This is a genomic window from Streptomyces roseoverticillatus (assembly GCF_000719265.1).
In the GTDB taxonomy this organism is placed as follows: Bacteria; Actinomycetota; Actinomycetes; order Streptomycetales; family Streptomycetaceae; genus Streptomyces; species Streptomyces roseoverticillatus.
The window spans coordinates 1-94192 of sequence record NZ_JOFL01000032.1; the positions used below are offsets into that span (position 1 = coordinate 1).

Consider the following 94192-nt stretch of genomic DNA (forward strand, 5'->3'; position numbering starts at 1 on the left):
GTCGACACCGGCATGATGCTCGCGGCCGCCGGCGCCCTCGCCGACGTCGTCACCGAGGACGAACTCAACGCCAACTACATCATCCCCAGCGTCTTCAACGAGAAGGTCGCGGGGACGGTCGCGGGCGCCGTGCGCGAGGCCGCGAAAGCCGCCGGTGCGGCTGTGACGGGCACCACGACCGTCTGATGACGGCGCGTCGCGGGCCTTCGGGCCCGCGACCTGCCCCTAAGGTGTCGGGCAGAAATCAGGCCGCAGAAATGCGGCTGTATCCGAGGCTGTGCCGCTTTCCGTGTGACTCTCCAGGGTGCCGGATTGGCTTTCCCGCCACTGGTGGGGGCAGGATGCGTAACCGGGCGCGAGGGTCTGGCAACGGACCCGGGTCCGGGGACTGTCCGAGGGCCCTGGCAGCATCGGCTTCGATCTCACGCCTCATTGGCAAGAAGAACACGGGAGTACAACATGAACCGCAGTGAGCTGGTGGCCGCGCTGGCCGACCGCGCCGAGGTGACCCGCAAGGACGCCGACGCCGTTCTGGCCGCGCTCGCCGAGACCGTCGGCGAGGTCGTCGCCAAGGGCGACGAGAAGGTCACCATCCCCGGCTTCCTGACCTTCGAGCGCACCCACCGTGCCGCTCGGACCGCTCGCAACCCGCAGACGGGTGAGCCGATCCAGATCGCTGCCGGTTACAGCGTGAAGGTCTCCGCGGGCTCCAAGCTCAAGGAAGCCGCCAAGGGCAAGTAAGCCTTTAGCGCTGCGCTCAGCGCTGAGAGGGCGGGCACCCCGGCCGGGGTGCCCGCCCTTTGGGCTTTCCAGGGCCCGTAACGGCCCCTCGGAGGCCCGTACGGGCCCCTGGGTCACCCGGATGCACGAAAGCGCCTGTACGGGCCTTGAATGGCTCGTACAGGCGCTTACGCCCCGTCAGAAGGACGGCGCTCAGGCGGCGGTGCCGCCGGGCAGCTCCACGTTCGCGCCGGCCAGGTCCTTCAGCTTCTGCATGCTGTGCTTTCCCGGGGGATGACCCCCGGACCCCCAGCCGGGGGCCGCGTCGTGGTGACGGGAAGCGTCAGGCCGTGGTGCCGCCGGGCAGCTCCACGTTCGCACCCAGGTCCTTCAGCTTCTGCATGCTGTGCTTTCCCGGGGGATGACCCCCGGGCCCCCAGCCGGGGGCCGTGTCGTGGTGACGGGAAGCGTCAGGCCGTGGTGCCGCCGGGCAGCTCCACGTTCGCACCCAGGTCCTTCAGCTTCTGCATGAAGTTCTCGTAGCCGCGGTTGATCAGGTCGATGCCGTGGACCCGCGAGGTGCCCTCGGCCGCCAGGGCCGCGATCAGGTACGAGAAGCCGCCGCGGAGGTCCGGGACGACCATGTCGGAGCCCTGCAGCTTCGTCGGGCCGGAGACGACCGCCGAGTGCAGGAAGTTGCGCTGGCCGAAGCGGCAGGCGGAACCGCCCAGGCACTCGCGGTACAGCTGGATGTGAGCACCCATCTGGTTCAGCGCCGAGGTGAAACCGAGCCGCGACTCGTACACCGTCTCGTGGACGATGGACAGGCCCGCCGCCTGCGTCAGCGCCACGACCAGCGGCTGCTGCCAGTCGGTCTGGAAGCCGGGGTGCACGTCCGTCTCCAGCGCGATGGCGTTGAGCGCGCCGCCCGGGTGCCAGAAGCGGATGCCCTCGTCGTCGATCTCGAAGGCGCCGCCGACCTTGCGGTAGGTGTTGAGGAAGGTCATCATCGAGCGCTGCTGCGCGCCGCGCACGTAGATGTTGCCCTTGGTGGCCAGCGCCGCGGACGCCCAGGAGGCCGCCTCCAGACGGTCGGACAGCGCGCGGTGGTTGTAGCCGCCGAGCTTGTCGACACCGGTGATCCGGATGGTCCGGTCGGTGTCCATGGCGATGATCGCGCCCATCTTCTGCAGCACGCAGATGAGGTCCTCGATCTCCGGCTCCACGGCGGCGTTGGACAGCTCCGTGACGCCCTCCGCCAGCACGGCGGTCAGCAGGACCTGCTCGGTCGCGCCGACCGAGGGGTAGGGCAGGCGGATCTTGCAGCCGCGCAGCCGCTGCGGGGCCTCCAGGTACTGGCCGCCCTCGCGCTTCTCGATGGTCGCGCCGAACTGGCGCAGCACCTCGAAGTGGAAGTCGATCGGCCGGCCGCCGATGTCGCAGCCGCCCAGGCCCGGGATGAAGGCGTGGCCCAGCCGGTGCAGCAGCGGGCCGCACAGCAGGATCGGGATGCGCGAGGAGCCGGCGTGCGCGTCGATGTCCGCGACGTTGGCGCTCTCCACGTACGTGGGATCGAGGACCAGCTCGCCGGGCTCGTCGCCGGGGCGGACGGTCACGCCGTGCAGCTGCAGCAGTCCGCGCACGACGCGCACGTCGCGGATGTCGGGGACGTTGCGCAGCCGGCTGGGGCCGTGCCCGAGCAGGGCGGCGACCATGGCCTTGGGCACGAGGTTCTTCGCGCCGCGGACACGGATCTCGCCCTCGAGCGGGGTACCGCCGTGGACAAGCAGGACATCGTCAGGGCCGGTCATGGATCTCGCGTTCCTGGAGTTGGGCAGGGGGCAAGAAGAAAGGGTAATGCGACGAGGGGGCCGTCCTGCATGCCTGAGGGGGCTCCGGGCACGTCATGGCTTTGCAACAACACGCTCTGTTAATGGAATGGTCGCTACCGGTTATCGGCGGCGCGCCGCGGGCCGCCCCTTTCTTGCCGGAGTGGGCGTCCACCCCCCGCGCGGGCCCGAAATGCGGGATCATGTGCCCATGTCCGAGGTGTCCTCGCTCACAGGACGGCTGCTTGTCGCGACACCGGCGCTCGCCGACCCGAATTTCGACCGCGCTGTGGTGTTGCTGCTCGATCACGACGAGGAGGGTTCCCTCGGAGTGATCCTGAACCGCCCGACCCCCGTCGGGGTGGCCGACATCCTGGAGTCCTGGGCCGCGCTGACCGGGGAGCCGGGTGTGGTCTTCCAGGGCGGTCCCGTCTCGCTGGACTCGGCGCTGGGCGTGGCCGTGGTGCCGGGGGAGGGGCACGGCGCGACAGGCTCCGCGGCCGTCGTCGGCGACGGCCCGCTCGGCTGGCGCCGCGTCCACGGCGCGATCGGCCTCGTCGACCTGGAGGCCCCGCCGGAGCTGCTCGCGGCCGCCCTCGGCTCGCTGCGGATCTTCGCCGGCTATGCGGGCTGGGGCCCGGGCCAGCTGGAGGACGAGCTGGTCGAGGGCGCGTGGTACGTGGTGGAGTCCGAGCCGGGCGACGTCTCCTCGCCCGATCCGTCGCAGCTGTGGCGCGCGGTGCTGCGGCGCCAGCGCAACGAGCTGGCGATGGTGGCCACGTATCCGGACGACCCCAGCCTGAACTGACCCGGACGACTTCAGCTGAACTGACCCGTACGCCCCCAGCCCGAACTGACCTGGACGACCTCAGCCTGAACTGACCTGGACGACCCCGGTCTGAACTGACCCGGAAGCCTCCCGGGGGTCCCGGGGGCCGCCGTCCGGGGGATCCGCCCCGCAAAGGGGCGCGGCCCGCGCGCGAAACGACCGGACCGGGGATCGGAAGTCAGCGGTGCGCCCCAGTACCCTTGGAGACCATGAGCACTCTTGAGCCCGAGCGCGGGGCAGGGACCGGCACCCTCGTAGAGCCGACGCCGCAGGTGTCGCACGGCGACGGCGACCACGAGCGCTACGCCCACTACGTCCAGAAGGACAAGATCATGGAGAGCGCGCTCTCCGGTTCCCCGGTCGTCGCCCTGTGCGGCAAGGTCTGGGTCCCGGGGCGCGACCCGAAGAAGTACCCGGTCTGTCCGATGTGCAAGGAGATCTTCGACGGCATGGGCGCCGGCGGGGACAAGGACAAGGGCGGCAAGGGCGGCGACAAGAAGTAGCCCCCCGGGCCTCCTCGCTGCAGGCCACACCATTCTTCCCGGCCCCCGGGACGCGCTCCGGCGCGTCCCGGGGGCCGCGTGCGTCGCACGCCCCGTTGCGCGAGCCGTTGCACGGAGCGCTTTCGCTGATCACAGAGTGGTGGAGACCTCTTGTCGGGGCCATGGCACGCCCCTAGTCTCCTGCCAGTTGTGCTGAGCGAAACGCCCATTGCGTATGTTGCAACGCCACGCGGGAGGGATCCCCATGAAGCCGTCCGGCCGCTCGTCCGGTGTGGTGGCTCCGGTTTTAGTGGCCCTGGTGACGGCCGCCGCCCTGACCGCCTGCGCCCCCGCCACCTCCGCAGGTAGCGCCGGGGGCGACGAGCGGACGGGGCGCCTGCGGGTCTGGCTCTTCCGGGAGGTCGACAACGGGCCCAAGGCGGCCGTCGTCGGCAAGGCCGTCGCCGCCTTCGCCCGGGAGCACCGAGGCGCCCGCGTCGACGTCACCTACATCCCCGTCGAGACGCGCGCCCAGCGGATCAAGGCCGCCTTCAACGACCCCCGCAGCGCCCCCGACGTCATCGAGTACGGCAACACCGACACCGCCGGCTACGTCCGGGACGGCGGACTGGCCGACGTCACCGCCGACTTCGCCGCCTGGCCCGAGGCGCGGGACACCGATCCCGCCGCCCGCCGCTCCGTCACCGTGGACGGGAAGGTCTACGGCGCCCCGCTGTTCGTCGGCGTCCGCGCCCTCTACTACCGCACGGACGTCTTCCGCGAGCTCGGCCTGCGCCCGCCGCGCACCCAGGCCGAGCTCGCGGAGACCGCCCGCCGCATCCACCGGGAGCGGCCGGAGCTCTACGGGCTCGTGGTCGGCGGCTCGTACACGTACGGCGCCCTGCCCTTCCTGTGGGCCAACGGCGGTGCGATAGCGGAGAAGAAGGGCAGGAAGTACACCGCGGCCATCGACGGCGAGGCGGCGAAGCGGGGCATCACCGCGTACACCGCCCTCTTCGGCGAGCACAACTGCCCGCCCGCCAAGTGCGCGCAACTGGGTGGCAACGCCACCGTCGAGGCGTTCGCCTCCGGCAAGGCGGCCATGGCGATCGGCGGGGACTTCAGCCACCGGGCCGTCGAGAACGGCAAGGCCGGGGGCAGGTACGCGGTCGTCCCGCTGCCCGGCGCCGAGGAGGGCAGCATCGCCCCGGCGTTCGCGGGCGGGAACAACGTCGGGGTCCTCAAGAGCAGTTCCCACCGCACGCTCGCCGTCGAGCTGATGCGGGCCCTCACCGGCAAGCGCACCCAGTCCGAGCTCTTCGACGCCATGGGCTTCCTGCCCACCTATACGGACGTACGCCGCGAGGCGGCCCGCAAGCAGCCCTACGTCGAACCCTTCGTGAGGACGCTCGCCGCGGGCGCGGCCTTCGTGCCCGTGACGCCCGCGTGGGGCGCCATCGACGCGGGGCAGGTGCTGCCGGTCATGTTCCAGGAGATCGTGAGCGGCCGCAGGAGCGTGGACGCGGCGGCCTCGGCCGCGGCGAAGAAGATGAACAGCGCCTTCAGGGCCGCGGGCTGAGGGCGGGGGCCGGCACGATGCGCACCCGTAGCCGCACCCGCACCCGCACCCGCAGCCGTACGCCGCGCACGCCCACGCGACCCCACAGCCGCCGGACGCCCTGGCTCTACCTCGCCCCCGCCCTCGTCCTCCTCGGCGGCCTGCTGCTCTACCCCGTCTACCAGCTCGGGCTCATCTCCTTCCTGGAGTACACCCAGGCCCAGGTCAGCGGCGGCCGCCCGACCTCCTTCCAGGGCTTCGGCAACTACGCCGCACTCTTCCGCGACGGCCAGTTCCGGGAGGTGCTCGTCACCACCGTCCTCTTCGCGGCCGCCTGCGTGCTCGCCACCCTGGCCACCGGCTGCGCGCTCGCCGTGCTCCTCACCCGCGTCCGCGCCCTGCCCCGCCTCGCCCTGATGACCGCGGCGCTCGGCGCCTGGGCCACGCCCGCCGTGACCGGCTCGACGGTCTGGCTCTTCCTCTTCGACCCCGACTTCGGGCCTGTGGACAAGGTGCTCACCCGGCTCGGCATGAGCGGCTTCGACGGCTACTCGTGGACGTACGACCGCTACAGCGCCTTCGCGCTCGTCCTCCTCGAAGTCGTCTGGTGCTCGTTCCCCTTCGTCATGGTGACCGTCTACGCCGGCATCCGGTCGATCCCCGCGGAGGTCCTGGAGGCCGCCGCCCTGGACGGCGCCTCGCAGTGGCGCACCTGGCGCGCGGTCACGGCGCCGATGCTGCGGCCGATCCTGGTCGTCGTCACCATCCAGTCGGTCATCTGGGACTTCAAGGTGTTCACGCAGATCTACGTCATGACCAACGGCGGCGGGATCGCCGGGCAGAACCTGACCCTGAACGTCTACGCCTACCAGAAGGCGTTCGCGTCCTCGCAGTACAGCCTCGGCTCGGCGATCGGCGTGGTGATGCTGCTGATCCTGCTGGCCGTCACGCTCGCGTACCTGCGGCTGCTGCGGAGACAGGGGGAGGAGATATGAAGACAGGGGGAGGAGACATGAGACGGCGGCGCGGACCGGGCAGGCGGTACGGGCGGTACGGCCGGCTCGTCGCGGAGGCGGCGGCGCTGCTGACGGCGGCCGTGGTCGCCTTTCCCCTGTACTGGATGGTGCTCTCGGCCCTCAAGCCGGAGGGGGAGGTGCTGAGCGACCGGCCCCGCCCCTGGACGTCCGCGCCTTCCCTGGACGCCTTCCGCCGCGTCTTCGGACAGCAGGACTTCGCGCGCTACTTCCTCAACAGCCTGCTCGTCGCGGGCACCGTGGTCGTCGTCTCCGCGCTCGTGGCCTTCCTCGCCGCGACCGCCGTCACCCGCTTCCGCTTCCGGTTCCGGACGACGCTGCTCGTGATGTTCCTCGTCGCCCAGATGGTGCCGGTCGAGGCGCTCACCATCCCGCTGTTCTTCCTCCTGCGCGACGCGGGCGCGTACGTGCCCGGCATCGGCCTCAACACGCTCGGCTCGCTGATCCTGCCGCACATCGCCTTCTCGCTGCCCTTCGCGGTCTGGATGCTGCGCGGGTTCGTCCGGGCGGTGCCGGAGGCGCTGGAGGAGGCCGCGTACCTCGACGGCGCCACCCGCGCCCGCTTCCTGTGGCGGATCCTCTTCCCGCTGGTCTTCCCCGGGCTCGTCGCGACGAGCGTCTTCTCGTTCATCTCCACGTGGAACGACTTCCTCTTCGCGAAGTCCTTCATCGTCAGCGCCACCGAGAACTCCACTCTCCCGATGGCGCTCCTCGTCTTCTTCAAGGACGAGGGCAACGACTGGGGCGGCATCATGGCGGCGTCCACCGTCATGACCGTGCCGGTGCTCGTCTTCTTCGTACTCGTCCAGCGGAGGCTCGTGTCGGGCCTCGGCGGAGCGGTGAAGGACTGAATCCGATGAGTCATTCCGCATCGTCCCTCGGGGAGCTGATTCCCGCCGCCCGGAAATCCGCCCCGGTGACCGGTCCCGGCAGCAGGCGGCTCGCCGTCCTCGACGGGGCGACGTGCATCGAGGCCCGGCCGGGCACCGAGGGCGTCGCCCGCTGGCTGCGCGCCGCGGTCGGCGCGGCCACCGGGCTTCCGCTGCCGGACGGCGAGGCCGGCGGGAGCGGCGGCAACCGCATCAGCCTGCGTATCGACGCCGGTCTGGAGCCCGAGCTCGGGCCGGAGGGCTACCAGCTCGTCAACACCGGATACGGGGTCACCATCCACGGCGCCGGCCCGGCCGGCGTCTTCTGGGGCGCCCAGACCTTCCGTCAGCTGCTCGGTCCCGAGGCCTTCCGGCGGGCGCCGGTCACGGGGAAGCGCGAGTGGGCCGTACCCGCGGGCGTCGTCGAAGACGCCCCGCGGTTCCGGTGGCGCGGCGTCCTCCTCGACGTCGCCCGTCACTTCCTGCCCAAGGACGGCGTGCTGCGGTACCTGGACCTGCTCGCCGCGCACAAGCTCAACGTCCTGCACCTGCACCTGACGGACGACCAGGGCTGGCGGATCGAGATCCTGCGCCACCCCCGGCTCACCGGGACCGGCGCCTGGCGGGCGCGCACCAAGCTCGGGCACCGGGCCTCGCCGCTGTGGGACGAGCGGCCGCACGGCGGCTACTACACGCAGGACGACATCCGCGAGATCGTCGCGTACGCCGCCGACCGCCACATCACCGTCGTCCCCGAGATCGACGTCCCCGGGCACTCGCAGGCCGCCATCGCCGCCTACCCCTGGCTGGGCAACACCGACGTCGTCGACACCGCCGCCCTCGGGGTGTGGGACACGTGGGGCATCAGCCCGAACGTCCTCGCCCCGTCCGGGCGGACCCTCGCCTTCTACGAGGACGTGCTCACCGAGGTCCTGGAGCTCTTCCCGTCCCCCTTCGTGCACATCGGCGGCGACGAGTGCCCGGAGGACCAGTGGCGGGCTTCGCCGGCCGCGCAGGAGCGCGTCCGCGGGCTGGGCCTGGCCGGCGCGGGCGAGCTGCACGGCTGGTTCGTCCGGCACTTCGACCGCTGGCTCGCCGAGCGCGGCCGCCGCCTGACCGGCTGGGACGAGATCCTGGACGGCGGTGCGACCGGGCGGGGCCTGACGGAAGGCGCCGTGGTGTCCTCCTGGCGGGGCTACGCGGGCGGGATCGCGGCGGCGCGCGCCGGGCACGACGTCGTCATGTGCCCCGAACAGCAGGTGTACCTCGACCACCGGCAGGCGGCCGGTACCGACGAGCCCGTACCCATCGGCTACGTCCGCACCTTGGAGGACGTCTACCGCTTCGACCCCGTGCCGCCGGCGCTCGGCGAGGCGGCGACGGCCCGCATCCTGGGGGCCCAGGCCAACCTGTGGAGCGAGGTGACGGAGAACCAGCAGCGCCTCGACTACCAGGCCTTCCCGCGCCTCGCCGCCTTCGCCGAGACCGTCTGGTCGCACCTGCCCGCCCCCGCCGAGCGCGACTACCCGGCGTTCGAACGCCGTATGACCGCCCATTACGCCCGGCTCGACGCCCTCGGCGTGGACTACCGGCCTCCGGGCGGCCCCAGGCCCTGGCAGCGCCGCCCCGGCGTCCTCGGACGCCCGATCGAGGGCGCGCCCCCGATCGTGTGAGCCACGGCCAAGCTGCGCGTCCCGGCGGCGGACGGCTGGCACGGTGGTCCTTCACACACTGCCGTAAGTCGTAAAAAGGCCCCCTGATAATGGCAATCCGTACACAACGGGGACACCCCCGAAAATCGGACCATTCATATTGCCGGGGACGGATCGGCGGTTCGTGGACCCTCGCGACGGCGGAGTCCGAAGATGTGCCAGAGTTGCCACGTCCGGGCCGTGAGGACGTACCGTACGGCGGGATCGTACGGCGGGATCAGGCCGGACAGCCGGGACCACCGGGGAAGGGGCAGCTGGGTTGACCACGCACGCACCGCAGGCAGCGCACACGGTGACGCTGCCGGGCTCGCTCGACGAGGCCGTGGCGGCGCTGGCCGCCATGCCCGCGGCCGTGCCCGTCGCGGGTGGCACCGATCTGATGGCCGCCGTCAACTCCGGGCTGCTGCGGCCCGCCGGGCTCGTCGGCCTCGGCCGCATCAGCGAGATCCGCGGCTGGCAGTACCAGGACGGCCACGCCCTGCTCGGCGCCGGCCTCACCCACGCCCGGATGGGCCGCCCCGACTTCGCGGCCCTCATCCCGGCGCTCGCGGCCGCCGCGCGCGCCGCCGGCCCGCCCCAGATCCGCAACGCCGGCACGCTCGGGGGCAACATCGCCTCCGCCGCCCCCACCGGTGACGCCCTGCCCGTCCTCGCCGCCCTCGAAGCCTCCCTCGTCATCGCCGGACCCGGCGGCGGCCGCCGCGAGATCCCCGTCGGCCACCTCCTCGCCGGCTACGAGATGCTCGGCCCCGGCGAGCTCATCGGCTACGTCCGCGTGCCGCTGCTGCACGCCCCGCAGACCTTCCTCAAGGCCACCGGCCGCACCGGCCCCGGCCGCGCCACCGCCTCCGTGGCCGTCGTCCTCGACCCCGCCCGGCGGGGCGTGCGCTGCGCGGTGGGCGCCGTCGCGCCCATGCCGCTGCGCCCGCTCGACGCCGAGCGCTGGGTCGCCTCGCTCATCGACTGGGACGGCGAGCGCACGCTCGCCCCCGAGGCGTGCGCCGCCTTCGGCGAGTACGTCGCCGCGGCGTGCATCCCGGACCCCGCGCCCGCTCCCGACGGCGGGGAGCCGGGCACCCTGCCGCCCGCCGCGCTGCACCTGCGTCGTACGGTGGCGACTCTGGCCCGCCGAGCACTGGGGAGGGCACTCGCGTGAGTGACGAACAGCGACAGGCCCACGCCGCCGGCTGGGAGCCGATCCCGCGCGGCGGGGAGTACGACGAGGGCACTACGTTCCTGCAGCTGCCCCCGGAGCTCCTCGCCCACCCGGGCGTGGCCATGTCCGGCACGGGCGCCTGGGACCCGCTGGCCGCGGCCGGTTCGGGTGGATATGTACCGCCGTCCGCGGACTCGTGGCAGCAGGCTCCGGCGGCCTCGGGGGCGCACGGGCAGTGGGGGGTGCCGCAGGGGCCTCATGCGTCTCAGATGCCTCATGCAGCTCAGGAGCCGCACGTGCCTCAGGGGGCGCATGCGCCTCAGGCTGAGGTTCATGTCGGTCACGACGGCGGCGTGCACGACGCGCATGGTGTGCGCGAGGTGCATGACGCGCATGGTGCGCACGACGTGCATGGTGCCGATCCGCAGGCCACCGCGGAGTGGCCGATGCCGGGTGACGCCTCGACGGGTTCGACCGGCCAGTGGTCCGTTCCGGCCGCGGGTGACGACCCCGTCGACGAGTCCGGCGAGTACCTGGTCCGGGGCGGCTCGGCGCAGGAGCCCGCGGGTGCGGCTCCGGCCCCCGCTCCGTGGTCCGCGCAGCCCGTGGACGACTCCTGGCGCCAGTCGCTGGCCGCGGCCACGCCTGCCGCCGGTACGCCCATTGTGGGCGGCACCGGCCAGTGGTCGGTTCCGGTTGTGCCCGAGGACGCGACGGACACGGCCGACACGTCCGGTGAGTACGCGCTGGACGGCTTTACGGGCTCGGCCGCCGAGAATTCCGCTTCCGGCGAGCCGCCGGCCGTGGACGTGACGGGCGCGTTCACCGTGCCGCAGTACGTCACGGATGTCACCGGTACGGGCGATGTTCCGGGCGGGGCGGAGACGGCTGCGGCGGCTGGGAACGCTGGGGCGGCCGGTGCTTCGGAGGAGCCGGAGCAGCCGGTGCACTCGATGGACTCGGTGCACTCGATGGGCTCGATGGACTCGGTGCACCCGGTGTCGTCGGAGCAGCTGCCGGAGCAGGTGGAGAGCCCGGCCGGTGAGCCGGAGCAGCAGCCTGCGCAGCCCACGCAACCGCAGCAGGCGATGCACGCGGAGTCGTTCGGCCACGCGGAGCAGACCGGGCATACCGGGATGACCGAGCAGGCCGGGCCGCCCGAGCGTCCCGGCCTGCCGACTGAACATCCTGGCCTGCCGGCCGAGCAGCCCGGCCTGCCGACGCCGGCCCAGGAGCCGGGACATTCCGCGGAGGCGGAGCCGCCGGCCCAGCCGGAGCAGCAGCCTGCGCAGCCCACGCTGCCGGAGCCGTTCGTACCGCAGCAGAGCGGGCCGGAGGCAACGGATGTCGCGGCTGCTGCCGGTGCCGTAGCGGCAGCAGCAACGGCGGCCGACGGGCCCGCGCACGAGGACCCCGCGCCGCCCGCGTACGCCCCCCTCGGGCACGACGCCCTCGGCCACGACACGCTCGGCCCGGACCCCCTCGGGGCCCACCCCCTCGCGCCCCACACCGAGCACCCCTGCGCCTCGTACGTCCTGCGCGTCAACGGCACCGACCGGCCCGTGACCGACGCCTGGATCGGCGAGTCGCTGCTGTACGTGCTGCGCGAGCGCCTCGGCCTGGCCGGGGCCAAGGACGGCTGCTCGCAGGGCGAGTGCGGGGCCTGCTCCGTGCAGGTCGACGGGCGGCTCGTCGCGTCCTGCCTCGTCCCGGCGGCCACGACCGCAGGCTCGGAGGTCCGTACGGTCGAGGGCCTGGCCGCCGACGGGCGGCCGTCCGACGTGCAGCGGGCGCTCGCCGAGTGCGGCGCCGTGCAGTGCGGCTTCTGCGTGCCGGGCATGGCGATGACCATGCACGACCTGCTGGAGGGCAACCACGCCCCGACCGAGCTGGAGACCCGCCAGGCCATCTGCGGCAACCTCTGCCGCTGCTCGGGCTACCGGGGCGTGCTCGACGCGGTCCGCCAGGTCGTCGGCGAGCGCGAGGCGGCCGCGGCGCACGAGCAGGAGCTCCAGCAGGGTCTCGAACAGGGACTTGAGCCGGGGCTTCAGCACGGGCTTGAGCAGGGGCTTCAGCAAGGGCTTGAGCAGGGGCCTCAGGACGCGCAGCAGCAGTACGAGGCCGGGCAGCCGGATGCGGACCAGGCCCGCATCCCGCACCAGGCGGGCCCGCACGGCGGGGGCAGCGGAAGGGCGACGGCATGACGGGAAGCGGCGGAATGGGCGGCATGACGGGAACGGCCGGCATGACCGACGGCGGCGCCACGGCCATCACCGTCCCCACGCTCGCCTCGCCCGGCGGCCACGCCGAACCGACGCAAGGCATCGGCGCCTCCCTCCCCCCGGCCGACGCGGAGGCCAAGACCCAGGGCATCTACCCGTACGCGGCCGACCTGTGGGCGGAAGGCCTGCTGTGGGCCGCGCTCCTGCGCTCCCCGCACCCGCATGCCCGCATCCTGTCGATCGACACCTCCGAGGCCGCCCGGATGCCCGGCGTCCGCGCCGTCGTCACGCACGCGGACGTGCCGGGCGACGCCGCCCACGGCCGCAAGGTCGCCGACCGGCCGGTCTTCGCGTCCGACATCGTGCGCCACCACGGCGAGCCGATCGCCGCCGTCGCGGCCGACCACCCCGACACGGCGCGGCTGGCCGCGGCGGCCATCGCCGTCGAGTACGAGATGCTGGAGCCGGTCACCGACCCCGAGCAGGCGTTCTCCGCCGAGCCGCTGCACCCCGACGGCAATCTGATCCGCCACATCCCGCTGCGCTTCGGCGACCCGGAGGCCGTCGGCGAGGTGATCGTCGAGGGGCTGTACCGGATCGGCCGCCAGGACCCCGCGCCCATCGGTGCCGAGGCCGGCCTGGCCGTCCCCCGCCCCGACGGCGGCGTCGAGATCTACACCGCCTCGACGGACCCGCACGCCGACCGCGACCTCGCCGCCGCCTGCTTCGGCCTGGCACCGGAGCGCGTGAAGATCGTCGTCACCGGCGTCCCCGGGGCGACGGGCGACCGCGAGGACCCCGGCATGCAGCTGCCGCTCGGCCTGCTCGCGCTGCGCACCGGCCACCCCGTCAAGCTCGTCGCCACCCGCGAGGAGTCCTTCCTCGGCCACCCGCACCGCCACCCCACCCTGCTGCGCTACCGCCACCACGCGGACGCCGACGGCAAGCTGGTGAAGGTGGAGGCGCAGATCCTGCTGGACGCGGGCGCCTACGCCGACTCCTCGTCCGACGCCCTGGCCGCCGCCGTGGCCTTCGCCTGCGGCCCGTACGTGGTCCCGCACGCCTTCGTCGAGGGCTGGGCCGTCCGTACGAACAATCCGCCGTCCGGCCACGTGCGCGGCGAGGGCGCCATGCAGGTGTGCGCCGCGTACGAGGGTCAGATGGACAAGCTCGCGGCGCGCCTGGGCCTCGACCCGGCGGAGCTGCGTCTGCGCAACGTGATGGCCACGGGCGACCTGCTGCCCACCGGCCAGACCGTCACCTGCCCCGCGCCCGTCGCCGAACTCCTGCGCGCCGTCCGCGACTACCCGCTGCCCGCCCTCCCCTCCGACGACTCCGAGGAGGAGTGGGTGCTGCCCGGCGGCCCCGACGGCGCGGGCGAGGCCGGCGCGGTGCGGCGCGGAGTCGGCTACGGCCTGGGCATGGTCCACATGCTCGGCGCGGAGGGCGCGGACGAGGTCTCGACGGCCACGGTCAAGGTGACCGGCCCGACGGCCACGGTCATCTGCGCGGCCGTGGAAACCGGCCAGGGCTTCTCGACCCTGGCCCGCCAGATCGTCCAGGAGGTCCTGGGCCTGGACCAGGTCTACGTCGCCCCCGTCGACACCGACCAGCCCCCCTCCGGCCCGGGCGCGCACAGCCGCCACACGTGGGTCTCGGGCGGCGCGGTCGAGCGGGCGGCGCGGATGGTGCGGACGCAACTGCTGCAGCCGCTGGCCGCGCAGTTCGGCATGTCCGCGGAACTGCTGACGATCACCGACGGAAAGATCACGTCGTACGACGGCGTCCTGAGCACGACGGTCGCCGAGGCCCTGGACGGCAAGGAACTCTGGGCCACGGCCCAGTGCCGCCCCCACCCGACGGAGCCGCTGGACGAGTCGGGCCAGGGCGACGCGTTCGTGGGCATCGCCTTCTGCGCGGTCCGGGCAGTGGTGGACGTGGACGTGGAACTGGGTTCCGTGCGGGTGGTCGAAATGGCCGTCGCCCAGGACGTCGGCCGAGTCCTGAACCCCGCGCAGGCGAGGGCCCGCATCGAAGCGGGCATCACCCAGGGCGTGGGCGCGGCCCTGACGGAAAACCTCCGCACGGCAGGAGGAATGGTCCGCCGCCCGGACTTCACGGGCTATGCGTTGCCGACATCCCTGGACATCCCGGACGTCCACATCGTGAAGCTGGTCGAGGAACGGGACGTGGTCGCCCCGTTCGGCGCCAAGGCGATCAGCGCGGTGCCGGTCGTGACGTCCCCGGCGGCGGTGGCAGCAGCGGTACGAGCGGCAACGGGCCGCCCGGTCAACCGGCTGCCGATCAGGCCGCAGGCGGCGGTGGCGGCGTCCGTCAACTCCTGAGTACCCGTACTTATGTGAGTGTCACTGCACGGCAGTAGTGTGTAGCGTGAAGTTACATGTGACGGCCGGTGGTTGACCGGGGGCCGGTGGGTGGGGAAGGCAGTGAAGAGGCGCACGTGACTGAGCACGCAACGCCCAAGGGGGGCTTCGCAGCCGAGCTGGCCTCGCTGAGGCAGTTCAAGGGCCGGGTGGACGAGCTGCTGCGGACGCTGGACGAATCGGACGGGGCACCGAGCAAGGTGGCCGACACGGGGTTGACGCAGGCCCACTTGGGCGAGAACTTCAACGCCGCGGCGGCGCTCTACGGGGTCTACCACTCCGTCCACACGGACCTGGTGACGCTGTCCAAGCTGCTGAACGACCAGATCGGGGCACTCGGCGACGCCATGCTGGAAGCCCACGGAGGCTACGCCAGCACGGACGCGGAGGAGCGGGAGAAGCTCTGGGCGATCCACGAGCGGATGCAGCGCCAGTACGACCCGAAACTCGACCCGGACGCGGAGGCGGCACAGCCGCACACGTCGAGAACGGGGCCCCGCACGGAACTGCGCGCCGACGGCGGCAGCGGCGGCAATAACGGATCAGGTGGACGAGCCCACTTCTAGACAGGGAAGGAAGCAAGCAAGCACTCATGACTGACCGAACCCCGCCCAGAAGCGATAAAGACCCTCGCTTCCCGCCGATGTGCACGCCTGCCGAAGACTTCTACACCATGCCGCACGAGAAGTTGCAGGCGATGGTCGAGCACGCGAACCAGGATCGGGTCACCGCCGTTGCCCACACCCTCAACGGTGCCGCCGAGGCCATCAAGAAGCTCGGAGGCGACCTCAAGGAGCACATGGACGGCGTCATCTGGTCGGGCCCGGCCGGCGAAGCCTTCCGCAAGTGGGGCCACTCCATGGCCAACGAGACGATCCGGCTGGGCGAATACGCCAAGAAGGCCGACGAGTGGCTGGGCCATGCGTCCACGAGCCTGGGCAACGCGAAAAAGATGCCCAAGTACTCCCGTGAGGACAAGGCCACGGTCGACGCCTGGCTGAAGCACCACCCCCTGGCCCTGGGCAAGGTCCCCATGCCCGGCCTGGAACCTGTCGGCGGTAACAACCTGGTGAGCGGCGGCCCGACGCAGAAAGAGGCCTACGACGCCCAGCAGCGACTCGACACGAACCATAAGGCGGCGGCTGCGCTGATGAAGGCGCTGTCGGAGTCGTACGACCACTCGGGGACGCAGCTTCTGCGGGCGGTCAGGCCTAATTTTCGGCCTATGCCGGACAATGTGATGCCGCCAGCCCGGGGTCCTGAACAGGACGGCCTTGAGCACGTCGGCTTGGCCGGTGATGTTTCCGGCGCGCAATCATCTGGCGGAGCTGCTGGAGTCTCGTCAGTCGGCTATTCAGGTCGTGAGGCGCTTGCACGGAGTTCCGGGGGCGTGCCGACACCGTCTCAACCTGTGGAACGGATTAGTAGGCGTCCGGACCTTGACCTCTCCGGCGGCGTTGAGGCACCGCATCGCGTGCCAGTACCGCAGCCGGACCGACCTTCGGTCACTCCGCCGGACGCCGGGAAGCCGCAGATCCCCGTGCCGCATGTTCCTGTGCCCAGTTGGCCGAGGCCTGAGCGACGCCCTGATGCGGGTCGCCGCCCAGAAGGGCCGATTCCTGATCGGGGCGGACGGCCAACACCTAGGATTCCGACGCCTGGGATTGGTCCCGGTACCAGCCGCCGTCCGGACAGCTGGCTGCCGAACGTGCCCCGCGATGGCATCGTCGGTGGTCGTCCCACGCCGCGCGGGCCGTCCGTGCCGACACAGAACCCCGGACGTGTTCCGGCGTTCGGCACAGAACCCTCCCCGCAGCGGGGCCAGACGCGGCCGCCCATGGCCCCCGGTACGGGCTTTGGCGGAATGCCGGGGCCTGTGACTGGCAGCCCAGGAACCGGAGCCGGGAGGGCCAGGGCGACGGAGCCCGGCGGAGTCGTCGGGGGGCGCCCCGGGGGCGGCGGTGCAGCCTTCACGCCAGGCGGCTCGGGCCTGGTTCGCGGCGCGGGCACAGGGGAGAACCGCAACAACGCCTCTGGAAGACCAGGGATGATGGGCGGTTTCATGCCTGCGGCAGGCGTGGGTGGTGCTTCTCCGGAGCGGCGGTCTGGCGGTCGACGCCCCGACTACCTTGTCGAGGACGAGGAGACCTGGAACCAGGATGGCAAGCGTATTGTGCCGCCAGTGATCGAGTAGAGGACATCTACATGCGCAGTGCTCGTGCCGTTGTTTCTCTTTTGGTCGGTCTGACCGTGGCCGGAGGCGCGGTCTTGCCAGCTCATGCCGACACCATCCGCTCCAGCCAATGGCATCTGGACGCCATGCACGCGGAGGAGATGTGGGAGACGAGTACCGGTGCTGGCGTCACAGTGGCGGTGATCGACACCGGAGTTGATGCGAGTCTGCCCGACCTGCAGGGACAGGTCCTCGACGGGAAGAACTTCTCGGGTGAGCCGGGTGACGCCCATACGGACCCCCAAGGTCACGGCACAGGTATGGCCGCCCTGATCGCTGGAACTGGGAAGCGCGGTAGTGATACGGGAGCGTACGGCCTCGCTCCCGGGGCGAAGATCCTGCCCATCCGTATCGGAGGGAAGAACTTCAAGGACGGCTCTGAGATCATGGTCGCCGCGCTCCGGTATGCAGCGGACTCAGATGCCAAGATTATCAATATCTCTCAGGGTGGCCCGGGGCGGAGCAAGGAAGAGGAGGAGGCCACCGCCTATGCCTTGAGCAAGGGAAAGATGATCTTTGCATCGGTTGGCAACACAGGCGATAAGGGAAACTCGGCGGAGTATCCATCCTCCACTCCCGGTGTTATTGGTGTGGCTGCGCTCGATCAGGAGGGCGCTTCCGCCAAGTGGTCGCAGCACGGGCCCCAAGTCGACCTCGCTGCCCCAGGGGTAGATATGGTCGCAGCCTGCCCGGGTGGCACCGGTATATGTCGGAGCAGGGGCACAAGTGATGCTTCCGCCCTCGCCTCCGCCTCCGCCGCCCTAATCTGGTCCGTCCACCCCAACTGGACCGCCAACCAGGTCACCCGCGTCCTCATCAACACCGCAGGGGGATCTGACACCGGCGAGAAGCGCAACGACTACGTCGGGTACGGCGCCGTCCGCCCCCGAATCGCCCTCAAGGACCCGGGCGACCCCGGACCCGCCGACGTGAACCCCCTCCCGGGGCCGGCACCTTCGCAGGAGCCGAAGAGTGACGACGGCACGGACACCGCCGACAGACTCTCGAAGCCTTCAGGAAACGAAGCCTCGGCGAAGAGTGGCGGCGCCACCAAATGGATCGCCCTCGGCGCCGGCGCCGCAGTCCTGATGGGGGCGGCCATCGCCACCCCCATCGTCCTTAACCGTCGTCGCAACGCCGACCGAGGCAGCGCCGCTCTCTGAGATATCCCTGGTTCACGGGATCTTCAGGTCACGGCAGCCGTGCGTCTTCGCTGACTGCTCGGCGAATGCCTTGAGGGCCGCGCGCTCGAACCGCGGATCCGGATCCTTGACGGTGAGACCCATATTGGTGCCGCGCATGATGGGTTTCAGAGTGTAGAGCGAGCGCTGGGGCTATCGGTGCATTGGGCGCTGCCATATCCGTGGTGGTTCTTGTCGTCGAATCCGGAGTCGCCGGTCACAGCGAACTCTCCGGCCTCACGGCGCACGTTTTCGGCGAGGGTTCCGTAGGAAGCCGTCAGCCGATAGAGCTGGTAGCCGTGGGCGTCGGTCAGGTAGCAGCCTTCCGCCAGCGTGTGGGGATCCGAAGGGGCGTCCCCCGCGGAGACCGTTCCGGCTTGCTTAACCCCTTCGGTGAGGGCGACGACCGGGGCGCATGTCCCTGCTGCCTTGCCGAGCGGGACCTGGTTCCGGACCGGGTCCGGTGCGACACTGCCGGTGACCTTGCCCATGGGGGCGTCGCAGCCGAACCTTTCGGCTGCTCGCTTCGCTGTGCTGGTCGTGAAACGGGCGAGGCCCGCGCGGTTCTCATCGTCAGCTTTCAGGTAGAGGACGCGAGAGGTGACCAGCAGGCTTTCTTCCTGCTTGTTGCGGCATGTGAGCTCGACGATTCCGAAGAGCTGGCCGTCGTCACTGGCGATCGACCCGGGCCATCCGGCTCCGATCGGGACGGTGCCGGTGCGGATGTTCTGTTGCAGCTGAAACTGCAATGTCTGCGTCGTGACCCTGGCCTTTGAGGTCCAGTGGATATCGACAGCGACAATGCTGCGGGCGTCTCGGTCCTTCAGGGCACAGTTAGTAATACGACCAGAACTGTCATCCTCAGAGAAGAGGAAGTCGAACTGGTGATCCTGTTTCGCGTAGATTCGGCTTCCTCGCGTAACCGAGCGAGCGTCCTCCTTGGAGAGCAGACCTTTGCAGGCAGCACTCAAGGATCGCTCGTCGCGCCAACTCCCGTAGGCACCCGTAAAGTAGAAGGCCCCTCCCCCGACGAGCAGCAGGCAGACGAGAACGGCGAATACGGTGATCAGTCGACGAGGACGGGTACGAGGCACGGCAGTGGTCCCTCTCGGTCAGGTCGTCGAGGGGCTGCCGCTCTGCTGGCTTCCCCGTTTCGCGAGTGCGATCGCCGTCACGACCACGGCTCCTGCCAAGCACAGCCCCGCGTAGCCCAGGTGCCGGCTCCGGGCAACGGCGCAGTCGGCGTTGTACGCCGTGGCCCCCGTCTTTTCCTGCGGGAAGATGACCGAGCCGCACTCCAATGTCCTGGTCTCCTTGTCGAAGATGCCGTAGCTCTTCTCGAAATTGATCGGTATGAGGAGAGCGAGGACGGCACAGGCTGCCAGGAGGCCGAGCAGGACTAGCCGAACCTGGTGTGCCACATTCCCGCGGTTCGTGCCAGAGGCACCCGTCGGGCTCGGAGGTTCGATGTCTTGCTGTACTTCGTGCGGCATTCTTTCCTCTTTCTGACGGCTTGCGGCTCGCTAGTTCGGTCGAAGGTATGCGAGTGCCTTGTTGCGGCCGGCTGCGTAACTCTGTTCGGCTTCCTGTCGCATCTGTTTCACATCGTTGTAGTAAGGATCTTGAGGTTCTGTCGGATCGAGGTGCCGTACCTTCGCGGAGGCGTCGATGAGGTCCTTTACCGAAGCGGTGTCCTTGGTCCAATCCTTGGCGAGTTCGCCACGCGCCTTCTCGTCGGCAAGGTTCTTGATGTCCTTGGACCAGTCGTAGGCGGCGGCATCAATGGTTCGCTGAGCCACATCGCCAATGAGCGGCAAACCGGTCACAGGAGCTCCCCCGAGGTGGTAGCCGTACCTGGCCACATCATCAGCCCAGGCCTTGCGTGCGTCCTGCGTGTCCATGATGGCGTCTGCGCCGACGGCGTTGAGCGCGCCGAAAGCCATTCCGACATCCCTGCTGGGGACGTTCCAATCGGTGTTGGCGCCACTCGGCCTATCCGGCATCTTGGCGAGCACGTCAGCCGAGTATGCGCGCTCTGTGTTGTAGATCAGGGAGAAGTTCTTCGGGTCGTCGGACACTCCGCGGATCACCCGGACGAGACTCTGCTGGTCCACCGCCAAGTGTGAATCGCCATCCTTGGTCCAAGGATTCTTGAGGCCGCCTTCGTATCCATACCTGGGGTTCTGGCCTGTCAGGATCTCGTGAGTATCGGGTGCGTAATCAACGATTGCCCGGGCTATCGGGCTGCGAAGATTCTCCGGCAACTTGTCGCCGAATTTTCCATTGAGGGCTTCGACGGCGCCCTGCATGACCCGTGCCTGGCCCTCGGTGTGGACGGCTCCCATCTTTGGCGTATCTTCGGCCCTTTGCCCTGTCGCGGCGGCCTCTATGGCCGAGGCGAGACCCTTCCGTGCGTTCGGGTCCTCGACCTTCCTGAACTGGTCCGCGTCCGGGTGTGAGTAATTTCCCGTGAGTTCGTAGCGGTTCTTCCAGTCCCTGTCGTGCACGAGATACTTCAGGCGGTCGTTCTTCCCATCGGGACCCGGGTCAAGGAAAGCTTCGGCTGTCTTGGGGTCGCGGGCGGCGATGCCGAGCAGGCTGTCGAGCGGGTCGGTTGCCAGCCATCGCGGCGGATGCGCAAGATTCTTTCCGCTGGGCATGTCCCAGATGCCGTGATGCCCCTTCTCGGCGGCAATGATGTCATCACCCAGATCGGTGACGAACCTCGTAGAGAAACCGCTCCCCTGGGACATCAATGTCAGGAGGGACTGGTAGCCCCTCACTTGCACCTTCTGCCGACTTCCCGCAACCTCTGTGCCGACCTTGCGTATTCCTTCTCGCCACTTGTCGTAGAAGGCTGGATCCGGCGATCTGGTAGCTGTCGCCAGTGATGTTGCCAGGCCTTTCTCGATATTGCCGAGGCTGGGCTTGGAGGATTCGCCGGCCGCGTCCATGGCCTCGTTGAGACGATTGGAGAGAAAGAGGGTTTCTCTTGGTCCGAGTGAGTCGAGGAGTGTCTGGCTGAACTCCTTGTTCTTTGCATTGTCGCGAAACAGTCGCTGCATCTCGGCGAGCTGTTTGTCGTCCCAGTGCGTGAGTCGGGCCAGTTCGGCCTGGCGGCGTCCTTCGACCTTCTCGATGTCGCCCTCGGCCTTGGCGTTGAAGCTGTGGTCGATGTTGTCGTTCTTGTCGGTGTCTTGTACAGCAGCGGAGAGGGCAAGTTTCACGCCCTGGTCAGCGTCGTCGAAGGCCTGGACGAGGTCGCCGATGGACTTGGTCCAGCTGCTTTCCGTGGTGTGGAGGTCGGGGTCGTGGCGCGCGGCGTTCGCGAGGGCCTTGTCCGCTTTCTCGAAGTCGAAGCGGGCGGTGCCGTCGTCGGACATCTTCATGCCCGCCGCTTCGGCCTTTGCGACCTGCGCTTTGAGCTTGCCGCGCAGATCCGTGAACTGGGCGTGTGCGTCCCGTAGGAGAGAGGCAAGCGCACGGGCCTCCTTGGCGGCCGCGGTGAACTGCTCGTACGTCTGCTTGTTGGCCATCTCGGCGAACGTGCGGGCGACGCCGGTCCACGAGCCGTCGATGGCGACGTTCCGCACCTGGCTGTTGTAGGCCTTCTGCACTTTCTCGAAGTCCTTCGCCGCCTTGTCCCACTCTTCGGCCGCCGTCGTCAGCAAGGCGAGGTCGCTGGTCATGACCTGGTGGTACGTGAGCATGTTACGGAAGTGCCCTTTCAGTAGTCCGCCAGGCCGGAGAGGAACGGCGGTTTACCATCCGCCGGGACGGGGCCGGGTAGGACCGGGGGCGGGGCGGGGAAGCGGCGGTCGAATTCGCCGCCCAGGCCCTTGTCGGCGCCCTGGAACAGCACATTGGTGCCGCTCAGTGCGGATTTTTCGGCGGAGAGGCGGTTCTGCAGCTCCTTCACGGAGGCGCGCCAGCCCTTCAGTGCCTCGTTGATGCCCGCCCCGGTGGCCCAGTCCTTGAAGCCCTTGCCCGCGGCTTCCATGGCCGCGTCCATGTGTCTGCCGGCCGCGCTAAGGTCGGGCTGGATGTGTTGCTCAAGGGCCCCGACGGCCGCCTTCTTCTTGTCGGCGGAGGAAGCGAGCCCTTGGCCGTCACCGCCCCTGCCCGGCGACGTCCCGTTGAGCCGCGTGTGTGACTCATCGGCCCTGTGGGGGCCGGCTTGGCCTGGGCTTCCCAGCCGCGCTGCCGACTCGGCCTGCAGTTTGCTCCACTCGTCTTCGAACCCCACGGTCCCCCCGGAAGTCTCGTCAGCTCGTGCCCTGTCACATCAACTCAACCGCACCAGGGCATTCAGATGTTCGAAACTAGCAAGGGTGGTGTGCTGGGCGCAGCCCGGACCGGATCACGGGGCGAACTGCGGCTGTCGGTACGGCGGTTTTGATGCCCATCCCGATGTGAGTTTCCGAGCTCACGCGCCCTACGGGCGCTGCCTTTTACGCTCCGCAGCGAGGTGGTCTCCGACAGCGTCCGGGGTGGGGCGTGCGACTACCGCAGTCTGCAGGCTTTCGGTCACATCGGCCCAAGCCGCCACGACGTGCACAGCTTCGCGCTTGGCTTTGAAACGACAGTCACTTCCCGGTCCGCCGCGCACGCCGGGCAGGCGCGTGTGAGGCGGCGACTGAAGTCCGCAGGGTTTCAATGAGTACGCCTGGTCTGCCTCCGCGTGGGGCCGCAGTAATGGCCCGGACGGTGTGTTGGGGACTCTCGAGTGGGCCGGTCACACGCCGCGGAGTCTGTGCCAGGTCCATCCTGAGCTGAGGACCGCTGCCTGGAGGGCCTTCTTCACGTCGCGTGTGTCCAGCGTTGTGACTCGGTGGCGACGGCCGTCGGGTCCCCGCTCGTACTTCCACTCCACTGTGAATGTTCCCCCGGAGCGGTACCCGTGCCGCATCGACAGCCCGCCTCCGGCGGAGGACCACTGTTCCTGGATAACCCGCACTTCCCGGCTTGACGGGTCCAGGTACATCCGGAGCCTGAGTCTGTGCTCCTCCTGCTGCTTGGAGTTTTCAAAGCCACTTGTCCGGAACCACCACTCCGCCACCACGTCGGCGTTCTCCGCGGCGCCTGCGTCGCGTATGAGGAAAGGCACGCGCAGGCCGCTGATCGCGAGCATTGCTTCCCGGACCTCCGCGGCGGAAAGCGGTACGACGTCGCTGTCGGGGTACTTGGTGCCGAGCCATTTGTCCAGAAGACGGCCCATCCCTAAACCACCCCTCCGCCCCGTCCGTTCAGCGCCGAGCGGCGCAGCTCAAGCCTTGGCGTGCACCTTACAGAGTTCAGTGCAGCGGCAGTAGCCAGTGGGCCTCGTCTCGGTAGTCCGTCGGGGCGCAGGTGAAGTCCAGGGTGGTTGTGTCCGGTGGGGTGTTGACGTGCATCTTCACCGTCACCTTCTCGTGGGGTGCGAGTTTCTTCGGGAACCAGGGGTGCTGGCTGTCCCACTTCGGGCTCATGGGGCCGGTGGGGGTGAGGCTGCCCGGCAGGAGTTTCTCTTCGCTCCTGATTCCGTTCCACGCCAGCTCGACGGGCTTCCCCTGATCGTTGACGTAGGTCACCGTGAACTCGTAGGTCAGGTCGCCCCTCACCAGGGCGACATCACCCGGGAGGTTCGGGACACGCCGGGCCTTGCTCACCGTCACCCGCACACCGTCCCGGTAGCGCGCCGTTCCGCCGGGGTTCAGCGGCGTCTCGTACTTGCCGCCCCTGGAGACCAGGTCCTCCGGCCTTTCGTCGAGGTGGGACAGGCCATTGATGAACCAGATCGTCACGCCCAGGCAGACAGCCGTAACCGTGGCGCCCAAAGCGATACCGATGAGTGCCGGGGCGCGTTCATCCGCCTTGTCCTGCTTCACCCGCCGCCGGCCGACCACGCCGCACACCGTCGCGGCCAGGCCGAGCGGAATGGCCAGCGGAATGCCCCAGAGGGAGCTGGCGGTCAGCACCGCCATCACGGCCAGCGCCAGTGCCGTCATGCCGGCACCATTGGGGCGCTTCGGCATGAGGTCGGGGAGGTCCGGCAGTGGCTTCGTCTTCATGAGGTGATCACACCCCGGGGCGTGCCTTTCCCGGGAGCGCGCGCTCACTCAATCCGGCCTGAGTAGCCCTACTCAGACTCGGAATCCAGAGGCCGTGACCGGAATCGAACCGGCGTAACTCGCTTTGCAGGCGAGTCCCTCAACCACTCGGGCACACGGCCAAGTTGTGCTCTTGGCATTGACACTAGGGGCGCGCCCCTCGGTGTTCAATGGTCATCGCCGCGTCGCAACACGACTGCCATTCCCCGTTCACGCGCCCCCGCGCGCCTCCGGGTCGTGCCCCCTCTGCAAGAACGACTCCACCACCGGCCGGAACAGGTCCGGCTCGTCCACCCACGGGTAGTGCCCCACGCCGTGCAGCGTGCGGATCGCCGCCGTACGGAAGGAGGAAGCCACCAACTCCCCCGCGCGCATGCCCGTCAGCGCGTCGCGGTCGCCCGTGATGACCAGGACCGGGCAGCCGACCTCGGGGAGGCGGGAGAGGAGGGCGTGGCGGGCCGGGTCGTCGACGCCCTGCCAGAAGCCGGCGCGGGGGACGGGGCCGAGCTGGTCCGGCTCGGTGGCGGCGTGGGCGCGCTGCGGGGCGTCCCAGCGGCCGTAGCCCATGGGGGCGGCGCGCAGTAGGAGGCTGCGGACCTCGGCCATGTCGGCCGTGGTGGGGAGGGTGTGCACGGCCACGTACGCGTCCGTCCACCAGTCCTCCGCCGCGCGGGACTCGAAGATCTCCTCGGCGTCGTCGGGTAGTTCGCCCTGGAGCCGCGAGCCGGGGGTGACCAGCACCAGCCGGGTGAGGCGGTGGCCGTACTGCGCCGCGTACGCCTGGGCCGTCGCGCAGGCCGCGTCGTGGGCCAGCAGGGCGAAGGACTCCAGGCCCAGGTGCGCGCGGAGGGACTCCAGGTCCTCGGCGAGCGCCGGGAACGCGTACCCCCACGGCTCGGGGGAGGGCGGCGAGGCCCCCGTGCCGCGGCTGTCCGGGATGATCAGGGTGCGGTGGGTGTCGAGGCCGCCCAGGTCGCCCAGGTACGCGGCGTCCCGGCCCGGGCCGCCCGCCAGGCACACCAGCGGTCCGCCCGGCCGGCCCCGGCCATCCGGCTCGTCTGGTTCCTCCGGCTCGCCTGGCCGGCCCCGCTCATCCGGCTCGTCTGGTTCCTCCGGTCCGCCCGGCCCGACCCGCTCATCCGGCCCGCCCACGGAGCCGCCCGCCGCGGCCCGTCCCCCGGGCCCGCCCGCCGCGGCCACCCCGCCCCGTTCCCCGGCCCCGGCGTGTTCGACTCGCGGCACATCAAGACGTTCCACGCGGTGGTCACGGCCGGTTCGTACTCCGCGGCCGCCCGCGTGCTCGGCTATACCCAGCCCGCGATCACCCAGCAGATGAAGGCGCTGGAGCGCTCCGTCGGCACGCCGCTGTTCACCCGCGTCGGCCGCCGCATGCGGCTCACCGAGGCCGGCGAGGCGCTCGCCCGGCACGCCGAGACCATCCTCGACAGCCTCACCGCCGCCCAGCAGCAGATGAGTTCGCTGACCCGCCTGCGCGCCGGACGCGTCAGGGTCTGCGCCTTCCCCAGCGCGAGCGCCACGCTGATACCCGAGGCGCTCGCCCGCCTCGCCGCCGACCACCCGGGCATCCGCGTCGAGCTCCTGGAGGGCGAGCCGCCCGACTCGATCCGCCGCCTCGTGCGCGGCGAGTGCGACATCACCCTCGCCTTCACCTACCCCGGCCTGCACGAACAGGTCCCCGAGGAGCTGGTGGAGATACCGCTCATGGAGGACCAGCTCACCGTCCTGATGCCCATAGGGCACCCTCTCGCCCGCCGCCGCGCCGTCAAACTCGCCGACCTGGCCGGGGAGCGCTGGATCGCCGGCTGCCTGCGCTGCCGCACCAACTTCCTCCACGAGTGCGCCGAGGTCGGCTTCGCGCCCGACATAGCCTTCACCACCGACGACAACCTCGTCGTCCAGTCCCTGGTCGCCGAGGGCCTCGGCATCGCGATGATGCCCGGCCTCGTCCTGTCCTTCATGCGCCACGACCGGATCACCGGACGCGCCCTCGACCCGGCCTCGCGCCGCCAGGTCTCGGCGTACGTGCTGCGCGACCACCTGCGGATCCCGGCGACCGCGCTCGTCCTGGACGAGCTCAAGGCGGTCGCCGCCCGGCGCGTCGGCTGCTGACCGGATCCGCGAACCGGTCAGCCGATTCATAAGCGCTCGTTGGGTTCCCGTCAACAGACTGTCGTTGGACCCGTCGTACCGCCCGCCCCGACCCTGCACTCATGACCACTCCCACCGCAGCCCCGACGACCGCGCGCCTCGCCCAGCTCGTCGACGACGTCCGGGAAGCCGTAGGCCGTGGCCTGCCGCCCGACACGACGGCCTACCTCGTCGGCGAGCGGCTCGCCGCCCACCTCGGCGCCGGCGACCTGCTCACCGCCGAACAGCAGGAGGGCGACCCCGACCGCTACCGGCAGCACATCCTGCACGCCGAGCACGACGGCAGCTTCTCCGTCGTCGCCCTCGTGTGGCTGCCCGGCCAGCGGACCGCCATCCACGATCACGTCTCGTGGTGCGTCACCGGCGTCCACGAAGGCACCGAGAGCGAGCGCCGCTACCGCCTCGTGCCCGACGGCACCACCGCCCGCCTCGTCGCCACCGAGGACGTCGTCAACCGCCAGGGCGACGTGTGCGGCTTCGCCCCGCCCGGCGACATCCACCGCGTCCGCAACGCCTGTACGGCCAAGGCGATCTCCCTCCACATCTACGGCGCCGACATCTCCCGCCTGGGCTCCAGCGTCCGGCGCGTCTACGACCTCCCGGCCGACGACAACTGATGGCACTCACCACTACGCGTACGGGCAGCGCGCCCGCGCGGCTCACGCCCAAGGCACCTGGCAAGGTCCCCGGCCTCGCCACCGCCGCCGCCGGCGTGGCCATCGCCTGGGCCGTGCACCTGCTCGTCCCCGCCGTCCCCATGCTCACCGCCGCCGTCGTCCTCGGCATAGCCGCGGCCCACGCGCCCGGCGTACGGGCCTGGGTGCGCGGCGGCGCCCGGCCCGGCCTCACCCTGGCCGGCAAGCGGCTGATGCGGATCGGCGTCGTCCTGCTCGGGCTCAAGCTCAGCCTCGACGACGTCCTCGGCCTCGGCTGGGCGACCGTCGCCATGGTGGTCGCCGTCGTGGCGGCCACCTTCGCCGGCACGCTCTGGCTCGGGCGCCGGCTCGGTCTCCGCGGCGACCAGCCGCTCCTCATCGCCACCGGCTACTCGATCTGCGGCGCCTCGGCGATCGGCGCGGTCAGCGAGGTCTCCGGCAGCGACGAGGAGGACGTGGCGACCTCCGTCGCCCTGGTCACCCTCTGCGGCACCCTCGCCATCGCCGTCCTGCCGCTCCTGCACCACCCGCTCGGGCTGGACGACGCGCAGTTCGGCCGCTGGGTCGGCGCCGGTGTCCACGACGTCGGCCAGGTCGTGGCCACGGCGCAGACCGCCGGGCCCGTGGCGCTCACCGACGCCGTCCTCGTCAAGCTGATGCGCGTGGCGCTGCTCGCCCCGCTCGTCGCGGCGGTGGCCGTGTCGGTGCGTAAGCGCAGGCGGAGCGCCGCGAGCCCCGCCAAGCCGTCCGGGAAGCGGCCTCCGCTCGTCCCCCTCTTCGCGCTCGGCTTCCTCGCGATGGTCGCCGTGCGCACCACCGGCTGGATCCCGGCCGCCGGGCTGGACCTCGCCGCGCACGCCCAGGAGCTGCTCCTCGCCGCCGCCCTCTTCGGGCTCGGCAGCGCCGTCCACCTGCCGTCGCTGGCCCGCACCGGTGGGCGCGTCGCGGCGCTGGGCCTGTGCTCGTGGGTGGTGATCGCGGGGGCCTCGTACGGGGGTGTGCTGCTGACCACCTGAGGCCTGGCCGCGCGGCACCATCTGAGGCCCGCCTGCGCGGTACCGCCTGAGGCCCGGCCGCGCGGCACCACCTGAAGGCGCGCCCGCGCGGCGCCGAAGGCGTCCAGGGCGGCCCTGGAATCCGCCGGGCCCTTCAGGGACCGGCGGCGCCGGAGGGCCCTACGAGGAGAACACCTCGGTCATCTCGGTGATCTTGTTGTCCGAGCCGACCGCGACGTCGTAGAAGTTCAGGCCCCAGCAGAACTCCCCGTTCTTGGTCTTCTGCTGCCCGCCGTCGTACTGCTTGCCGTCCGGGTCCGCGCACGTCTTCACGTGGGCGACGCCGCTCCCCGGGCCCGCCGTGGGCCCGGGGATCTTCCCGCCGCCCCCCTTGGTGATGAGGACGAACTTGGCGGCGGGGTCGAGGGAGTACGTCTTGAGCTCCCCGACGGGGTGGTAGGCGGCGCCCTGGTTCATCGACGGGTTGCACTTCATCTCGGTGTCCTTCGCGATGACGTTGTTCATCGCGCCCTCGACGTTGTTGACCCAGATGACCTTGTGGCCCGGCTTCGGGGTCGGGCAGTCGCTCCTGCCCCTGTCGACGCCGCCCTCGCCGCCGGCGGGCGACGCCTTGGCCGACGGCTGCGCGGCCGCGCTCTGCGACGCCGACGGCGAACCGCCCGCGCTGTTGTCCTCCTCGGGCCCGCAGGCGGTCAGGACGAGTGCGCTCGCGAGGACGAGCGCGGATGCGACGGCATGCCGGACGGACACAACAGACATCGTGGATTCCCCGTGGTGGTGATGGTGATGCCCGGCTCCGAAGGCCGGGACGATGCGCGCAGCTTATGACATGAGCATGTTCGGAATGGCGTGCTCGGGATGGCATGTCCGGGATGGCTTGTCGGGGGCTTCGTGCGCCGCGCGCCCGTACCCGCACCTAGGACCCAAGTCCCACCCGATCTCCTCCCCGCGGCACGTGCCCGAACGTGATCCCCCCCGTACGCTCAAGCGGTATGACCGCCGCCGAATCCATGACCCCAGCCCAGGACACCGCCCCGCACGACGACCCGGCCGGCGGCATACTCGGGCGCCGTCACCGGGCGCTCACCCTGGGCATCATCTCGGTCGTCTCCCTCATCGCCTTCGAGGCGAGCGCGGTCAACACCGCGATGCCCGTCGCCGCCCGCGCCCTCGACGGCATCGGCCTCTACGCCTTCGCCTTCTCCGCCTTCTTCACCGCGAGCCTCTTCGCGATGACGCTGTCGGGGGAGTGGTGCGACCGTTCGGGCCCGCTCGTCCCCCTCTTCACCGGCATCGCCGCCTTCGGCACCGGCCTGGTGATCGCGGGCTCGGCGCAGCGGATGTGGATGTTCGTCGCGGGGCGCGGGGTGCAGGGCATCGGCGGCGGGCTGGTGATCGTCGCGCTGTACGTGGTGGTCGGCCGGGCGTATCCGGAGCGGCTGCGCGCCTCGGTCATGGCCTCGTTCTCGGCCGCCTGGGTGGTGCCGGTGATCGTCGGCCCGCTGGTGGCGGGCGCGGTCACCGAGCAGCTCGGCTGGCGCTGGGTGTTCCTGGCCATCCCGGTGCTGGTCCTGCTGCCGCTGGCGGTGATGCTCCCGGCCCTGCGCGCCCTGCCGCCGGGCCCGCCGGCCGGGACGCCCGACCGGCGCCGCATCCTGCTGGCGCTGGCCGTCGCGGCGGGCGCCGGGCTGCTGCAGTACGCGGGGCAGGACCTCACGCCCTGGGCCCTGCTGCCGGCCGCCGCCGGGCTCGCCCTGCTGGTGCCGTGCGTACGGCGCCTGCTGCCGCCCGGCACCTTCCGCGCCCGCCGCGGGCTGCCCTCGGTGGTGCTGCTGCGCGGCATCGCGCAGGGCTCCTTCGTGGCCGCGGAGAGCTTCATCCCGCTGATGCTGGTCACGGAGCGCGGCCTGTCCGCGACGCTCGCGGGCTTCTCCCTCACGGGCGGCGGGCTGAGCTGGGCGCTCGGTTCGTACACCCAGAGCCGACGCCGGGCCGAGCCGTACCGCGAGCGGCTGATGAGCCTCGGCATGGGGCTGGTGGCGCTCGCCGTCGTGCTGATGGCGACGGTGCTGGTGCACGGCGTGCCGGTGTGGGTGGCCGGGGCGTCCTGGGTGTTCGGCGGCTACGGCATGGGCCTGACGATCTCCAGCGGCGCGGTGCTCCTGCTGAAGCTGTCCCGGCCGGGCGAGGAGGGCACGAACGCGGCCTCCCTGCAGACGTCGGACGCGCTCGGCAGCATCCTCCTGGTCGGGCTGGCCGGAGTGCTCTTCGTCTCGTCCGGGGGCGGTTCGACGGCCGCCGCGGAGGGCGCCTCGGCGGCCCCGTCGCACGCCTTCGCGGCGGTCTTCGCGGCCGCGGCGGCGTTCGCGCTGGTGGGCGCGTACGTGGCCACCCGGCTCGCGCCGCGGGAGGCCGCCGGCCGCGGTGTGACCTCGGTCCCACCCTCGGGTGACCCCGGGGCGTAACCCCGGAGCGTGAACCGCGGCCCCGGTAGGCTGACGCGGTTGCCGACCGCCGAACCAGCCGACGGAGACCGTGACTACCACCACAACCCACCACCATCTCTCCCCTGCTTTCCCCGGCCGGGCCCCTTGGGGTACCGCGAACAAGCTCCGCGCCTGGCAGCAGGGCGCCATGGAGAAGTACGTCCAGGAGCAGCCGCGCGACTTCCTCGCCGTCGCCACCCCGGGCGCCGGCAAGACGACCTTCGCCCTCACCCTGGCCTCCTGGCTGCTGCACCACCACGTCGTCCAGCAGGTGACCGTCGTCGCCCCGACCGAGCACCTGAAGAAGCAGTGGGCGGAAGCGGCGGCCCGGATAGGCATCAAGCTCGACCCGGAGTACAGCGCCGGCCCCCTCGGCCGCGAGTACCACGGCGTCGCCGTGACCTACGCCGGCGTGGGCGTGCGCCCGATGCTGCACCGCAACCGCTGCGAGCAGCGCAAGACCCTTGTCATCCTCGACGAGATCCACCACGCCGGCGACTCCAAGTCCTGGGGCGAGGCGTGCCTGGAGGCCTTCGAGCCCGCCACCCGCCGGCTCGCCCTGACCGGCACGCCCTTCCGCTCGGACACCAACCCCATCCCGTTCGTGACGTACGAGGAGGGCAACGACGGCATCCGACGCTCCTCCGCCGACTACACGTACGGGTACGGCAACGCCCTCGGCGACGGCGTCGTCCGCCCGGTCATCTTCCTCTCCTACAGCGGCAACATGCGCTGGCGCACCAAGGCGGGCGACGAGATCGCGGCCCGCCTCGGCGAGCCCATGACCAAGGACGCCGTCTCCCAGGCCTGGCGCACCGCGCTCGACCCGCGCGGCGAGTGGATGCCGAACGTGCTGCGCGCGGCCGACCGCCGGCTGACCGAGGTGCGCAAGTCCATCCCGGACGCGGGCGCCCTCGTGATCGCCTCCGACCAGGAGTCCGCCCGCGCCTACGCCAAGCTGATCCGCGAGATCACCGGCGAGGGCGCCACGCTCGTGCTGTCCGACGACGGCGGCGCCTCCCAGCGCATCGACGACTTCTCGCACGGCACCGACCGCTGGATGGTCGCCGTCCGCATGGTGTCCGAGGGCGTCGACGTGCCCCGGCTCGCGGTCGGCGTCTACGCGACGACGATCTCCACGCCGTTGTTCTTCGCCCAGGCCGTCGGCCGCTTCGTGCGCTCCCGGCGCCGCGGCGAGACGGCGTCCGTCTTTCTGCCGACGGTCCCGGACCTGCTGACCTTCGCCAATGAGATGGAGGTCGAGCGCGACCACGTCCTCGACAAGCCCAAGAAGGGCGACGGCGAGGAGGATCCGTACGCGGAGGAGGACAAGCTCCTCGCCGAGGCGGAGCGCCAGCAGGACGAGGACACCGGCACCGACGACCAACTCTCCTTCGAGGCGCTGGAGTCGGACGCGGTCTTCGACCGGGTGCTCTACAACAACGCCGAGTTCGGCATGCAGGCGCACGCGGGCAGCGAGGAGGAGCAGGACTACCTCGGCATTCCCGGCCTGCTGGAGCCCGAGCAGGTGCAGTTGCTGCTGCAGAAGCGGCAGGCGCGCCAGATCGCGCACAGCCGCAAGCGGCCGGACGAGGAGGCGGACCTCCTCGAACTGCCCGCCGAGCGGCGCCCCGTGGTCACCCACAAGGAGCTCCTGGAGCTGCGCAAGCAGCTCAACACGCTCGTCGGCGCCTACGTCCACCAGAGCGGCAAGCCCCACGGCGTCATCCACACCGAACTCCGCCGCGTCTGCGGCGGCCGCCCCGATATCCGTAATTCGGTCCTGGCCTGACCGGATCGCGGGCAGACTCTTCCGCTGAGCGGACCGGCGGCGCTACGGTGCCGGTCACGCACACGCCCCGTGGCAGCGCCGCCGCGGAGCGCAGCCGGTACAGAAGAGCTGCAAGAAGCGACAAGCCGCCGGCGGCCTCTCCTTGCGCGCTGCCGGCTGCGGACCGGCGGCGCACCCCACCCCGAGAGCCGCCATACATCGGAGGAGGGGCGTCGTGACAGCGGAGACCTCGCAGACGCTCGACCGGGGACTGCGCGTCCTCAAACTGCTCGCCGACACCGACCACGGCCTGACCGTCACCGAGCTGTCCACCCGGCTCGGGGTCAACCGGACGGTCGTCTACCGCCTGCTCGCCACGTTGGAGCAGCACGCACTGGTCCGCCGGGACATCGGCGGCCGCGCCCGGGTGGGCCTCGGGGTGCTGCGGCTCGGCCGCCAGGTGCACCCGCTGGTGCGCGAGGCGGCCCTGCCCGCCCTGCGCTCCCTGGCCGAGGACATCGGGGCCACCGCCCACCTCACGCTCGTCGACGGCACCGAGGCGCTCGCGGTGGCCGTCGTCGAGCCGACGTGGACGGATTACCACGTGGCCTACCGCGCGGGCTTCCGCCACCCCCTGGACCGGGGCGCGGCCGGCCGCGCCATACTCGCCGCCCGCCGCGGCGAGACCGACAGCCCCGGCTACGCCCTCACCCACGGCGAGCTGGAGGCCGGCGCGAGCGGCGCGGCGGCGCCGCTGCTCGGCGTCCTGGGGATCGAGGGCAGCGTGGGCGTGGTGATGCTCACGGACACGATCCCCGACCGCGTGGGCCCGCGCGTGATGGAAGCGGCGAAGGAGGTTGCGGACGCCCTGAGGTGAGCCTGAGGTGACCCGGGCGGGCGCCTCCGGCCCGGGTGTTCCCCCGCCCTCGCCGCGCCTCGCCCGGCGAGGGCGCATGTCACGGAAGGGACGCCGGTGAACTAGATTCGCTGCATGCCCGCTCCGACCACGCCCGCTCCGGCCACGCCTTCCCCGGCCAAGCCCGCCCGGTCCCGCCGCGCCCGGACCCTCGCCGTCTGTGCCGTGCCCGTCGTCGCCCTGCTCGCCTCCGTGCCCTTCGTGCCGCTGCCGTTCTCCGTGGCGCAGCCCGGCTCGACGGTGGACGTGCTCGGCTCCCACGAGGGCAAGCAGGTGATCCGGATCGAGGGCGCCTCCGCGCGGAAGACCACCGGCCAGCTGCGCATGACCACGATCGTGGTGACGGGCCCGCGCGTCGACGTGGACCTGGGCGACGTGATCAGCGGCTGGTCCCGTACGGACCGGGCCGTGATGCCGCACGACGCCGTCTACCCCGTCGGCGACTCCGACGAGGAGGTCGACGCGCACAACCAGGAGGAGATGAAGAAGTCGCAGGACGCGGCCACCGACGCCGCCCGCCGCTACCTGCACCGCTCGCCCGGCGAGCTGAAGACCGGCCTCAGCCTCGGCGACGTGGGCGGGCCGAGCGCGGGGCTGCTCTTCACCCTCGGCATCATCGACAAGGTCGACGGCGACGGCCGCGGCGGCGAGCTCACGGGCGGGCGCATCATCTCCGGCACGGGCACCATCGACGCCGACGGGACCGTCGGCGAGGTCGGCGGCGTCCCGCTGAAGACGCAGGCGGCCCGGCGCGACGGCGCGACGGTCTTCCTCGTCCCGAAGGCCGAGTGCTCGGCGGCGAAGGCCAACCTGCCCAAGGGGCTGCAGCTGGTCCCGGTGGAGAAGCTGCAGGACGCGGTCAAGTCGCTGCGGGCCCTCGCGGCGGGCGACGAGAACAACGTTCCCACCTGCTGACCCCCCTGCCCGCTGAGCGCTCAGCGGGTGATGAACCCCTCCCTCACCAGCCACTCCTCCGCGACCTCCCGCGGGTCCTTCCCCGCCACGTCCACCTCGGCGTTGAGCTCCCGCGCCACGTCGTTGTCGAGCCGCGCCGTGATGGGGTCCAGGACGTCCTTGATCGCCGGATACCTGCGCAGGGTCGCGCTGTTGATCTCCGGCGCGGCGTTGTAGTTGGGGAAGAAGTGCTGGTCGTCGCGCATGACGACGAGGTGCATGGCCGCGATGCGGCCGTCGGTGGTGAACACCTCGCCGAAGGTGCAGGAGCGCCCGCCGGAGACCTGGGTGTAGATGATGCCGCCGTCCATCTTCTGGACGCGGGAGGCGGGCACGTTCATGCCGTACGCCTTCGCCATGCCCTGCAGCCCGTCGTCGCGCGCCGCGAACTCGGTCTCCACGCACAGGGTCACGGCGTTCGGGTCGCGCCTCGACAGGGCGGCCACCTCCGAGAGCGTGCGGGTGCCGTACCTGTGGGCGCCGGCGCGGCTCATGGCCAGGGCGTACGTGTTGTCGAGCGCGGCGGGCGCGAGCCAGGTGAGGCCGTTGCGGGCGTCGGCGTCACGGACGGCCCGCCACTGCCGCTGCGGGTCGGGGATCGGCTGGTCGTGGCCGAGGTAGGTGATCCAGGCGGTGCCCGTGTACTCGTACATGGCGTCCGCACCGCCGGACCGGACGGCCTCGCGCGCCCCGATCGAGCCCTGGATGTTGGTGCGGTCCAGCACGCTCGCGCCCGCGGCCTTGAAGGCGAGGCCCATGATCTGGCCGAGCACGATGTTCTCGCTGAAGCTCTTGGAGGTGACGGTCAGGGAGGCGCCCTTGAGCGGCAGGCCCCGGCCGACCGAGCCGGGCCGGACGCCGTCGGCCAGCGGGGAGCCGCTGGTCAGGCCGCAGCCGCCGGCCAGGGGCAGGAGGAGCGCGAGGACGAGGGCGAGGGCCGTCGCCGGCACCCTCCGCCCGCCCGGGCCGGGACGCCCCCGGCGGCTCAGGACGACCCCAGCCCGCGCGGCCGCAGCAGCAGCTCGGCCAGGGACGCCATCCAGTCCACCAGCAGGGCGAGCGCCACGGTCAGGACCGACCCCAGCACGAGCACCGGCATCCGCTGGTTGGTGATGCCCGACGCGATCAGGTCGCCGAGCCCGCCGCCCCCGCCGAAGTAGGCGAGCGTCGCCGTGCCCACGTTGAGGACGAGGGCCGTCCGCACGCCCGCGAGGATCAGCGGTACGGCCAGGGGCAGTTCGACCCGGCGCAGCACGCCCAGGGCCGACATGCCGATGCCGCGCGCGGCCTCCACCAGCGTCGGGTCGATGGCGCGCAGCCCCGCGACCGTGTTGGCGAGCACGGGCAGCACCGCGTAGACCACCATGCCGACGAGCGCGGCCTGCATGCCGATGCCCAGCCAGATCACCAGCAGCGCCAGCAGACCGATCGCGGGCGTGGCCTGGCCGACGTTCGCGACGGCGACGACGGGGGGCGCGGCGGGGCGCAGCCGGGGGCGGGTGAGCAGGATGCCCAGCGGGATGGCGATGATCAGCACGAAGAAGGTGGAGACGACGGTGAGGACGACGTGCTGCCGCAGGCGCAGCCAGACGTTGCCGTCGGCGATGGAGTTCCGGGCGACGGAGTCGAGGTCGGCGCCGCGGAACCACAGCCAGGTCGCCAGCAGCAGGGCCAGCAGGAAGCAGGGCAGGATCGTCAGCTTCTGCCAGGTGACGCGGCGCCGGGGGCGCGGGGCGGGCACGGGCGCGGCACTGTCTTCGGCCCCCTCGGCTTCCTGCCGGCCCGGCCGCTCCGGGGACGGGGGCCTCACGCCAGCTCCTCCGGCGCGTCCGTCGTGCCCTCCTGCTCCTCCAGCACCTGCTGGGCGCGCTGCTCCTCCAGCAGGTGCTGGTGCTCTACGGCGTCCAGCCGGTCCTCCTCCAGCAGTTCGTGCACGGAGTTCATGAGCGTCTGCATGTCGACGACGCCCTCGTAGCGGCCGCGCCGCCCGGTGACCGGCACCCGGCCCGCGTTGTCGATGAGGACGGCCTCCAGCGCGTCGCGCAGCGTCGCGTCGCGGGTGACGGTGTCGTGCACGAGGGTGCCGGCGCGGACGAGGGAGCCCTGGGCCCGCATCAGGTCGCCGCGCCGCAGCCATTTGTACGGGCGGTGGTGCCGGTCCAGCAGCAGCACCTCGTTGGTGGTGCCCCGGCGCAGCCGGTCGATGATCGTCTGGAGGGGGTCGTCGATGGTGGCGGTGGGGAAGTCGACGACGCCCACGTCCCGCACGCGCGTGAGGTTGAGCCGTTTGAGGGCCGCGCCCGCGCCCACGAAGCCCGAGACGAAGTCGTCGGCGGGGTTGGTGAGGATGGCCTCCGGGGTGTCGAACTGGGCGATGTGCGAGCGCTCGCGGAGCACCGCGATCCGGTCGCCGAGCTTGATGGCCTCGTCGAAGTCGTGGGTGACGAAGACGATCGTCTTGTGCAGCTCGTGCTGCAGCCGGATCAGCTCGTCCTGGAGGTGGTCGCGGGTGATCGGGTCGACCGCGCCGAACGGCTCGTCCATCAGCAGCACCGGCGGGTCGGCGGCCAGGGCGCGGGCCACGCCGACGCGCTGCTGCTGCCCGCCCGAGAGCTGGCGCGGATAGCGGCCCTGGAACTCGCCGGGGTCGAGCCCCACCAGGTCGAGCATCTCCTCCACCCGCTCGGCGATCCGCCGCTTGGACCAGCCGGTCATGCGCGGGACGAGCGCGATGTTCTGCGCGACGGTCATGTGGGGGAAGAGCCCGGAGGCCTGGATCGCGTAGCCGATCTTGCGGCGCAGCCGGACCGGGTCGATGCCGGTGACGTCCTCGCCGTCGATGCGGATCCGGCCCGACGTCGGCTCGATCAGCCGGTTGATCATCTTCATGGTGGTGGTCTTGCCGCAGCCGGACGGACCGACGAAGACCACCAGCTCCCCGGCCTTGATGTCCATGTTCACGCAGTCCACGGCGGGGGCGGGGTTGCCGGGGTAGCGCTTGGTGAGGTTCTCCAGCTGGATGGTGGCGCCGGAGGTCCGCCGGACGGTGGCGCCGGAGCTCCGCCGGATCGTGGCGCCGGAGGTCCGCGCCCGGTCCTCCGGGGGGTGCGGCGCGGCCTCAGCCACGGATCCCGCCCGGGATCGTCAGCCGCCCGATCAGCACGTACGCCGCGTCGAAGAGCAGGGCGAGCACGATGATCCCGAGCGTTCCGGCGAGCACCTGGTTGAGGGCGTTGGCGCTGCCCAGCGACGAGACGCCGCGGAAGATCTCGTTGCCGAGGCCGGGCCCCGAGGCGTACGCGGCGACCGCCGCGATGCCCATCAGCATCTGGGTGGCCACCCGGATACCGGTGAGGATCGGCGGCCAGGCCAGCGGCAGCTCGACGCGCAGGAGCCGGGCCGCCCGGGACATCCCGATCCCCTTCGCGGCGTCCACGAGCGAGGGGTCCACGCCCCGCAGCCCCACGACCGCGTTGCGGACGATCGGCAGCAGCCCGTAGAGCACGAGCGCCGTGACCGTCGGCGCCACGCCCAGGCCGGTGAGCGGGACGAGCAGGCCGAGCAGGGCCAGCGAGGGCACGGTCAGCAGGGTCGCCGTCGTGGTCACCGCCAGGTTCCCGGCCCACTCGCTGCGGTACGTGAGCACGCCGATCACCACGCCGATCAGGGTGGCGACGACCATGCACTGGAAGACGGCGCTGGCGTGCTGGTAGCTGTCCGCCAGCAGCTGGGCGCGGCGGCCCGCGACGTACTCCCAGAAGCTCACCCGCTCGCCTCCCTCTCGCGCGTCGGGGATCCCGGGGCCGTTGAAGCGGACGCAAGGCCTCGGGACCTCAGGGCCGGTACGGGGTCTGCGACGACGCCTGCTGCACCAGCGGGATGATCCGCAGCGGCACGGCGTTCTCCATGACGATCGCCGTGGAGGCCCGCACGATGCCATCAAAACCCACAACGCGGTCGATCACACGCTGGAGGTCGGCGTTCGAGCGTGCGACCAGGCGGCAGAGCATGTCGCCGCGCCCGGTCGTGGTGTGCAGCTCCAGCACCTCGGGCACGGTCGCGAGGTGCGCCCGGACGTCGCCGCCCTGCCCCTGCTTGATCTCCAGCGTCGCGAAGGCCGTCACCGGATAGCCCAGCGCCGCGGGGTCCACGTCCGGGCCGAAGCCGCGGATGACGCCCTGCGCCTGCAGCCGGTCCAGCCGCGCCTGCACGGTCCCGCGCGCCACGCCCAGCCGGCGCGAGGCCTCCAGGACGCCGATCCGCGGCTCCTCGGCCAGCAGCTCGATCAGCCGGCCGTCCAAACGATCGATCGCCACGCGGCCCTCCCAGTAGTCAGCATGTACAGAACGTCCGATGTAACCCGCGGTCTGCTATGCAGTCTGCCCAGTGAACACACAAAGTATTGCGCACCTTGTGGATCGGCGGGACGCTGCGGCCATGACACAGACCACCGATCACACCCCGCACACCGCACGGCAGGCCGACCCCTTCCCGGTCAAGGGGATGGACGCGGTCGTCTTCGCCGTCGGCAACGCCAAGCAGGCCGCCCACTACTACTCCACCGCCTTCGGCATGAAGCTCGTCGCCTACCGCGGCCCGGAGAACGGCAGCCGCGAGACCGCCTCCTACGTCCTGGAGTCCGGCGGCGCGCGCTTTGTCCTCACCACGGTCATCAAGGCCGCAACCGACCACGGCCGCTTCCTCGCGGAGCACGTCGCCGAGCACGGCGACGGCGTCGTCGACCTCGCCATCGAGGTGCCGGACGCCCGCGCCGCCTACGCCTACGCCCTTGAGCACGGCGCGACCGGCCTGGAGGCCCCGCACGAGGTCACGGACGAGCACGGCACCGTCGTCCTCGCCGCCATCGCCACGTACGGAAAGACCCGCCACACCCTCGTCGACCGGTCCGCGTACACCGGCCCGTACCTGCCCGGCTACGTCGCCGCCAAGCCCCTCGTCGAGCCCGGGGACCGCCGCTTCCAGGCGATCGACCACTGCGTGGGCAACGTCGAGCTCGGCAAGATGAACGAGTGGGTGGCGTTCTACAACAACGTCATGCACTTCACGAACATGAAGGAGTTCGTCGGCGACGACATCGCCACCGAGTACTCCGCCCTCATGTCGAAGGTCGTCGCGGACGGCACCCGCAAGGTGAAGTTCCCGCTCAACGAGCCGGCCATCGCCAAGAAGAAGTCGCAGATCGACGAGTACCTGGAGTTCTACAACGGCCCCGGCGTCCAGCACATCGCCCTCGCGACGAACGACATCGTCGCTACCGTGCGTGCCATGCGCGCCGCCGGCGTGCAGTTCCTCGACACCCCCGACTCGTACTACGACACGCTGGGGGAGTGGGTCGGCGAGACCCGCGTTCCCGTCGACACCCTGCGCGAACTGAAGATCCTCGCCGACCGCGACGAGGACGGCTACCTGCTCCAGATCTTCACCAAGCCGGTGCAGGACCGGCCCACCGTCTTCTTCGAAATGATCGAGCGGCACGGGTCGATGGGCTTCGGCAAGGGCAACTTCAAGGCGCTCTTCGAGGCCATCGAGCGGGAGCAGGAGAAGCGGGGCAATCTCTGACGGCCCCCGGCCCCCGGCCCCCGGCCCCCGGCCCCCGGGCGGGCTCCCCGGATGCCGGGCGGGCCCGGGCTTGAATTCCGCTGCGGCGGGGAGAGAGATCGTATGGCCGATCTGATCGAGCACCTGCGCGAAGGACTCCCCGCCGAAGCGATCCTCACCGACCCCGACGTCACCGCGTCGTACGCCAACGACATGGCGAGCTTCTGCACCGCGGGCCGGCCGGCGGTCGTCACGCTGCCCCGCACCGTGGAGCAGGTACAGCACGTCATGCGCACCGCCACCGCCCTGCGGGTCCCCGTCGTCCCGCAGGGCGCCCGCACCGGCCTGTCCGGCGCGGCCAACGCCGCCGACGGCTGCATCGTGCTCTCCCTCGTCAAGATGGACCGCATCCTGGAGATCGACCCCGTCGACCGCGTCGCCGTCGTCGAACCGGGCGTCGTCAACGCCGTCCTCTCCCGCGCCGTCGCCGAACAGGGCCTCTACTACCCGCCCGACCCGTCCAGCTGGGAACAGTGCACCATCGGCGGCAACATCGGCACCGCCTCCGGCGGCCTGTGCTGCGTGAAGTACGGCGTCACCGCCGAGTACGTCCTCGGCCTCGACGTCGTCCTCGCCGACGGCCGGCTGCTCAGGACGGGCCGCCGCACGGCCAAGGGCGTCGCGGGCTACGACCTCACCCGCCTGTTCACCGGCTCCGAGGGCAGCCTCGGCGTCGTCGTCCGCGCCGTCCTCGCGCTGCGGCCCGCACCGCCCCAACAGCTCGCGCTCGCCGCCGAGTTCCCCTCGGTCGCCGCGGCCGGCGAGGCCGTCCGGCAGATCATGGCCCGCGGCCACGCCCCCTCGCTGCTGGAGCTCATGGACCGCACGACCGTCCACGCCGTCAACGCCATGGCGAAGATGGGCCTCCCGGAGACCACCGAAGCGCTGCTCCTCGCCGCCTTCGACACCCCCGACCCGGCCGCGGACCTCGCCGCCGTCGCCGAGCTGTGCACGGCCGCGGGCGCCGACCAGGTCGTCCCGGCCGAGGACGCCGCCGAGTCCGACCTGCTCCTGCAGGCCCGCCGGCTCGCCCTCACCGCCCTGGAGACCCTCCGGCCCGCCACCATGATCGACGACGTCTGCGTGCCCCGCTCCCGCCTCGCCGGCATGCTGGAGGGCACCGCGGAGATCGCCCGCAAGTACGGCCTCACCATCGGCGTCTGCGCCCACGCCGGCGACGGCAACACCCACCCCGTCGTCTGCTTCGACCCCGCCGACGCCGACGAGTCGCGCCGCGCCCGCGAGTCCTTCGACGCGATCATGGCCCTCGGCCTGGAGCTGGGCGGCACGATCACCGGCGAACACGGCGTGGGCGTCCTGAAGAAGGAGTGGCTCGCGAGGGAGCTGGGCCCCGTGGGCCTGGAGATCCAGCGGGGGATCAAAAAGACCTTCGACCCCCTGAACCTCCTGAACCCGGGCAAAGTGCTGGACGCGTAAGGCACTTGACGCGCGGGCTCCGGCACCGGCACCGGCGGCGTTACGTCACGCGCCCAGGATCTCCCGCAGCGCGGCATCCAGCTCCAGCCGCTCCCGCTCCGACCCCGGCGCCACCACCCGCAGCGTCCGCTCCAGCCACGCCGACACCGCCGGCGCCGGGGCCTCCAGCAGCGCGGCGCCGTCCGGCGACGACAGCGCCATGCACACCACGCTGCGCCCGTCCGTCCGCGTCGGCCACACCCGCACGTCACCGCTGCCGCACGGCCGGAACACCCCCTCGACCAGCAGCTCGCGCGCGAACGTCCAGTACACCGGGGCCTCCGAGGTGACGTGGAAGGCGATGTGCACCGCGTACGGGTCGGCCGTCCGGTAGCTCAGCCGCGACGGCACGGGGATGCTGCGCTCGGGCGACAGCACCAGGTCGATCTCCAGCTCTCTTTCCACCACGGTGTGCATGAAGTGCGCCCTCTCTGCTCTGCTTCTCTCGGTCCGTGGCCCCTCGCGAACGGACCCGCACCGACAGAGAGCGCAACGACCCCCACACCATTACGCGACTTCGCCGAACCGGTGCGCCGGTCGCACGTGTGAGTGGTCCCGCCCGCGGGACGGCCGCAGAGTGGAGAGCCGTCTGGTAGACCTGTGTGCAGCGCGCCCGGTTGCCTTTTGTGCATAGAGGTCATGAGGCAGGGGAGCAGCGCGACCCACGTCGCTCGAGTGCGGCAGACTGCTTGTCGTCGCCCGCCCCACCGAGCACCGACACCGCAGTACGGCCGAGCAGATACGGGACACCGGAGACCATGAGCGCCCCTTCCTCAGGATCCGCCGACAATAGCCCCGCGCAAGGGTTTTATCCGGACCCTTCCATTCCTGGCTATATCCGTTACTGGAGCGGCACCGCCTGGGTGCCCGGTACGAGCCGGCCGGCGCCCGCCGAGGGCGAGCCGATGCCCGCGCCGCCCGCCGGGCTCGCCAGGCCCGCGGCGCCCGCGCTCGCCTCGCCCGTGCCGCCGACCCCGCGCCGCTCCGGCCCCGACCGGCAGCCGGCCGCGCAGCAGCCCGACGAGACGGGGCCGATGTTCCTCGACGAGGAGCCGGCCCTGCGCGAGGCCCGCTCGGAGCCGGCCCCCGCCTGGCGAGCGGAGCCCGCCCGGCAGGAAGGCTTCGGCGGCGATCAGGACCGGCGCGTCTCCTGGGGCGAGGCCTCCGGGCCCGGCTCCGGCAGCGGGATGCCCGGGCCCCGTGATCCGCGCGTCGCCTCTCCCGCCGCCTCCGGCCCGGCCCGCCCCGAGCCTCACCGCCCCGAGCCTCACCGCCCCGAGCCTCACCGCCCCGAGCCTCACCGCCCCGAGCCTCACCGCCCCGAGCCGCAGCGCGCCGAGGAGCCCGCGGCCCGGGCGGAGAGCGGCGTCCCCGCCGTCCGGCCCGGCGGCACGATGCAGCTGCGCACCTCCGGCCGGCCCGTTCCGCCGGGCGCCGCCGCGAGCCGGCCGGATGCCCGCGTGGAGGAGGCGCAGGCCCAGCCCCCCGCCGGGCCGCAGTCCATGCCGCCGGAGCGCCGGGCCCTGCCCGCCGCGGCCCCGGCGGCCGCGCTGCCCGCTCCCGCGCGGTCCGCGCCCGCCGCCCTGCCCGAGCCCCGTCCGCAGGAGCAGCCCCGCCCCCGCACCGCGGAGCAGGCCCGGCCCGCGGCCGGCGGCTGGGCCCAGCAGGTGCAGCAGCTGGCCCAGCAGCAGCCCCCGGCCGCCGCCTCCTCCGAGGTGGCCGCGCCGTGGAAGCCCCCGAAGGACGACCCCTTCCTGCGGGCCGCGCAGGAGCAGGGCCGCCCCGCGCCGCTGGCGCGGCGGCTCGCCGCCCGCCTGATCGACTCCGTCGTGCTGGGCGCCGTCGTCGGCGCCGTGGCCGTGCCGCTGTGGGCCAAGGCCGTCACTCACATCGACGACAAGGTCGCGCAGGCCAAGCAGTCCGGCGAGACGGTCACGGTCTGGCTGCTCGACGGCACGACCGGCACGTACCTGGCCGTCGTGCTGGGCGTCCTGCTCGTCGCCGGCGTGGTCCTGGAGGCGCTCCCCACCGCCAAGTGGGGCCGCACCCTGGGCAAGCGGCTGTGCGGCACGCGCGTCCTGGACATCGAGTCGCACGACAGCCCGCGCTTCGGGGCGGCGCTGCGCCGCTGGCTGGTGTACGGGGGGCTCGGCGCGCTGGGGATCGGCGTGATCGGCGCCCTGTGGTGCGTGTTCGACCGCCCGTGGCGGCAGTGCTGGCACGACAAGGCGGCCCGTACGTTCGTGGCGGTGGGCAAGCGCTGACCCGAACGGCACAGCGCCGGATGCGGGGCGCCGCCCCCCGGGTTCTACTCGGGCCATGAGCACCGAGCCGCCGCCCGAGGACGACCCCTTCAAGAAACGGCCGACGGAACCGCGCCTGCCGCCGTACGGGTCGCCCCCGCCGGGAGCCCCGCCCCCGCCGGGCCCCGGCGCGTCCCCGGAGGGTGGCGCGTACGCAGGCGGCGGCCGGCCGCCCGGCTCGGAGGTGCCCTACGGCGGTGATCCGTACGGGGGGCCGCCGCCCGGCCCGGGCGGCGGCCCCGGCAATCCCTACGGCGATCAGTTCGGCGCCGCCGACCCGCTCGCGGGCATGCCCCCGCTCGCGAACCGGTTCAAGCGGCTCGTCGCCCGCATCATCGACGCGCTGCTCGTGTCCATCCCGGTCACCGCGGTCTTCAAGGCCGCGATGTGGGACTGGGATCCGGCGAACTGGAACGACGGCCGGGCCACGAGCCTCGGCATCATCATCGCCGTCGTCTACTTCCTCTACGAGGGGCTGATGCTCACCAAGCGGGGGCAGACCGTCGGCAAGATGGCGATGAGCATCCGGGTGGCGATGCTGGAGAACGGAGCGATCCCCCAGGGAAGCCCGGGCTGGACGCGCGCCGCCGTGTACAACCTGCCGCAGGTGGTGCCCTGCTGCGGCTTCCTCTTCTGGCTGGTCAACGTGCTCTGGTGTACGTGGGACATGCCGTACCACCAGTGCATCCACGACAAGGCGGCCAAAACGGTGGTGGTCTCAACCGTGCAGTGAGTGCTCAGTGCAGTGAGTGCTCGCTCAGTCTCGATTCGGTGGGCAGGGGAGCGCGCTGCCGGGGCACCCGGGGCCTGCGGGAGCCGACGCGCGGCACCGGGAAGGCGACGGCGACGAACAGGCCGAGCGCGAGCGCTGCGACGGCTATGACCGCGATCCCGAACCCCGAACTCGTCTGCGAGAGCAGCAGCATGGCGAGGGTCGAGAAGACGACGGTGGCCGATCCGTAGGTTATCTGTGCGGGGGTCGGACGCGGCATGGCGGGATCCGTCCTCGGAGCAAAGGTGTGGGTGCGGAGCCGGCTGGTGCGAAGAGCGTGCGTACAGCAATGGTGTACACCAAAACGACTCTACGGTCCTGTCTGCCCGAGCGGAACTGCCGGTAAGCGTGACCTAACACACGGTGCCGGAGCACGGGGGGCGCACGGAGTCATCCGCCGGTCCAAGTGGTGAGATGAGCGCGCCCGTTGCTGTCCGAAATCCGCAACATAAAGGTCGGATAACGTACTTGCTCTTCCAGTTGTAGTCAAGGTCTGTCTTTTCTTGCGTCACTCCGGTCAAATACCTCCACAGTTGTCACTGGGGAGGACATTCACAAGTGAAGAGCAGCCAACGGAGGCTCGCCAGATCCGCCGCCGTGGCCACGACCGTCGCGCTCGCCGCGACGGCCCTGGCCACGGGGACCACGGCCGGGATCGCACAGGCGGCCACCACTGCCGGCACGCCGTCGAGCATCGAGCGCCACGACCCGGAGCAGGCCGGGAAGGGCGTCGAGCACGACCTCAAGGGCCCGTACGCGAAGAAGCAGGAGGCGCAGCGCAAGGCTGCCCTCGACAAGGTCATATCCGGCGACGCCCGCGTGGAGCAGCGCGGCGCGTCGAAGGTCGTCCAGCTCGGCAAGGGGAAGTACGTCGAGCTCGCCCGGGAGAAGACCGACCGCATCTTCACGATCCTCGTGGACTTCGGCGACAAGGTCGACGACACCACGATGTACGACCCGGACGGGCCGGACGGGCCCAAGCCGCCCGTGAAGAAGTACGGCGGGCAGCCGGGCCCGGCGCACAACCAGATCAAGCAGCCGGACCGCAAGAACGACAACAGCACGGCCTGGCAGAAGGACTACAACCGGGAGCACTTCCAGGACCTGTACTTCTCGCACGACAAGGACAAGGAGTCCCTGGCGAAGTACTACGAGAAGCAGTCCTCGGGCCGCTACACGGTCGACGGCACGGTCACCGACTGGGTCAGGGTCCCCTGGAACGAGGCCCGTTACGGCGCCAACTACTGCGGCTCCACCAACTGCCCCTCCGCCTGGGACCTGGTGCGCGACGGCGTCAACCAGTGGGTGAAGGACCAGAAGGCGGCCGGCCGCAGCGACGCCGACGTCAAGGCGCAGCTGGCCACCTACGACCAGTGGGACCGCAACGACTACAACGGCAACGGCAACTTCAACGAGCCCGACGGCTACATCGACCACTTCCAGATCGTGCACGCCGGCGAGGACGAGTCCGCCGGCGGCGGCGCGCAGAAGACCGACGCCATCTGGGCCCACCGCTGGTACGCCTACGGCTCGGACGCCGGCAAGACCGGCCCCGGGAACAACAAGGCCGGCGGCACGCAGATCGGTGACACCGGCATCTGGGTCGGCGACTACACGATGCAGCCCGAGAACGGCGGCCTCGGCGTCTTCGCCCACGAGTACGGCCACGACCTGGGCCTGCCCGACGAGTACGACACCACCGGCACCGGTGAGTCCTCCGTCGCCTACTGGTCGCTGATGTCCTCCGGTTCCTGGCTGGGCCGCGGCAAGGACACCATCGGTGACCTGCCCGGCGACATGAGCGCCTGGGACAAGCTGCAGCTCGGCTGGCTCAACTACGACAAGGCGAAGGCGGCGACGAAGTCGACGCACAAGCTGGGCGTGGCCGAGTACAACACCAAGGACAAGCAGGCGGTCGTCGTCGACCTGCCCAACAAGGCGGTCAAGACCGACGTCGTCAAGCCTGCCGAGGGCGGCAAGCAGTGGTGGGGCGGTCAGGCCGACGACCTGAAGAACACCCTCTCCCGCCCGGTCGACCTCACCGGCAAGTCCAAGGCGAGCCTGGACTTCTCGGGCTGGTGGGACATCGAGGCGGGCTACGACTACGCCTACGTCGAGGTCTCCACGGACGGCGGCAAGAACTGGACCCCGGTCGACGGCACGGCCGACGGCAAGTCCGTCCCGCGCGACGGCGGCGACAAGCCCGCGCTGACCGGCCAGTCCGGCGCGTACAAGAAGCTGGCGTACCCGCTCGACGCGTACGCCGGCAAGAAGATCGACCTGCGCTTCCGCTACTCCACGGACGGCGGCACCACCGGCAAGGGCTTCACCGCCGACGCCATCAGCCTCACCGCCGACGGCGCCACCCTCTTCGCCGACGGCGCCGAGGGCGACGACAACGGCTGGACGGCGAAGGGCTTCTCGCGCATCGGCGAGTCCTTCACCAAGGAGTACGCGCAGTACTACATCGCCGAGAACCGGCAGTACGTCTCGTACGACACGACCCTGAAGACCGGCCCGTACAACTTCGGCTGGAAGAAGGACCGTCCGGGCTGGGTCGAGCACTACCCGTACCAGAACGGTCTGCTGATCTGGAAGTGGGACACCTCGCAGGCCGACAACAACGTCGGCGTGCACCCCGGCACCGGCCGCATCCTGCCGGTCGACGCGCACCCGCAGATCGAGAAGTGGGCCGACGGTTCGGTCATGCGCAACCGCTTCCAGGCGTACGACTCGCCCTTCAGCTGGTTCCCGAGCGAGGGCTACACCGTCCACCAGGACGGCGTCGCGGCCCGCGTGAAGGCCAAGCTCGGCGCGCCGCTCTTCGACGACCGCAAGGGCACGTACTGGAGCAAGGACAATCCGACCGGCGGTGTGCAGGTTACTGACACCAACACCCGGATCAAGATCCTCTGGCAGGCGCCGAGCGGCTCCTCGATGACCGTCCAGGTGAGCCCGTCGGGCAAGTAATCCCCGCAGGATCTGCGTTTATGCAGGTCAGCGCAGTGTCGGCCGTCGCCCTCTAGCGGGCGGCGGCCGATCGCGTTTAGATGACTGGCGTGACGCTGTTATTGACACCCCGGCCCGGGGAGAGGTGACGCGGGCATGGCAGGCGGTGGTTTCTGCAAGCTGCCGGGCGGCAGTGTGGTGGTGGCCCTCTACCTTCCCGGGCCGCCCGGCGGGGGCGCGTCGCCCGGAGCCCGGGTGCGGGTGCTGGTGCACGCCGCGAACCGGGCGCGCGCGCTCACGCGCCTGCGGAACCTGGGCCTGCGGGCGGTCTACCTGCGGGGCAATACGGAGCCGCCGACGCCGGACGAGATAACGGCGGTCCTCCACCATCCGGACGGGCTGGTCTGGCGCGCGGCGCCGGACGACGACACGGAGTCGTGGCATCCGATACGGACGCTGCTGCGGAGGGCGCCTGCGGCGTAGGTTTTTGCCTGCACGGACGGCTTGCGGCCGGTGCGGCACCGCCGGATACGTCGACGGTGGTTGCGCGCCGTCGCGGCGGGAGATTTTCCGGGGCTTCGCCCCGGGCTGGGGGCTCGCCCCCAGGAAACTGGGGGCACCTCCCAGCGGTAGCCGGGGGAGAAAGGGCGGGACCGGGGCCTAACCTCCGCCGCAGCGGCGATCAGCCACCGTCCACGCACCCGGCGGTGCCGAGCCCCGCTCAGCCGGAGCTCACCCCGTCGCAACCACCGGCTTGCCGGTGAGCTCGACGCCCGCCCCGCGGAGCTCCTCCAGCGCCCGATCCGTCGTCCGCGAAGCGACCCCCGCCGTGAGGTCGAGCAGAACCTGCGTCGAGAACCCCTCCCGCGCCGCGTCCAGCGCGGTAGCGCGGACGCAGTGGTCCGTGGCGATGCCGACGACGTCGACCTCCGTGACGCCCCGCTCCCGCAGCCAGTCCGCCAGGGACACCCCGTTCTCGTCGGTGCCCTCGAACCCGCTGTACGCGGCCGCGTACGCCCCCTTGTCGAAGACGGCGTCTATCGCCCCGGAGGCGACGACCGGAGCGAAGTTCGGGTGGAACCCGGACCCCTCCGTGCCGGCGACGCAGTGCGGCGGCCAGGTGGTTTCGTAGTCCGGCTCGGCGGAGAAGTGCGCGCCGGGGTCTATGTGGTGGTCGCGCGTGGCGACGATGTGCCGGTACCCGGCGGTGGCCTCGCCGACGAGGTCGGTGATGGCCGCGGCCACGTCCGCCCCGCCCGCGACCGCGAGGCTGCCGCCCTCGCAGAAGTCGTTCTGCACGTCGACGATGATCAGTGCACGCTGCATAGTGCGGATCCTTTGTGGAAGGGCCCTCGGCCGACAGTGCGGATCACGACTGTACGGATCGCCTCTCTGTGACCGAGGGTAGTGACTTCCGTTGCGCAATGGGAGAGGGGCCCCGAGCGGGGGAGCCCCACCGGGCGCACCGGGAGCGTCAGAGGTACTCGGTGGGGAGTACCGGCTCACCGCGCGAGAGCTGGGTCGCGGAGAGGGGGAGCCCGGCCCGGGCGGCGGCGTGCCGCTCCCGCACGGTGTCCAGGGGCTCGCGGGCGACGACCTCGCCGCCGCGGACGAGCTCCACGATCAGCTGGTGGTCCGCGAGCTCCGGCGGCACCGGCCCGGTGCCGACGACCTCGGCCTCGGCGACCCCGGCCGCGTCGGGCCGGCGCGCGGCCCACTTGCGGCCGCCGATGGAGGTCTTGCCGCCCATGGACTTCTTGGCGACGGGCCGCAGCGGCGCGTCCGCGCCGGCCTCGTCCGCGCGGGCCACGAGCTTGTAGACCATCGAGCAGGTGGGGTGCCCGCTGCCGGTGACGAGCTGGGTGCCGACCCCGTACGCGTCGACGGGGGCCGCGGCGAGCGAGGCGATGGCGTACTCGTCGAGGTCGCTGGTGACGACGATCTTCGTCTTGGTGGCGCCCAGGTCGTCCAGCTGCTGCCGCACGCGGTGCGCGAGCAGCAGCAGGTCGCCGGAGTCGATGCGGACGGCGCCGAGCCCGGGGCCCGCGATCTCCACGGCCGTGCGGACGGCCTCGGTCACGTCGTAGGTGTCGACGAGCAGGGTCGTGCCCCCGCCGAGCGAGTCGACCTGGGCGGTGAAGGCGTCGCGCTCGCTGTCGTGCAGCAGCGTGAAGGCGTGCGCACTGGTGCCGACGGTCGGAATGCTGTAGCGGAAGCCGGCCGCGAGGTCGGAGGTGGAGGTGAAGCCGCCCACGTACGCGGCGCGGGAGGCGGCGACGGCCGCGAGCTCGTGGGTGCGCCGGGCGCCCATCTCGATCAGCGGGCGGTCTCCGGCGGCCACGGACATCCGGGAGGCCGCGGCGGCGACGGCCGAGTCGTGGTTGAGGATCGACAGGATCACGGTCTCCAGCAGGACCGCCTCGGCGAAGGTGCCCTCGACGCGCAGGATCGGCGAGCCGGGGAAGTAGACCTCGCCCTCGGGGTAGCCCGAGATGTCGCCGCGGAAGCGGTAGTCCGCGAGCCAGGCCAGCGTCGGCTCGTCGACGATCCGCTGGGCGGTGAGGAAGTCCAGGACTCCGCTGTCGAAGCGGAAGTTCTCCACGGCGTCCAGGACGCGGCCGGTGCCCGCCACGACGCCGTAGCGGCGCCCCTCGGGCAGCCGGCGGGTGAAGACCTCGAAGACCGAGCGGCGGTCGGCGGTGCCGGAGCGCAGCGCGGCCTGCAGCATCGTGAGTTCGTACCGGTCGGTGAAGAGGGCCGTCGACGGAACGTCCACCGGCAGCCTCAAGTCCGCAGCGTTCATGGAACGAGATGCTACCCCCAATACTCGTCAGTCTGACGATTTCTACGGAGTGACGCCCGGCACCCGCCCGGCCCTCGCCCGCGACCCGGCCGGCGCGCACCCCGCGTCCGGTCGACGCGCGGCTCGGGGTACCCCCGTTTGTGCATCGCAAGCCCCCGAGTGGCAGCATGGGAAACGTGAGTGTTGCACCGGTCGAGATCGAACGCACCGAGTCGAGCGAGTCCCCGTACGCGGTGACCGAGCCCGACGTTCCCTGGGTCACGCTGGTTCACAACGACCCCATCAACCTCATGAGTTATGTGACGTATGTCTTTCAGGCGTACTTCGGCTACTCCAAGGACAAGGCCCACAAGCTGATGCTCGACGTCCACCACAAGGGGCGCGCCACCGTTTCCAGCGGCAGCCGCGAGGAGATGGAGCGCGACGTGCAGGCGATGCACGGCTACGGGCTGTGGGCGACGCTGTCGCAGGACCGTTGATGGCCGGCCACTTCGAGCCGCTGTCCGGCGGCGGGGCCGCCGTGGCCCTGGACGAGGTCGAGGTCTCCATCCTGCGCAGCCTGACGGTCCAGCTGCTGGAGCTGATCGGCCCGGGCGACGCCGCGGGCCCCGAAGGCGCCGATCCGCTCGCCCGGCTCTTCGCCGAGGGCCCCAGCGAGCCGCCGTCCGACCCCGCGCTCGCCCGGCTCTTCCCCGACGCCTACGGCGACCCGGGTGCCGGGCAGGACCCGCAGCAGCGCGCGTACGCCGCCGAATTCCGCCGCTACACCGAGAACGACCTGCGCGACCGCAAGCGCGAGGACGCCCTCGCGGTCGTCCGCTCGCTGGACGCGCTCACGGTGGCCGGAGCCGCCGGGGATGACGTGGCCGTCCTGCGCCTCACGCCCGAGGACTGCCGCCGCTGGCTGGGCACCCTCAACGATCTCCGGCTGACCATCGGCGCGCGGCTGGAAATCACCCATGAGGACGACAGCGAGGCGCTGCTCCGGCTGCCGGACGACGATGCGCGCAAGCCGATGGTGATGGCCCATCTCTGGCTCGGCGGACTACAGGAAACGCTGGTAGATGCACTGATGGGATGATCGATCAAAAGCATCCGGACATCCGCTCAGGGAACAATCAGGTCCGGATAACGATCGGATCACCGTAACGGTGCCTATTAACGCTCTTTTTCCTTATTGTCCGCATTTCTTTGTGGTCTGCGTCACTCGTCCATGATCGGCATTCAGACGATCTACCGGCCACTCGTGGTACATCTTTGCGACCTGCCTCCGTGACGCCACCCATGTTCACGGCGGGAGCGCTGAGCCGGCCGACCGTCGGCACTCGCAGGACTCCATCCGGGGGGATCGGAACCCGATCCGGAGCAACCGGATCGGTATGGAGAAAGGCGCACCACCATGACCTCTGAGCAGGTCGCGGCCCGTACCGCGGACGCAGTCGCGGAACCGGGTCACAAGGGAAGCGGTAAGACGGCTTCCGAGGGTTACGAGCGGGGACTCGGTAACCGCCAGATTCAGATGATCGCCATTGGTGGCGCCATCGGCACCGGCCTCTTCCTCGGCGCGGGGAAGGCCATTTCCAAGGCCGGACCCAGCCTGATCCTGGCTTATGCCATAGCCGGTCTGGTCATCTTCTTCATCATGCGAGCGCTCGGCGAGCTGCTCATGTACCGCCCGGTGTCGGGCTCCTTCTCGGACTACGCCCGGGAGTTCCTCGGCCCCTTCTGGGGTTATGTCACCGGATGGACGTACTGGCTCTTCTGGGTCGTCACCGGAATCGTCGAGGTGACCGCAGCGGCCTCCTATGTGCAGTACTGGAACCATTCCATTCCGCAATGGGTCTCCGCGCTGGTCTTCACCGTCATCCTCTACTTCGCCAACCTGATCTCCGTGAAGCTCTTCGGTGAGCTGGAGTTCTGGTTCTCCATGGTCAAGGTCACCGCCATCATCGGCATGATCCTGATCGGTGTCGGCGTGCTGACCATCGGCTTCTCCGACGCCGGTGACACCGCCACCGTCACCAACCTCTGGAACGACGGCGGCTTCTTCCCGCACGGCATCGGCAACACCCTGATGACCCTGCAGATCGTGATGTTCGCCTTCCTCGCCGTCGAGCTGGTCGGCGTCACCGCGGGCGAGGCCAAGGACCCGGAGAAGACGCTCCCCAAGGCGATCAACACCGTGCCGTGGCGCATCGCCGTCTTCTACATCGGCGCGCTGATCATCATCCTGGCCGTGGTCCCGTGGGGCGAGTTCATGCCGGGCGTGAGCCCGTTCGTCGCCGCCTTCCAGAAGATCGGCCTGCCGGCCGGTGCGGGCATCGTCAACTTCGTCGTCCTCACCGCGGCGCTGTCGTCCTGCAACTCGGGCATGTACTCCACCGGCCGCATGCTGCGCGACCTGTCGCTCAACGGCCAGGGCCCGAAGTTCTTCGGCGAGCTGACCAAGCGCGGCCTGCCGCTGCGCGGCACCACCTTCTCCGCCGCGCTGATGCTCGTCGGCGTCTGGATCAACTACCAGTGGCCGGGCAAGGCGTTCGATTACGTCGTCTCCTTCGCGACCATCTCCGGCATGTGGGCGTGGATCGTGATCCTCGTCGCCCAGCTGCGCTACCGCCGCAAGGCGAACCGCGGCGAGCTCCCGCAGTCCGCGTTCCGCGCCCCCGGCGCCCCGTGGACCAGCCTCTTCGCGCTCGCCTTCATCTTCATGGTGATCGTGATGATGGGCATCGACGCGGACGCCCGGGTCTCGCTGTACTGCGCCCCGGTCTGGGCCGCGATCATGTGGGTGTCCTACCTCGTGCTGAAGCGCCGCAACCCGCAGGCCTTCGAGCGCAAGGACTACACGCAGGCCGCCGTCGAGGCCGTCAAGGTCGACCAGGCCGCGTAAGGCCTGACGGAAGGCCTCCCCGGCCGTCCGGCATCCGGGCCCGCCCGTACCACTGACTGGTACGGGCGGGCCCTTCGCCTTGTCCGCGTGCCTATCCTGGGGCGCATGCTGACCATCACGCAGGACCTGTACGACCGGATCGTCGCGCACGCCCGCGCGGACCACCCCGACGAGGCCTGCGGCGTGGTCGCCGGACCGGCCGGCAGCGGCCGCCCCGAGCGGTTCGTCCCCATGCTCAACGCCGCCCGGTCGCCCACGTTCTACGAGTTCGACTCGGCGGACCTGCTGAAGCTCTACCGCGAGCTCGACGACCGCGACGAGGAGCCCGTGGTCATCTACCACTCGCACACGGCCACCGAGGCCTACCCCTCCCGCACGGACATCTCGTACGCGGGCGAGCCCGGCGCCCACTACGTGCTCGTGTCCACCGCCGACACCGACGGCGAGGGCCCCTTCCAGTTCCGCTCGTTCCGCATAGTGGACGGCCAGGTGACCGAAGAGGACGTCACCGTAGTGCCTGCCTACTGAGCTCCCGCCCTCCGGCGGGCCGCGGCTGTCCGCATGCCGGTACGAACGTCCGGCGGCCGCACACGGAATCGATACGATCTGCCCCAGGTGCCCCACCCGCACGCCGACAGGAGCCGCATCATGGCCATCGAGGTCCGCATTCCGACCATCCTCCGCACCTACACCGACGGCAAGAAGGCCGTCGAAGGCAGCGGCGCCACCATCGACGAGCTCTTCAAGGACCTCGACACCCGCCACGCGGGCATCCGCGAGCGCCTCGTCGACGAGTCCGGCGAGCTGCGCCGCTTCGTCAACGTCTACCTCAACGACGAGGACGTCCGCTTCCTCGCCGGCATCACCACCGAGCTCACCGACGGCGACAGCGTCACCATCCTCCCGGCCGTCGCCGGTGGAATGGTCTGAGGCGCGGCGTAGAGCATGCGCTACGACAGCCACCTGGCCTCGGTCGGCAACACCCCGCTGGTGCGGCTCCCCAGGCTCTCCCCGTCCGGGTCGGTCCGGATCTGGGCCAAGCTGGAGGACCGCAACCCCACCGGCTCGGTCAAGGACCGCCCCGCCCTGCACATGATCGAGCAGGCGGAGCGGGCCGGGCGGCTGACCCCGGGCTGCACCATCCTGGAGCCCACCTCCGGCAACACCGGCATCTCGCTCGCCATGGCCGCCCGGCTCAAGGGCTACCGCATCGTGTGCGTCATGCCCGAGAACACCAGCGAGGAGCGGCGGCAGCTGCTCGCCATGTGGGGCGCGGAGATCATCTCCTCGCCCGCGGCGGGCGGCTCCAACACCGCCGTCCGCGTCGCCAAGGAGCTCGCCGCCGAGCACACCGACTGGGTGATGCTCTACCAGTACGGCAACCCCGACAACGCGGGCGCGCACTACGCCACCACCGGCCCGGAGATCCTCGCCGACCTCCCCGAGATCACCCACTTCGTCGCCGGGCTCGGCACCACCGGCACGCTCATGGGCGTCGGCCGCTACCTGCGCGAGCACAAGCCCGGCGTGAGCATCGTCGCCGCCGAGCCGCGCTACGACGACCTCGTCTACGGCCTGCGCAACCTCGACGAGGGCTTCGTCCCCGAGCTCTACGACGCCTCCGTCCTCACCACCCGCTTCTCCGTCGGCTCGGAGGACGCGGTCCGCCGCACCCGCGAGCTGCTGAGCGAGGAGGGCATCTTCGCGGGCGTCTCCACCGGCGCCGTCCTCCACGCCGCCCTGGGCGTGGCCCGCAAGGCCGAACGGGCGGGGGAGAGCGCCGACATCGCCTTCGTCGTGGCGGACGGCGGCTGGAAATACCTCTCGACGGGCATCTACACGGCCCCCACGACGGAAGCGGCCGTCGAAGCGCTGCAGGGCCAGCTCTGGGCCTGACGGCGCCCGACGGCTCCCTTCCGGCATCCGGCGGCGCGCGGCAGCCTCCGAACGACGCGCGGCGGCCACGCGTCCGTACCGGTGACTTCAGCCACAACCCCACCTCGTGGAGGAGCGGGCGTCCCCTTCGCGCCTTACGCTCGACGGACCGCATGGCCCCCCGTCACGAGTCAACGGAGGTTCAGGCCCGCATGAAGCTCACCGTCGTCGGATGCTCGGGGTCGTTCCCGTCCACGGAATCGGCCTGTTCGAGCTACCTCGTCGAGGCCGACGGCTTCCGGCTGCTCCTCGACATGGGCAACGGAGCCCTCGGCGAGCTGCAGCGCCACATCGGTCTCTACGACCTCGACGCCATCCTGCTCTCGCACCTGCACCCCGACCACTGCATCGACATGTGCGGCTATTTCGTGGCCCGCTACTACCGGCACGAGGGCGGCCGGGCCGAGGCCATCCCCGTCTACGGGCCGAGCGACACCGAGCACCGGCTGTCCACCGCGTACGGGGACGTGCCCGATGAGTCCTGCATGCGCGAGGTGTTCGACTTCCGCACCCTCGCCCCGGGCACCTTCTCGGTGGGCCCGCTCACCGTCCGCACGGACCGGGTGCGCCACCCCGTGGAGGCCTTCGCCTTCCGCGTCGAGCACGACGGCAGCGCCCTCGTCTACTCCGGCGACACCGGCCCCTGCGAGGAGCTGCACGAGCTGGCCGCCGGCGCCGACCTGCTGCTCTGCGAGGCGTCGTTCACCCATGGCAAGGAGGACATCCCGGACCTCCACCTCAACGGCCGCGAGGCCGGCGAGCACGCCGCGCGGGCCGGCGCGGGCCGGCTGGTCCTCACCCACATCCCGCCGTGGACGGACCCGCTGACCAACCTCCGCGACGCGCGCGCCGTCTACGACGGGCCGGTCGAACTCGCCCGCGCGGGCGCGGTGTACGAGGTCTGACCCGTCCTGTTCTTTTGGTTTCCATAAATGTTTATGCGAATGCCCCCGAAATCCATGGGATTTCGGGGGCATTTACCTGCGGTGTTCAGGTGAGGCGTCAGGCCTTCAATTCGGCCGACTCCTCCTCGGATTCACGGCCGGGCGTCTTGAGGTCGAACTTCACGATGGCGAAGCGGAAGACCACATAGTAGATCGCGGCGAAGCACAGGCCCACGAGGACCAGCAGCCACGGCTTCGAGGCGATGCCCAGGTTCAGCAGGAAGTCGATGACGCCGGCCGAGAAGCCGAAGCCGTCCTTCATGCCGAGCGCCCAGGTCAGGGCCATCGAGACACCGGTCAGCACCGCGTGGATCGCGTAGAGCACCGGCGCGACGAACATGAACGTGAACTCGATCGGCTCGGTCACACCGGTGACGAACGCGGTGAGCGCGAGGGAGAACATCATGCCGCCGACGACCTTGCGGTTCTCGGGGCGGGCACAGTGCACGATCGCGAGGCAGGCGGCCGGCAGCGCGAACATCATGATCGGGAAGAAGCCGGTCATGAACTGGCCGGCGTTCGGGTCGCCGGCGAGGAAGCGGGCGATGTCGCCGTTGACGGCACCCTTGGGGCCGTCGTACGAGCCGGCCTGGAACCACGGGAAGGAGTTCAGCAGGTGGTGCATGCCGACCGGGATCAGACCGCGGTTGGCGACGCCGAAGATGCCCGCGCCGACCGCGCCCGAGCCGACCAGCCACTCACCGAAGTTGTGCAGACCCGTGCCGAGCACCGGCCAGATGTAGCCGAAGACGACGCCGATGAGCAGACCCGCGAAGGAGGAGAGGATCGGCACCAGGCGGCGGCCGCCGAAGAAGCCCGCCCAGTCCGGCAGCTTGGTGCGGTAGAAGCGCTGGTATATGAGCGCGACCACGAGGCCCATCACGACGCCGCCCAGGACCTTGGCGTCGACGGCCTGCTCCACCATGGCGACCTTGTGGTCGACCACGGCCTCCTTCTTGGGGAGGCTGCCGTCGGTGAAGGTGCCGAGCACCTTGGAGAAGACCAGGTAACCGGCCACGGCGGCCAGGGCCGTGGAGCCGTCGGACTTCTTGGCGTAGCCGATCGCGACACCCACGGCGAACAGCAGCGCCATGTTGTCGAGGATCGCGCCGCCGCCCGCGGACATAAACTCGGCGATCTTGTTGAGGAAGGCCGGGAGGGAGTCCTTCCCCAGCATGTCGCCCTGGCCGAGGCGGACCATGAGCGCCGCGGCGGGGAGCACGGCGACGGGCAGCATCAGGCTGCGGCCGATGCGCTGGGCGACCGCCATGGCGCCGGCGCCGAACTTCTTCTTCGGAGCCTCAGCCGCGTCCTTCTTCTTCGCGGGCTTCTTGTCCGCGGGCTTCTCCGCCGCGGCCTTCTTCTCCGCGGCCTTCTTCTCCGGCGAAGCGGCGTCGTCAGGCGCCGCCTTTGCCGCCTTGGCGCTCTTACTCATCGGATTCCTCCAGGTGAGGCGGGCGCTCGGGGGAAGGGGGGTGGCCCGCTTTTGGTCTACACCACTGAGTGGTTTAGACCATGTTGTAGCACGTGAGTCCGGGATAAAGGAATCCGTGCTTCCCGGTGGCTTCCGACACAGCGGAAAGCCCCCGGCCGGGCACTCCGGGGGCTCGTGACAGGGAGCGATTACCCCTGCACGGTGCAGCTAGTCCTTGACGTTCCCGCTAGTCCTTGACGTTCCCGCGCTCGATCTCCTCCGCGAGCTCTTCCGGTTCACGCCCCGGAGTCGGCAGGTCGAACTTCGTAATCGCGAACCGGAAAATCGCGTAGTAGACGACCGCGAAGCACAGCCCGATCGGAATGATCAGCCACGGCCTGGTCGCCAGCCCCCAGTTGATCACGTAGTCGATCAGGCCGGCCGAGAAGCTGAAGCCGTCGTGCACCCCCAGGCCCCAGCTCACCGCCATCGACACGCCCGTGAGCAGCGCGTGCACCACGTACAGCACCGGCGCGATGAAGAGGAACGAGTACTCGATGGGCTCGGTGATCCCCGTGACGAACGAGGTCAGGCCCACCGAGAGCATCATGCCCGCGATCTCCTTGCGCCGGTGCGGCTTCGCGCAGTGCGCGATGGCCAGCGCCGCGGCGGGCAGCGCGAACATCATGATGGGGAAGAAGCCGGTGGTGAACTGGCCCGCGTGCGGGTCGCCGGCCAGGAAGCGGTTGATGTCGCCGTGCACCACCGTGCCGTCCGGCTTCGTGTAGTCGCCGAACTGGAACCACATGAAGGTGTTGAGGAACTGGTGGAGCCCCACCACCAGCAGCGCCCGGTTCGCCACGCCGAAGACGCCCGATCCCCCCGAGCCCAGGTCCGACAGCCACTTGCTGAAGCTCGTCAGCGCGTCGCCGACCGGCGGCCAGACGAACAGGCAGATCACCGCGAAGCCCAGCGCGACGAACGACATCAGGATCGGCACGAGCCGGCGCCCGTTGAAGAAGCCCAGCCAGTCCACCAGCCGCACCCGGTGGTAGCGCATCCAGAACCACGCGCTCAGCAGGCCGATCACGATGCCGCCGAAGACCCCCGGGTTCTGGAAGCTCGCGGGGGACGCCTGCCCGCCCATGGAGACGCACACCCCGCTCCACAGCCCCGCCCCGCCGAACGTCGACTCGTGCGGGCAGTCCTCCGGGAACTGGTGCAGCACGGAGAAGTAGACGAGGAAGGCCACCACGGCCGCCAGCGCCGTCGAGCCGTCCGCCTTCTTCGCCATGCCGATGGCCACGCCCACGCAGAACAGCAGCGGCAGGCCGAGCGCCGAGTCCAGCAGCGCGCCGCCCGCGCCCGCGAAGACCTTCGCCACGTCCGTCCAGCCCAGCCCGTCCGTGCCGAAGACGTCCGGCTGGCCGAGCCGGTTCAGGATGCCCGCGGCCGGGAGCACCGCGATGGGGAGCTGGAGGCTGCGGCCCATCTTCTGCAGGTTCGAGAAGAGGGTCTGCCAGCGCTCCCGCCACCGGTTCTGACGCGGCGCGGCCGCGGCGTCCGTGCTCATCTGCGTCCTCCCGGCCGCCGCCCCGGCGACGGTCCACTCGGTGCTTGCCGCATACTGGTGTAGACCACTTATGCGCGCGCTTGTGGGTGTCGCCATCATTTGCCAGACGGCGGACATATGCCCACATAGTTGGGCTGAACGTGGTTTACCGTGGGGAAGCCGGTCGGTGGTACCGCCGAAGGGCCGAAGACAACCAGGAGTGCACATGGCCAGCAAGGCTGAGAAGATCGTCGCCGGCCTCGGCGGCATCGACAACATCGAGGAGATCGAGGGCTGCATCACCCGTCTCCGCACCGAGGTCGCCGACCCGGAGCTCGTCGACGAGGCCGCCCTCAAGGCCGCCGGCGCCCACGGCGTCGTGAAGATGGGCACCGCCATCCAGGTTGTCATCGGCACCGACGCCGACCCGATCGCCGGTGAGATCGAAGACATGATGTGAGCCGTGAGCCGTGAGCCGCTGAGGCTCACGGCCGGGGCCCCGCCCGGAATGCGCGCATACGTAACATACGTACCGCGATCCGGAACGGGGCCCTTCGCCTTGCCCCGATACCAGTAGGCTCATCACCATGTCTCGCATCGACGGCCGCACGCCCGACCAGCTCCGCCCCGTGACCATCCAGCGCGGCTGGAGCAAGCACGCCGAGGGCTCCGTCCTCATCTCCTTCGGAGACACCAAGGTCTTCTGCACCGCCAGCGTCACCGAGGGCGTCCCGCGCTGGCGCAAGGGCAGCGGCGAGGGCTGGGTCACCGCCGAGTACTCGATGCTGCCCCGCTCCACCAACACCCGCGGCGACCGCGAATCCGTCCGCGGCAAGATCGGCGGCCGCACCCACGAGATCTCCCGCCTCATCGGCCGCTCCCTGCGCGCCGTGATCGACTTCAAGGCCCTCGGCGAGAACACCATCGTCCTCGACTGCGACGTCCTCCAGGCCGACGGCGGCACCCGCACCGCCGCCATCACCGGCGCCTACGTCGCCCTCGCCGACGCCATCACCTGGGCCCAGGGCAAGAAGCTCATCAAGCACGGCCGCCAGCCGCTCACCGGCACCGTCAGCGCCGTCAGCGTCGGCATCGTCGACGGCGTCCCCCTCCTCGACCTCTGCTACGAGGAGGACGTCCGCGCCGAGACCGACATGAACGTCGTCTGCACCGGCGACGGCCGCTTCGTCGAGGTCCAGGGCACCGCCGAGGCCGAGCCCTTCGCCCGCGACGAGCTCAACGCCCTCCTCGACCTCGCCGTCACCGGCTGCACCGCGCTCGACGCGGCCCAGCGCGAGGCACTCGCGGCGACGCTGTAAGCAGCCGCGCGGGCAGCGGCGCAGGCGACCGCGCAGGCAACCGCCGGAGGATCACCAGCGTTCCTACGGGCGTACGGACGGGACAGCCCCGCCCGTACGCCCGTAGCCGCATCAAGGGGAGGGAAACCCTCATGTCCGCCATCTCCGCCCGCAGGACGTCTCTCGCGCTCGCCGCCGCCGCGCTCGCCGTACCGCTCGCCGCCGGCTGCTCCACCGCCCAGAAGGCTGTCGACTGCGCCCGCCTCGGCATCGAGATATCCAACGACGTCGACGACCTCCAGCGCAGCGTCACCGACACGGCGACCGACACCGACAACGCGGGCAGGATCCTCGACAACCTCGAGAAGGACACGAAGAAGCTCAAGGACAAGAGCAGCAACGTCGACGTCGGCAAGGCCCTCGACCACCTGGAGAAGGCCATCGGGAACGTCCGCGACGCCCTGCGGAACGACAAGACCCCGGACCTGACGCCGGTCACGGACGCGGCCGGAGAACTCTCGAAGGTGTGCACGTCGAAGTAGACCGGGGCGGGCCGGGATAATCGCCCCATGAAGCGCCTGATCCTCGCCACCCGCAACGCCAACAAGGTCACCGAGCTCCGCGCCATCCTGGAGGCCGCCGGCCTCGGCGTCGAACTGGTCGGCGCCGACGCCTACCCCGAGGTCCCGGACGTCAAGGAGACCGGCGTCACCTTCGCCGAGAACGCCCTCCTCAAGGCCCACGCCCTCGCCCGCGCCACCGGCCACCCGGCCGTCGCCGACGACTCCGGCCTGTGCGTCGACGTCCTCGGCGGCGCCCCCGGCATCTTCTCCGCCCGCTGGGCCGGCGCCCACGGCAACGACAAGGCCAACCTGGACCTCCTCCTGGCCCAGCTCGGCGACATCGCCGACGAACACCGCGGCGCCCACTTCGCCTGCGCCGCGGCCCTGGCCCTCCCGGACGGCACGGAGCGCGTCGTCGAAGGCCGCCTGGAGGGCACCCTGCGCCACGAGCCCGCGGGCGGCGGCGGCTTCGGCTACGACCCGGTCCTGCAGCCCCTGGGCGAGACCCGCACCTGCGCGGAGCTGACGGCGGACGAGAAGAACGCGATCAGCCACCGGGGGAAGGCGTTCCGGGCGCTGGTGCCGGTGGTGCGGGAGCTGCTGGGCTGAGACAACGGCGTGTGGCACCCGCACTGCGGGTGCCACACGCCGAATGTAGGGCCGACGAGATTCGAACTCGCACTGTCCACTACCTAAAAGTGGCGCCTCCTGGCCAGTTGGGCTACGGCCCCACGACTAGATTACTGGTCCTGCTGCTGTCAGTGCCAGCGGGAGGGACTGGACGGCGTTGCCGCCCGCCACGGCACCAGGTGCTTGTGATCGAGTGACAGTTGGGGCAGAGCATCCGGAGGTTCTCTCGGCGATCGTCGCTCCAGTCACCGTTGATGTGATCGATCTCCAGAGTCATGGGCCCGCCGTGCCACACAGGGCCGGTTCCACAGCGGGCACACTCTTGTGGCACGCCGATCTCGCCCAAGGCTCGGCGGAGCAGCGCTGTCTTGGTTCGGCGTTTGCCGCTGTGTTTGACGAGCAGTTCCTCCGGGGTCTTTCTGGGGGTTGTGCCGGGCCTTCCACGTTGGTGCGCCTGCCCGAGAAAGTGAGAAGTAGTGAGGCCGTCCTCGTCCATCCACTTGCGCAATCGGGAGCGCTGACCGGCGGTGCTCCGCCGGCCGAGCCGTCTCAGCGCCTCAGCCATGGACGTGGACCGGGACACTGCGTCGCGCAGGGTGTCGGGGCACGGCCTGCCTCTGCGGTACGGGCGACGAGGAAAGTGCGAGACGTCGATTCCGTAGTGTGCGAATCGCCGATAGAGGTACTGGGGCAGGTGGCGATAGGGCCGGGTACCGAAGAAGGCTATGACCTCATTGATGTCGGCGCACGTTCGAGCAGCCTCGGCCAGCCGCTCACGCGTGTACGGCGTGCCGCTGCTCACCGGCCCTCACCGCTACTACGTGATGCGCGGCGGGCAACTGCGTGACGGGCCTTCCCACGGCCACGGTACGTGTCCGTTGTCGAGTGGCAGTTGGGGCAGAGCAGCCGCAGATTCTCGATGCGATTGTTGCGCCAGTCTCCGTCGATGTGGTCGACCTCCAGCGGCAGTGGATACCCCTGCCACGTGGCCTCGATGCCGCACAGTACGCAGCGGTCGGTCACGCCGAATGCCAGCAATGCTCCCCTGAGGCGACAGCTCTGCTCGCGGCGAGCCTTGGGCGAGGTCTGCACGGTCAGCAGTTCCTCCGGGGAGCGCTTCCGTTTCGCCACTCCCGAGGCGGGAGTGGCGAAGTGTGAGGTATCGATGCCGAACGCCCGGACCCGGCGGCTGATGTGGGTGTGGTGGCCGCCCACTACCTCGATGCCGAGGTGGCGTAGGACTTCGCACATGTTGGACGACGCCGCCACCGCGTCTTCGAGGATCTCCTTGGTCCAGCGAGCCCCTTCGCGTTCGAAGTGGGACGTGTCCACGCCCAGCTTCCGCATGCGGTCGTGAAGATACCGGCGGCGCGAACTCTTCGGGTCCACCCCCAGCTTCTCCAGCGCCTCCGATAACGTCCGCGACGATTCCGCCGCCTCCGCCAGAACCTCTCGCGTGTACGGACTGACAGGCATGGCGCCCCTCCCCGACGTCGATGTGATGCGACCGCGTATCCGTTCGCGATCTCGAACTCATCAACGACGCGCCTGCCCGACAGTTACGCCAAATGTGCGAACCATCTGACCTGTCAGAACTTCGGTTCGGGCGCCCGGGACGTCACCATCTCCTCCGCTTCCTCCCGCGTCGCCACCGCCGGCGGCGACCCCTCCAGCGGCCGGCGCGCCGTCTCCCGCATGAAGGCGACGGCGACCATGCCGACGAGGGCCGCGCCCGCCGTGTAGACCGCGGGCGTCATGTCGCTGCCCGTGGCGTGGATCAGGGCCGTGATCACCAGTGGGGTCGTGCCGCCGAAGAGGGACGTGGAGAGGTTGTAGCCGATGGCGAGGGAGCCGTAGCGGACCGGGGTGGGGAAGAGGGCGGGGAGGGCCGCGGACATGGTGCCCAGGAGGCACACCAGGGGGAGGCCCAGCATCAGCATGCCGCCCAGGACCGCGGGCAGGCTGCCCTGTTTCAGCAGCAGGAACGCCGGGGCCGACAGGACCACGAAGCCGCCCATGCCCGCCATCAGCAGCGGTTTGCGCCCGACGCGGTCGCTCAGGCGCCCCACACACGTGATGACCGTCATCAGCAGGGCCATCGTCGCGATGAGGATCAGCAGGCCGTGCGTGTCGTCGTAGCCGAGCTGGTCGGTCAGGTACGTCGGCATGTACGACAGCAGCATGTAGTCGGTGATGCCGTACGCCCCGGCCAGGACCACGCAGAGCAGCAGCCTCGCCCACTGGGTGGTGAAGATCTGCTTCAGCTCGGTGCCGCCGCCTCCCGCCTCCTCCTCCGCCAGCTTCTGGAACGCCGGGGTGTCCTCCAGCCGCAGCCGCAGGTACAGGCCCACGAGCCCGAGCGGCCCGGCGACGAGGAAGGGGATCCGCCAGCCCCAGTCCGTCATCGCCGCGCCGCCGAGCGCCGACGTCATGGCCGTGACGAGGCCCGCCGCGCCGATGTAGCCCGCGAGGGTGCCGCATTCGAGGAAGCTGCCGAAGTAGCCGCGGCGCTTGTCGGGCGCGTACTCGGCGATGAACGTCGCCGCGCCCCCGTACTCGCCGCCCGTCGAGAAGCCCTGCAGCATCCGGAAGCAGATCAGCAGCACCGGCGACCAGAAGCCGATCGCCGCGTACGAGGGGATCAGGCCGATGGCGAAGGTGCCGGAGGCCATCAGCACCATCGTCAGGGCCAGGACGCGCTTGCGCCCCACCCGGTCGCCGAGCGGGCCGAAGAACATGCCGCCCAGCGGCCGGACGAGGAAGGCCACGGCGAACGTCGCCAGCGACGACAGCAGCCGCACCGTGTCGTTGCCCGAGGGGAAGAAGACGTCCCCGAGGGTGACGGCGAGGTAGCTGTAGATGCCGAAGTCGAACCACTCCATGGCGTTGCCGAGCGCGGCCGCCTTGACGGCCCGTCTCACGGTCCGTTCGTCCGTGACGGTGATGTCCGTGCGCCGCAGCCGGGGGTTGCGGCGGCGGGCGACGGCCCGGAAGAGGGCCGGGTGGCGTCTGACCGCGGCCGGGTCGTGGCCGTTGCCATGTCCGTTCGTATGCCCGTTGCCGTTCCCGTTTCCGGTCTCGGCTTCCGTGCTGCTGCCGTTGGGCACGGCTCGGCCCCCTCACGCTTCGGCGGTGACGTACGTACGCGCCTGCGTCTGCACGCTGCGCCGCCGCTCAAACCGGTGCGCCCCCCGAGAGGGAGATAGGTCACGCCCGGCGGGCGGCCCGCCGGGCAGGGGGCTGCGGAAGCTGATATAGGCATGAAGGGAACGCGCGGCCCGATTTCACCGTCCCTCACAGCGGGGACGCACAGCCGTATCCCGGAAGACCTGCAAGACACCAGAGAGAGAGGCCGATGGCCGACCGTGTGGCGCTCCGCCGGCCCGGCATGCGCACCGCCCTGGCGATCTTCGCGGTGGTGACGGTGCCGGCCATCGGCGGCCTGTGGGTGAGCGCGGCCGGGGACCGGTCGGACGCGGTGGCCGACGCCCCCAAGACGGCGGCGGCGCAGAAGTCGCACCTGCCGCGCGGTCCGGAGGCGGCGACGGCGCAGGACACGCCGGCGCCGCAGGAGCTGCCGGGCGTGCGTGAGTGCGGGGTCGGCAAGCCGGTCGTCGAGCCGAAGATCATCACGCTGAACTGCTCCAACGCGGGCGTTGTGGCCAGTGACATCAAGTGGGACTCGTTCGGCGCCGACGGCGCGGACGGCTCCGGCGTCGTGCTGGTCTCGGGCGCGGCCGGCGGCGGTGCGCCGGCCTCCTTCCCGGCGCGGCTGCGGCTCTACGACGTCACGAAGGTCGACGGCATGATGGCCTTCACGGGCATCGAGGTCAGCTATACGGGTGCCACCCCTCATGCGAAGGCGAAAGAGGTGTACACGATCGCGTGATGGGTATCCGTGGCCGGATCGCCCTCGCGATCTCCTTCGTCACCGCGCTCGCCGTCGTGGTGCTGGGACTGGCCGTGCACCACATTTCCGCGGCGGAGCGCGACCGGCAGGCCCAGGCGTACCAGGACGACTTGCTGAGCTCGGCCCTGCAGATCTACCAGCGCGACAGCACCCTCGCCCTGGGCGCTCAACTGGACGACGCGGCACTGCCGTTCCCGCTGGCCCGGGCCGTGGCGCGGGGCCGCTCGGGTACGTACATCAGCGGTGGTGAGGACCCGCGGGTGTGGGCGGCCACGGCCGTCGGCGGCGACAAGGTGCTGTCGGTGTCGGCCCCGTACCCGGACCGCGACCCCTTGATGACGGCGCTGGACAAGGCGCTGCTGGTGGCGGGCGCGGCGACGGTGGCGCTGATGGCGGTGGTCGCCTGGTTCGTGGCGCAGAGCCTGTCGCGGCGGTTGCGGCACAGTGCGGCCGCGGCCCGGCGGATTGCGGCGGGCGAGCCGCCGGACGCGGAGGCGCTGGCGGCCGGCGGCCGGGACGAGGTCGCGGAGCTGGGCCGCTCGGTTCACCACATGGCGACGTCGCTGGCGGCGCGGGTGGAGGCGGAGCGCGAGTTCACGGCCGACGTGGCGCACGAGCTGCGCACGCCGGTGGCCGGGCTCGTGGCTTCGGCGGAGCTGCTGCCGCACCCGCGCGCCGTGGAGATGGTGCGCGAGCGCGCGCAGACGATGCGGGTGCTGGTGGAGGACTTGCTGGAGGTGTCCCGGCTGGACGCCGGCCGGGAGCGGGCCCAGCTCGACGAGGTGGAGCTGCCGTCGCTGGTGCGGGGGATCGTCAAGCGGGCGCAGGGCCAGCGCGGCGTGGACGACGTGGCGGTCGAGGTGGTCGGCGAGGGCCGGATCGTGGCGACGGACGCCCGCCGTGTGGAGCGCATCCTCGTGAACATCCTGGCCAACGCGGCCAAGCACGGGAAGCCGCCGATCGAGGTCACGGTGCGGGGCACCCGGATCGTCGTGCGCGACCACGGCGACGGCTATCCGCCGGACCTGGTGGACCAGGGCCCGCGCCGCTTCCGCACGGCGGCGCCGGAGCGGGGCACGGGGCACGGCCTGGGGCTGACGATCGCCGTGGGCCAGGCGGTGGTGCTCGGGGCGCGTCTGGAGTTCGGCACGGCGGAGGGCGGGGGCGCGCGGGCGATTCTGGACCTGCCCGAGGCGGAGGCTCCTGCGGAGGGCGGGTGACGGCGCTTGCCGTGCGGGCCCGTTGCGCCTGCGGCGGGCGTCCTCGAACGCCGGACGGGCTGGATTTTTGCCTGGAGCCCGTCCGGCGATCGATCCCTACAGGCCCAGGTCCTTGATGATCTTCGCGACGTGCCCCGTGGCCTTCACGTTGTAGAGCGCCCGCTCGACCCGGCCGTCCTCGTCGACGATCACCGTCGACCGGATCACCCCGGTGACCGTCTTCCCGTACAGCTTCTTCTCGCCGAACGCCCCGTAGGCCTCCAGCACCTTCTTCTCCGGGTCGCCGACGAGCGTGACCTTCAGGCTCTCCTTCTCGCGGAACTTCGCGAGCTTCTCCGGCTTGTCGGGGGAGACGCCGATCACGTCGTAGCCGTGGCCGGTGAGGAAGTCGAGGTTGTCGGTGAAGTCGCAGGCCTGCTTGGTGCAGCCGGGGGTGAGCGCGGCGGGGTAGAAGTAGACGATCACCTTGCGGCCCTTGCGGTCCGCGAGCGAGACCGGGTTGCCGTCGGCGTCGGGAAGGGTGAAGGCGGGGGCGGTGTCGCCGGGCTGCAGTCGCTCGCTCATGGCTCTCCTCGGGTCGTGGGCCTGCGTCCCGAGCGTAGCCACCGGCCCGATCGGGGGTGCCGCGGGGCACGGCGTCCGGTGAGCTGACAGACTGTCGTCATCACTCATCATCACTCTTATCGAGACGACGGAGGCAGCGCGGTGTCGGATGCCAGGACCCCTGCGCAGATCGAGGCGGACATCGCCCGCAGGCGGAGCGAGCTCGCCGTGACGCTCGACGAGATCGGCGTGCGCATGCACCCGGCCACGATCATGGGCGACGCGAAGGCGAAGGTCGCCGCGAAGGTGGACCACACCGCGGGCCGCGCCTGCGCCACGGCGCACCGGCTGGTTTCGGACGTGAAGGCCCGCCTCACGACGGAGGACGGCGCGCCGCGGCTGGAGCGGATCGTGCCGGTGGCGATGGTCGCGGTGGGCGTGATCGGCCTGATCGCGGTGTCCTCGCGCAAGCGCGAGAAGTAGAGCAGGGGCCCGGGCGGAGCGTAGGCGGGGCGTAGCCGGGCGTGGCCGGGGCGTAGGTCATATCCGCGGATCCGCGATCTGTGGCCGCGGGGCCGCGTGCGGGCAGGTACGGTCGTCTGCGTGAGCACGAACACCACCCACGACAAGCTGCCCATCCGGATGCTGCACGATCGCGTGCTGGTCCGGACCGATATCCCGGAGGGCGAGCGCCGGTCCTCCGGTGGCATCGTCATTCCCGCGACGGCGGCGGTGGGCCGCCGGCTGGCCTGGGCCGAGGTCGTGGCGGTCGGGCAGAGCGTACGGACGGTGGAGCCGGGCGACCGGGTGCTGTACGACCCCGAGGACCGCGCGGAGGTGGAGGTCCGGGGCGTGGCGTACGTGCTGATGCGGGAGCGTGACCTGCACGCGGTGGCGGCGGAGCGGCTGGAGGGGGCCGAGGACTCCACGGGGCTGTACCTCTGAGTTTGCTACGGTCGTAGGTACCCGACGAGACGCGCCGTACCGGGTCAGGACAAGACGACGCACCCCTGGAAGCTCTTCTCCACGGAGGTGCCGTCATGGCATGGGTCCTGCTCGCCGTCGCCGGCCTGCTCGAGGTCGGCTGGTCGATCGGCATGAAGTTCACCGACGGGTTCACGCGGCTGTGGCCGAGCGTGTTCACCATCGCGGGTATCGCCGCCAGCATGCTGCTGCTGTCACAGGCGGCGAAATCCCTGCCCATCGGTACGGCCTACGGGGTGTGGGTGGGCATCGGCGCGGCCGGCGCGGCGGTCCTGGGCATGCTGGTCCTGGGCGAGCCCGCCACGGCGGCGCGGATCTTCTTCATTGTGCTGCTGCTGGTGGCGGTCGTGGGTCTGAAGGCGACCTCGGGTCACTGACCGGCCGGGGGTCCGGGGGTTGCCCCCGGGGATTGCAGCATCGTGTTGTTGCTGGTGGCGGTCGTGGGCTTGAAGGCGACCTCGGGCCACTGATCCCTCAGCGGCCTGTTAGTGGTCCGTCAGTAGTCCCCGAACAGCCCCCCGTCCAGCCCGCCCCCGCCCTTCGGCTCGTTCGGGATGAACGTGGGCAGCCCCGGGATCGACGGCGGCCCCGTCGGCGGCCGGGTCGGGAAGCCCGTGGGCGGTCCGGTCGGCGGCAGCGGCGGGAACGACGGCGTGGGCGGCGTCGGCGGCGCCGGGATCGACGGCGGCGCGGAGGTCGTCGGCGGCGCCGGGATCGTCGGCTCCATGGTGGGCATCCGGGCCCCGCTCTCCAGCTCCAGGTCGAAGTCCTTGACCGACGTGCCGGAGAGCGCGGCGCCCGTGTACGCGGCCCAGATGTCGGCGGGGAATCCGCCGCCGTTGATCCGGGCCTGCCCGGCCGCGCCGTAGAGCGACTTGTGCTCGCCGGTCTCGGAGTCCTGGCCCATCACGGCGACGACGGTCGCGAGGTCGGGGGTGTAGCCCGCGAACCACGCCGCCTTGTCGTCCTCCGCGGTGCCCGTCTTGCCGGCCGCGGGCCGTCCCGCGGCCTGCGCGCCCCGCCCGGTGCCGTTGTCGACGACGCTCTCCAGGATGGAGGTGGTGGTGTCGGCGGCCGTGCGCGTGACGGCCTGCTTGACGTCCTGGTTCGGCAGCGGGACGAGCTCGGCGCCCTTGGTGACCTTGTCGACGAGGGTGTACGCGCCGTGCCGCCCGTGGTTGGCGAGCGTCGCGTACGCCTGGGTCATGTCCAGGACGCTGGCGTTGGCGACGCCGAGCGCGATGGACGGGTTGGCGTTGAGGTCGGGGGTGTTCGACGGGATGCCGAGGGCGACGGCGGTGTCCTTGACCTTGGCGGGGCCGACGTCCTGGGCCATCTGCGCGTAGACGGCGTTGACGGACAGGTCGGTGGCCTTGGTGACGGTGATCTGCCCGTACGAGATGTCGTCCTCGTTGGCGGGGGCGTAGCCGACGGGCCCGTTCGGCCCCTGCACGGGACGCTTGTTCGTGCCGTCGTAGAGCGTGAACGGGGTGATGGTGCGCCCGTCCTGGGTGGAGGCGTCGCCCGCGACGGCCGAGGTGAACACGAACGGCTTGAAGGTGGAGCCGACCTGGAAGTCGCGGCGGGTCGCGTTGTTGACGAACTGCTTGGTGTAGTCGATGCCGCCGTAGAGGGCGACGACCCGGCCGGTCCGCGGGTCGATGGAGGCCCCGCCGGCCCGTACGTACCGGTCGACGGCGCGGTCGTCGCTGAGCTCGTCCATCAGCTGTTTCTGCACGGCGCTGACGAAGGCTTCCTGCTTCTTCTTCTCGACGGTGGTGGTGATGCGGTAGCCGCCGCGGGCGAGCGTCTGCTCGTCGACGATCTTGTTGCTGGTGAGGTAGTCCTTGACCGCCTCGACCAGGTAGCCGCGCTGGCCGGACATGCCGAGCCGGGCCCTCGCCTTGCCGGGCGCGGGGAACTTCATGGCGCCGCGCTCGGCCTGCGTGAGCCACTTCTTCTTGACCATGCCGTCGAGGACGTAGTTCCAGCGGGCGGTGGCGCGCGCCTGGTTCTCGGGGTGGGCGCCGACGTCGTAGAGGCTGGGGGCGTTGAGGAGCGTGGCCAGGTAGGCGCCCTCGGCGGTGTTCAGCTTGTCGGAGTCCTTGCCGTAGTAGGCCTGCGAGGCGGCCTGGATCCCGTAGGCGTTGCGGCCGAAGTAGCTGGTGTTCAAATAGCCTTCGAGGATGTCGTCCTTGCTCTCCTCGCGGTCCAGCTTGATGGCGATGAAGAACTCCTTCACCTTGCGGCTGATCGTCTGCTCCTGGCCCAGGTAGTAGTTCTTGACGTACTGCTGGGTGATGGTGGAGCCGGACTGCTTGCCCTTGCCGGTGACGGTGTTCCAGGCGGCGCGCAGCATCGCCTCGGGGTTCACGGCGGACTCGGAGTAGAAGTCGCGGTCCTCGGCGGCGAGCACGGCGTGCTGCACGTCCCGGGGCACCTTGCTGAGCGGCACGCTCTCGCGGTTGACCTCGCCGTCGCGGGCCAGCTGGCTTCCGTCGGCGTAGAGGTAGACGTTGCTCTCGGCGACCGCGGCCTGGTTGGCGGCGGGGATCTGCACGAGCATGTAGCCGGCGATGAGGCCGGTGGCGATGAGCAGGACGACGAACAGGATGGCGCCGACCACCATGCGCCAGGTGGGCAGGAAGCGGCGCCAGCCGGTGCGGCGCGGGCGGCGGCCGTTGCCGTTGCCGCCGCCGGGCCGTTCCGGTGTCCCGGGCCGGCCGCCGTGCCCGTTGCCGCGGCCCGGGCCGTTGGTCTCCCTGGGCGCCCAGCCCGCCGGTGCGCCACGGCCGCCCCCGGCGGCCCGCTGTGCGTGCTCGTCGCTCATGTCTGTAGGGACTCCTCGGCCGCCGCCGTTGGTTCGGTCACGGCGGCGCGGTCTCGTGTCGGGCGGTCCGCTGTGCTTCGTACACGTCGTACATCCCGTCGAACACTGTCGCATCATGCGTTCCGCGCCAATGGCACGTTCGGCACACCGGGCAGACCCGGCTCGGCCGTCCGGGTCAGGTGCCGGCCACTCCGGGGGGTGAAAACCGGGGCCGACGCTGCCGAGGTTCAACGACCGGATGCGGTACGAGATGCGCCCTGGCGGGGCCGTTGCGGTGAATGTCCCTTCAGGTGCACGGCCCTGAATCGATTCTTCCGCTCGCTACGCTGTTCGTATGATGAGCGAACTTCCAGAAATGCGCGCCTCGGACGCGGAGCGGGAGCGGATCGCTGAGGCCCTGCGCGAGGCCGTCGCCGAGGGCCGGCTGACGATGGAGGAGTTCGAGGAGCGCCTGGAAGCGGCGTACAAGGCCAGGACGCACGGCGAGCTGGAGCCGCTCGTACGGGACCTGCCGGCGCCCGGCGGCGGCACGGCCGCCGTCTCCCTCACCAAGCGGGCGGGCGCGGTCGCGCCGGGCGGGCAGGACTGGGCCGAGCGCATCGGCGGCGGCCCCGTCAGCGGCCCGGTCGCCATCGGCGTCATGGGCGGCTTCCAGCGCAAGGGCACGTGGACCGTGCCGCGCCGGTTCACCGCCTTCGCCTTCTGGGGCGGCGGCGAGATCGACCTGCGCGACGCGCGCTTCGAGGACGGCGAGGTCGTCATCCGCTGCATCGCGATCATGGGCGGCATGCAGGTCACCGTGCCGCCGGACCTCGACGTCCACGTCGGCGGCGTCGGCATCATGGGCGGCTTCGACGACAAGGCCTCCGGCCCGGGCACGCCGGGCTCCCCGCGCGTCCGCATCACTGGCTTCGCCTTCTGGGGCGGGGTGGGCGTGGACCGCAAGGAGACGAAGGCGGAACGGAGGCGGCTCCGCGAGGAGCGGCGGAAGTCGCTCCAGTAGCACGTACGGGTTCGGGCGCGGCCCGGCACCGCCGGACAGGTGTCCGGTGGCTGCTCGCCGTGGCGGCGGCAAAGACATGCCCGCCGCTACGGCGAGAAACCTCCGCGGGGAGGGTCCGGCGGAATGCGAGGTCCGCCGGAGTCGTACGTACCCCGGAAAATCAGAGCGCCGCCGCGGCCTGCCCCTTGAGACTCTCCAGGTCCAGCGCCCGCGCCATCGCCTCGTACCCCGCGTCGCTCGGGTGCAGGTGGTCCCCCGAGTCGTATGCCGGAAGCAGCCGCTCCGGGGCGGCCGGGTCACGCAGCGTGCGGTCGAAGTCCACGACGGAGTCGAAGACGCCGCCCGAGCGGATGATCTGGTTGACCCCCTGCCGCGTGACCTCCTGCCGCTGCACGGCACCCTTGTGCCCGTGGAACGGCATCAGCGTGGAGCCGACCACCCGCAGTCCGCGCTCGTGCGCGCGCCGCACCATCGACCGCAGCCCGTCGATGATCTGCTGCGGATTGTCGACCTGCGGCTTGCGCAGGATGTCGTTGACGCCGAGCGCGATGACGACGACGCGGGCGCCCGTACGGCCCAGCACGTCCCGCTCGAAGCGCGAGAGGCCGCTGAGGTTGTTCGCGGTCGGCGAGGGGGAGTTGCTCAGCAGTATGCGGTTGCCGCTGATGCCCTCGTTGAGGACGCCGTAGCGCGGAGCGCCCGGCTCCGTGCGCAGCCGGGCGGCCAGGAAGTCCGTCCAGCGGCGGTTGAGGCCGGCGGAGGACGTCACGCCGTCGGTGATGGAGTCGCCGAGCGCGACGACGGCGCCGTGCGCCTCCTGCGTCCACACGTCGACGCCCGAGACATAGCGCCAGTACGGCGTCTTCGTCGTGTACGCCGTGCCGAGCGGCTCCTCGGCGTGGTCGCCGCGGGCCATGAAGGAGGTCTGCCGGGCGCTCGCGTGGTAGGTGACCGGGCCGGACGGGGTCGGCGAGTATGTCGTGACGAGCAGGTCGGCCGCGGCGGGCACGGCCAGCCGGACCGGGTCGCTGATCAGGGACCCGCCGACCGGCACGGTGGCCGTGGGCTGCCCGGCGAAGGTCAGCCGCTGCATGCTGCCGGGCGCGGCGGCGGGGGAGCCGGGGGCCGCGGCGACGGCGAGCGAGGCGTGGGTGACGGCGAGCGGCACGGTGCCGTACAGGTTGGAGAGCTGGATGCGGGCCCCCGTGCCGCCGATGCTGGTGTGGAGCACGTTGCGGATGGACATGCCCGCGAAGCCGTTGGCGGTGTTCGGCTCGGCGGCCGCCGGCGCGGTGGCCCAGGAGCCCACCCACTGCCCGGAGGCGGCGGGCTCGGCGGAGCCGTGGTTCTCGTGCGAGCCGGTCGCGGCCCGCCCGTCCCGGCCGCCGGTCCCGAGGAATATCGCGGTCGAGATGATGATCACGACGGCCGCCAGCGCGGCGAGTACGGCGTAGGCCGTACCGCGGGGCAGGGGTGGCCTGTTCATTGCGGATGTCTCCTGGAAGAGGCGGAGCGGGCAGCTCCGGGTGCGGAACCGGGGACGGAAACAGCGACTGATCAGCAACAGCGCCCTCGCGGTCCGATCGCCGTTCCATGATCCCACGGTGGTCTCGGGGTGCGCCCGTGGGGAGCGCCCGTCGGTCCGGGGGGTCAGGCAACGTGTCACATGCGACTTGTCAGACGCGGGGAACTCCCGGTCCGTTCCAGGAGTAGGCCGGGTAAGGACAACGCACGGAAGTCGGCTGGAACGGGTGGTGCGGATGAAACGGTCGCCTGATGGCGAACGCGGCGAGGGGCCGGACGGCGGGAGGGACGGCGGAACGGATACCGCCGAACGGGTGATGCCCGCTCCGCTGGGCGCTCTCACCTACAGCGCCGCCGACGAGGAGAAGCGCCGCGGCGTCCGCCGGATGAAGACGCTGGCCACGGGCCTCCTGCTCGCGGTCGCACTGGTGTACGGATTGGCGAAGTGGGGCCAGTCGGCGGGCGCGGGGGCCTGGGCCGGCTACGTGGCCGCCGCGGCCGAGGCCGGCATGGTCGGCGCCCTCGCCGACTGGTTCGCCGTCACCGCCCTCTTCCGGCGCCCGATGGGCCTCCCCATCCCGCACACCGCCATCATCCCCACCAAGAAGGACCAGCTCGGCCGCAGCCTCGGCGACTTCGTCGGCGAGAACTTCCTCTCCGGCGACGTCGTCCGCCTCCGGCTGCGCACCGTCGGCATCGCCTCCCGCCTCGGCACCTGGCTGTCCCGCCCCGAGCACGCCGACCGCGTCACCGCCGAACTGGCCACGGCCGTGCGCGGCGCCCTCACCGTCCTGCGGGACTCCGACGTCCAGGCCGTCGTCGGCGAGGCCATCACCCGGCGCGCCGACGCCGCCGAGGTCGCGCCCGGCATCGGCGCCATGCTGGAGAAGGTCGTCGCGGACGGCGGGCACCGGCGCGTCGTCGACCTCGTGTGCGTCCGCGCCCACGACTGGCTCGTCGCGCACGGCGACTCCGTGATGGAGGCCGTCACCGGGGGCGCGCCCGGGTGGACGCCGCGGTTCGTCGACCGCAAGGTCGGGGAGCGGGTGTACAAGGAACTGCTGCGCTTCGCCGCCGAGATGCGCGACATGCCCGGCCACCCGGCGCGGGGCGCCGTGGACCGCTTCCTCGCGGACTTCGCCCGCGACCTGCAGTCCGACACGGACACCCGGGCCCGGGTCGAGCGGCTGAAGTCCGAGATGCTCGGCCGGGGCGAGGTCCAGGACGTCATCGCGTCCGTGTGGGCGTCGGTCCGCGCCATGATCGTCGCGGCGGCGGAGGACGAGCGGAGCGAGCTGCGGCTGCGCGTGCGCGCGGGGATCCTGTCGCTCGGCTCGCGGATGGCGGGCGACGACCGGCTGCGGCAGAAGGTCGACGGCTGGCTGGAGGACGCGGCGGTGTACGTCGTCACGACCTACCGCGACGAGATCACGTCCCTCATCACGGACACGATCGCGAGCTGGGACGCGGAGCACACGTCCCGCAAGATCGAGGCCCACATCGGCCGGGACCTCCAGTTCATCCGCATCAACGGCACGGTGGTGGGCGCGCTGGCGGGATCGTGCATCTACGGGCTGACGAGGTGGCTGGGGGGCTAGGGCCGTTCGTCCGGGCCGGCGCCGGGCCCTCTCCGGGTGCCCGCCGCCGACCCCGGCCCGGTTAGGGTCACCCCGTGTTGAAACGTCCTCACTTGTTGTGGCTGCTCGCCCCGTACGTCCTCTTCCTCGGCACGCTCCCGCTCGCCGACCGGGTGCGGCCGACGGTCATGGGCCTGCCCTTCCTCTTCTTCTGGCTGCTCGCCGCCACCCTCCTCACCCCCGCCGCCGTCTTCCTCGCCTGGCGCGGCGACCGCAAGCGAGGGCGCGTGTGAACGGCAACGCGGCGGTCGCGACGACCGTCTTCGGCGTCTTCATGGTGCTCACCGTGGCCCTCGGCCTCCTCGCCGTCCGCGGCCGGGGCCGCACCACCGGCATCGCCGAGTGGTCCGTGGGCGGCCGCAGCCTCGGCACCGTCTTCATCTGGGTGCTGATGGCCGGTGAGGGCTACACCAGCTTCAGCTACCTCGGGGCCGCCGGGTGGGGATACAACCACGGCGCCCCGGTCCTCTACGTCATCGCCTACATGTCCTGCGGCTACGCGATCGGCTACGTCGTCGGCCCGACCCTCTGGTCGTACGCCCGCCGCCACGGCCTCGTCACCATCACCGACATGGTCGCCCACCGCTACGGCCGCCCCTGGCTCGGCACGGCCGTGGCGATCCTGGCGACGGTGTGCCTGCTGCCGTACATCCAGCTCCAGATCACGGGCATGGGCGTCGTCGTCTCGACGATCTCCTACGGCGCCATCAGCCTGAACTGGGCCTACTTCATCGCCTTCGCCGTGACGACCGGATTCGTGGTGGTGAGCGGACTGCGGGGGAGCGCCTGGGTGTCGGTGCTCAAGGACGTGCTCGTCATCGCCACGCTCGGCTTCCTCGCGATCTACGTCCCGAACCACTACTTCGATGGCTACGGGCCCTTCCTCGACCGCCTCGTCGCGGAGAAGCCCGCGTGGCTGACCCTCTCCGGCCACGGCGGCAGCGGCCTGGACGCGACCTGGTTCGCGACCACGAGCTTCCTCAACTCGCTGACGGTCGTCATCTTCCCGACCACCGTCGCGGGCTACCTCGGCGCCCGCAACGCCGACGCGCTGCGCCGCAACGCGATGCTCCTGCCGTTCTACAACGTGCTGCTGTTCGTGCCGATGCTGCTGGGGATGGCGGCCCTCTTCGTGGTGCCGGGCCTGACCGGCGCCGGGTCGAACCTCGCGATGTTCAAGCTCGTCGTGGACTCGCTGCCCGCGTGGGCGGTCGGGGTCATCGGCGTCGCCGCGGCCCTCTCCTCCATCGTCCCCATGGCCGTCTTCATGCTGGTCATCGGCACGATGTGGGGGAAGAGCGTCCTCGGGACGGTCCCCGCCCTCGCCGGCCGCCCGCGGCGGCAGCGGCTCGCGGCCCAGGTCGTGGTGGTCGTGGCGGGCGGGCTCGCGCTCGTCCTGACCTACCTGACACCGAACACCCTGGTACGCCTCTCCCTCATCTCGTACGAGGGGATGGCCCAGCTCGTGCCCATGGTCCTGCTGGGGCTGATGTGGCGTCGGCTGACGCTGTGGGGCGCCGTGAGCGGGCTCGTGGCGGGCGGGGCGCTCGTGTGCGCCCTGGTCTTCACCGAGCACGACCCGCTGTGGGGCGTGAACGCGGGCGCGCTCGCGCTGGGCGTGAACCTGGTGGTGGCCCTGGTTGTTTCGTGGCTCGGGCCGCGGCCGGTTGACGACCGTCCGGACGAGGAGGTGCTGGCGACGGACCCGCGGCCGGCGGACACGCGAGCGGAGGAGTCGGTTCCGGCATAAGGGGCGAATGGATCGACAGCTCGGCCGGTTAAGGCACTTGCTATGAGCAAAAGCGAATGGCGTGCACAGGGCTGACGAATTGCGACCAGGCCGACGAACCCGACTCGTCGGTCTGGACCAATTTTGACCGTACGTGTTCGGGAGATGGCGTAGATCCATGCAATGATCACCCGTACCACCGGTAATCCGAGGTTTGTGCGAAGATTCCGTCCCCGGTCCGATCGGGCCGGGCGACAAGGGGAAACATCGTGCACATAACGAGATTCAGAGCCGCTGTTGGGGCGGCTGTGACGGTGGCCGCCACGGCCGCTCTCCTGCCCACGTCGGCCGCGTTCGCGGCCGGCAAGCCGGACTCCCGCACGGCGGACAGCGCAACGGTCGAGGCCTTCGGCCGAATAGCCGACGCCGTCCTGAAGGACCGCACCTCCGTCCTGCTGGACACCCGCTCGACGGCCGACCGCAAGGCGACCAGTCTCGACGGGAAGGTCCGTCTCTCCTCCGGCCTTTCGCGGGCCGAGGACACCGGACTGTCCTCGCTCAAGACGCGCAAGGCGTGGCTCGCCGCCCTCGGCGAGGCGTACACGGCCGCGGAGACCAAGACGTCGGTCGACAAGACCACCGTCAAGGGCAACCGCGCCACGGTCCGGGTCACCGAGACCACGGAGCTCACGTACAAGAAGATCCGCGGTGACGAGCCGTCGACCACCGGCTTCACCGCTCACCACGAGCTCAGCTTCTCCCTCGGCAAGGGCGGGAACTGGGAGCTCACGGGCATCCGCCCGCAGGACGACGGCCCCGGCGCCATCAACGAGCCCCGCACCGCGGTGGCCGCGACCGGCAGCATCGACCTCAACGGCAGCCCGGCCTCGACCCGGTACCCCGGCAGCAGGAACGCCAAGCCGAAGAACCTGACCCCCGCCAAGGGCGGTCTGGACTACAAGGCGATGGCGGCCTACGCCGAGAAGTACTGGCGTAACTACAACCCCGCCTACCGCAGCTACAACGTCGCGGGCGGCGACTGCACCAACTTCATCAGCCAGTCCCTGAAGGCGGGCGGCTGGAAGGACGTGCCGGGTTCGGACACCTCCGACTACCACAAGTGGTGGTACAACAAGTCGAACCAGTCCGACTCCTGGGTCGGCGCCAACGAGTGGGCGTGGCACACGCTGTCCACCAAGCGGGCGACCAACCTGCCGAACGTCTACCAGATGGACGTCGGCGACATCCTGCAGATGGACTTCGACGGTGACGGGTCCAAGGACCACTCCATGATCGTCACCTACCGGAGCAGGATGGGCGTCCCGTACGTGACGTACCACTCGACCAACACCTACCGGAAGTCGGTCGCGAGCATCATCGCGTCCTACCCGGGAGCGGTCTACTACGCCTACCGCACGTGACGCGGCGTGGGCCACGGCCCGGATAACCTCTGGGGCGTGGCCCACAATTCCCTGTTCGCAGTCCGAAACGTCCCTTGCGGAGAGCGCCTCCGCTCTTGGACGATCAAGCGATGAAACTGCTGCGTGTGGGGCCCGCAGGGGGCGAACGCCCGGCGCTGCTGGACGAGGACGGCACACTCCGCGACCTGTCGGCGCTGGTGCCGGACATCGACGGCGCCCTGCTGGCCGACGGAGCCGCCCTGGCGCGGATCCGCGCCGCGGTCGGCGCGCGCATCCTCCCCGCCCTCGACCCCACGGGGCTACGGTCCGGGCCGCCGCTCAACCGCATCGGCAAGATCGTCGGCGTGGGCCTGAACTACCGCGGCCTGGCGGCCGAGACCCGGTCGGTCATCCCGTCCGAGCCCGTGCTGTTCTTGAAGGCCGCGGACACGGTCGCCGGCCCGGACGACTCGGTGCTCATCCCCTGGGGGAGCGAGAAGACCGACTGGGAGGTGGAGCTGGGCGTGGTCATCGGCCGCACGGCCCGCCGCCTGGAGTCCGAGAAGGCGGCGATGAGTGTGGTGGGGGGATACCTGCTCGCCCACGACGTCTCCGAACGCGAGTACCAGTTCGACCGTGGCGGCGCGTGGGTCAAGGGCAAGAACTACGAGACGTTCACCCCGCTGGGCCCGTGGCTCGCCACGGCCGACGAGGTCTTTGACCCGCAGGACCTGCGGCTACGGCTGTGGGTGAACGGAGTCCTGCGGCAGGACGGCAGCACGGCGGACCAGATCTTCCCGGTGGCCGAGCTGATCCGGTACGTCAGCTCCTTCATGACCTTGTACCCGGGGGACGTGATCCTCACGGGAACCCCCGCGGGCGTGGCCCTGAGCCGCCCGGAGCCGAAGCCGTACCTGCGGGCGGGGGACGTGGTGGAGCTGGAGATCGAGGGCTTGGGGCGGCAGCGGCAGGTGTTCAAGGACGTGTAGGGCGTCCGGGATCGCTGCGCTCGGCGTGTGCTCCGGGGATTTTGCCGGGGTTCCGGGCATATTTTGAGATATGCGCAGAATGAAGGCTGCGGTACTGGCCGCGCTCGTGGTGACGGTGGGTGTGGTGCTGGTGTGCGCGTTCACCCTGCCGGGGGCGGGGCGTGGGCCGGCGCCCCGGGAGGGGCGGACCGCGCCCGACGGCCGCGCGCTGATGCACGACGGCACGCCCCCGGGCGGCGAGACGCTGCTGGCGGGGGCGGGGATGGTTGCCGGGGGCGCGGCGCTGGGGCTTCTGGGGCTGGTTTGCAACCGGCCGCGTCAGCGGGCAGGTTGAAGAGTGTCCTCGCCGATGCGTATGGAGTGGACGAAGGTCGCCCAGGCGCGGGGTGCGAAGACGAATGCCCCTCGGGGGCGGGCTTTGCTGTCGCCTATGGCGACGAGTCTGTCTTCGGTGGCCTGCATCTCGATGCAGCCCGCGTTCTGGGCCTCACTGTAGGACGACTTATGCCACCGGTGGGTGGGCAGGCTGTGGCGTATCACGTGTGCGTCGCTTCCTGGTCGAGGTCGTTTGCGATCGAGGTGATCAGCTCGATGGAGTGCTGTGCCGACAGAGCCGAGGCTTGAATGTTCCTGAAAGCCTTGCGGTATTTCGCCACTGGCCCATCATCCTCCAGGTACAACTCGCCGTCGAGCTGCGGGATATGGACGACCTCAAGGTTCGTCGGGCCCGGGTACGAGTAGAGGTTGAACGAACCACCGGTGCATGCGTAGGCGTTCCGGGTGTACGGGATGATCTGGATCGTGATGTGCGGCGACCGGCTTGCAGCCACTAGGCGTCGGAGCTGGGTAGCCATGGCCTCGGTGCTGCCCATGTGCTGACGGACCACACCCTCCGGCATGAGGCAGACGTACTGCGGAGGGTCTTCCCGCTCGAAGACGCGCTGACGCTCCATGCGGAATTTGACGTAGAAGTCGAGCTGCTCGTCGGTCGGCGGATCGGGAGCTCCTGCCATGACCGTCCTGGCGTAATCCGGGGTCTGCAATAGACCTGGGATGACCTCGGCCTGGTACACCTCGATCCTGGCCGCATCATTCTCAAGGAGCAGAGTCTCCTTGAATCCTCCGGGCAGCATCTCGTGGTACTGGGTCCACCAGTTCCTCTTTCGCTCCTCGGATGCCAGCGCAGTCAGCCAGTCGCGAGTCTTCTGCCGCTTTACTCCGTAGAGATCCATCAGTGCATTCAGCTGCAGCCGGGTGATGCGCTGACATCCGGTCTCGACTCGGCTGACCTTGGAGTTGTCGCCGTCGATCGCCTTCGCCGCCTGTGCGACCGTCACGCCTGCTGACACCCGTGCGTCCTTCAGTGCTGCGCCCAGCTTCCGCCGTCTGGCGGTGCGCTGTGCCTGCTGTCCCACCGTGACCTCCTGACCTGCAATTTGTAGAGCTGCAATTTGTAGCTCTACAAATTGGGGTTTGAAATCTCTCTGGAAATAGGTGCATTGTTGGCAGGGCGTCCGGAACTCGCGAAGGAGCGTTGGGGGATGACATACAGGAACGGCGCGTTCGTCGTGGACACCCGGGATGGCCGGATCGTACAAGTCATCGGCGGCACAGGTGGGCGGGTTCACGTACGTCCACCCGGAGGTGGTACGGAATGGGAAGTACCGTTCGTCGCGCTGCGATTGGCGACCAGCGAGGAGCGCGCCGCGGTGCGGCGGAACCCGGAAACGGCCCGGCGCCCCGGAATCGCGGACTGTCCGACATGCCCGGCGCTAAAGGCGGCCTGGTGGGAGGCGGAGAACGGCGGGGACGCGGCGAAGGCCGGGGACGCGCTCGTCGCGATGCGGCGGCACTGGAGGTCGCACATGGCGGAAGGGGCGCAGGCGTGAGGATCCGCTGCAACCACAGGGAGGGCTGGAACTACCCCGTACCCGGGGAGGCGCGCTGCAGGACCTGCGGAACCGTCCGCTTCACGGACTACGGGGCCGTCCGGCCCCCGGGTCTGCCGAGCGCGCTCACGCCGAAGCCGAGGGACGCCCGCAAGGCGGACCGGGCCGCAGCAGCGTGGATCGCGAACTCACCCCGTAGGAGGGCGTGGTGGGGGCTGGGGTCCGTGGCATAGGTGCGGGTCACGGCGTAGAAGTGGGCTGAAGGTCCGGCCTTCCGGCCGTCTGGACGAGGTGCCGGGGCCGGGGGCGGCGCCTCGCTTCGTAGCCGGGTGGCGGGGAGCCCCGGGCGTGTCCCGATAAAGTGTTCGAGTTCGTGGCGGTGCACGCGTGACCCACGGAACACTGGGAGTGCACGCGTTACGGGGAGACAGTAAGTGAGCGGGTCCAGTGCGAGATATGGCAACCGTGCGGCCCCGGGCGGTGCGCTGAGGGCGTTCTTCCGCTCCTGGGCCGGGGGCCTCGCTCCCTCGGCCGAGCGCGTGGAGGACAAGCTCATCTCCGGGATGCAGCTTGCGCGTACGGTTCTCGGCCTGGTCGCCGCCGTCTGGCTGGTCGCGGCCTATCCGCTGAGCGGCGGCGGGCAGGAGTTCGTCCTCGGCAAGCTCCTCGAACTGGCCTTTTCCTGCGGCATCCTGGCGGCGGGAAGCATCATCGGCATTACCGCCTTCCTCATCGCGAGTACCCCGGACAGGCGCCGTGACTTCGCCGCGCGTCTGCGCGGGCCGATCTCGGCCGCCCTCCTGCTGGCCGCGGGACCCCTCTGCATCTGGTTGTCCGTCGAGACCCTCAAGGGCGACCTCATCGACGGCCAGGACCTGAAGGACTTCTTCTCCGGTTTCACCGGCCCCGGAGTCATCTGCACCGTGCTGGCCTTCCTGGCCCTGGCCATCGGCTGGCTCGCGGCTATCGCCGTGCTGCTCGGGTCGAGCGTCTACACGCTCCTGGCCACCTATCTCTGTGTCTTCACCTGCTTCATGGCCCGGGACGTGCACCAACTGCTCCCGGCGCTCATCTCGCCACTGCTGGTCTGGTCGCTCTTCGCGTTCCAGATGTTCAACGGTCCCGATGTCGCCGCGCCTCCGGAAGTGCTGTACACGTTCATGCTCGGCGGCCCGCTGTCGGTGACCGCGCTCTCGGTCTGGGAAGTGCGGCGCCTGCGCATCCGCCACGGGATCACGCTGCGCGCCGCGCTGGGCCACGGAGTCTGACCGGGCGGCGCCTCCCGTAGGGGGCGCTCCACTGCGCGTCGGCGCGCCGGGGGCCGCTCCCGGGCGCCGCGTCCACGCCTGGCGGCGCCCGGCCCGTTCCTGCGCATACTCGGGGCTCGCAGAGTGGAAGGGCGTCCGACACATGAGATCCCGTGCTCTCGCCGTGGTGACGGCCGTCACCACGGCTCTCTTCCTTGCCCTCGGCCTGGTCGAACCCGCCCATGCCGGAGGGGGCGGCGCCCCGCCCCCTCCCGACGGGGTCTGCCTCGGCGGCATTCACTACACGTTCGACCCACCCCTGCAACTGACCCCCCGGGCCACGACCATCAAGTGGTCCGGCACCTATTCCTGTGTCTCTCCGGTCCTGCCGAGCCTGCGCGCCTGGGGCGGCACGTTCGACGGATCGACTCAGGCCACGACGGGGTGTCTCCAGACGGGCGTGAAGCAGGTTCTCGCCCAGGGCCTCGAAGAGAACGACAAGTGGTTCGCTCCCGGCACCCACGAGAAGGCCGGCAGCAGCACCCTGAGCGGGATGGTCTCGACGCTGCCGCGGCAGGACGGCACCCGCGTCTACGAGTGGACCGGCACGGTCACCGACGGCACCTGGTTCAAGGGCCACCACTTCAACGGCATCGGCGGGTACACCTCGCTGGCCGACAAGAACCTCTGCCTGGCGGGCGGCCGGATCGACCACAACGACGGCACCGCCAGCCTCGTGATCCTGCCGTTGTGACCTCCGGTGATTCCAGGGCCGTCTGCCGCACCCGGCAGGCGGCCCGTCCGGTCCGCACGGTCGGTAGGCTCGGAAGAATGACCGATTCACCGGACGAGCCCACCGACGACGTACCGCGCTGGATGCTCGTGGTGTCGGCGGTGGCCGACGTGCTGCTCACCCTGCTGAAGTCGGGCGGACGAAGCAGGAGTTCCGGCGGGGGCGATGGGGGCGACGACTAGGAACTGTCCGCCGGATCAGGCTTCGGAGCCGAGGGGCCTGAGGTCGTAGAGGTAGGAGCGGTCGTTCTTGAAGCTGCGCCAGACGGTGGCGGGGGGTTCGGGTTCGTCAGCGTGACTGTTGAGGGGATGGGCGGTGACGAGGCCGTCAGCGATCTCGCAGTGCCAGCCGTCGGTCGGCGACCAGACGCACCACACGGCCCCGTCCGTTCGGCGGTAGGCGGGGCGGCCGTTGTGCTCGCCGTCGCGTTCGAAGAGGTAGCGGAGCCCGTCGATGTGGCGCACGAAGGTGAAGGATGCAAGTGCCGTCATGCCTTCGGCACTGTATGGGACGACGCTGCTGGTGGCTAAGGAGTTCTGGGCGCAGACGAGGGAGAGCGCCTGCGAGGGCTGCCACCGCGCGCTCGCCGCGCACCGGGCCGCCCGCCCGGGCAGCTGTTAGGGCGTGCCGATGCCTAAGGGCTACGGGCCGAGCCCCCTGCCCCACCTCTGACCCCGCGTCAAAAACCAACGGCGCGAAGCCTCTCCGTCCTCATATGCTCACCTCACTCCCTTCCGGTGATCTTCCGGAGATTCGAGACATGTGAGGTGGAACGATGATTCTTCGTGCGTTACCGCGTGCCGCGGCCTGGGCGCTGGCCGCCACTTCCCTCGCCGGTGCCGCACTGGCCGGCAGCGCCGGTTCGGCGGCGGCCGCCACGGGGGGCGGCTGCACCGGCCCCGTGACGAAGCAGGCCTGCGCCACCCTCATAGACGACGGCGGCCGCGGCGGCGACATCCTCTTCGAGGCCCGCAGTGACTGGCCCGACGCCGGGGGCGACTGCCGCATGCGGCTGGTGGCCTTCGACGACACCACAGAGTGGCGGTGGGAGCGCGAGCTGCGCCGGTGCGACCGGCCGCTGGACTACCACTACAACCTGCCCAACCCGACCGCCGGGCACCGGTACCGGGCCGAACTGCAGATCCTTCCCAACGGGAAGAACTACGAGTTCGCCGAGTTCGTGAAGAGCCCGGTGCTCACGTACTAGGCGCAGGGCCGGAGCACGCCGACGCCGCGGCGGCCTCGTGGCGGAGGAGGGGCGCCCGAGCCGCCGGTCGGCGATGTCCGGGGGCGTTGTCAGTGCCTCTTGGCACACTGGTGAGAACGATGCACCGCTAGGTACCGCTATGCCCCGAGAGGTCCCATGCTCACCACCGTCGCCGTCGAGAACTACCGCTCCCTGCGCCGCCTGATCGTCCCCCTCGGACGGCTGAACGTGATCACCGGAGCCAACGCCACCGGGAAGTCCAGCCTCTACCGGGCCCTGCGGCTGCTGGCCGACTCGGCGCGGGGCGGTGCGGTCGCGGCGCTGGCGCGGGAGGGCGGGCTGGCGTCCACGCTGTGGGCGGGGGAGCGGAAGGGCTCGGGCCGCTCACCGGCGGCGAGCCTGCGGCTCGGCTTCGCGGGGGACGAGTTCGGGTACGCGGTCGACTTCGGGCACCCGATACCGACCTCGGGCAGCGGCGGCGCGCCGTCCATGTTCAACCAGGACCCCGAGATCAAGCGGGAGTGCACCTGGGCCGGGCCCGTACTGCGCCCCGCCGCCCTGCTCTCGGACCGCTCCGGCCCCGCCGTCCGCACCCGCACCGCGCAGGGCACTTGGCACAGCTCGGTCAACGCCGTCCGCCCCTACGACAGCATGCTCAGCGAGCTCGCCGACCCGCAGCTCGCCCCCGACCTGCTGCGGCTGCGCGAGCACATGCGGTCCTGGCGGTTCTACGACCACGTGCGGACCGACGCCCACGCGCCCGCCCGCAGCGCGCAGACCGGCACCCGCACCCCGGTCCTCGGCCACGACGGCGCCGACGTCGCGGCGGCGCTGCAGACGATCCGCGAGATCGGCGACCGGGACGCGCTGGACGCCGCCGTGGACGCGGCGTTCCCCGGCAGCCGGGTGGAGATCGTCAGCGAGGGCGGCCGGTTCGAGCTCAAGCTGCACCAGCGCGGGCTGCTGCGCCCGCTCGGCGCGGCCGAGCTCTCCGACGGCACCCTGCGCTATCTGCTGTGGACGGCCGCGCTGCTCACCCCGCGCCCGCCCGCGCTGCTCGTCCTCAACGAGCCGGAGTCCAGCCTGCACCCGGACCTGCTGGCCCCGCTGGCCGACCTGATCCTGACGGCGGCGCGGGACACCCAGATCGTGGTGGTGACGCACGCCCCTGACCTGGCCGCGGCCCTCGGCCGCGGCGCCGGCCGCCACCGCATCGACGTCAACTCCATCGCCCTCGTCAAGGACGCCGGCGGGCAGACGGACGTCGGGGGCCGCGAGAGCATGCTGGACGAGCCCCTCTGGCACTGGCCCAAGCGCTGACCACCCGTGTCAGCCGTACGAGCCGTGCCACCCGTACGAGCCGTGCGATCCGTATGAGCCGCAGCCCGTACGAGCCGTGCGGCCGTACGGGCCATGACGCCCGTACGGGCCGGGAGCGTACGGGCTAGGAGGCGGCGGCCGGCAGGCTCAGCGGGGCGCGGGAGCGCCAGAGGCCGACGACCGGCTCCAGCGTCGGGGCCAGGTCCGGCTTCAGGGTGGCGAAGGCCAGCGCGCCGACCACCTGCAGGAGCCGCGCGCCCTCCATGACGTCCAGCAGGGCGCGGTCCACCGCCGTGCCGCTCACGCGTTCGTACTCCTCGACCCCGGGCGGGCCCACGAGCGTGAGGTCCCACTCCACGGGGCCGCGGGTGACGTCCTCGAAGTCGCTGAAGAGGTGGCCCGTAGCGGTGCGCAGGGCGTTGTACGCGGGGGAGTCGCCGTGCAGCGTCTGCAGGCGGGCGCCGGGGAAGTACGCGGAGAAGTCCTGGACGAGGGTCTCCAGGACGGCGTACTCCGCGTGGGCCCGGTCGAGTTCGGCCGCGGTGAGCATCGGGTGCGGGTTCCTGGCCAGCTCGGCCAGGGTGAGGCCCACGGCGGGGACGAGGGGCGACAGGACGGGCAGGTCGTCGCCGGGGTAGCCGGCGAGCAGCGCGTGCAGCTGCGCCGCCCAGCCCGTCTGCTCGACGAAGCGCTTCTCCAGGGCCGCCGGGTCCGTCACGCCGGAGAGGGGGTCCGTCTCGGTGACGAACTCCCAGAAGGTCAGCGACCTTCCGTCCAGCTCGACGGGCTCGCGGGGGACCAGGGGGCTCGGCGCCACGACGGGCGCGCCCCGGTCCGCCAGCCAGCCCGCGACGGCGAGCTCGCGGCGCTGCTTCGCGGCCTGCTCCTCGACCGGGGCGACGGCCAGGGCGGGCACGCGTACGACGACGGGATGCGGGGCGAGGTGGACCAGCACGTTGAAGACGTTGTGCAGGACGCGCGGCTCCTCCGCCTGCAGTCCCAGTCCGCGACCGGCCCTGGTGGCGAGGGCGAGGGCGTACTCGGCGCGCTGGTCCGCGGTCATGATGCCAGGATCGGTCATATCGGCGATCCTGCCCGGCGAAGTGCGTGGCTGTCGAAGCCATTTCGGCCGTCAGGAGCCGGTGCGATCACTGGGAGCCGGTGTGACCGCTAGGAGCTGGTGCGATCTCCAGGAGCTGGTGCAGCCATCGCGAGCTGGGGCCGTCGTCACGAGCCGGTGCCGTCGTCGCGAGCCAGTCGCCGTCGTCACGAACCCGCGCCACCGTCACGAACCCGCGCCGTCGCGGTCGGCCCTTCCCACGAAGGCGAGCGCCTGCATGAAGAGCACGCCCCCGGCGGGCATCAGGTCGAGGCTTATGCCCATGACGACGATGCCGAGCACTATCGCGGTCAGCGTCCAGCCGGTGACGGGGCCCCGGCGGGAGACGAGCGCCCCGACAAGGGCGACCAGACCCACGTAGAAGAGGAGGGGGCCGGCGGAGTAGACGACGAGGTGGACGGCGGCGTGCGACTGGACCTGCTCGAAGAGGTCGCTCATCTCCGCGCCGTCCGCGGCCCGGAAGCCCACGACGAGGTCGATGGCCGCCTGCGCGAGGGAGGCGGCGAGGCCCGCGAGCGCGACGACGGTGCTGACGGCGGCCACGCGGCGCCGCGCCGGGGAGCCGGCGGGCGCGAGGCGGCGCAGGCCGAGGAAGACCGGCCCGAACAGGGCCAGGCCGCAGAAGAGGGCCAGGTGACCCGCGGTCCAACCCGGGCCGGGCACGCCGGAGTCGGACAGCAGCCGGATGATTCCGTAGACGGCGAGGAGCGCCGGGCCGGCGATGAGGCAGAAGCGGGTCAGCGGGGTGAGGACGGGCCGTCCCGGCGCGTGAGGGGTCATGCTTCGATCCTGCGCCGCGGCACGGCGGAGATCATCGGTGATCTCCCCGACGCCACCCTGAGGGAACCCTTGGGGGTACGGGCCTTCGCGCGTACGGGTGGGATGCCCGCAGGAGGCCCGGCTTCCGTCACCCCGTCAGGAGTCCGCCAGGAAGCGCTCCAGGCCCGCCACCACCAGGGCGTGGTCCTCCGCCTGAGGCAGGCCCGAGACGGCGACCGCACCCACCACGCCCGTGCCCCGTACACGCAGCGGGAAGGCGCCGCCGTGGGCCGCGTAGCGGTCCGGATCCAGCCGGGACGACTCCTCGAACGTGCGGCCCTTGGCGCGGAAGCGGGCCCCGACCAGGAACGACGACTCCCCGTACCGCTCCACCACACGGCACTTGCGCGCGATCCACGCGTCGTTGTCCGCGGACGTGCCGGGGAGCGCGCAGTGGAAGAGCCGCTGCGCGCCCCGGCGGATGCCGATCGTGACGGCCGCGTCCCGCTCCCGGGCCAGGCCCACGAGCAGGCTGCCCAGCCGCCAGGCGTCGTCGTTGCCGAAGCGGTCCAGGGTCAGCCGGCGCTCGGCCTCTTCCATGGCCGTCACCTCATCTTGGACCGCCGCCTCTTCCTGGGCCGTCACCTCTTCCAGCGCCGCTACCTCTTCCAGCGCCGCTACCTCTTCCTGGGCCGCCGCCTCCGCGCTCACCGGGGCTCCCCGATCCGCACCGTGCGCCCCTCGTCCGCCGACACCTTCGCCGCCTCCAGCACCTGCAGCGCCGCCACCGCTTCCCGCGCCGTCACCGGCGGTTCGGCGCCCGTGCGCAGGGACGTCTCGATGGCCGCGTAGTAGGCGGGGTAGTCGCCCGGGAGCGTGGGTACGGGGTCGCCGCCGCCCGTCTGAGGGGACTCGCCCGCGCCGAGGCGGCCCCAGAGGGACTCGGGTTCGACGCCCCAGCCGGAGCGGTCGGCGCCGGGGCGCAGGCCCTCGCGGAGGGCGGCCTCCTGCGGGTCCAGGCCGTACTTCACGTAGCCCGCCGCGCTGCCCAGCACCCGGAAGCGGGGGCCGAGCTGGGCCGTGGTGGCGCTGACCCACAGGTGGGAGCGGACGCCGTTCTCGTGCGTCACGGCGATGAACGTGTCGTCGTCGGCCTCCGCGCCCGGGCGGCGTACGTCCGCCTCGGCGTAGACGGCCGCGGCGGGGCCGAAGAGGGCGAGGGCCTGGTCCACGACGTGGCTGCCCAGGTCGTAGAGGAGGCCGCCGATCTCCGCCGGGTCGCCGGACTCGCGCCAGCCGCCCTTCGGCTGCGGGCGCCAGCGCTCGAAGCGGGACTCGAAGCGCAGGACGCTGCCGAGCGCGCCGTCGGCCAGGAGCCGCCGCACGGTGCGGAAGTCGTTGTCCCAGCGGCGGTTCTGGAACGGGCTCAGCAGCAGGCCGCGCTCCTCCGCGAGGCCGGCCAGCGCCTCCGCCTCGGCGGCCGTCGCGGCGAGCGGCTTGTCGACGACGACGGGGACGCCCGCTTCGAGGGCGGCGTAGGCCAGCGGCACGTGGGTCCGGTTCGGGGAGGCGATGACGATCAGGTCGAGCTCCCCGGCGCGCTCGAAGAGCGCGTCGCTGCCGGCGACCGTCCGCACCCCGGGGTGCTCGGCCACGGCCCGCTGCTGCCGGTCCGGGTCGCCGGTGACGACGGTGTCGAGGACGAGGCCGTCCGTGGCGGCGATGAGCGGGGCGTGGAAGACGGAGCCCGCCAGCCCGTAGCCGATCAGGCCCACCCGGAAGCCGTCCTGCCGGGCGGTCCCGCTGGTTCCGCCGGGTCCACCGGTCCCGTCGCCGCTGTTCGTGCCGTCCATGCGATCCATGCCGTCCATGCCCTCCACTTTGGCAACGCTGTTGCGAAACTGCAAGCGAGCGGCAGGGACAGCAGTGACAATGGCTCCCGTGAACCGCACGTCGCCCGCCACCCCCGGCGCCAACCTCACCGCCCTCCGCGACCACAACACCGCCCTCGTCCTCGGCCTGCTGCGCGACGCCGGGCCGGAGGGCGCGAGCCGGGCCGAGCTGGCCGCCCGCACGGGCCTCACCCCGCAGGCCGTCAGCAAGATCACCGCACGGCTGCGGGCCGCCGGCCTGGCCGCCGAGGCGGGCCGCCGCGCGTCCACGGGCGGCAAGCCGCCCACCGTCCTGCGCCTCGTCCCGGACGCCGCGCACGCCGTCGGCGTGCACCTCGACCGCGACGCCCTGACGGTCACGCTCGTCGACCTCTCCGGCGCCGAGACCGCGACCCGCACGTCCCCCCTCGACCTCGGGGCGGGCGCGGAGACGGTCCTGGACGCGGTGACGGCGGAGGTCGCGCAGGTGCGCGCCGCGGCGGGCAGCGCCCTCCTCGGCGCGGGCGTCGCCCTCCCCGGCCCCCTCGACCACCGCACCGGCGTCCTGCACCGCGTCACCGGCTTCCCCCAGTGGGACGGCTTCCCGCTGCGCGACGCCCTCGCCGGACGGCTCGGCCTGCCCGTCGTCGTCGACAAGGACACCAACGCCGCCGCCCTCGGCCTCGTGCTCCGCCGCTGCGTCGGCCCGGCCGGCTCCTTCGCGTACCTCCACCTCGGCACGGGCCTGGGCGCCGGGCTCGTGCTGGGCGGCGCGGTGCACCGGGGCGCGCGGACCGGCGCGGGGGAGTTCGGCCACCAGGTCCTCCTGCTGGACGGCCCGCCGTGCCCCTGCGGCAACCGCGGCTGCATCGAGGTGCTGTGCCTGGACGCCGTCGCCCGCGGCGACATCGCGGAGGCGGCCCGCCTGCTCGGCACCGGCGCCGCCAACCTCGTACGCCTCCTGGACGTCGACCTCGTGCTGCTCGGCGGCGGCACGCTCCTGCGGGACGCCGCCGCCTACGCGGGCGGCGTGCGGGACGTGCTCGGAGACACGGGCGGTGGTGTCCCGGTGGCCGTCACCCCGGCCGGGGACCGCACCGTCGTCGAAGGGGCCGCGGAGCTCGTCCTGGCGTCGCTGTTCGGCCGGGAAAGCCGGGGCGGCCTCACGCACCCGTTCCCAGGAACCTCTCGACCTTGACCGACGCGACCCGCACGGCGAACGACTCCTCCAACTCCGAGGCGTCGTCGCCCTCCTCGAACCGCATGCTCGTCCCCGTCCCGTCCGGCCCGGTGTACAGCGTGACCGCCCATCGCGGCCGCGGCCCCTTGCCCGGCCGGCCGCGCCGCGAGGGCACCAGCACCGACCGGACGGGCCCGCCGCGCTCGTACGTGCCGGGGCCCAGCTCCTCCCACCGGCCGCGGAAGTGCGGCGCCGAGAAGACCGCGGGCAGGTCCTTGCCGGGATAGTGCCCGAGGAAGGGCTCCAGCAGGTCACCGATCAGGGGCAGGCCGGCCAGGCCCTTGAGAGGGTTCCTCCGGTACGTCTCGGCGTCGTCGCCGCTCCGCGGGCCCTGCGCCCCGAGCCCGCCGTGCTCCTCCGTCACCGCTACTCCGCCACCTCCGTGCGGCCCGTCCACTCGTAGACCGGCAGCCGGCCCCCGGGCGTGTCCCACTGCCGTGAGGTGGCCCGGAAATGTTCGTAACCGCCCCGGAAGGGCACCTTCACTTCCTCGCCCGGCGCCGGGACCGGGACGATGTGCTCCGGGAGGCCCTCCGGCCCGCCCTGGAGGACGCACTTCTCAGCATCAGCAGTGGCCATGCCCCGATCCTGACCGAGCGGCGCCCGGCCGGCACGGCCAGGCGCACCGGCTCCACTCGGATGACACGAAAATAGGCTCATCGGGCGGTATGTGACGGCTGGTCGGGGTACGCGGCCGCGCCGGGCCGGGACCCGCGGGCGGGCGGTGGGAGGTTCGAGGCAGCAACCGGACCCCACCGACCCCCACCGCAAAGGTCCCGCGATGCCCAAGCCCCGTGCGCTCGTCCTCGGCGCCACCGCGCTCGCGATCTTCTCGACGGCGGCCCCCGCCCCCGCGCACCAGGCGGCCGGCCCGGACCCCGCCCGCGCCCGCTGCGCCGCCCCCGGCGCCCCCGACTTCCCCATCGCCGCGCAGCTGAGCGGCGGCCCCGAGACGTACGAGCGCGGCGCCGCGCCCCGCACCTGGCGGCTGGAACTGCGCAACGAGTCCGCCGCCGAGTGCCGCGCCGTGCACCCCGTCGCGGTCCTCGCCGACCGCGGCCGCGCGCTGCGGCCGGGCGACATCCGGCTCGACTTCTACGACGCCGGGACCGCCCGCTGGCGCCCCGTCCGCTTCGAGCGGACCGACGAGGCCGAGAACGTCGGCGTCTTCGACGGCACGGCCCCGGCCGCCGGCCGCGCGGACCGCACGGCACGCACCGCGGCCGTCCCCGGGTTCGGCGGCTTCTCCGTCCCCGCGCACGGCAGCGTGCCCGTACGCGTCCGCCTGGCCTTCGCCAAGGGCGCCCCGGAAGGGTCCGTGACCGCCAACATCACCGCCGTGCAGCGGCGCGGCGACGACGGCGAGTGGGTGGGGGAGTCCAACGACTACACGTTCGGCATCGGCAGGATCCCGGACCGCGCGGGAGCCCCCGCCAAACGCGGCGCCGACGACGGCGAACAGCCCCTGCTGGCCGACACGGGCTCCCAGCGCCCCCTCCTCGCCATCGCGGCGGCGGCCGGCGCGCTGCTCCTCGCGGGAGCGTCCCTGATCGTGGGGGCCCGGCGCTCGGGGCGCTGAGGTTATCCACAGGCGGCAAGGACTCCACCGTGACCTGTTTACGCTTGAGGGGCAGGCCGTGGCACGAAGAGGTGCGACCCGGCGTCCCCGAGCCCCGTCAAGCGGGCGCGTACGGCAGGAGTCCCCGTATGGCAGAGCGCAAGCCGATCGAGTCCTGGCTGACCGACATGGACGGCGTCCTGATGCACGAGGGCATTCCCGTCCCCGGTGCCGACGCCTTCATCAAGCGGCTCAGAGAATCCGGCAAGCCCTTCCTCGTGCTGACCAACAACTCCATCTACACCCCGCGTGACCTGCACGCCCGCCTCGCCCGCATCGGGCTGGACGTGCCGGTCGCGAACATCTGGACGTCCGCGCTGGCCACCGCCCAGTTCCTGGACGACCAGCGGCCCGGCGGCACCGCGTACGTCATCGGCGAGGCCGGGCTGACCACCGCCCTGCACGACATCGGCTACGTCCTCACCGACGCCGAGCCCGACTACGTCGTCCTGGGCGAGACCCGGACGTACTCCTTCGAGGCGCTCACCAAGGCCATCCGGCTCATCAACGCCGGTGCGCGCTTCATCGCGACCAACCCCGACGAGACCGGCCCGTCCGCCGAGGGCGCCCTGCCCGCCACCGGCTCCGTGGCCGCCCTGATCACCAAGGCGACCGGCCGCGAGCCGTACTTCGTCGGCAAGCCCAACCCCCTGATGATGCGGGCCGGCCTCAACGCCATCGGCGCCCACTCCGAGGGCAGCGCCATGATCGGCGACCGGATGGACACCGACATCCTCGCCGGCCTGGAGGCCGGCATGCAGACCTTCCTCGTCCTCACCGGGCTGACCGGGCCCGAGGACATCGACCGCCACCCCTTCCGGCCCTCCCGCGTCGTCGACTCGATCGCGGATCTGGTCGACCTCGTCTGACGCCGGGTCGGATCGCCGGGCCCGGCCGCCCGGCCCGGCCGCCCGGTGCGGGCCCTGATCTGAACGGGCCCCGTCCGGCACCGAACGGAGCAACCCGCCCACGGAGCGGATGCGCCCGCCGGGAACGGCAGGTGAATCTCTGACTGTCAGGAGGTTCACCATGGACTCTGTCCGTCTTGCCCTGTGCGGTGCTCTCGCGGCCGTCGCCGTCTGCGCGCCCCTCGCGCACGCCAACGACGAGCCCGCCACCATGTCCGGAACGATCGAACTCACCCCCGTCAGCGCCCACCCCGGCGGCCAGGTGCAGCTGCGCGTCGCCGGCTGCTCGGGCGACAGGGCCACCGCCGCCTCCGAGGCGTTCGTGGCCGACGCCCGGCTCGCCAGGGACTCGGCCGGCCTGTTCGCCGCGGCGGCCGTCCGCTCGTCCGTGGACCCCGGCGTCTATCCCGTACGGGTCGCGTGCGACGGCGAGGACGCGGTGGCCGAGGGCAAGCTGACCGTCGTCCCGCACGGCAAGCCCCTGCCGTCCACGCACGGCCACGATCAGGCGCCGCCGCCCTCCCCGTCGCCGCAGCACGACCGGGAGCGCGCGATGGACAGCAGGCCCGCCGTCCACCCGCAGCCGCCCCGTGCGCCGCACGAGCCGCCGGCCCCCGTGGCGCCCGTCCCCGCGGGCGGGGGCGGCACCGCGGCCGAGAACGCCCCCGGCACCCCCGGCCTCGTCCTGGCGGGCGTCACGGCGCTCATCGCCACCGGCCTGATCTGGCACCGGCGCCGGACCGAGGCGGCCCAGCAGTCCTCCGGGCAGCAGTGAGGGAAAGCGACTCCAGGCCATGTCCGAGCCCGTCCCACCCGACTCCTGCGCACCACCCGGACCGCCCTCCCGCGCCGGCGGCCGCGGCCGGCTCCTGACGGGCGTGGTGTGGGTCGCCCTGCTGGTCGGCCTGTGGCTGTGGGGACGCGAGATCACCGAAGGGCACGGGCCCTCCGTCACCCCCACCGCCGGGGACGTCGCCGCGGCCGGCCGCCCGCTCGCCGACCCGCTGCCCCCGGCCCGCCCGCCCCTCCCCCCGGCC

The 94192-nt window shown here is 71.3% G+C and carries 96 protein-coding genes, 2 tRNA genes, 2 pseudogenes and 1 riboswitch; of the genes and pseudogenes, 62 read left to right on the plus strand and 38 right to left on the minus strand.

The window, feature by feature from the left end; genetic code table 11:
* Both IF61_RS32840 and IF61_RS0128415 read left to right on the plus strand, forming a co-directional pair.
* Window positions 1-186 (plus strand): annotated as a pseudogene (locus tag IF61_RS32840) (NAD-dependent malic enzyme); the annotation flags it as partial.
* A 273-nt stretch (window positions 187-459) separates the two neighbouring features.
* Window positions 460-741 (plus strand): HU family DNA-binding protein, encoded by a 282-nt coding sequence (locus IF61_RS0128415; protein ID WP_004951951.1) that lies wholly within the window; start codon window positions 460-462, stop codon window positions 739-741.
* Window positions 742-1190: 449 nt separating this feature from the next.
* Here the strand turns inward: IF61_RS0128415 and murA are convergent, their stop codons facing one another.
* The gene (gene murA, locus IF61_RS0128420; protein WP_030369399.1) at window positions 1191-2531 is read right to left on the minus strand and encodes a UDP-N-acetylglucosamine 1-carboxyvinyltransferase; all 1341 of its coding nucleotides are present in this window, start codon (window positions 2529-2531) and stop codon (window positions 1191-1193) included.
* Between the two features lie 229 nt (window positions 2532-2760).
* On the opposite strand from murA, the gene IF61_RS0128425 reads away from it, so the two are divergent.
* The 12 genes from IF61_RS0128425 (at window position 2761) to mycP (ending at window position 18191) form a co-directional block, all read left to right on the plus strand.
* On the plus strand, window positions 2761-3357 hold the full coding sequence (locus IF61_RS0128425; RefSeq protein ID WP_030369400.1) for a YqgE/AlgH family protein: 597 nt from the start codon (window positions 2761-2763) through the stop codon (window positions 3355-3357).
* 230 nt (window positions 3358-3587) lie between these two features.
* On the plus strand, window positions 3588-3881 hold the full coding sequence (locus tag IF61_RS0128430; RefSeq protein WP_078660579.1) for a DUF3039 domain-containing protein: 294 nt from the start codon (window positions 3588-3590) through the stop codon (window positions 3879-3881).
* A gap of 244 nt (window positions 3882-4125) precedes the next feature.
* Window positions 4126-5439 (plus strand): extracellular solute-binding protein, encoded by a 1314-nt coding sequence (locus IF61_RS0128435; RefSeq protein ID WP_030369402.1) that lies wholly within the window; start codon window positions 4126-4128, stop codon window positions 5437-5439.
* Between the two features lie 17 nt (window positions 5440-5456).
* On the plus strand, window positions 5457-6413 hold the full coding sequence (locus tag IF61_RS0128440) for a carbohydrate ABC transporter permease (RefSeq protein ID WP_030369403.1): 957 nt from the start codon (window positions 5457-5459) through the stop codon (window positions 6411-6413).
* Window positions 6414-6430: 17 nt separating this feature from the next.
* Entirely contained in the window at window positions 6431-7303 is an 873-nt protein-coding gene (locus IF61_RS0128445; RefSeq protein ID WP_043191199.1) for a carbohydrate ABC transporter permease, read from the plus strand.
* Between the two features lie 5 nt (window positions 7304-7308).
* Window positions 7309-8994 carry a beta-N-acetylhexosaminidase gene (locus IF61_RS0128450; protein WP_030369405.1) on the plus strand — a complete coding sequence of 562 codons (1686 nt, stop codon included), beginning with the start codon at window positions 7309-7311 and terminating at the stop codon, window positions 8992-8994.
* A 298-nt stretch (window positions 8995-9292) separates the two neighbouring features.
* Window positions 9293-10189 (plus strand): FAD binding domain-containing protein, encoded by an 897-nt coding sequence (locus tag IF61_RS0128455; RefSeq protein ID WP_030369406.1) that lies wholly within the window; start codon window positions 9293-9295, stop codon window positions 10187-10189.
* The gene (locus tag IF61_RS37270; protein WP_052393129.1) at window positions 10186-12393 is read left to right on the plus strand and encodes a 2Fe-2S iron-sulfur cluster-binding protein; all 2208 of its coding nucleotides are present in this window, start codon (window positions 10186-10188) and stop codon (window positions 12391-12393) included. Before IF61_RS0128455 ends, IF61_RS37270 begins: the two co-directional genes overlap by 4 nt.
* A 41-nt stretch (window positions 12394-12434) precedes the next feature.
* Window positions 12435-14756, plus strand: coding sequence for a xanthine dehydrogenase family protein molybdopterin-binding subunit (locus IF61_RS0128465; RefSeq protein WP_030369408.1), 2322 nt, complete (start codon window positions 12435-12437; stop codon window positions 14754-14756).
* A gap of 116 nt (window positions 14757-14872) precedes the next feature.
* Window positions 14873-15361 (plus strand): hypothetical protein, encoded by a 489-nt coding sequence (locus IF61_RS32845; protein ID WP_052393130.1) that lies wholly within the window; start codon window positions 14873-14875, stop codon window positions 15359-15361.
* Between the two features lie 26 nt (window positions 15362-15387).
* Entirely contained in the window at window positions 15388-16989 is a 1602-nt protein-coding gene (locus IF61_RS36070; RefSeq protein WP_157848704.1) for a hypothetical protein, read from the plus strand.
* Window positions 16990-17114: 125 nt separating this feature from the next.
* Window positions 17115-18191 carry a type VII secretion-associated serine protease mycosin gene (gene mycP, locus IF61_RS0128480; RefSeq protein WP_245684651.1) on the plus strand — a complete coding sequence of 359 codons (1077 nt, stop codon included), beginning with the start codon at window positions 17115-17117 and terminating at the stop codon, window positions 18189-18191.
* Between the two features lie 12 nt (window positions 18192-18203).
* Here the strand turns inward: mycP and IF61_RS37515 are convergent, their stop codons facing one another.
* The 9 genes from IF61_RS37515 to IF61_RS0128525 form a co-directional block, all read right to left on the minus strand.
* Entirely contained in the window at window positions 18204-18329 is a 126-nt protein-coding gene (locus IF61_RS37515; RefSeq protein ID WP_281178051.1) for a hypothetical protein, read from the minus strand.
* Window positions 18330-18337: 8 nt separating this feature from the next.
* Entirely contained in the window at window positions 18338-19303 is a 966-nt protein-coding gene (locus IF61_RS0128490; RefSeq protein ID WP_157848705.1) for a hypothetical protein, read from the minus strand.
* Window positions 19304-19321: 18 nt separating this feature from the next.
* Window positions 19322-19630, minus strand: coding sequence for a hypothetical protein (locus IF61_RS0128495; protein WP_030369413.1), 309 nt, complete (start codon window positions 19628-19630; stop codon window positions 19322-19324).
* Window positions 19631-19732: 102 nt separating this feature from the next.
* Window positions 19733-21898 (minus strand): hypothetical protein, encoded by a 2166-nt coding sequence (locus tag IF61_RS0128500; protein WP_157848706.1) that lies wholly within the window; start codon window positions 21896-21898, stop codon window positions 19733-19735.
* A 38-nt stretch (window positions 21899-21936) separates the two neighbouring features.
* Window positions 21937-22209, minus strand: a complete 273-nt coding sequence (locus IF61_RS33665) for a hypothetical protein (protein ID WP_052393131.1) — start codon at window positions 22207-22209, stop codon at window positions 21937-21939.
* Between the two features lie 735 nt (window positions 22210-22944).
* Entirely contained in the window at window positions 22945-23427 is a 483-nt protein-coding gene (locus IF61_RS0128510) for a hypothetical protein (RefSeq protein ID WP_030369416.1), read from the minus strand.
* Between the two features lie 76 nt (window positions 23428-23503).
* On the minus strand, window positions 23504-24259 hold the full coding sequence (locus IF61_RS33670; RefSeq protein WP_052393133.1) for a DUF4190 domain-containing protein: 756 nt from the start codon (window positions 24257-24259) through the stop codon (window positions 23504-23506).
* Window positions 24260-24348: 89 nt separating this feature from the next.
* A tRNA-Cys gene (locus IF61_RS0128520) sits at window positions 24349-24420 on the minus strand.
* Between the two features lie 88 nt (window positions 24421-24508).
* Entirely contained in the window at window positions 24509-25321 is an 813-nt protein-coding gene (locus IF61_RS0128525; protein ID WP_052393148.1) for an alpha/beta fold hydrolase, read from the minus strand.
* 201 nt (window positions 25322-25522) lie between these two features.
* Here IF61_RS0128525 and IF61_RS0128530 point away from each other — a divergent pair, with 201 nt between their 5' ends.
* From IF61_RS0128530 to IF61_RS0128540, 3 genes are all read left to right on the plus strand, one after another.
* Window positions 25523-26428, plus strand: coding sequence for a LysR family transcriptional regulator (locus IF61_RS0128530; protein WP_030369419.1), 906 nt, complete (start codon window positions 25523-25525; stop codon window positions 26426-26428).
* A 101-nt stretch (window positions 26429-26529) separates the two neighbouring features.
* Window positions 26530-27084 carry a cysteine dioxygenase family protein gene (locus tag IF61_RS0128535; RefSeq protein WP_030369420.1) on the plus strand — a complete coding sequence of 185 codons (555 nt, stop codon included), beginning with the start codon at window positions 26530-26532 and terminating at the stop codon, window positions 27082-27084.
* On the plus strand, window positions 27084-28139 hold the full coding sequence (locus IF61_RS0128540) for a YeiH family protein (RefSeq protein ID WP_030369421.1): 1056 nt from the start codon (window positions 27084-27086) through the stop codon (window positions 28137-28139). Before IF61_RS0128535 ends, IF61_RS0128540 begins: the two co-directional genes overlap by 1 nt.
* 159 nt (window positions 28140-28298) lie before the next feature.
* Here IF61_RS0128540 and IF61_RS0128545 read toward each other — a convergent pair whose 3' ends face one another.
* Window positions 28299-28898: a hypothetical protein gene (locus tag IF61_RS0128545; protein WP_157848708.1), complete on the minus strand. Its 600-nt coding sequence runs from the start codon at window positions 28896-28898 to the stop codon at window positions 28299-28301.
* A 233-nt stretch (window positions 28899-29131) separates the two neighbouring features.
* Between IF61_RS0128545 and IF61_RS0128550 the strand changes: the two genes are divergently transcribed.
* The 4 genes from IF61_RS0128550 (at window position 29132) to IF61_RS0128565 (ending at window position 34227) form a co-directional block, all read left to right on the plus strand.
* Window positions 29132-30604, plus strand: coding sequence for an MFS transporter (locus tag IF61_RS0128550; protein WP_043191205.1), 1473 nt, complete (start codon window positions 29132-29134; stop codon window positions 30602-30604).
* Between the two features lie 70 nt (window positions 30605-30674).
* The gene (locus IF61_RS0128555; RefSeq protein ID WP_052393135.1) at window positions 30675-32417 is read left to right on the plus strand and encodes a DEAD/DEAH box helicase family protein; all 1743 of its coding nucleotides are present in this window, start codon (window positions 30675-30677) and stop codon (window positions 32415-32417) included.
* 214 nt (window positions 32418-32631) lie between these two features.
* On the plus strand, window positions 32632-33273 hold the full coding sequence (locus tag IF61_RS0128560; protein ID WP_030369425.1) for an IclR family transcriptional regulator: 642 nt from the start codon (window positions 32632-32634) through the stop codon (window positions 33271-33273).
* Window positions 33274-33387: 114 nt separating this feature from the next.
* Entirely contained in the window at window positions 33388-34227 is an 840-nt protein-coding gene (locus IF61_RS0128565) for a hypothetical protein (protein ID WP_030369426.1), read from the plus strand.
* A 20-nt stretch (window positions 34228-34247) separates the two neighbouring features.
* On the opposite strand, the gene IF61_RS0128570 is transcribed toward IF61_RS0128565, so the two are convergent.
* From IF61_RS0128570 to IF61_RS0128590, 5 genes are all read right to left on the minus strand, one after another.
* Window positions 34248-35216 carry a glycine betaine ABC transporter substrate-binding protein gene (locus tag IF61_RS0128570; RefSeq protein ID WP_030369427.1) on the minus strand — a complete coding sequence of 323 codons (969 nt, stop codon included), beginning with the start codon at window positions 35214-35216 and terminating at the stop codon, window positions 34248-34250.
* Between the two features lie 35 nt (window positions 35217-35251).
* The gene (locus IF61_RS0128575) at window positions 35252-36076 is read right to left on the minus strand and encodes an ABC transporter permease (RefSeq protein WP_043191210.1); all 825 of its coding nucleotides are present in this window, start codon (window positions 36074-36076) and stop codon (window positions 35252-35254) included.
* Window positions 36073-37335, minus strand: coding sequence for an ABC transporter ATP-binding protein (locus IF61_RS0128580; protein WP_030369429.1), 1263 nt, complete (start codon window positions 37333-37335; stop codon window positions 36073-36075). The genes IF61_RS0128575 and IF61_RS0128580 overlap by 4 nt, the downstream gene beginning before the upstream one ends.
* A 49-nt stretch (window positions 37336-37384) precedes the next feature.
* Window positions 37385-38032, minus strand: coding sequence for an ABC transporter permease (locus tag IF61_RS0128585; protein WP_030369430.1), 648 nt, complete (start codon window positions 38030-38032; stop codon window positions 37385-37387).
* Window positions 38033-38099: 67 nt separating this feature from the next.
* Window positions 38100-38582, minus strand: a complete 483-nt coding sequence (locus tag IF61_RS0128590; RefSeq protein WP_030369431.1) for an Lrp/AsnC family transcriptional regulator — start codon at window positions 38580-38582, stop codon at window positions 38100-38102.
* Window positions 38583-38703: 121 nt separating this feature from the next.
* On the opposite strand from IF61_RS0128590, the gene hppD reads away from it, so the two are divergent.
* Together hppD and IF61_RS0128600 are read left to right on the plus strand one after the other, a co-directional pair.
* Window positions 38704-39846 carry a 4-hydroxyphenylpyruvate dioxygenase gene (hppD, locus tag IF61_RS0128595; protein ID WP_030369432.1) on the plus strand — a complete coding sequence of 381 codons (1143 nt, stop codon included), beginning with the start codon at window positions 38704-38706 and terminating at the stop codon, window positions 39844-39846.
* A 102-nt stretch (window positions 39847-39948) separates the two neighbouring features.
* Window positions 39949-41322, plus strand: coding sequence for an FAD-binding oxidoreductase (locus tag IF61_RS0128600; protein ID WP_030369433.1), 1374 nt, complete (start codon window positions 39949-39951; stop codon window positions 41320-41322).
* Window positions 41323-41367: 45 nt separating this feature from the next.
* Here the strand turns inward: IF61_RS0128600 and IF61_RS0128605 are convergent, their stop codons facing one another.
* Window positions 41368-41778 carry an SsgA family sporulation/cell division regulator gene (locus IF61_RS0128605; protein ID WP_030369434.1) on the minus strand — a complete coding sequence of 137 codons (411 nt, stop codon included), beginning with the start codon at window positions 41776-41778 and terminating at the stop codon, window positions 41368-41370.
* A gap of 341 nt (window positions 41779-42119) precedes the next feature.
* Between IF61_RS0128605 and IF61_RS0128610 the strand changes: the two genes are divergently transcribed.
* Together IF61_RS0128610 and IF61_RS0128615 are read left to right on the plus strand one after the other, a co-directional pair.
* Window positions 42120-43625, plus strand: a complete 1506-nt coding sequence (locus tag IF61_RS0128610; protein WP_030369435.1) for an RDD family protein — start codon at window positions 42120-42122, stop codon at window positions 43623-43625.
* Window positions 43626-43680: 55 nt separating this feature from the next.
* Window positions 43681-44397, plus strand: coding sequence for an RDD family protein (locus tag IF61_RS0128615; RefSeq protein ID WP_030369436.1), 717 nt, complete (start codon window positions 43681-43683; stop codon window positions 44395-44397).
* A gap of 4 nt (window positions 44398-44401) precedes the next feature.
* Here IF61_RS0128615 and IF61_RS0128620 read toward each other — a convergent pair whose 3' ends face one another.
* Complete coding sequence (locus IF61_RS0128620) at window positions 44402-44656, minus strand: hypothetical protein (protein ID WP_030369437.1); 255 nt, start codon at window positions 44654-44656, stop codon at window positions 44402-44404.
* Between the two features lie 338 nt (window positions 44657-44994).
* Here IF61_RS0128620 and IF61_RS0128625 point away from each other — a divergent pair, with 338 nt between their 5' ends.
* Complete coding sequence (locus IF61_RS0128625) at window positions 44995-47406, plus strand: immune inhibitor A domain-containing protein (protein ID WP_030369438.1); 2412 nt, start codon at window positions 44995-44997, stop codon at window positions 47404-47406.
* Window positions 47407-47541: 135 nt separating this feature from the next.
* Window positions 47542-47868, plus strand: a complete 327-nt coding sequence (locus tag IF61_RS0128630) for a hypothetical protein (RefSeq protein WP_052393136.1) — start codon at window positions 47542-47544, stop codon at window positions 47866-47868.
* 249 nt (window positions 47869-48117) lie between these two features.
* Here IF61_RS0128630 and IF61_RS0128635 read toward each other — a convergent pair whose 3' ends face one another.
* The gene (locus IF61_RS0128635; RefSeq protein ID WP_030369440.1) at window positions 48118-48711 is read right to left on the minus strand and encodes an isochorismatase family protein; all 594 of its coding nucleotides are present in this window, start codon (window positions 48709-48711) and stop codon (window positions 48118-48120) included.
* A gap of 148 nt (window positions 48712-48859) precedes the next feature.
* Window positions 48860-50188 carry a nicotinate phosphoribosyltransferase gene (locus IF61_RS0128640; protein WP_030369441.1) on the minus strand — a complete coding sequence of 443 codons (1329 nt, stop codon included), beginning with the start codon at window positions 50186-50188 and terminating at the stop codon, window positions 48860-48862.
* A 167-nt stretch (window positions 50189-50355) separates the two neighbouring features.
* On the opposite strand from IF61_RS0128640, the gene clpS reads away from it, so the two are divergent.
* The 7 genes from clpS (at window position 50356) to IF61_RS0128675 (ending at window position 55918) form a co-directional block, all read left to right on the plus strand.
* A complete protein-coding gene (gene clpS, locus IF61_RS0128645) occupies window positions 50356-50667 on the plus strand; it encodes an ATP-dependent Clp protease adapter ClpS (protein ID WP_030369442.1) in 312 nt (103 codons plus the stop codon).
* Entirely contained in the window at window positions 50667-51269 is a 603-nt protein-coding gene (locus tag IF61_RS0128650) for a DUF2017 domain-containing protein (protein WP_030369443.1), read from the plus strand. Before clpS ends, IF61_RS0128650 begins: the two co-directional genes overlap by 1 nt.
* A gap of 318 nt (window positions 51270-51587) precedes the next feature.
* Window positions 51588-53078, plus strand: coding sequence for an amino acid permease (locus tag IF61_RS0128655; protein WP_030369444.1), 1491 nt, complete (start codon window positions 51588-51590; stop codon window positions 53076-53078).
* A gap of 105 nt (window positions 53079-53183) precedes the next feature.
* Window positions 53184-53606 (plus strand): M67 family metallopeptidase, encoded by a 423-nt coding sequence (locus IF61_RS0128660; RefSeq protein WP_030369445.1) that lies wholly within the window; start codon window positions 53184-53186, stop codon window positions 53604-53606.
* A gap of 120 nt (window positions 53607-53726) precedes the next feature.
* Window positions 53727-54008 (plus strand): MoaD/ThiS family protein, encoded by a 282-nt coding sequence (locus IF61_RS0128665; RefSeq protein WP_030369446.1) that lies wholly within the window; start codon window positions 53727-53729, stop codon window positions 54006-54008.
* A 15-nt stretch (window positions 54009-54023) separates the two neighbouring features.
* Entirely contained in the window at window positions 54024-54974 is a 951-nt protein-coding gene (locus tag IF61_RS0128670) for a PLP-dependent cysteine synthase family protein (RefSeq protein ID WP_030369447.1), read from the plus strand.
* A 191-nt stretch (window positions 54975-55165) separates the two neighbouring features.
* Window positions 55166-55918: an MBL fold metallo-hydrolase gene (locus IF61_RS0128675; RefSeq protein WP_030369448.1), complete on the plus strand. Its 753-nt coding sequence runs from the start codon at window positions 55166-55168 to the stop codon at window positions 55916-55918.
* 97 nt (window positions 55919-56015) lie between these two features.
* Here the strand turns inward: IF61_RS0128675 and IF61_RS0128680 are convergent, their stop codons facing one another.
* Together IF61_RS0128680 and IF61_RS0128685 are read right to left on the minus strand one after the other, a co-directional pair.
* Window positions 56016-57227 (minus strand): PTS transporter subunit EIIC, encoded by a 1212-nt coding sequence (locus tag IF61_RS0128680; protein WP_052393150.1) that lies wholly within the window; start codon window positions 57225-57227, stop codon window positions 56016-56018.
* Window positions 57228-57618: 391 nt separating this feature from the next.
* Entirely contained in the window at window positions 57619-58944 is a 1326-nt protein-coding gene (locus tag IF61_RS0128685) for a PTS transporter subunit EIIC (protein ID WP_030369450.1), read from the minus strand.
* A gap of 205 nt (window positions 58945-59149) precedes the next feature.
* Between IF61_RS0128685 and IF61_RS0128690 the strand changes: the two genes are divergently transcribed.
* From IF61_RS0128690 to rdgB, 4 genes are all read left to right on the plus strand, one after another.
* Window positions 59150-59383 carry a PTS sugar transporter subunit IIB gene (locus tag IF61_RS0128690; RefSeq protein WP_030369451.1) on the plus strand — a complete coding sequence of 78 codons (234 nt, stop codon included), beginning with the start codon at window positions 59150-59152 and terminating at the stop codon, window positions 59381-59383.
* 127 nt (window positions 59384-59510) lie between these two features.
* Window positions 59511-60242 (plus strand): ribonuclease PH, encoded by a 732-nt coding sequence (gene rph / locus IF61_RS0128695; protein WP_030369452.1) that lies wholly within the window; start codon window positions 59511-59513, stop codon window positions 60240-60242.
* 131 nt (window positions 60243-60373) lie between these two features.
* Entirely contained in the window at window positions 60374-60763 is a 390-nt protein-coding gene (locus IF61_RS0128700) for a hypothetical protein (RefSeq protein ID WP_030369453.1), read from the plus strand.
* 27 nt (window positions 60764-60790) lie between these two features.
* A complete protein-coding gene (rdgB, locus tag IF61_RS0128705) occupies window positions 60791-61393 on the plus strand; it encodes an RdgB/HAM1 family non-canonical purine NTP pyrophosphatase (protein ID WP_030369454.1) in 603 nt (200 codons plus the stop codon).
* A gap of 46 nt (window positions 61394-61439) precedes the next feature.
* Here rdgB and IF61_RS0128710 read toward each other — a convergent pair.
* From IF61_RS0128710 to IF61_RS0128720, 4 genes are all read right to left on the minus strand, one after another.
* Window positions 61440-61515, minus strand: a tRNA-Leu gene (locus IF61_RS0128710).
* Window positions 61506-61979: an HNH endonuclease gene (locus IF61_RS34760; RefSeq protein WP_342668027.1), complete on the minus strand. Its 474-nt coding sequence runs from the start codon at window positions 61977-61979 to the stop codon at window positions 61506-61508. The genes IF61_RS0128710 and IF61_RS34760 overlap by 10 nt, the downstream gene beginning before the upstream one ends.
* A gap of 233 nt (window positions 61980-62212) precedes the next feature.
* Entirely contained in the window at window positions 62213-62890 is a 678-nt protein-coding gene (locus IF61_RS0128715; RefSeq protein ID WP_030369455.1) for an HNH endonuclease signature motif containing protein, read from the minus strand.
* Between the two features lie 113 nt (window positions 62891-63003).
* Window positions 63004-64521 (minus strand): MFS transporter, encoded by a 1518-nt coding sequence (locus IF61_RS0128720; protein ID WP_052393137.1) that lies wholly within the window; start codon window positions 64519-64521, stop codon window positions 63004-63006.
* Between the two features lie 248 nt (window positions 64522-64769).
* Between IF61_RS0128720 and IF61_RS0128725 the strand changes: the two genes are divergently transcribed.
* Together IF61_RS0128725 and IF61_RS0128730 are read left to right on the plus strand one after the other, a co-directional pair.
* Window positions 64770-65303 (plus strand): hypothetical protein, encoded by a 534-nt coding sequence (locus IF61_RS0128725; protein ID WP_030369457.1) that lies wholly within the window; start codon window positions 64770-64772, stop codon window positions 65301-65303.
* The gene (locus IF61_RS0128730) at window positions 65303-66544 is read left to right on the plus strand and encodes a sensor histidine kinase (RefSeq protein WP_030369458.1); all 1242 of its coding nucleotides are present in this window, start codon (window positions 65303-65305) and stop codon (window positions 66542-66544) included. Before IF61_RS0128725 ends, IF61_RS0128730 begins: the two co-directional genes overlap by 1 nt.
* Before the next feature lie 96 nt (window positions 66545-66640).
* Here IF61_RS0128730 and bcp read toward each other — a convergent pair whose 3' ends face one another.
* Entirely contained in the window at window positions 66641-67108 is a 468-nt protein-coding gene (bcp, locus tag IF61_RS0128735) for a thioredoxin-dependent thiol peroxidase (protein WP_030369459.1), read from the minus strand.
* A 141-nt stretch (window positions 67109-67249) separates the two neighbouring features.
* Between bcp and IF61_RS0128740 the strand changes: the two genes are divergently transcribed.
* The 3 genes from IF61_RS0128740 (at window position 67250) to IF61_RS0128750 (ending at window position 68448) form a co-directional block, all read left to right on the plus strand.
* Complete coding sequence (locus IF61_RS0128740; protein WP_030369460.1) at window positions 67250-67570, plus strand: DUF3618 domain-containing protein; 321 nt, start codon at window positions 67250-67252, stop codon at window positions 67568-67570.
* Between the two features lie 159 nt (window positions 67571-67729).
* A complete protein-coding gene (locus IF61_RS0128745) occupies window positions 67730-68032 on the plus strand; it encodes a GroES family chaperonin (protein ID WP_052393151.1) in 303 nt (100 codons plus the stop codon).
* A riboswitch (guanidine-III (ykkC-III) riboswitch) is annotated at window positions 68032-68096 on the plus strand. (Overlaps the previous gene by 1 nt.)
* Window positions 68097-68127: 31 nt before the next feature.
* Window positions 68128-68448, plus strand: coding sequence for a DMT family transporter (locus tag IF61_RS0128750; RefSeq protein ID WP_030369462.1), 321 nt, complete (start codon window positions 68128-68130; stop codon window positions 68446-68448).
* 119 nt (window positions 68449-68567) lie between these two features.
* Here IF61_RS0128750 and IF61_RS0128755 read toward each other — a convergent pair whose 3' ends face one another.
* Window positions 68568-70901 carry a transglycosylase domain-containing protein gene (locus tag IF61_RS0128755; RefSeq protein WP_052393138.1) on the minus strand — a complete coding sequence of 778 codons (2334 nt, stop codon included), beginning with the start codon at window positions 70899-70901 and terminating at the stop codon, window positions 68568-68570.
* 334 nt (window positions 70902-71235) lie between these two features.
* Here IF61_RS0128755 and IF61_RS0128760 point away from each other — a divergent pair, with 334 nt between their 5' ends.
* Window positions 71236-71904 (plus strand): DUF1707 SHOCT-like domain-containing protein, encoded by a 669-nt coding sequence (locus IF61_RS0128760; protein WP_052393139.1) that lies wholly within the window; start codon window positions 71236-71238, stop codon window positions 71902-71904.
* Between the two features lie 160 nt (window positions 71905-72064).
* Here the strand turns inward: IF61_RS0128760 and IF61_RS0128765 are convergent, their stop codons facing one another.
* The gene (locus tag IF61_RS0128765; RefSeq protein WP_030369465.1) at window positions 72065-73390 is read right to left on the minus strand and encodes an SGNH/GDSL hydrolase family protein; all 1326 of its coding nucleotides are present in this window, start codon (window positions 73388-73390) and stop codon (window positions 72065-72067) included.
* Between the two features lie 355 nt (window positions 73391-73745).
* Here IF61_RS0128765 and IF61_RS0128770 point away from each other — a divergent pair, with 355 nt between their 5' ends.
* The 6 genes from IF61_RS0128770 to IF61_RS0128795 all read left to right on the plus strand — a co-directional run bounded on the left by IF61_RS0128770 (window position 73746) and on the right by IF61_RS0128795 (window position 79517).
* Window positions 73746-75026 (plus strand): DUF445 domain-containing protein, encoded by a 1281-nt coding sequence (locus IF61_RS0128770; protein ID WP_245684652.1) that lies wholly within the window; start codon window positions 73746-73748, stop codon window positions 75024-75026.
* Window positions 75027-75100: 74 nt separating this feature from the next.
* Window positions 75101-75298, plus strand: coding sequence for a DUF3311 domain-containing protein (locus IF61_RS0128775; protein ID WP_030369467.1), 198 nt, complete (start codon window positions 75101-75103; stop codon window positions 75296-75298).
* 41 nt (window positions 75299-75339) lie between these two features.
* Complete coding sequence (locus IF61_RS0128780) at window positions 75340-76815, plus strand: sodium:solute symporter family protein (RefSeq protein ID WP_052393153.1); 1476 nt, start codon at window positions 75340-75342, stop codon at window positions 76813-76815.
* A gap of 287 nt (window positions 76816-77102) precedes the next feature.
* On the plus strand, window positions 77103-78215 hold the full coding sequence (locus IF61_RS0128785) for an amidase domain-containing protein (protein ID WP_245684653.1): 1113 nt from the start codon (window positions 77103-77105) through the stop codon (window positions 78213-78215).
* Between the two features lie 110 nt (window positions 78216-78325).
* On the plus strand, window positions 78326-79183 hold the full coding sequence (locus IF61_RS0128790) for a fumarylacetoacetate hydrolase family protein (protein ID WP_030369470.1): 858 nt from the start codon (window positions 78326-78328) through the stop codon (window positions 79181-79183).
* A gap of 70 nt (window positions 79184-79253) precedes the next feature.
* Window positions 79254-79517, plus strand: a complete 264-nt coding sequence (locus IF61_RS0128795) for a hypothetical protein (protein ID WP_030369471.1) — start codon at window positions 79254-79256, stop codon at window positions 79515-79517.
* Here the strand turns inward: IF61_RS0128795 and IF61_RS0128800 are convergent.
* A complete protein-coding gene (locus tag IF61_RS0128800) occupies window positions 79502-79723 on the minus strand; it encodes a DUF397 domain-containing protein (RefSeq protein WP_030369472.1) in 222 nt (73 codons plus the stop codon). The genes IF61_RS0128795 and IF61_RS0128800 overlap by 16 nt on opposite strands.
* Window positions 79720-80811, minus strand: a complete 1092-nt coding sequence (locus tag IF61_RS0128805; protein WP_078660576.1) for a helix-turn-helix domain-containing protein — start codon at window positions 80809-80811, stop codon at window positions 79720-79722. Before IF61_RS0128805 ends, IF61_RS0128800 begins: the two co-directional genes overlap by 4 nt.
* Window positions 80812-80945: 134 nt before the next feature.
* On the opposite strand from IF61_RS0128805, the gene IF61_RS37800 reads away from it, so the two are divergent.
* The 4 genes from IF61_RS37800 to IF61_RS36075 all read left to right on the plus strand — a co-directional run bounded on the left by IF61_RS37800 (window position 80946) and on the right by IF61_RS36075 (window position 83294).
* Window positions 80946-81305 (plus strand): DUF6255 family natural product biosynthesis protein, encoded by a 360-nt coding sequence (locus IF61_RS37800; protein ID WP_397945205.1) that lies wholly within the window; start codon window positions 80946-80948, stop codon window positions 81303-81305.
* A gap of 201 nt (window positions 81306-81506) precedes the next feature.
* Window positions 81507-82340, plus strand: a complete 834-nt coding sequence (locus IF61_RS0128820) for a hypothetical protein (protein WP_157848709.1) — start codon at window positions 81507-81509, stop codon at window positions 82338-82340.
* A 142-nt stretch (window positions 82341-82482) separates the two neighbouring features.
* The gene (locus IF61_RS0128825) at window positions 82483-83073 is read left to right on the plus strand and encodes a hypothetical protein (protein ID WP_157848710.1); all 591 of its coding nucleotides are present in this window, start codon (window positions 82483-82485) and stop codon (window positions 83071-83073) included.
* A 77-nt stretch (window positions 83074-83150) separates the two neighbouring features.
* Window positions 83151-83294, plus strand: coding sequence for a hypothetical protein (locus IF61_RS36075; RefSeq protein ID WP_157848711.1), 144 nt, complete (start codon window positions 83151-83153; stop codon window positions 83292-83294).
* A 15-nt stretch (window positions 83295-83309) separates the two neighbouring features.
* Here the strand turns inward: IF61_RS36075 and IF61_RS0128835 are convergent, their stop codons facing one another.
* A complete protein-coding gene (locus tag IF61_RS0128835) occupies window positions 83310-83603 on the minus strand; it encodes a hypothetical protein (RefSeq protein ID WP_030369477.1) in 294 nt (97 codons plus the stop codon).
* On the opposite strand from IF61_RS0128835, the gene IF61_RS37520 reads away from it, so the two are divergent.
* The 3 genes from IF61_RS37520 (at window position 83602) to IF61_RS0128850 (ending at window position 85639) form a co-directional block, all read left to right on the plus strand.
* A complete protein-coding gene (locus IF61_RS37520; RefSeq protein WP_281178052.1) occupies window positions 83602-83733 on the plus strand; it encodes a hypothetical protein in 132 nt (43 codons plus the stop codon). The genes IF61_RS0128835 and IF61_RS37520 overlap by 2 nt on opposite strands.
* A gap of 154 nt (window positions 83734-83887) precedes the next feature.
* Window positions 83888-84319 (plus strand): hypothetical protein, encoded by a 432-nt coding sequence (locus IF61_RS0128845; protein ID WP_030369478.1) that lies wholly within the window; start codon window positions 83888-83890, stop codon window positions 84317-84319.
* A 156-nt stretch (window positions 84320-84475) separates the two neighbouring features.
* Entirely contained in the window at window positions 84476-85639 is a 1164-nt protein-coding gene (locus tag IF61_RS0128850; RefSeq protein WP_030369479.1) for an AAA family ATPase, read from the plus strand.
* Window positions 85640-85763: 124 nt separating this feature from the next.
* On the opposite strand, the gene IF61_RS0128855 is transcribed toward IF61_RS0128850, so the two are convergent.
* From IF61_RS0128855 to IF61_RS0128870, 4 genes are all read right to left on the minus strand, one after another.
* Window positions 85764-86720, minus strand: a complete 957-nt coding sequence (locus IF61_RS0128855; RefSeq protein WP_030369480.1) for a phosphotransferase — start codon at window positions 86718-86720, stop codon at window positions 85764-85766.
* Window positions 86721-86924: 204 nt separating this feature from the next.
* Complete coding sequence (locus IF61_RS0128860) at window positions 86925-87539, minus strand: hypothetical protein (RefSeq protein ID WP_052393142.1); 615 nt, start codon at window positions 87537-87539, stop codon at window positions 86925-86927.
* 135 nt (window positions 87540-87674) lie between these two features.
* Window positions 87675-88163 (minus strand): heme-degrading domain-containing protein, encoded by a 489-nt coding sequence (locus IF61_RS0128865; RefSeq protein WP_397945233.1) that lies wholly within the window; start codon window positions 88161-88163, stop codon window positions 87675-87677.
* A gap of 62 nt (window positions 88164-88225) precedes the next feature.
* Window positions 88226-89380, minus strand: a complete 1155-nt coding sequence (locus tag IF61_RS0128870; RefSeq protein WP_245684657.1) for a Gfo/Idh/MocA family protein — start codon at window positions 89378-89380, stop codon at window positions 88226-88228.
* Between the two features lie 70 nt (window positions 89381-89450).
* Here IF61_RS0128870 and IF61_RS0128875 point away from each other — a divergent pair, with 70 nt between their 5' ends.
* Window positions 89451-90587 carry an ROK family protein gene (locus IF61_RS0128875; protein WP_052393144.1) on the plus strand — a complete coding sequence of 379 codons (1137 nt, stop codon included), beginning with the start codon at window positions 89451-89453 and terminating at the stop codon, window positions 90585-90587.
* Here the strand turns inward: IF61_RS0128875 and IF61_RS0128880 are convergent.
* Both IF61_RS0128880 and IF61_RS0128885 read right to left on the minus strand, forming a co-directional pair.
* Complete coding sequence (locus tag IF61_RS0128880; RefSeq protein ID WP_030369485.1) at window positions 90553-90993, minus strand: hypothetical protein; 441 nt, start codon at window positions 90991-90993, stop codon at window positions 90553-90555. The genes IF61_RS0128875 and IF61_RS0128880 overlap by 35 nt on opposite strands.
* Window positions 90994-90995: 2 nt before the next feature.
* Entirely contained in the window at window positions 90996-91208 is a 213-nt protein-coding gene (locus tag IF61_RS0128885) for a DUF5988 family protein (RefSeq protein WP_030369486.1), read from the minus strand.
* Window positions 91209-91410: 202 nt separating this feature from the next.
* On the opposite strand from IF61_RS0128885, the gene IF61_RS0128890 reads away from it, so the two are divergent.
* The 4 genes and pseudogenes from IF61_RS0128890 to IF61_RS0128905 form a co-directional block, all read left to right on the plus strand.
* The gene (locus tag IF61_RS0128890; protein WP_030369487.1) at window positions 91411-92208 is read left to right on the plus strand and encodes a hypothetical protein; all 798 of its coding nucleotides are present in this window, start codon (window positions 91411-91413) and stop codon (window positions 92206-92208) included.
* A 128-nt stretch (window positions 92209-92336) separates the two neighbouring features.
* Window positions 92337-93116 carry an HAD-IIA family hydrolase gene (locus IF61_RS0128895; RefSeq protein WP_030369488.1) on the plus strand — a complete coding sequence of 260 codons (780 nt, stop codon included), beginning with the start codon at window positions 92337-92339 and terminating at the stop codon, window positions 93114-93116.
* A 160-nt stretch (window positions 93117-93276) separates the two neighbouring features.
* On the plus strand, window positions 93277-93930 hold the full coding sequence (locus tag IF61_RS33675; protein WP_052393146.1) for a hypothetical protein: 654 nt from the start codon (window positions 93277-93279) through the stop codon (window positions 93928-93930).
* A 19-nt stretch (window positions 93931-93949) separates the two neighbouring features.
* A pseudogene (locus IF61_RS0128905) lies at window positions 93950-94192 on the plus strand (class F sortase); the annotation flags it as partial.

What these genes read in the sequence shown, in the direction of transcription:
- IF61_RS0128690 (WP_030369451.1), top strand. Translation starts at nt 59,150, where the DNA reads ATGGCCAGCAAGGCTGAGAAGATCGTCGCCGGCCTCGGCGGCATCGAC.
- IF61_RS33670 (WP_052393133.1), bottom strand. Translation starts at nt 24,259, where the DNA reads ATGAAGACGAAGCCACTGCCGGACCTCCCCGACCTCATGCCGAAGCGC.
- IF61_RS0128770 (WP_245684652.1), top strand. Translation starts at nt 73,746, where the DNA reads ATGCCCGCTCCGCTGGGCGCTCTCACCTACAGCGCCGCCGACGAGGAG.
- IF61_RS0128670 (WP_030369447.1), top strand. Translation starts at nt 54,024, where the DNA reads ATGCGCTACGACAGCCACCTGGCCTCGGTCGGCAACACCCCGCTGGTG.
- IF61_RS0128665 (WP_030369446.1), top strand. Translation starts at nt 53,727, where the DNA reads ATGGCCATCGAGGTCCGCATTCCGACCATCCTCCGCACCTACACCGAC.
- IF61_RS0128550 (WP_043191205.1), top strand. Translation starts at nt 29,132, where the DNA reads ATGACCGCCGCCGAATCCATGACCCCAGCCCAGGACACCGCCCCGCAC.
- mycP (WP_245684651.1), top strand. Translation starts at nt 17,115, where the DNA reads ATGCACGCGGAGGAGATGTGGGAGACGAGTACCGGTGCTGGCGTCACA.
- IF61_RS37515 (WP_281178051.1), bottom strand. Translation starts at nt 18,329, where the DNA reads ATGCGCGGCACCAATATGGGTCTCACCGTCAAGGATCCGGATCCGCGG.
- IF61_RS0128795 (WP_030369471.1), top strand. Translation starts at nt 79,254, where the DNA reads ATGCGCAGAATGAAGGCTGCGGTACTGGCCGCGCTCGTGGTGACGGTG.
- IF61_RS0128615 (WP_030369436.1), top strand. Translation starts at nt 43,681, where the DNA reads ATGAGCACCGAGCCGCCGCCCGAGGACGACCCCTTCAAGAAACGGCCG.
- IF61_RS0128620 (WP_030369437.1), bottom strand. Translation starts at nt 44,656, where the DNA reads ATGCCGCGTCCGACCCCCGCACAGATAACCTACGGATCGGCCACCGTC.
- IF61_RS0128780 (WP_052393153.1), top strand. Translation starts at nt 75,340, where the DNA reads ATGGTGCTCACCGTGGCCCTCGGCCTCCTCGCCGTCCGCGGCCGGGGC.
- IF61_RS0128685 (WP_030369450.1), bottom strand. Translation starts at nt 58,944, where the DNA reads ATGAGCACGGACGCCGCGGCCGCGCCGCGTCAGAACCGGTGGCGGGAG.
- IF61_RS0128565 (WP_030369426.1), top strand. Translation starts at nt 33,388, where the DNA reads ATGCCCGCTCCGACCACGCCCGCTCCGGCCACGCCTTCCCCGGCCAAG.
- IF61_RS0128610 (WP_030369435.1), top strand. Translation starts at nt 42,120, where the DNA reads ATGAGCGCCCCTTCCTCAGGATCCGCCGACAATAGCCCCGCGCAAGGG.
- IF61_RS0128750 (WP_030369462.1), top strand. Translation starts at nt 68,128, where the DNA reads ATGGCATGGGTCCTGCTCGCCGTCGCCGGCCTGCTCGAGGTCGGCTGG.
- IF61_RS0128745 (WP_052393151.1), top strand. Translation starts at nt 67,730, where the DNA reads ATGCTGCACGATCGCGTGCTGGTCCGGACCGATATCCCGGAGGGCGAG.
- IF61_RS0128725 (WP_030369457.1), top strand. Translation starts at nt 64,770, where the DNA reads ATGGCCGACCGTGTGGCGCTCCGCCGGCCCGGCATGCGCACCGCCCTG.
- IF61_RS0128415 (WP_004951951.1), top strand. Translation starts at nt 460, where the DNA reads ATGAACCGCAGTGAGCTGGTGGCCGCGCTGGCCGACCGCGCCGAGGTG.
- IF61_RS0128890 (WP_030369487.1), top strand. Translation starts at nt 91,411, where the DNA reads ATGCCCAAGCCCCGTGCGCTCGTCCTCGGCGCCACCGCGCTCGCGATC.
- IF61_RS0128510 (WP_030369416.1), bottom strand. Translation starts at nt 23,427, where the DNA reads ATGGGCCGTCTTCTGGACAAATGGCTCGGCACCAAGTACCCCGACAGC.
- IF61_RS0128425 (WP_030369400.1), top strand. Translation starts at nt 2,761, where the DNA reads ATGTCCGAGGTGTCCTCGCTCACAGGACGGCTGCTTGTCGCGACACCG.
- IF61_RS37800 (WP_397945205.1), top strand. Translation starts at nt 80,946, where the DNA reads ATGCCCGGCGCTAAAGGCGGCCTGGTGGGAGGCGGAGAACGGCGGGGA.
- IF61_RS0128765 (WP_030369465.1), bottom strand. Translation starts at nt 73,390, where the DNA reads ATGAACAGGCCACCCCTGCCCCGCGGTACGGCCTACGCCGTACTCGCC.
- clpS (WP_030369442.1), top strand. Translation starts at nt 50,356, where the DNA reads ATGGGAAACGTGAGTGTTGCACCGGTCGAGATCGAACGCACCGAGTCG.
- IF61_RS0128600 (WP_030369433.1), top strand. Translation starts at nt 39,949, where the DNA reads ATGGCCGATCTGATCGAGCACCTGCGCGAAGGACTCCCCGCCGAAGCG.
- IF61_RS33665 (WP_052393131.1), bottom strand. Translation starts at nt 22,209, where the DNA reads ATGGAAGCCGCGGGCAAGGGCTTCAAGGACTGGGCCACCGGGGCGGGC.
- IF61_RS36075 (WP_157848711.1), top strand. Translation starts at nt 83,151, where the DNA reads ATGACCGATTCACCGGACGAGCCCACCGACGACGTACCGCGCTGGATG.
- IF61_RS0128540 (WP_030369421.1), top strand. Translation starts at nt 27,084, where the DNA reads ATGGCACTCACCACTACGCGTACGGGCAGCGCGCCCGCGCGGCTCACG.
- hppD (WP_030369432.1), top strand. Translation starts at nt 38,704, where the DNA reads ATGACACAGACCACCGATCACACCCCGCACACCGCACGGCAGGCCGAC.
- IF61_RS0128855 (WP_030369480.1), bottom strand. Translation starts at nt 86,720, where the DNA reads ATGACCGATCCTGGCATCATGACCGCGGACCAGCGCGCCGAGTACGCC.
- IF61_RS0128755 (WP_052393138.1), bottom strand. Translation starts at nt 70,901, where the DNA reads ATGAGCGACGAGCACGCACAGCGGGCCGCCGGGGGCGGCCGTGGCGCA.
- IF61_RS0128450 (WP_030369405.1), top strand. Translation starts at nt 7,309, where the DNA reads ATGAGTCATTCCGCATCGTCCCTCGGGGAGCTGATTCCCGCCGCCCGG.
- IF61_RS0128845 (WP_030369478.1), top strand. Translation starts at nt 83,888, where the DNA reads ATGATTCTTCGTGCGTTACCGCGTGCCGCGGCCTGGGCGCTGGCCGCC.
- IF61_RS0128850 (WP_030369479.1), top strand. Translation starts at nt 84,476, where the DNA reads ATGCTCACCACCGTCGCCGTCGAGAACTACCGCTCCCTGCGCCGCCTG.
- IF61_RS0128835 (WP_030369477.1), bottom strand. Translation starts at nt 83,603, where the DNA reads ATGACGGCACTTGCATCCTTCACCTTCGTGCGCCACATCGACGGGCTC.
- IF61_RS0128630 (WP_052393136.1), top strand. Translation starts at nt 47,542, where the DNA reads ATGGCAGGCGGTGGTTTCTGCAAGCTGCCGGGCGGCAGTGTGGTGGTG.
- rdgB (WP_030369454.1), top strand. Translation starts at nt 60,791, where the DNA reads ATGAAGCGCCTGATCCTCGCCACCCGCAACGCCAACAAGGTCACCGAG.
- IF61_RS0128875 (WP_052393144.1), top strand. Translation starts at nt 89,451, where the DNA reads ATGGCTCCCGTGAACCGCACGTCGCCCGCCACCCCCGGCGCCAACCTC.
- IF61_RS0128885 (WP_030369486.1), bottom strand. Translation starts at nt 91,208, where the DNA reads ATGGCCACTGCTGATGCTGAGAAGTGCGTCCTCCAGGGCGGGCCGGAG.
- IF61_RS34760 (WP_342668027.1), bottom strand. Translation starts at nt 61,979, where the DNA reads ATGGCTGAGGCGCTGAGACGGCTCGGCCGGCGGAGCACCGCCGGTCAG.
- IF61_RS0128465 (WP_030369408.1), top strand. Translation starts at nt 12,435, where the DNA reads ATGACCGACGGCGGCGCCACGGCCATCACCGTCCCCACGCTCGCCTCG.
- IF61_RS0128700 (WP_030369453.1), top strand. Translation starts at nt 60,374, where the DNA reads ATGTCCGCCATCTCCGCCCGCAGGACGTCTCTCGCGCTCGCCGCCGCC.
- murA (WP_030369399.1), bottom strand. Translation starts at nt 2,531, where the DNA reads ATGACCGGCCCTGACGATGTCCTGCTTGTCCACGGCGGTACCCCGCTC.
- IF61_RS0128650 (WP_030369443.1), top strand. Translation starts at nt 50,667, where the DNA reads ATGGCCGGCCACTTCGAGCCGCTGTCCGGCGGCGGGGCCGCCGTGGCC.
- rph (WP_030369452.1), top strand. Translation starts at nt 59,511, where the DNA reads ATGTCTCGCATCGACGGCCGCACGCCCGACCAGCTCCGCCCCGTGACC.
- IF61_RS36070 (WP_157848704.1), top strand. Translation starts at nt 15,388, where the DNA reads ATGACTGACCGAACCCCGCCCAGAAGCGATAAAGACCCTCGCTTCCCG.
- IF61_RS0128440 (WP_030369403.1), top strand. Translation starts at nt 5,457, where the DNA reads ATGCGCACCCGTAGCCGCACCCGCACCCGCACCCGCAGCCGTACGCCG.
- IF61_RS0128790 (WP_030369470.1), top strand. Translation starts at nt 78,326, where the DNA reads ATGAAACTGCTGCGTGTGGGGCCCGCAGGGGGCGAACGCCCGGCGCTG.
- IF61_RS37520 (WP_281178052.1), top strand. Translation starts at nt 83,602, where the DNA reads ATGCCTTCGGCACTGTATGGGACGACGCTGCTGGTGGCTAAGGAGTTC.
- IF61_RS0128430 (WP_078660579.1), top strand. Translation starts at nt 3,588, where the DNA reads ATGAGCACTCTTGAGCCCGAGCGCGGGGCAGGGACCGGCACCCTCGTA.
- IF61_RS0128730 (WP_030369458.1), top strand. Translation starts at nt 65,303, where the DNA reads ATGGGTATCCGTGGCCGGATCGCCCTCGCGATCTCCTTCGTCACCGCG.
- IF61_RS0128545 (WP_157848708.1), bottom strand. Translation starts at nt 28,898, where the DNA reads ATGTCTGTTGTGTCCGTCCGGCATGCCGTCGCATCCGCGCTCGTCCTC.
- IF61_RS0128715 (WP_030369455.1), bottom strand. Translation starts at nt 62,890, where the DNA reads ATGCCTGTCAGTCCGTACACGCGAGAGGTTCTGGCGGAGGCGGCGGAA.
- IF61_RS0128870 (WP_245684657.1), bottom strand. Translation starts at nt 89,380, where the DNA reads ATGGATCGCATGGACGGCACGAACAGCGGCGACGGGACCGGTGGACCC.
- IF61_RS0128680 (WP_052393150.1), bottom strand. Translation starts at nt 57,227, where the DNA reads ATGGCGGTCGCCCAGCGCATCGGCCGCAGCCTGATGCTGCCCGTCGCC.
- IF61_RS0128535 (WP_030369420.1), top strand. Translation starts at nt 26,530, where the DNA reads ATGACCACTCCCACCGCAGCCCCGACGACCGCGCGCCTCGCCCAGCTC.
- IF61_RS0128605 (WP_030369434.1), bottom strand. Translation starts at nt 41,778, where the DNA reads ATGCACACCGTGGTGGAAAGAGAGCTGGAGATCGACCTGGTGCTGTCG.
- IF61_RS0128500 (WP_157848706.1), bottom strand. Translation starts at nt 21,898, where the DNA reads ATGACCAGCGACCTCGCCTTGCTGACGACGGCGGCCGAAGAGTGGGAC.
- IF61_RS0128635 (WP_030369440.1), bottom strand. Translation starts at nt 48,711, where the DNA reads ATGCAGCGTGCACTGATCATCGTCGACGTGCAGAACGACTTCTGCGAG.
- IF61_RS0128435 (WP_030369402.1), top strand. Translation starts at nt 4,126, where the DNA reads ATGAAGCCGTCCGGCCGCTCGTCCGGTGTGGTGGCTCCGGTTTTAGTG.
- IF61_RS0128760 (WP_052393139.1), top strand. Translation starts at nt 71,236, where the DNA reads ATGATGAGCGAACTTCCAGAAATGCGCGCCTCGGACGCGGAGCGGGAG.
- IF61_RS0128825 (WP_157848710.1), top strand. Translation starts at nt 82,483, where the DNA reads ATGAGATCCCGTGCTCTCGCCGTGGTGACGGCCGTCACCACGGCTCTC.
- IF61_RS0128660 (WP_030369445.1), top strand. Translation starts at nt 53,184, where the DNA reads ATGCTGACCATCACGCAGGACCTGTACGACCGGATCGTCGCGCACGCC.
- IF61_RS33675 (WP_052393146.1), top strand. Translation starts at nt 93,277, where the DNA reads ATGGACTCTGTCCGTCTTGCCCTGTGCGGTGCTCTCGCGGCCGTCGCC.
- bcp (WP_030369459.1), bottom strand. Translation starts at nt 67,108, where the DNA reads ATGAGCGAGCGACTGCAGCCCGGCGACACCGCCCCCGCCTTCACCCTT.
- IF61_RS0128640 (WP_030369441.1), bottom strand. Translation starts at nt 50,188, where the DNA reads ATGAACGCTGCGGACTTGAGGCTGCCGGTGGACGTTCCGTCGACGGCC.
- IF61_RS0128860 (WP_052393142.1), bottom strand. Translation starts at nt 87,539, where the DNA reads ATGACCCCTCACGCGCCGGGACGGCCCGTCCTCACCCCGCTGACCCGC.
- IF61_RS0128895 (WP_030369488.1), top strand. Translation starts at nt 92,337, where the DNA reads ATGGCAGAGCGCAAGCCGATCGAGTCCTGGCTGACCGACATGGACGGC.
- IF61_RS0128445 (WP_043191199.1), top strand. Translation starts at nt 6,431, where the DNA reads ATGAGACGGCGGCGCGGACCGGGCAGGCGGTACGGGCGGTACGGCCGG.
- IF61_RS0128675 (WP_030369448.1), top strand. Translation starts at nt 55,166, where the DNA reads ATGAAGCTCACCGTCGTCGGATGCTCGGGGTCGTTCCCGTCCACGGAA.
- IF61_RS0128655 (WP_030369444.1), top strand. Translation starts at nt 51,588, where the DNA reads ATGACCTCTGAGCAGGTCGCGGCCCGTACCGCGGACGCAGTCGCGGAA.